This window comes from Vibrio sp. L3-7, from assembly GCF_963898195.1.
Lineage (GTDB): Bacteria > Pseudomonadota > Gammaproteobacteria > Enterobacterales > Vibrionaceae > Vibrio > Vibrio echinoideorum.
Window position 1 is genome coordinate 72,787 of record NZ_CAWQUW010000045.1, and the last position, 115,343, is coordinate 188,129.

The window sequence follows — 115,343 nt, forward strand, 5'->3', positions numbered from 1 at the left end:
ATCAATTTAGGCTTACTTTGTGAAGAGTAAGACACACCCTGGAGGGGTTCCCGAGTGGCCAAAGGGAGCAGACTGTAAATCTGCCGGCACTGCCTTCGATGGTTCGAATCCGTCTCCCTCCACCATATTCTTCTTACCTCTTTTTAAGAGTTAAGAGAACAACCTGATTGATGGGCTTATGGGAAAACATCAATTTAGGCTTACTTTGTGAAGAGTAAGACACACCCTGGAGGGGTTCCCGAGTGGCCAAAGGGAGCAGACTGTAAATCTGCCGGCACTGCCTTCGATGGTTCGAATCCGTCTCCCTCCACCATACTATCCTTAATTGGAAAATCGAAAAGCCAACTCATTGAGTTGGCTTTTTTCGTTTCTGAACTTTATATGTTAATCCCGATATCTCTAAGCTTTGAACTCCGACCCAAAACTGTTGTGATTGTTCTTCTGCAATTCAGCAAGGGTTCAATCCAATATCAGTCATTCCATACATCAGGATGACGTTCATAAACCAAGTCAGCTGGACAACCTAAGCAATTTGTAGAAACTGGTTCCTCACACTTTGAGTGATTTTCTGTTTCTGACAAAGCGTCATCTCATGTTCTAGTATGGGTTCAAAGGACATTGTGATCTCAGTTGAAAGTCTCTTTCGCTATTAAAATAGCCCTACATGTAGATTAATCGACTTCAATAACAAGAGATATCCAATAAGATTTCTCGCGATGGCAACCCTATTAGCTCAAGTCAATAAAGGTTATCTAGCACAATCAACAAGTTTTCTTCTGTAAGATTTAAATTAGACCCTAACTCGTTGCCCTTATGATTCAAAGTGACTAGATTTCCAAGTATTAGCGTTTCATACCGTCATAGTTTTAAACCACCCGAAACAAAAAAGCCCCTACTGATTTCTCAGTAGGGGCTTTCTATTAATCAGCGTAATTTCTGAAAACGACAACACCGTAGTGCTGTCGCTAAATATCAGAATTAACCTTGAATACCAACAATTAGCCAAGGCGCATTGTCAGTCGTTAGGTCACGTTCTAAGTGCCAGATATCAGTAATATCTTCTTCAACGCCATCTGCAGTGTCACGGTAGCGACCGCTAAACTGTAGGCTTAACTGCGCTTTGCTGCCGTCATGGTCTGCACGAACGATTTCAGCATCAACGTACATTACGTCTGTGTGCTGATCACCTTCTAGCTTGTCACGTTCAGATTTTAGGTCTTCAAATAGGCTTGGAGACACATACTCTTCAATCGTATTCAGCTCGTTGTGGTTCCATGCACCTTGCAGTGTACGGTAGTGCTCACGAGAGCCATTGATGAAAGCCGCTTGATCAAAGCCCGGTGGGTAGTTATGCGGAACATCGCTTTGTGAACCAAAACCGAAGCCACCAGCCGCACCTTGAGATTGAGGTTGTGCTTGCTCGAAGTTATGAACATTTGGCTTTTGCTCAGGTTGTTCAAACTTGTTTTGCCCCATGCCGCCGAATGCTGGCTGCTGGCCACGTCCATTCTGCTGATTCATGGAACCCTGCTTCGCCCCCAACATTCCGCGTAGGAATTTGAACGCAAGGAAAGCAATCAGACCCATGATCAGAATATCCATGAACTGGATACCTTCAAATGCACCACCAAAGAATGCTGCTAATAGACCACCCGCAAGTAAACCACCTAGCATACCGCCCATAAGCCCTTTACGGCTGGAGTTAGCTGCTGTGTTCTTACCCGTTTGATCTTGTCGGATCGAATTCGTGTTTTGTTGTTTTGGTGCTGGAGCCGTTTTAAAGCTTTTGCCAAATGACTTACCACCACCAAACTTTTTCGCTTCCGCGATTGGCGTCACCGCGACTGTTACCAACAGGATCGCGACTAGTGAGAAAAATCGTTTCATTATTATCCTTTATAGGTTTCTTTATCTTTCGACACCTTAATCATACTCGTTAACAAAGAACAATGAAATATTCACGGCGTTTACACATGTATCATAATATTGCGGCTATTAATTGGTTACTTAATTAGCGAAAGGATTGACGGCAATCGGGGGCAGCATTAAAATATTGAACGATGTTCATTTACTAGAAAAGACTCATGGCAAGAAGAAACGATCATACTCGCGAACAATTGGTGCAATTAACTTTAAAGACAGTGACCGACTTCTTAGCCGATCACTCCTACCACGAGTTAAGTCTACGAAAGATTGCCAATATGATTGGGTACGTGCCTAGTACTCTGGTTAATGTGTTCGGCAACTACAACTTGTTGCTTCTGCATGTTGTTGCCCAAACTCTAGACGAACTCGCGTTAGAGTCCGCATCTGTCGTAGAACAATCGAGCAATCCTAAACAAGCGTTGTTTAACCTTGCTTACTGTTACCACGACTACGCGCAAAAGCACCCGCACCGCTGGCAGCTTATCTTCGAACACAATATGAATGGCGAAAACCTTCCTGAGTGGCAATCAAACCGAATCGATAGAATGACCGGTATGCTAGAACAGTTACTTATTGCGATCGCTCCAGAGCACACAGAAAGCGAAGTGGTTAAAGCGAGCCGAGTGTTATGGTCAGGTGTGCACGGAATTACTCTACTCAGCGTTGATGACAAGTTTTTCGCGTCAGAGCCTATTGATGGTAAAGAGTTGATTAACAACTTAATCTCAAACTACTTAACCAACTGGTAATCATCCAAGGAAAGATAATGAACAATAGCAGCCAATCTTCGCTGTTAACGCAAAAAAGGTTCCTACCCTATTTTATTACCCAGTTTCTGGGAGCCTTTAATGACAACATATTCAAAAATGTTCTTTTGCTGTTTGTTGCTTTCGCGAGCATAGACACTCTTCCTATTTCCAGTAATTTGTTCATTAATTTGGCCGCTGGCCTTTTTATTTTGCCCTTCTTCCTATTTTCTGCTTTGGCCGGTGTACTGGCTGATAAATACGAAAAATCTTGGTTTATCCGTAAAGTTAAGCTTCTTGAAGTAGTGATAATGTCACTGGGTGCAGTCGGATTTATCTACGAAAGCTACGGAATATTACTTTTACTATTGTTTCTCATGGGAACGCAAAGCACTTTCTTTGGCCCAGTGAAATATGCCCTGCTTCCACAGCAGTTAGAGACAAAAGAACTGGTTTCCGGTAATGCCTTAGTTGAAACAGGTACATTCTTAGCTATTCTGATTGGCACTCTCGGCGCTGGTATCATCGCGTCAGAAGAGAGCGCGAAGCTTATTGCAGCGGTGTGCATTGTTTCATTTGCAGTTCTTGGGTACATATCAAGTTGCTTTATTCCTGAAGCACCAAGCAATGCGCCTGACTTAAAAGTGAAGTGGCAACCTGTAAAATTAACTCGTGCCACACTCGCGATTGCCAAAAAAGACCGCCCTACTTTCCAAGCATTGATGTCAATCAGTTGGTTCTGGTTCCTTGGTGCGGCTTACCTAACTCAATTCCCTAACTTCACAAAACTGCATCTGAACGGCACCGAAAGCTCGGTCGCGTTTTTGCTGGCGCTATTTTCGGTGGGCATTGCGATCGGCTCCCTGGCTTGTGACAAATTATCCAATCACCGAATTGAAATTGGTATCGTGCCAATGGGCAGCCTAGGTATTTCAGTATTTGGTCTATTGATGGCGATATCGATTCCTGAATCCTTGCCTCCGTTCGGATCATTCCACGAATTTCTAACGCATTCCGAACTATGGCCATTGTTTGCTTATCTGCTACTACTTGGGATTTCTGGTGGTATATTTATCGTTCCGCTTTATTCCTTAATGCAGTTACGAGCAAAACCAAATGAGCGAGCGCAAGTGATCGCAGGGCTCAACATTTACAACTCATTGTTCATGGTGGGAAGCGCCATTCTGGGCATCATCTGCCTTAGTGTACTTAAGCTTTCAATTCCGCAATTGTTTATGTTGTTGGCGCTTTTGAACACTTTAGTGATGTTTTGCTTGTTTTATCAGGTGCCTATCTATGCTTTCCGTTTTTTCACTTGGGTTGTAACTCATACTATGTATCGGGTTAAGCACAAGAACTTGCATCATTTGCCTGAAAAAGGCGGAGCGTTGATTGTCTGTAACCATGTGAGCTATATGGATGCATTGCTACTTACTGCCGTTTGCCCGCGCTTGATTCATTTTGTAATGGAAGAAGACTATGCCAAGCTCCCGCCATTACGACGTTTCTTGAAACGAGCTGGGGTTATTCCTATCTCATCGACTAATCGAAACTCAATGCGTAACGCTTTCAAAACAGTAGAACAGGCGCTGCATGAAGGCCACATCGTCTGTATTTTCCCTGAAGGAAAGCTTACCTCAGACGGTGAAGTCGCCGAATTCATGCGTGGCATGGAGTTAATTCTCAGACGTTCCCCTGTATCCGTTATTCCAATGGCGCTCAAAGGGTTGTGGGGAAGTTACTTCAGTCGTTTTAAAGGAAGAGCATGCAAAGGCTTACCAACTCGTTTCTGGACTAAGCTAGAGATAGAAGCTGGAGAGCCTATTTTACCGAAAGATGCGAATTGCGAGACACTGCGCCAGGCCGTTGCTGAACTTCGTGGGCCGTTACGCTAAATAGCGGTTAACTAAATGGTGTGAACTACATCGCAATAAGTTAAATAGCGAGTCGCTAAATAACATTAACGAAGCGGTACTCAGCACAACAATATCCAGCCACATTTATATCGATGAAAAAGTAGCCCTATAAACAAGCGTTAAGTTTTCCTTAACGTTTGTTCAATTCATTTAGACTTACTTACCATTGAGTTAGGCGTATAGTCTTACACTACGCTGCCATCACTAAAAGTGACAACCCGAATATAATGAACCTAAAAAAGTCTATTCCATTTTATCTTGGTGCTCTATTTTGCTTAACCCCTTGGGTAAGCTCACCGACTGCACTCGTTATCGGTTTTCTTCTTGCGAGTTTAGGTTTAGTACCTGAGCACTTGGAAGTCGGTAAACTAACAAAGAAGCTACTGGCCTATTCGATTGTTGGCTTGGGCTTTGGCATTCAGTTTGAAAAAGCACTGGCGGTAACCGGCGATGGAATTGGTTTGATTGTCACGACTATAATCGGCACGCTAGTCGTAGGTTGGTTCTTAGCAAAACGAATGGGGCTGGATCGCACCACGGGTTACCTTATCTCTTCTGGTACCGCAATTTGTGGTGGCAGCGCGATTGCAGCGGTAGCTCCAGCGATTAAAGCAGACGATGAACAGATTGGCTTGGCGTTAGCCACTGTATTCGTATTGAACTCAATCGCTCTATTCTTATTCCCGATGATTGGCCATGCGCTTGATCTAAGCCAGCAAACCTTTGGCACATGGGCTGCGATAGCGATTCATGATACCTCTTCAGTTGTTGGTGCCGCATCAGCGTACGGCGAAGAAGCACTAACGACCGCAACAACATTGAAGCTAGCACGCGCACTTTGGATCATCCCAATCGCGTTGGTCAGTGCAATGATTTTCAAGAACGATCAAAAGAAGATTACGATTCCCTACTTCATTTTCTTCTACTGCGCTGCTATTGCGATTAGTGACTTGCTGCCACAATTTGAGATGGTCTACCAAGGTATCTTTGATGTCTCTAAGCGTGCATTGGTGGTATGTCTATTCTTGATTGGTTGCGGTATTTCCGTTGAGAAACTGAAAGCAGCAGGGCCAAAGCCATTGATGTTCGGTATTACTATGTGGGTGATGATTTCTACCGGATCACTAGCGTGGTTAACGCTCGCCTAAACCGCTGAAAAGTACTTTAGATTCGTTAGTGCTCGTTTAGTTAGTAACAAACTAGCGAACAAAAAAACAAAAAGGCAAAGCTCCAGTGGGCTTTGCCTTTATCGTTTATAACGTACATATCTACAATTGAAACTGTCACTAATCAAACAGGGGCTTATCACTCTTGTTACTCTCTCTTTTCATCAAAACAAGTACCACAACCAGTACAAATGCAGTGAGTTCAGCTAACGATCGAGTCAGACCTGACGAAGTAACCGCTTGTCCTATCTGCAGCAAAACCGCAATAATGAGGGCAATTTTCATAATAAGACCTTATTCTATAATCCGTTATTTATAGGGCTTATTATGATGGATGGTTATAAAGATAATAAATTCTGTTTTGAACTATCTAATTGCTAAATTAACTAACCGTCTTCCAATCTAGCAAACGACACACAACTTCCAGAGCTTTACGGCTTTTTAGTTCCTACGTTGAAACAACCAAAATGCCAAGCCTGCTCTCGATACTTTGATCCCCTGCTGTTCTTGCTCAGGCATTTGATAATACTCGATAGGAAATTTGAATCGCTCTAGGCTCCCTTGTAACTGTTCTGCGAACCAACCTTTGGTAGGTAATTCATCACAATCGATAATCGCTACAGGTCTAAAACCAAACTCACGGTCTTCAACAGGGATGACAAAAGCCTGTTTAACCTCAGATAATTGAGTTAGCGCTCGCTCAATTTCTTCGCAGTGAATGTTCTCGCCACCAGAAATAAATTGGTTATCCGCTCGGCCAATAATCGACACTTGTTCGCCGTCCCATTCACCGAGATCTTTACTATCAAACCAACCCTGAACATCCACCAAGGGTGTTAATTCACCTTGATGGTAATAGCCAGAAGCCAGTGTATCGCCACCAATAAAGATTCGTTGGTCTTCAATTTTCAATTGTCGATGATTAAGCACAAACCCTGCGGTGCGAGTTGAATCAACAGGCTTAGCCGTCACAGTCGAAGCCGCTTCTGTCATACCGTACCCAAGCCAGGTTTCAATACCCATCTGTTTAGCTTGAAGACCAAGTTCTTCTGGAATATGGCTACCGCCCAAAAGTACATGAGTCAAAGTAAGTGCTTGCTTACTCTTCAATAACCTATGCAGTTGAGTCGCGACCAATGAAGCATGACTGCACCCCTCAATATCCGTTTCGAGTTGGCCTGATCCTATTTTGATACAACCACCAGCCGCCAACCAACGATGAACAATCGCCAAGCCCGACACATGGTACATAGGTAAACTAAGCAACCAAGTATCGTCTTGTTCAAAACAAAAAACGTCGAGTAACCCTTGCGCTGAACACAAGTGTTGTTCAAGTGTATGGGCAACCGCTTTGGGATTCCCGGTAGAACCAGAAGTGAATACGATAGTGGCTAAACAATTAGGCTCAAAACAAGAATCAGCTTTAGTTTGAGGCTCAATAAAGCCAGTAGCTGTGTTTATTTCTGACAGCTTTTGCAATGAAGGTAACGTCAATAACTTAACATTCAGAGGGAGGACTTCAGATAACTCTATTCCACAGCTGTCTAACAACCAAACAAAGTTATTATCGTTTTCACTATAGAGAGAATCGAGTTTCTGTTTTAGGCGAGAAACAGGCTGAGGCATCGTAAACGCACAAACCACACCCAAATTGAGTGCGGCAAGATAAACAGGAATCACTTCAGCCTGATTCTTACCAACAATCGTCAGTACATCACCTTCAGATAGGCCTTGACGAGACAACTGTTGTTGGTACTCACTCACTAACGCTGATACTTGCTGCCAAGTGTAAGCACGCTTAGGAGTCACTAACGCTGTTTGATGTGGGTTCTGCTGCGCCCACTGTACCCAGAGCGGGTGATGATTAGATTGTGGGCGCATCATAAGATAACCAAGTTATAAATTGAGAACGGTCTAAGCCAATCGAACGATCAGCCTAAGAAGACCAAATCAATTGCTGTTGTTCAAGCGTTGAAACTGGAAGCTGACAACCCGGCCAAGAGACTTCTAGCTGTTGCTGATACAAGCCAATCGTATCAAGCCCTGGAACTTCATTAGGCAAGTATTGCTGTGCCAATCGAGCAATCTGAGTTAAACCAAGGCTCGACTCTATGCTTGAGCTCAATACAGGTTTAATACCAAGTTGTTGAGCACGTTCAATGATTGCAATACAGCGCTCTACCGAGCCAATCAGAGTCGGTTTGATGACAATCGCTTTAGCACCTGTCAAATCACTCAGGTTAAATTCAGGGCTTCGTACCGCTTCTTGCAAAGTCTCATCCCACGCAATCGCCACACCGTGATCAATAGCAAATGCCAAGCTATCTTCTGGCTTCAGGCAAGGCTCTTCGATAAAGCTAATACGCTGACGCAGCGAAGGCGAAATGTACTTAATGAATTGTTTCGCTTTTTCTGGTTTCCACGCACGGTTAGCATCAAGTCTTAACGTTAAGTCAGGAATCGATTCAAGGAATAAGCTCACTAGCATGCCATCACGAATTGCTTCATAAAGCCCAACTTTTACCTTAGCAACCTTCTCGCCTTTCATCTCATTGAGCACAGGGATCAATTCATCTGGATCTCCTGTACACAACGGCGCCGCTTGGTAGTTGCCTTCTGCGTTGAGATCACCTCGTAATTCCATCATCGCCATCGAGAAACCAAATGCGACAGAAGGGTGCAGTTCATCAAACGGCGTTTGAGGATTATTGTGGCTCCAAAGCTCTAGTTCGTGTTGCAGTTGAATACCGGCTTGTTCGGTATCTTCTTGGCTAAAGCCGGGTAAGGGAGCAACTTCGCCAAACCCCGTTTTACCGTCGCACTCAAGTTGGATTATATAACCCATTCGTTCGCTCAACTTATTATCACGAAGTATCACGCCGCTATCCATAGGTAATTGATAACGGTAGAGTTTAGCTTGGCGCTGAGAATTCACTGAGTTCATTAGGTTTCCTAAAAAGCGGGAACATTAAAACAAAACGAGCCGCTATTAGCGACTCATTCTGAATAGGAGTAAGACTATGGGTTACGCGGGAATTTGTCGAAATCAGGTCGACGTTTCTCGTTAAACGCATTTCGGCCTTCTTGGCCTTCCTCTGTCATGTAAAACATCATTGTCGCGTTACCCGCTAGCTCTTGTAGACCGGCTTGGCCGTCACAGTCTGCGTTTAGTGCGGCTTTCAAGCAACGCAGTGCCATTGGGCTGTGTTGAAGAACTTCACGACACCAACGAACGGTCTCTTTTTCTAGATCAGCAACAGGCACGACTGTGTTTACTAGACCCATATCCAGTGCTTCTTGAGCATCGTAGAAACGACACAAGAACCAAATTTCACGCGCTTTCTTCTGGCCAACGATACGAGCCATGTAAGAAGCACCCCAGCCGCCATCAAATGAACCCACTTTTGGGCCAGTCTGACCGAACTGTGCGTTTTCAGCTGCGATAGTAAGGTCTGCCATCATGTGAAGTACATGACCACCACCGACTGCCCAACCAGATACTGCTGCGATAACCGGTTTTGGACAAGTACGAATTTGACGTTGGAAGTCTAGTACGTTCAAGTGATGAGTACCTGAATCATCTTGATAGCCACCGTAATCACCACGAATACTTTGATCACCACCAGAACAGAACGCCTTCTCACCAAGACCCGTTAAAATGATCACGCCTACTTTCTCGTCGTAACGAGCATCAGCCAGTGCATTGATCATCTCTTTCACGGTTTGTGGGCGGAACGCATTGTGTACTTGAGGACGCGCAATCGTGATTTTCGCAATACCATCGTCAGATTTGTGGTATTGAATATCTTCAAATTGACTGCTTTCATCGCGCCAGTTAACGGCTGCGTAAAGTTCTTCTTCGGTGATGCCTACTGTTTTAGCCATGGTGATTCCCATTGTTCTATTAGAGAACACAACTATCGAATAGTCGTGACGGTGTTGCTCTGCTTTTGATAGCGCTTTGTACGAGATAATCGCTCAATCAGTTTTGCGACGACTGGCGATACATTGAATTATCAGATTTGAAAACAGCTCTGGTTGCTCAAAATGAACATTGTGACCTGCGTAATCTACCTGACTATATTCAAAGCCACTATTCTCAGCTAGCTCCATGAATTTACGATCTTTTTCACCACACACATAATGCAATTGATGCTCATGAGATTTCAATGTGGCACGTAAATCCGGTTGCTTCGCTAATGAAGTCGATAACAACATATTTGCTACGGATACTCCAAGGTTACCACTACGCTTTATGACCAAAGTTTGTCTTTGCTCATGATTTAGTGAAGAAAAGACGCTTTGCTGATACCAATCGTCTAAAACATCCTCAATTGACTGCTGCGCAAAGCGAACAGCCCACTGCGTATCATGTACTAACCTCTGTGTTCTTTCTTCATCACACTCTAAGCCAAAGTTGCCACCTTCAATGATGACTTTCTCTAGGTTGAGCGTTTCAAAGCAAGGACTTGTTACTCCATACATGGCTAACCTTCCTCCCATCGAGTAGCCAATCATTACGATAGGATAATCCATAGGAAGGTCATTGAGAGCCAGCTGAGCAGTGATGCACTGAACGATTTTCTTGCAGCAATGATCAAAGCCTACTGGGTCGATAAAGCGACTTTGTCCGTGCCCGGGCAAATCTATGCAAAGACGAGGAAAATCTTCGAGAAATGGATGACATGCACTCCAATCATCCCCACTTCCGAGTAAACCATGTAAAAAAACAAGCAAAGGTTTGTCAGAAGATACTTTTGAAGCTGGGTAATAATTGGAGTAAAGCATGTAAAGTCCTTAGGCTAATGCCTCTGTGAGCATTGAACTGAATTGTTTCAGTAAAGTAGACGCTTGTTCGGGAGGCGTCTTAACTTCAACGATCAAGGTACCCTGACCTTGCTCGAAATGTTGGTCGACAATATTTTGATAGCAATTCAAAGTTTCAGGTACAGCGTAACCAAGCTGAAATTGCGCAGCAGCATGTTCAAAGCTGAAACCATGAGGCATTTGATAAAGTGACTGTTTTTGTTGCTCAGGAACCGGCAACAAATCAAAGATCGCCCCACCGTCGTTGTTAGTCACAACAATAACCATTGGCGTTAAATTATGAGTCAGCAGAGCCAGCGAGTTGAGGTCGTACAACAAAGAGGTATCACCGAGCAACATCAATAAAGGGTTTTGATTAGCTTTCACCACGCCCGCAGCCGTCGCCACCAAGCCATCAATGCCCGATGCACCACGATTACTGTAAACTTGATTCGCAGATATTGATGACAGCATATCCACCAGCCTTACCATCAAGCTGTTTCCCACAAACAACTCTCTGTCTTTAAGTCTAGTCGACAAATCAACGGCAACACTTAACTCCGTCAGTTGGTCGTTATTAGATATCTGTGCCAACACTAATTGTTGAACTGTACTCGCAACTTCCATCAAAGGTTCAGCCCAGCCTGCATGTTGGCCTAACAAGGTTGGTAGATGCTGACCCGATATCCATGAATCAATATTTCCAACAATATGAATTTGAGGCAGGTGATCTTGGTTTATGCGATGCGTGTCTGGTGAAACAACGATGTATTGTGATGAATTGAATCGTGCTGCTTTCGACTTTATCCATTGGTTAAGTCGCTTAGAAACAATGCGCTCACCAAATTGAAGAATGAAATCACATTGGTTAAGTTGCTCTTTGGCTATATCACTCTGCATCCACAGATCATAGTGTTTCCAATCGCTGCTTACGCCCGATTGAGGATCGCAGAAGATTGGCCAACCTAAAGCTGATGCAAACTGTTTTGCTTTTTTCGCGGCTTTATTATCGATAGAGCCAATAATCACCACACCTTTACGGGCAACGTAATCGCCCGGCGCGACTGGCTGTTTATTCAAATGGTTAGGCAAGTAGGTATTGGAATACGGGCTTGTCGAAGCTTTCCACCCTGCAATACTGGCCGTGTAATCAGCATACATTTCAGCACTGTTCGCTGAATAGAGAGGCTCAGGGAACGGACAATTAATATGAATCGCACCGCCAACACTTTGTTGTTTCGCGAGCGCGTTATCAACCGATGTCAGTAGCCAATTCAAGGGAATTTGTGTGGTTGGACTTGGTAAATTAAGTGCGCTTTCAACATGGGTCGAAAAGATTCCCTGTTGTTGAATCGCTTGGTTTGCACCACAGTTAACTAAATCAATGGGTCTATCAGAGGTCAACAAGATCAACTTCTCTCGTGTCAGCCCAGATTCAGCCGTCGCAGGCAGCAGATTCGCAACGGCTGTACCCGATGTAACGATCACGGCAACTGGCTTTTCACTGGCTTTAGCTAAACCTAAAGCTAAGAATCCAAGACCGCGCTCATCAAAGTGAGTATGTAGAGTTAGCTTGGAGTTAGCTTCTGCTTCGAGTGTTAACGGCGTTGAGCGAGAGCCTGGCGCGACACAAACATGTTCCACGCCACTGCGTGCCAGCTCTTCAAGTAATGTGTTACACCAAACTCTATTTAATACGGCTTGGTCGTGATTCATGATGCCACACCTAAAGGTGGGTGATCTGAAATCAAACTCAGGAGAGTCGACATCTTCTTATTCAACTCTTGCCACTCATGCTCAGCGACTGATCCCGGTACGATCCCTGCTCCGGCAAACAGTTGTACTTGATCGTTTACAACCAAGGCACTTCGAATCGCCACACAGAATTCAGCGCGTTGATGACTGATATAGCCAACCGATCCTGCATACCAACCTCTTGCAAATGGTTCATGTTCGAGAATGAAGTCCATCGCTTCTTTGCGGGGTAAGCCAGCGACTGCGGCAGTTGGCTGCAATGAACTCAGTAACTGAACACCATTAACACCCGAATTAAGTTGCGCGTGAATATTGCGTTTTAAATGTTGGACCTTACGTAAACGTACCAGGCGCGCGTCTTTTTCAACGTGCACCGTTTGGGAATGAGGAGTCAGACGCTCAATAATATCGTCAACCACATACTGATTCTCATTGAGGTTTTTGCTGTCTTGAGAAAGCCAATTGGCTAACTCCATATCCTCGGTTGCGTTTTCCCCGCGACCAATGGTTCCAGCAAGAGCTTCGGTATCAAGCTCAGTACCATGTCGGCTGTATAAACGCTCTGGCGTCGAACCAATAAAGCTGTGTTTAGAGTCCAACACCAACATAAAGTGAAAGCTGTGGTGATTCTGCAGATAACTGGCTTTAAGTAATTGAGCGGCACAAATTGGCGCATCGAGCTGTAATGTGGTTTTACGAGCCAAAACAACTTTCTTGTACTCTTCGTCGCTGATGCCTTTAAGCACTTTATCAACTAAGTTACCCCACTGCTCTCTTTCTGGAACATGGTTAATCTGTTCGATATGGGCAGACAGCGGAGCCAGTATTGCCGCTTCGACAGAAAGCTTATTCAAAGCATTAATTGAAGCAACACGATCAGGAGATAAATTAACCGCTAGCGACCATGTATTGTCAAAGCGAATCAATTCAACCTGTGGAAGGAAAAAGAACGATTCCATACAACGACGATTTTTTGCGGTATGTCCGTCAAACGAACGTCCACCCCAGATTCGTTGTTCTTTACCAAGAATTGCATACGCAGGAGCGGGATCGGAGAAAGTATGCAGTTGGCCGAGCGCAACGACCTCTTCACGAGTATCGCGTGACTGCCAATAGAACTTAGGAAAGAGCGGTTGAGCATGAAGCCATTCAATAAATGCAAACGATGGTTTTTGCGTTAGAACTTCAACACAACGAACTTCGCTTGTTTGGGCATTTTGTACTCGCTCAATCAAAGCGGAGATAGTTTGCTGGAAATGTGACAAATCGACCTCGTTCACATCTAAATTATTATTATATTAGTTTGATACTTTATGGGCAGCACCCACTTAGATCAAGAATGTATAAAATCTTTTGAACATTCCTGTGATTCTAAGCGATTCAGCCCTCTTATTCACCTTAACCAATGCCCAATAAAGCGATTAATTAAAATTTAGAGAATAGTGACAACAAAAAGACCAAACGTGACACTGAAATGCGACATTCATCAGATTTTTATTCTATCAAACTTCATTTTGCGGTACTTTAATAAAGTATTTAAATTAATTTCAGGAAATCGGCAATGCAAAATATCGGGATGTCGTCAAAACTCAACAGCGTATGCTACGAAATCAGGGGGCCTGTACTCAAACATGCTAAGCGCATGGAAGAAGAAGGGCATAAAATACTGAAGCTTAATATTGGTAACCCCGCCCCATTTGGTTTTGACGCCCCTGATGAAATCCTTGTTGATGTAATCCGCAACCTACCGACATCTCAAGGTTACTGCGATTCAAAAGGCATCTACTCAGCCCGTAAAGCGGTTGTTCAGCACTATCAGAAAAAAGGTCTACGTAACCTTGATGTCGAAGACGTTTACATTGGTAACGGCGCATCAGAGCTTATCGTTATGTCTATGCAGGCGCTACTGGATAATGGTGATGAAATCTTAGTTCCCGCTCCGGATTACCCACTGTGGACAGCGTCTGTTGCGCTTTCTGGTGGCACACCGGTTCATTACCTATGTGATGAAGATGCAGATTGGTATCCAGACCTAGCTGACATGCGTGCAAAAATTTCACCAAAGACACGCGGTATCGTTCTGATCAACCCGAACAACCCAACGGGCGCGGTATACAGCCGAGACTTCCTACTACAAGTGGTTGAGATTGCTCGTGAACACGGCTTGATTATCTTCGCGGATGAAATCTACGACAAAGTGCTTTACGACGGCGCTGTACACACATCAGTGGCAACACTGGCTGAAGACGTATTAATGGTCACGTTCAACGGCTTGTCTAAGGCTTACCGTGTATGTGGCTTCCGTGGTGGTTGGATGTTCTTAACGGGTCCTAAACATATCGCGAAAGGCTATGTTGAAGGGCTAGAAATGCTGGCCTCAATGCGTTTATGTGCCAACGTACCGATGCAGCACGCCATCCAAACCGCACTGGGTGGTTATCAAAGTATCAACGAACTCTTGCTACCCGGTGGTCGCTTACTTGAGCAACGTGACCGCGCATGGGAACTGATCAACAAGATTCCAGGTGTGTCTTGTGTGAAACCTAAGGGTGCTATGTATCTGTTCCCTAAGATTGACACCAACATGTACAACATCAAAGACGATCAGAAATTTGTACTCGATTTCCTTAAGCAAGAGAAGGTACTACTGGTTCAAGGTACTGGTTTTAACTGGCCAAAACCAGATCACTTCCGCATCGTGACTCTGCCGCACATCGAAGATCTAGAAATAGCAATTGGTCGCCTCGAGCGCTTCTTGCAGACTTACAGCCAAGACGAGCTCACTGGCGATTAATGAACCCAAAGAGAAATGACTACAATTTACTGTTTTAAAAGACTTTAACTTGTATTCATTCACTTCTATGCTTAAAAGGCTCCTGTTTAGGAGCCTTTTTTGTATCCGCTGTCTCGCACTATTTATGAGAAAACAGCTGCGAGTGGAGCACCGTTTAGAAAGGACGATCATGAAACAAAGCCATTTCTTTGCCCATCTAGCACGCATGAAGCTTATCCAGCGTTGGCCCCTCATGCGCTCAATCTCCAGCGAAAATATTTCTGAACATAGCCTACAGGTGGCTTTCGTCGCGCACGCCTTGGCGCTTATCAAAAACAAAAAGTTCGATGGTCAACTCAACCCTGAACACATTGCACTGCTTGGTATGTACCATGATACCAGTGAAGTGCTAACTGGTGATTTGCCGACGCCGGTTAAATACTACAATCCAGATATCGCCCAAGAGTATAAGAAGATAGAAGCGGCAGCAGAACAAAGGCTGCTTTCGATGCTGCCAGAAGAGTTTCAAGATGACTTCGCCCCATTCTTAATATCCGGGACGGCAAGCGAAGAAGAACAAAGCATTGTGAAACAAGCAGACACTATCTGTGCTTACCTAAAATGTCTGGAAGAACTCAGCGCGGGCAATCACGAATACGAGCAAGCTAAACGCAGGTTGGAAGAGACTCTCGAACAACGTAAAAGCCCAGAAATGGATTACTTTCTCACCACCTTTGCACCGAGTTTTGAATTATCACTAGACGAAATCAGCTAGCTAGGTATAACTTGAGTGTAATTAGCTAAATAAATCAGATTGATAGGTGCTATTTTGACTGTCCAACTCGAACCATCATTTGAACTCGCACAAGAATGGCAACATCGAAATGATGATGAACATAAAATAAGACGTGATGACCACCGCAGCCCGTATCAACGCGATCGTGCTCGCGTGCTTCACTCTGCTGCATTTCGTCGTCTGCAAGCCAAAACGCAGGTACACGGCACCACAGTAAATGACTTCCACCGTACTCGCCTTACTCACTCGTTAGAAGCGGCGCAACTGGGTACAGGTATTGTCGCGCAGCTGAAAAAAAAACAACCCGAGTTCCGAGACCTATTACCTTCAGACAGCTTGATTGATTCCCTGTGTTTGGCACACGATATTGGCCATCCGCCTTATGGACATGGTGGTGAAGTCGCACTCAACTACATGATGCGCGACCATGGAGGCTTTGAAGGCAATGCCCAAACATTCCGAATTGTCACGCAACTGGAACCTTACACCGAAAATCACGGAATGAACCTATCAAGGCGAACTCTGTTAGGGTTGATTAAGTACCCATCTCTACTCAGTGAGGTTCAAGCTAAGGCTCAATCTCAACCGGTTAAACACCAACGACAGCTCCGTGCTAGGGATTGGATGCCAGCAAAAGGCATTTACGACCACGATGAAGAGCTCTTTAACTGGGTACTGGAGCCGCTTTCAATTAACGATCAGCAACTTCTAAAGCAAAAAAGAAAATCACACACCGAACCACTTGAGCACAACAAAACTAAGTACAAATCACTCGACTGTTCCATCATGGAGTTGGCTGACGACATCGCGTATGGCGTGCACGATTTGGAAGATGCGATTGTGTTAGGTTCAGTGACCAAAGCACAATGGGTCGATTCTGCTTATCCTCAACTCAAAGAGATGGCTGATCCTTGGATTTGTGAACACTTGGATTCAATTACAGAGATGTTGTTTTCAGGTGAGCAATATCGCAGAAAGGATGCGATTGGTGGGATAGTCAACGCACTACTAACCAGTATCTCGATTGAGCCTGTTGATGAAAATTTTGAGAATGTGCTACTCGCTTACAATGCAGTGCTCGAACCGAGTATGGACGCCACACTAGATAAGCTGAAACATTTCGTTAGCGAGTTTGTTATCCAAGTCCCTCAAGTTCAGGTCATTGAATACAAGGGGCAGCAAATCATCATGGACATGTTTGAGGCATTCAGTGCTGACCCTGAACGCTTACTCCCATTGCAGATCAAAAAACAATGGCTACAACACCAAGACGATTCAAAAAAGATGCGCGTGATAGCGGATTACATATCTTCAATGACCGATGACCTTGCGCAGAAAATGCATCAGCAATTGTTCTCAGCTCATACAGAGTTTTAAGTGCTCAATCGCTTGAATATCTGGTAACGAATTAATCTAAATAGTTTTTTTCGAAGACACCTGGCGGCATTTGATTGATTTGAAACTGAATCATTTGGTCAAATGCCGTTAACAACGGACTAAAATCGCCATCACTCTCTAACAAGCTCAACAAATGATAACCCGCTTCGACGGTTGAAAGGCTGTTTTCACTGGGCGCTTTGCGAATTCGATAATTACCTTTGAGGTCTTTTGGCAAATGTACGGTTTTCAATGCGTGTAAGTTATTGGAAACCTGCCACATTTTGAACGCCTTTTTCCACGTACCGTCCAGTAAAATTACACGTAGCTTTTTGCTTGGACAGGTTGCTGACTCAACAGAAACAGAATTTTCACTCGGGTATAAAATCACGTGTTGGTAATGCTCATCAGCCAGCAACGCGTTAAGTTGTACATTGTTTGAAAAGTCTTCCCCTACAAGCGTCACGCTGTTATTTAGAGATAGTGAGAGGATACGCGCGGTTCCCATAGGGCGGTGCTCTTCAGATGGGTGCTGAAGAATGATAAGCTCAACGTTCGATTCTAGTGGTGTAACCCACTGACAAATACAAGCTTTCAACGCTTTACTGCATTGGGGGCAATAACGAGACATGGATTTAATGTGTACCCTGTTTTAATTTTCACTTCACTTTTATGCGTCTTATTCCAACTTGAGCCTGTGCAGGCTTGGGTAGTTTGGGATAAAAATGCAATTGCCGATGGGCAATGGTGGAGGATCCTAACAGGAAACTTTTCACATACCAACTACTCACACCTTCTGATGAATCTAGCAGGCTTGTGGATCATCAGCTATCTGTTTCAACCCTATAAAAAACTGCTTATTGGTGCATTGCTTTTCATTAGCCTAATCACTGGACTGGCGTTGTTGCTGACGGACATTCATATCTATGTGGGGTTATCTGGGACATTACATGGGTTGTTTGGTTTATTCGCTCTCAATGAAGCGCTGAACGGCAGGAGGTCAAGCTGGCTTCTAGTGTTGGGGTTAATAGCTAAAATAGCTTGGGAGCAGCTTGTTGGCCCTTCTAGCACCACTGGAGCACTTATTAATGCTCGCGTGGCCATTGAAGCCCACCTAGCAGGCGCTATCGCTGGAGGCTTCATGGCTTTGGCGCTATGGTTACCGAATAGAAAGTAGCCCTCTATAACCGTACCCCTTCAAACTGCCGTAACCCTTCAAACTAAAGTTGAATTCGCTCACGGTTCTTTTCAACCGTCGCTTCGCCAATACCTTTCACATTGACCAAATCATTAGGTGCTGTAAATGCACCGTGCTGATCTCGATAAGCGACGATATCTTTAGCTTTCTTATCACCTACACCAACCAATAGCGCTGACAGTTCCTCAGCCGTCGCTGTATTGATGTTTACCGTAATCTCAATGCCATCGTAAAGCTCAGCTTTGGTGGGACTATCTGCAAACACTCCACCGCTTAAAGTAATTAGAAGTGAAAGAAGTAATGTTGAATATATTGTGCGCATAAACCGTTCCTTTGTTCAAAAAAGGTAACTTATGCACTTACCGTGGCAAATAACATAATCGCCAGATAAAAATAAAGCGGGTCACCTAAGTGACCCGCTTCGTTATACATCTTATTTTCATCAGCTTGTTTGTTGGCTCACAAATCTGATTTATCGAATAAACCCAATTTGCAAAACAACAACCATCGCATGTTGATTCTCGGTAGTCAGTCACCTAACAGGCTTAACTACCGAGCTAAGCTAACTCAAGCTAACCTGAGCTTACTGACCTTGACCCACTACGTAATATTCAACGTCTGCATTTTTGCGCAGTACGTTTAGTACATTAGTAAGGTCTTGCTGATTACCAACTCGCTCCAACTGTGCACCAATTTGAGTGCTGTAAGCTGGGTTGATTTCAGCTGTTACTTTAGAAAGCTCAACAACAACGATGTTACCGTCTTGGTCTTTAGATTGACCGAACACAGCTTGACCTGCTTCTGGTTTCGCTAGAGCGAATACAGACGCCGCTAGTGGTGAGTTACGGTCAATCGTTTCAAGTTCAGTGAACTCAAGGTTGTTATCTGCAAGTACTGCTTCGTTACCTTGCTTAAGTTCGTTCACTAGAGAAACACCTAGCTCAACTGCTTGTTGCTCAGCTTGTACAGCAGACAATGCAGCGACAACTTGATCTTTCACTTCTTCTAGAGGAAGAACGGTTTCGTCACGAGTCTCTTCTACACGAACAACAATCACGTGTTCAGGTGCAACTTCGATAACTTCAGAGTTTAGGCCGTCTTCTTTCACTTCAGGGCTCAAGATAGCTTGCATAACAGCAGGCGTCATCAACACTTCTGGCGCATCTACTTGAGAGATGAAATCAGTCGTTGTGATTTTCGCATTAATAGCTTCTGCAGAATCATCTAAAGAGTCAGGGAATTCAAATGCCACTTTCTCTAGCTCAGTTTGCTGTTCATAGAACTGGTCTACTGCATGCTGATCTAAAAGCTCACTCTTAATCTCTGCCGCTACTTCAGTGTAAGGCTGAGCTTGAGATGCTTTTAGTTCGTCTAGCTTGATGATGTGGTAGCCAAATTCAGATTTAACTAGGCCCGTTGTATCACCAATATTCTCAAGAGCAAAAGCTGCATCTTCGAATGCTGGGTCCATAACATCGCGTTCAATCCAACCTAGATCACCGCCAACGTCAGCACTGCCGAAATCATCAGATTTCTCTTCTGCTAGTGTAGCGAAATCAGCACCGGCGTTGAGTTCGTCTAGGATTGACTGAGCTTTCGCTTCATCATCGCCTTGAACTAGGATATGGCTAACTTTACGTTGCTCTGAAGTTGAGTACTTATCTAGGTGCTCTTGGTAATATTTCTGAGCTTCTTCATCACTCACTTCAAGCTGCGACTTAAGCGCTTCAGCTGAAAGTTCGATGTAAGAAACCTTAGCTTGCTCTGGACGAGTGTAAGCTAATGGGTTTTCAGAGTAGTACTGCTCGATCTGTTCGTCAGTAAGTTCGATACCTTTCGCTAAATCAGCAACAGAAAGCGTCACTGTGCGAATATCACGAGTTTGAGCAATAAGCTTACTTTGTGTATCGATTTCACCTTGAAGAACAAACTCGCTGCCTTGAAGCGCAGTAACAAGCTGGTTACGCATTAGGTCACGACGCATGTACTCAGCAAAGCTTTCTGCACTGAAACCTGCGCGACGTAGTGCTGCTTGGTAAATATCTTGATCGAATTGACCAGCCGTTTGGAATTGAGGCATTTCTAGAATCATTGTACGGATTTGAGAATCACTGATTCGTAGGCCTAAAGACTCGGCTTGCTGCTCAAGTAGAACATCGTTGATCATGCGATCAAGGACTGATTTACGGAAAGACTCTACGTATGCAGGGTCTGCAAGCATTTGAGCGAAGTAATCGCCAAGTTGAGACTGCATACGATTACGTTCGTTTTGGTAAGCTTGTTCGAACTCACCACGAGCAATTTCTGTGTTGCCAACTTTAGCTGCTGCGTTGTTACCGCCACCGGTGATGTAGCTGCCTACACCTGCGAATACGAATGACAGGATAATCAACCCAAGGATAATTTTTACCGCGATGCTATTCACGCCTTCGCGTAATCGATCCATCATAATTTAAGTGCTCTCCGGATATGAAGCATTGGCTTCAAAATAAAATCTATTCACGCGATATTATCAGAAAAAGAAATGCGCATCAGTAGGATGCGCATAATTTAAATAAGTTCAATGTGCTTTGCACACATACTGTCTAAGAATGAAACATCATTTTTCAAACAGTAAACGCATTTTACTGCCTTCCCCTCTCTAAAAGCGAGGTTTCAGCAGTGAAAATTAGTTACATGCGTCTTTAAGTGCTTTACCTGCTTTGAAGCCAGGTACTTTAGCTTCTGCGATTTGGATCTCTTCACCAGTTTTTGGGTTACGACCTGTACGAGCAGCACGAGTACGAACACTGAAAGTACCAAAGCCAACAAGTGCAACTTGGTCACCTGATTGTAGCGTTGTGCCAACTGCTTCGATGAAAGCGTCTAGAGCGCGACCAGCTGAAGCTTTAGAGATGTCTGCGTTTTCTGCGATTGATTCTACTAGTTGTGTTTTATTCACTGTTTTTCCCCTATGTGTCATCTGTGACTACATCTCGATGACTGTACGTTCCATTTTGGTTTTTATTTAGCCGCAAGCCTTATTGCAAAAGGGATTGCCGCTTTAGTCGAATAACTTAGCGTCCAAAAAAAACGCTGACAAGCCTTTTCGAGCCTATCAGCGTAATTCTTTACTTATTTTTGCTACGCATCACTATTTTTTCACGTCAAACTCGACCCCTGACGGATCTCGTTCTAGCGCAACCTTAAGTACTTCATCAATCCATTGGACCGGAATTACCTTCAAGTCAGCGATAACGTTGTCTGGAATCTCTTCCAAATCACGCTCATTATCTTTTGGAATCAAGACTGTTTTGATGCCACCACGGTGAGCTGCAAGCAGTTTTTCTTTCAAGCCGCCGATAGGTAAAACTTCACCACGTAGGGTAATTTCACCAGTCATACCAACCTCAGCTTTCACAGGGTTACCCGTTAAGCTAGAGACAAGTGCAGTACACATTGCGATACCCGCACTCGGGCCATCTTTCGGTGTAGCACCTTCAGGTACGTGAACGTGGATATCGCGCTTCTCGTAGAAATCCACGTTAATACCCAGATTTTCTGCACGAGAACGAACCACGGTCATTGCCGCTTGAATCGATTCTTTCATCACATCGCCAAGTGAGCCGGTTTGCGTTAGCTTGCCTTTTCCTGGCATTGATTCAGTTTCGATGGTCAGTAGATCACCGCCAACTTGAGTCCACGCTAGACCAGTTACCTGACCTATACGATTGCTCTCATCCGCTTTACCGAAGTCATGACGTTGAACACCCAAGTACTCTTTCAGGTTATCTATGTTAACCGTTACAGACTTAAGGCTGCTATCTAGCAGAATGTTCTTAACTGCTTTACGACAGATCTTAGAGATTTCACGCTCTAAGTTACGCACACCTGCTTCACGCGTGTAATAACGAATAATGCCAACGATTGCTGAATCTTCGATATTAATCTCATGAGGCTTAAGACCATTACGTTGAACTTGTTTGTCCAGTAAGTGACTCTTAGCGATGTTCAGCTTTTCATCTTCTGTGTAACCCGACAGACGAATCACTTCCATACGGTCCAATAACGGGCCAGGAATGTCCATTGAGTTAGACGTTGCAACAAACATGACATCTGACAGATCGTAATCTACTTCTAAGTAGTGATCGTTAAACGCAACGTTTTGCTCTGGGTCTAGCACCTCTAGAAGCGCTGAAGATGGGTCGCCACGCATATCAGACGACATCTTATCGATTTCATCTAATAGGAACAGTGGGTTCTTAACGCCAACTTTAGACATCTTCTGAATAAGCTTACCCGGAAGAGAACCGATGTATGTACGACGGTGACCGCGGATTTCCGCTTCGTCACGTACGCCACCTAGCGCCATACGAGTGTACTTACGGCCCGTTGCAGCGGCAATCGAGCGACCTAGAGAGGTTTTACCCACACCAGGAGGACCAACAAGACAAAGGATTGGACCTTTTAGCTTGTTAATTCGGTTTTGTACTGCCAAGTATTCAAGGATTCGTTCTTTTACACGCTCTAAGCCGTAGTGGTCTTCATTCAAGACCTCTTCCGCTTTCGCTAAATTCTTCTTAACTTTTGAACGCTTTGCCCAAGGAACACCAACCATCCAATCGATATAGCTACGTACTACTGTTGCTTCAGCAGACATTGGCGACATCATTTTCAGTTTTTGCAGTTCTTGCTCGGTTTTTTCACGAGCTTCTTGAGGCATTTTTGAATCTTCGATCTTCTTTTTCAGAGTCTCGAATTCATCAGGCGCGTCATCCATCTCGCCAAGTTCTTTCTGAATCGCTTTCATTTGCTCATTCAGGTAGTACTCGCGCTGAGATTTCTCCATCTGCTTCTTAACGCGGCCACGAATGCGTTTTTCAACTTGCAGGATGTCAATTTCTGACTCCATTTGGCCCATTAAGAATTCCAGACGTTCAGTCACATCTGCAATTTCTAGAACGTGCTGCTTATCTACCAGTTTAAGAGGCATGTGCGCAGCAATCGTATCAGCAAGGCGAGCTGCCTCATCAATACCGTTCAGAGATGTTAGAACCTCTGGTGGAATCTTTTTGTTTAGCTTAATAAAGCCTTCGAATTGATTGATCGCACTGCGAACAACCACTTCTTGTTCTTTTTCGTCAAGTTCTGAGGTAACAACGTATTCGGCATCCGCTAAGAAGAATTCACTTTCTTTAAACTGGTGAATTTTTGCACGCTGCTGACCTTCAACAAGTACTTTAACAGTACCATCAGGGAGCTTTAGCAACTGAAGAATGGTAGCGACTGTACCTACGTTGAATAGGTCGTCAATTGAAGGCTCATCAGTGTCCGCTTCTTTCTGCGCTACAAGTAGTACTTGTTTGTTAGCTTCCATTGCCGATTCAAGGCAAGTAATCGATTTTTCACGACCAACAAACAATGGAATAACCATGTGTGGGTAAACCACTACATCACGTAGAGGTAGCACGGGGATTTCGATACGCTCGGAACGTTCCAAGTTCATATATTTCTCTCTTCCGCTTTAACTTATAAAGCAGTATATGGGGCTTAAACGACTGGATTCAATGGAAGAATAAAAAAAAGGAGGTAATTGCTTACCTCCTTTTTCAATTTGAGCGTGTAGTCTAAAAAAGACCTACTCTGCAACAGCTGCTTGGTTATCTGAGTTGCTGTAAATCAACAGTGGTTCTGACTCACCATTAATTACCGACTCATCAATGACAACCTTGCTTACATCAGTTGAAGATGGCAGTTCGTACATAGTTTCTAGTAGAACACCCTCCAAAATAGAACGTAGACCACGAGCACCCGTTTTACGCTCCATTGCTTTCTTCGCAATTGCACGTAGAGCATCTTCGCGGAATTCTAATTCAGTATCTTCGATTTCAAATAATGCTGCGTACTGCTTAGTAAGCGCATTCTTCGGTTCACAAAGAATTTGAACTAGAGCTTCTTCGTCAAGTTCTGTCAATGTCGTTGTCACGGGTAGACGACCAATGAATTCCGGAATTAGACCGTACTTCACGAGATCTTCAGGTTCAACTTGAGTGAACAGTTCACCCACAGTTTTCGTTTCATCTTTTGAACGCACTTCTGCGCCAAAACCAATACTCGAACCTTTTTCTACACGTTGTTCAATCACTTTATCTAGGCCAGAGAACGCTCCGCCACAAATAAATAGGATCTTAGACGTATCCACTTGCAAGAACTCTTGCTGTGGATGCTTACGACCACCTTGAGGTGGAACTGAAGCAACTGTACCTTCAACAAGTTTTAGTAGAGCTTGCTGTACACCTTCACCAGACACGTCACGCGTGATTGATGGGTTTTCAGCTTTACGAGAAATCTTATCGATTTCATCGATGTAAACAATGCCGCGTTCCGCTTTCGCTACGTCATAATCACATTTTTGAAGCAACTTCTGGATGATGTTTTCAACATCTTCGCCCACGTAACCCGCTTCGGTTAGTGTCGTTGCATCTGCCATTGTGAATGGAACGTCTAGGAAACGAGCCAGTGTTTCAGCCAATAGTGTTTTACCACTACCAGTAGGACCGATAAGAAGGATGTTACTCTTACCTAACTCTACGCCTTCAGCTGTCGTATCACCATTACGCAAACGCTTGTAGTGGTTATATACCGCAACTGCTAGCACTTTCTTCGCGTGTTCTTGACCGATTACATAGTCGTCAAGATGCTCACGAATCTCACGCGGCGTTGGCAGCGATTCCGATTCTTTCTTAGGAAGAACATCTTTAATTTCTTCACGAATAATGTCGTTACAAAGATCGACACATTCATCACAAATGTAAACAGAAGGACCTGCGATTAACTTGCGAACTTCGTGCTGGCTTTTGCCACAGAAAGAGCAGTAAAGCAGTTTACCGCTACCACCCTCTTTGCTTTTGTCTGTCATTCGCTAACCTCTTAGCCTTTACTCTCTATGTTTGAGTGTATAACAATTTGAATCACTTTGCGTTAAACAATTGCCCTGCAATTATTGACCGCGGTGATTAAGAACTGAATCCACCAAACCGTATTCTACTGCTTGATCAGCAGACATGAAATTATCACGATCTGTATCACGCTCAACAACTTCTAAAGGCTGACCTGTATGTTCTGCCAATAGATTGTTTAGCTTTTGCTTGATCGTTAGGATCTCTTGCGCATGAATTTGAATATCAGACGCTTGGCCTTGGAAACCGCCAAGTGGCTGGTGAATCATTACACGAGAGTTTGGAAGCACGTGACGCTTACCAGGAGTACCACCCGCTAGTAAGAATGCACCCATAGAGCAAGCTTGACCCATACATACTGTGCTCACGTTTGGCTTGATGAACTGCATTGTGTCGTAGATAGACATACCCGCTGTTACGCTGCCGCCAGGTGAGTTGATGTAAAGATAGATATCTTTGTCTGGGTTTTCTGATTCCAAGAAAAGCAGTTGAGCCACGACAAGATTTGCCATGTGGTCTTCCACTTGACCTGTTAAGAAAATGATACGTTCTTTTAATAGACGAGAATAAATATCGTAAGAACGTTCACCACGGGAAGTCTGTTCAACCACCATAGGAACTAGTGCGTCCATAATCGATGGCATTGTGTTTTTTTCTTGGTAGCTCATATTCTTATGTCCCTAAAATAAATGGCCCGAATGATTAAATCATACGGACCATTGTTAGCAGAATTGTTGACCGTACGTCAACCTTCTACGTCAGATATTACTATATTAAGCAGGTTGCTGATTCATTAGCTCGTTGAAGCTAACTTCTTTATCAGAAACTTGAGCTTTAGCGATGATTGCATCAATAGCTTGCTCTTCTAGAGCAACATTGCGCATGTTGTTCATCATTTGCTCGTTTTGCTCGTAGTAAGCAATAACTTCTGTTGGATCTTCGTATGCTGTAGCCATCTCTTCGATGATAGCTTTAACTTTCTCGTCATCAGCTTTTAGCTCTTCAGTCTTGATTACTTCACCAAGAAGAAGACCTACAACTACGCGACGTTTAGCTTGCTCTTCGAACAGCTCACGTGGAAGTTGGTCAGCAGCTTCAGTGTTGCCACCGAAACGTTGAGCAGCTTGTTGACGTAGAACGCTGATCTCTTGATCGATTAGAGCAGAAGGTACGTCGATGTTGTTTTCGTTAACTAGACCGTCGATAGCTTGCTCTTTGATGCGGTTCTTAACAGCTTGCTTAAGCTCACGCTCCATGTTCTTACGAACTTCAGCTTTAAGACCTTCAACGCCTTCAGCAGCACCGAACTTAGAAACGAATTCTTCGTTTAGTTCTGGAAGTTCACGAGCTTCAACTTTGTTCAGCTTGATAGAGAACTTAGCAGCTTTACCTTTTAGGTTTTCAGCGTGGTAATCTTCTGGGAAGTTTACTTCGATTTCGAATTCCATACCTGCTGTTTTACCAACGATACCGTCTTCAAAACCAGGGATCATACGACCAGCACCCATCTCTAGTGGGAAGTTCTCAGCTTTGCCGCCTTCGAACTCTTCACCGTCGATAGAACCAACGAAGTCGATAGTTGCACGAGAACCAGCGTCAGCAGCAGCTTCAACTTCAGTCCAAGTTGCTTGTTGCTTACGTAGAGTTTCGATCATCTCTTCAACGTCAGCTTCTTTAACTTCTACTGCTGGTTTCTCAACAGTGATGTTTTCTAGACCTTTCAGCTCAACTTCTGGGTAAACTTCAAAAGTTGCGTTGAATACTAGGTCAGCGCCTTCGTTGTTTTCAACTGGTGCGAAAGTAGGTGCGCCAGCTGGGTTGATTTTCTCTTTAACGATCGCTTCGATGAAGTGACGTTGCATTACTTCGCCCATCACGTCTTGACGTACTGCTTTGCCGTACATTTTAGCAACCATCTTCATAGGCACTTTGCCTTTACGGAAACCATCGAAACGACGGTTTTTCGCGATGTTGCGTAGTTCAGCTGTAACTGCATCTTCGATGTTAGCAGCAGGAACAGTAATATTAAGACGGCGCTCTAGGCCTTCTAGCGTTTCAACAGTAACTTGCATTATATAAACCTCAAAACTGGCTCAGTAATCTGAGCATATGAGCCGTAACTTAGCTTTAATTCAAAAGCGGACGTTGTTGGCTGCATTCTTGTGTAGTGCTCTATCCGAACACCTAATTTAAAATCGAGCATTGATGTTTGAATTGATCATTCAACTAAACACCAGACTAATCAGCGATATCTTCGTTCTTCACATACTAATTAAAAGCTTCGTTCTCACGCACTTATAAAAAACAGCAAAGCTTGTTTTCAGAAACAAGAAAGGTATCTCCGATTAGCCTCAGGACAGAAATTTTAGACGCGACATTCTAGCGATCTGTTTAATCTCTGTCGAGCCGTTCACCTCTGCTAGATGATGAATGCTCTAAATTCGTACAACTAAATGATAAAAAGACGATCAAATCATCACTTAGCACAACAGAAATGGGGACAATAGCGACTTTTTCAAGGGAATCGAGGCCTTTTTTTGCTAAAAAGCTTAAAAAGAGATCTTGCTCTTGTTTTACCCCTCAGAGTCGATAACTTTTTCAACAATCTCCGTTACAAAGCCTTAACCTACTCCCGTCTGTTTACTCTCCATTTTCATCAAAAACTACCGTTAATTGTTGTCAGAAACGAGAAAATACAGACGTGTTTGTTTTACCTAGAATTTAGCGGAGAGCCTCTATGTTTCGAGCTTTGAGAATCCCTTTACTACTGCTAGTCGTCTACTGCTTACTTATGATCGTGGGTGGGTATTGGGTATGGAGCACAAGCCATCAAAGTTTGTTAAATGATCACCAATCTAAGCTTGACCGATTTTCCGTTCATATTTCTAGCCAACTCGACAAGTTTGCACATATCCCAGAGCTACTCTCAAAAGACAAAGAGTTGGTCGACGCCCTACACTCACCAAGTAATTCCGCGCAAATCGAACTCACCAATCGTTATCTAGAGCACGTAAACACGGTCATTCAAGCATCCGACACTTATCTGCTCGACAGTATCGGCACCACCATCGCAGCCAGTAACTGGAGCCTGAAACACTCTTTTGTCGGGCGGAACTTTGCATTTCGTCCCTATTATCAACAAGCGATTCTCGGCAATGAAAACCAGTACTTTGCTTTAGGTTCTACTTCGGGGAAACGAGGCTATTATTATTCTTACCCTGTTTCCTATGCTGCTGAAATCATTGGTGTCATTGTCGTAAAAATGGATTTATCACTGATTGAGGCAAGCTGGAAAGGCAAGCAAAGTTTTTTTGTTGCCGACGATAAAGATCAGATTGTTTTCATGTCGAGTAACCCAGAATGGCTATTCAAAAGTCTTCAACCGCTCGATAAGGCACAACAAACTCGAATTCAAGAGAGCAGACAATACCTTGATACCAAAATAGAGAGCCTGCATTTTTCAGGAGATTTAGAAAGCTCCACCAGCAGTATTCAGTCACCACATCAACTCGTAAAAGAACGTTTTTTCACTTCATCACGCTTCCTCGATGACCCAAAGCTAACTGTCCGAGTATTTTCTCCGACACACTTAGTTTGGTGGGATCTCATCGCTTACCTTGTGGTGCTGAGTTTAGTGTTTGCCATTATCTATCTCACGATGCAACTCAACCACCACCGCCAACAAAGGCGTGCGCAAATCGACAGGCTGCAATCTGAAGCCAAACAAAAACTCGAATTTCAAGTGCTCGAAAGAACCTCCGAGCTCCATATAGAGATCAAACAGCGTATCGAGACAGAACGGGTGCTCAGACAGACACAAGATGAGCTTATACAGGCGGCTAAGTTAGCCGTATTGGGTCAAATGTCAGCCAGTATCAGTCATGAATTGAATAACCCACTCGCCGCGATTCGCAGTTATGCAGACAACGGCCGATTGTTTCTCGCAAAAGAGAAGCCCGACCGTGTTGATGATAACCTATCTCGGATTTCAGCACTGACCGATCGTATGGCGAAAATTAGCCACCAGCTTCGTTCCTTCGCAAAGAAATCCACAGCGGAAGAGCTCCACACTCTACAAATATTGCCTGTTCTTCACTCCTCAAAAGAACTCATGAAACCACAATTAAAGAGTGAGCGAGTTAAGGTGAATGAGCTCCCAGAAAAATTTGATGCTTGCGTGTTCGCCAATGCCATCCAACTCGAGCAAGTGATCATTAACCTTCTAACCAATGCGATTCAGGCTATGGAGCATCAGGACGAAAAGCAATTGGCTATCCTGTTAGAGAGAAAGAGATCTGACAATGAGCAAGCTAGTATTTTGCTTATTCACGTCGATGACAGCGGCCCCGGTTTTAAGTCGTCCTCGACTGGAGACTTTTTTGAGCCCTTCCATACCACTAAAAAAAATGGTCTTGGACTCGGGCTATCGATTTCTCAACAAATAATCGGTGGGATCAACGGAAAGCTAATCACAGGCACAAGCCCACAAGGCGGTGCTCGTTTTAGTATCGAACTCTCAATAGTGCCCGATGAAAAACGTCCATCAACAGACTGAGACCAACCCGTTAACTAACTAGCGGACCAACTCGAAAACAAGCAAGCACACACGTAAACAGCTACACAGCTACACAGCTACACAGCTACACAGCTACACAAAATGACTCAGCGATAATTAGAATAAAAGAGTAAAGGAACCACTATGTGTCACGTCTATTTCATTGATGATGAATCCGATTTAAGAATGGCCATTGAGCAAAGCTTTGAGCTTGCTCATGTTGACGCTGAATTCTTTCCCGATGCGGAATCGGCGCTGCTCGCTATCCAGGAAAATGGCCTTCCCCATGTGATCATCACCGACATCTGTTTGCCGGGTATTTCAGGGCATGACTTACTCAATACGGTCATGCATAAAGACAAAGAGATCCCGGTCATCATGATCACAGGGCATGGTGATATTTCAATGGCCGTGCAAGCTATCCATAACGGTGCTTACGATTTCATTGAGAAGCCCTTTGCGAATGACCGCTTAATCGAAACCACCAAACGTGCCATCGAAAAGCGCCAGTTGACGCTCGAAAACCAAGAGCTGAAGCGCTCGTTGAAGGCGAGTAAAGCACTAGGGCCGAGAATCATTGGCGACACACCATCTATGACAGAGCTACGTTCTATCATCACTCATGTTGCAGACACTAATGCCGATATTTTATTGTTTGGTGAGACAGGCACGGGCAAAGAATTAGTCGCACGATCCCTACATGAACAAAGCAGTCGCCGAGAGCAAAACTTTGTCGCGGTCAATTGCGGCGCCGTTCCTGAAAACCTGATTGAAAGTGAACTCTATGGCCATGAAAAAGGTGCATTCACTGGAGCAGAAAGTAAACGTGTTGGTAAGTTCGAGTTTGCGCAAGGCGGCACACTGTTTTTAGATGAAATAGAATCCATGCCGATGCAGGCGCAAATACGACTATTGCGCGTATTACAGGAGCGAGTCATTGAAAGAGTGGGTTCGAACGGATTAGTACCGCTGGATATTCGCGTGATTGCCGCAACTAAAGTCGATCTAAAAAAAGCTTCTGAGGAAGGCTCTTTTCGCCAAGACCTCTATTACAGACTCAATGTTGTTACTCTAGACTTGCCGCCGTTAAGAGGTCGCCAAGAAGACATCCCTGCGCTTTTTCACCACTTCTTATTGGTCGCAGCCGCTCGTTATGGCAAGACCGCTCCAGCGATTCCACAACAAGAGCTACACGAACTTTTAGCCCACAATTGGCCCGGAAACGTACGAGAATTACGTAATACAGCTGAGCGTTTTGTGCTTTTAGGCAAGCTGTCTCATTTATCAGACAACACCGCCGGACCAACTCAGCATTTGTCTCTAACGGAACTCGTCTCTGACTTTGAGAAAAACACGTTAAAGCAAGCGCTTATTGAGTGTAATGGCAGCATAAAAGAGACTATGGAAAGGCTTCAACTTCCGCGTAAAACTCTCTATGACAAGATGCAAAAACATCAACTTGCGAAAGAGTCATACCGACAGAGCGAAAACTAAATTAGATATGCGAGCAAGATCACCTATACTTAATTTGCTAACAGGATGTTATGCAATAAAGTTAATAAGGAAGTGGTTATGGGTGAGAAAACAAAAGTTCCATCAATTACTGATACGTTGGAGATAGATGGTGTTTATTATATCGATCAACATGTCGACCTAAACACTCCTGAATTAGAAGCAAAAAGAGCCCTCTATCAACAGAGCGACTCTCATTTGAACTTCGGCAGGAATATTGATGAGGAGGTATGATACCTCCTCACCTATTCGCGATTAATTAACTCTATTTAGTAATGATTTCCGGACCCATCAACGTGGTTGGTAACCATGTTGATACCCAAGGTACGTAAGTTACGATAATCAAGAATAAGAACATCACACCAACCCAAGGCAATGCCGCTTTCACCACGTTCATCATCGACATCTTGGCGACACCTGCTGTCACAAACAGATTGAGCCCCACAGGCGGCGTTATCATTCCTATCTCCATGTTCACCACCATCATGATACCCAAGTGAATTGGGTCGATGCCAAGTGCAATTGCAATTGGGAATACCAAAGGTGCCACGATGATCAGCAAGCCTGAAGGTTCCATGAACTGCCCACCAATTAACAGTAGAACGTTCACCACAATTAAGAAGGTGATCGGACCTAAGCCCGCAGAAAGCATAGACTCAGTGATCATCTGAGGAATGCGTTCCTCTGTCAGTACATGCTTAAGAATCAGAGCATTGGCAATGATAAACAGCAGCATGATCGTCAGCTTACCTGCATCATAGAGCGTGTCTTTGGTGTCTTTATGGAAGAAGGTTTGGAAGATTTTAACTAAAGCTGGCTTGGTGTTTTTCTTATCTGCGAATGGCCCCATATCTTTATAGATAAAGTTAGCAATGAAGAACGCGTAAACTGCTGCCACTGCCGCCGCTTCCGTCGGTGTAAAGATACCGCCGTAGATACCACCCAAAATAATGACAATCAGTAGCAGACCCCAACTTGCGTCTTTTGCTGCTGCGAACATCTCACCCCAGCCCACAAACGGCTGCGCAGGAATCTTCTTAATACGTGCTGCAATGTAGATAGCAATCATCAACATCACACCCGCCAACAGGCCAGGAATAACGCCGCCAAGGAACATACGACCTACAGATACATCCGTCGCCGCAGCGTAAACAACCATCACAATTGACGGTGGGATCAATATACCCAAAGTACCCGCATTACAGATAACCCCTGCCGCGAATTCTTTTGTGTAGCCGTTTTTGATCATGCCTGCGATAACAATACTACCGATTGCCACTACTGTTGCTGGAGACGATCCAGATAACGCTGCGAACATCATACATGCCACAACCGACGCCATCGCTAAACCGCCGCGGAACCAGCCGACCATTGCGATAGCAAAACGGATAATACGTTTCGCCACACCACCGGTTGACATGAAGCTAGAGGCCAAGATAAAGAAAGGGATCGCTAAGAGTGTGTAGTGGCCTGCAAATGCATTAAACAGCGTTTGTGCGACTGAAGCTAGTGACGCATCAGAGTGCATCAACAAGAATATGACGCTCGATAAACCAAGGGAAATCGCAATTGGCACACCGACCAACATGAAAGCAATTACCATTAAAAATAGAAATAACATTGCCATGATTAGTCTTCCTTACCGTTAGATTTTGTACCCGACTCGTTCGCCTTGTTTTGCTTAGTCGAATCCAATACCGCTGTCGCGTCTTCATCAGAACCCGCTAACACATCAGCTTTCAATGCATCCAGCTCTTCTTCGGCTTCATGGCCTGCAATCATGCGGTCAAGCTTGCCCGTCGCCACTTGATAAGCGATTTGGATGAATCGGAACGTCAGCATTGCCATACCAATCGGCAGCGCCATATAAGGAATAAAACGTGGCAGTTTCTCGTATCGCTCGCCTTCATTCAGCCAGTCGGCAAGAAACTGAAGCATCTCTGGCATTGGAATATCATCGGTTTCATACCAAGCTCGCTCGGTCGCGAACGGGTACCAGTAATTCCAAGAACCGATAAGAAGTAGGATAGAAAAGGCCAAGCAGCTTGTAACGGCGATTAACGCATACACTTTACGTAGCTTTTCTGGGGCAAGGTTAATAATGACATCAACGCCAATGTGGAAGTGTTTTTTAACGCCATAAGATGCGCCCACTAACACCATCCAAGCGAACATGAACACCGTCAGTTCTAATGCCCACAAGATATTGCCATTGAATGCGTATCGAAATACCACATTGGCAAAAGTAAGTAGCGTCATTGCGCCAAGGAAAAATGCGATTAATGACTCTTCAATCACATCCGTAACTCTTCCGACTTTGGAAAAAAGAGAGGTATCCAGTGCTGATTCGCTAGAATTTGGTTGTTCCATTTGAGGATTATCCATAATTGACTCCGCTTATAGTTATTTTAATAAGGAGTGGCGAAATGCACGCCACTCCCTTAGCGGTGTTATTGGTTTGAAGCTAACGCTGCATCGATAAGGTCTGAACCGATGTCTTTTTCAAACTTCTTCCATACTGGTTGAAGTGCAGCTACCCATGCTTCACGCTGTTCAGGCGTAAGTGTACGAACCTCACCACCGGCTTCGATGATGTTATTTTTGTTCGCTAGGTTAACTTTTGAAGATTCTGCATTACGTGTTTCAGATACTTCTTGAACGATAGTACCAAGCTGTGTGCGTACATCTTCAGGTAGGTCTTTCCAGAAGTCGTTTGACGTTACAACTAGGTAATCCAAGATGCCGTGATTGGTTTCAGTTACGCCGTCTTGTACTTCAAAGAACTTCTTACCGTAGATGTTTGACCATGTGTTCTCTTGGCCATCGATAACCTTAGTTTGCAGGCCGCCGTATACTTCTTTAAAAGACATCTTCTGTGGGTTAGCACCTAGTTGCTCAAACTGAGCCACCAATACGTCTGATGCTTGAACACGGAATTTCAAACCTTCCGCATCTTCAGGGTTGATAAGAGGTTTATTCGCCGACATCTGTTTCATGCCATTGTGCCAAAACGCTAGACCTTGTAAGCCACGACGCTTCATTGCATTCTTCAGTTTTTCGCCTGACTCCGAGTTTTGGAAACGGTCAACAGCTTCTACATCTTCAAATAGGAAAGGAAGGTCAAAAATGCGGTATTTCTTAGTGAACTTCTCAAATTTAGACAACGATGGCGCCGCCATTTGAACATCACCATTTAACAGGGCTTCCAGTACCTTATTATCATCGTAAAGTGTTGAGTTAGGGAAAACTTGCATACAAGCTTTGCCGTTCATTTCCGTGTTTACTCGCTCTTCTAGTAAAGAAGCAGCAATGCCTTTCGGGTGCTTATCAGTATTGGTTACGTGACTGAACTTAATCACAATTTCACCAGGGTCACAGTTTGCAGCAGCATTAAAGCTTGTGAGCGCCAGAGCAGATACAGACAGCAGGGTAAGAGGCTTAAACATTATTATTCTCCTTAGTAAACAAAGCAGCCCATCAATGGAAACTGCGTGCTTTCATTAAGGCAATTAGCGCGCCACATTGAAACAAAGCATTAACAAGCCTTTAACCGTAAGGCTTCATGAGATCTGCCTGTAGTAGTCGCCAACTCGCTGCAAAAATTAATGGGTGGGAAGTGACACATAGAATATTTGTAAATGGGTGGAAGTTGACCAACGTATTAGTAATGAATGAGGCCAAATGAGGTCTGACCAAAAGCGAGTTTGGCTATGATGCCTTGAAGTAATTTCAACCTATCCTGTAAAGTGCTGCACAACTTAGCCAGATTTACCACTTCACTACTTAACAAGAGTTGATACCAATGAGTCAGATCTACCATCACCCAGTACAAATTTACTATGAAGATACCGATCACTCAGGTGTGGTTTATCACCCTAACTTTCTAAAGTACTTTGAGCGTGCGCGCGAGCATGTATTGGGTAGCGACAAACTGGCAACCTTGTGGAACGAGCATGGACTGGGGTTTGCGGTGTATAAAGCCAACATGACTTTTCAAGATGGAGTTGAGTTCGCTGAGATCTGCGACATCCGAACCTCTTTTGAACTCGATGGAAAATACAAAACGCTATGGCGACAAGAAGTGTGGCGCAAAGATGCAACTAAGCCTGCGGTGATTGGTGATATCGAAATGGTTTGCCTAGATAAAGACAAGCAACTGCAGCCAGTACCTGCCGAAGTATTAAAAGCGATGCTTGGCGAAACGAGCTAACTTCACCTCACCAAACTAGCTTAAAAGAGATGAGACAACGAAAAAGTTCTCATCTCTATCTGCATGGGTAGCAAATTTCCACAAAGAGTCACGGCAAAACGGTACTGGTCATCTAATCGACCCAAGCAACATTGCCAATCTATAGAAATATCGTCTTCTTGAGCAGGATCCAAATCCAACCCAATCCCGCTATGTAGCCTGATTTCGCTATACAATCTAATTTCATCCTGCAAGTTTGGTTGAAAATCCGAAGAGTGAATTGGCAATGTTTGCTCCGTCAAATTAGAGAAATCAAACGAAAAGCTTCGCAACGATGTCGCTAGCCCCTTACCCGTCGCTTTGATGTACGACTCTTTCAATGCCCACAGATCGAAAAAACGCTCTCTCTGTTCTTCTTTGTTGAGTTCAAGTAAATCCGTAAGTTCTGCATCTGAAAAATAGTGCTTCATGATCGAGTCGATATTGGTCGAGCTTCTTACATGTTCGATATCTACACCTAGTTGAAGTGGTTGCCCTTGGATTTGGCAAATAGCGATCAACAAATGCTCTTGGCTATGGCTTATATTGAAATTCAATCCCGTTTTAATTTGTTGTTCTGTAATTAGGCTTGGCTTACCTTTCTCGCCATATTCAAACCGCCACTCTTCTGGCCTCAAATCAGAGTAGCAAGACAACACCTTTCTTAGATAGTTACGAACGTACAAAGCTTGCACCTGAGATGAGGGCATTCGATAGCGATCAACTTTGGCTATCTCATCCATCGTGAGTCTCTGTTTTAAGTACGACACGCTATCGATATCATCATGTAAATCACTCAGAGAGCAAAGCCACAAATCCACAATCGGTATTCCCATATCTCTAGTACTCATTTATTAAAACCACTCTCATCAAGCTATCAAAAAAACATCAAAACGAACAAATTTAACTCACCTATGATTTGCTATAAGCATAGAGAAATCGGGAAGGAAACATCCTTCATATGAGGGCTTGGAATTTGATTTTAAAATAATAACAAATTAAAACATAGATCACACTCAGCCTTGTGAAACAGTCGTCTATTAAACCTTACTTACAAAAACCTGACATAGATCTCATCAAGCCAAAAAATAGAGTATAAACACTAAAAAACAATTCATACCCATTAAATATCAATAAGTTAAATACAATAAAAATACAAAAATTAAAAACACACTCGATTCATCTGGTCTGAACAGATCATAGTGGCCGCTGGGAGCATTGTATCAACTACTCACCTCGGGTAGCCTGCTCAACCATTAAACAAATTCACACGTTTTTTTTGCGGATACCTGCTTTGCACAAAAGCAGTACTTTGGATAGGATTTTAATGGACATGACCCTCACATTCGAATGCCCTCTTCGCGCATGAAACACGTTCTCAACTCCCGCAAGTCAATGTACTTCGCACACCCTATTTCAGTTAGGTGGCCTACTTTTGGCAACCTTGCTCTTCAGCTGCGTTTGCCCAAGTCTGTTTCAGATTTATTTTCGATCCATTTAGAAACGCAGCCTCAAAACACGACATCGCCCTCAGTGATTTCAAGTGGAGACTCATAATGAGCCAACCCGAAAAAAATACACCGGAATCAGTCGACGACACTCGACTCAATAAACGCCTTAAAGATATGCCAGTTGCTATCGTTGGTATGGCAAGCATGTTTGCGAACTCCCGTTACTTAAATAAGTTCTGGGATTTGATCAGTGAAAAGATCGATGCAATTACCGAAGTACCAGATACGCACTGGCGTCCAGAAGATTACTACGATGCAGATCGTACTACGCCAGACAAGTCTTATTGTAAGCGCGGTGGTTTCATCCCTGAAGTGGACTTCAACCCTATGGAGTTCGGTCTTCCGCCAAATATCCTAGAACTGACTGATACATCACAGCTGCTTTCTCTGATCGTTGCAAAAGAAGTGCTTGAAGATGCCAAGCTGCCTGAAGGCTACGATCGCGATAAGATCGGTATTACGCTCGGTGTTGGTGGTGGTCAAAAGATCGCTCAAAGCCTAAATGCTCGTCTGCAATACCCTGTTTTGAAAAAAGTCTTCAAGAGCAGTGGCATCAACGACGAAGACAGCGAAATGCTGATCAAAAAATTCCAAGACCAATACATCCACTGGGAAGAGAACTCCTTCCCTGGTTCGTTGGGTAACGTAATTTCAGGTCGTATCGCTAACCGCTTTGACCTTGGTGGCATCAACTGTGTGGTAGATGCTGCGTGTGCAGGTTCTCTAGCCGCAATGCGCATGGCTCTTAGTGAGCTGGTTGAAGGCCGCAGTGAAATGATGATCACAGGTGGTGTGTGTACTGATAACTCGCCAACTATGTACATGAGCTTCTCGAAAACACCAGCATTCACCACAAATGAAACGATTCAACCTTTCGACATCGACTCAAAAGGAATGATGATTGGTGAAGGTATTGGCATGGTTGCTCTTAAGCGTCTTGAAGATGCTGAACGCGACGGCGACAGAATCTACTCAGTAATTAAAGGTGTGGGTTCTTCTTCGGACGGTAAGTTCAAGAGTATTTACGCGCCTCGCCCTGAAGGACAAGCAAAGGCACTAAAGCGTGCTTACGATGATGCAGGTTTCGCACCGCACACGCTTGGTCTTTTAGAAGCGCACGGCACAGGTACAGCTGCCGGTGATGTAGCTGAATTTGGTGGCCTAAACTCAGTATTCAGTGAGAACAATGAAGAGAAGCAACACATTGCGTTAGGCTCTGTGAAATCTCAAATTGGTCACACTAAATCAACCGCAGGTACAGCAGGTTTAATCAAAGCTGCATTGGCTTTACACCACAAAGTGCTGCCGCCAACGATCAACGTATCAGCTCCGAATCCTAAGTTGGATATCGAGAACTCACCGTTTTACCTAAACACACAAACGCGTCCTTGGATGAAACGTGTCGACGGTACACCGCGCCGTGCAGGTATCAGCTCATTTGGTTTTGGTGGCACTAACTTCCACGTAGTAATGGAAGAATACACACCAGAACACGCTCGCGGTGACAAATACCGTCAACGCCAAGTACCTCAAACGCTATTGTTCAGTGCTGAATCTCGCCAAGCACTGGTCAGTGATCTAAAGCAGATTTCTACTCAAGCTACAGATGCTGCGTTCAAACTGGAAACGCTTGCTGAACAACATGCTCTACGCGAAGTTGACGCTAAGCATGCTCGTATTGGTTTAGTCGTGACTGACCAAGCAGACCTTCAAGCGCAACTGACTCAAGCGGTTTCTATGCTTGAAAGCCAAACCAAAACACATTGGCAGATGCCAAACGGTACTAGCTACCGTGAATCGGCACTGATTGCTGAAAACGGTGCAGGTAAAGTGGCAGCGCTATTTGCAGGTCAAGGTTCGCAATACCTGAACATGGGCCGCGAGCTTGCTTGTCATTACCCTGAAATGCGCCAACAGCTTGCTCAAGCGGATCAAGTATTTGGTCAGCACAAGAAAACGGCTCTGTCGCAAATTCTGTTCCCAATTCCAACGTTCACACCAGAAGCAACCAAAGCTCAAGAAGCGGTGCTAACCAACACGGCCAATGCGCAAAGTGCGATTGGTACGGTGTCTATGGGTCAGTTCGACATCATGACTCAAGCTGGCTTCAAAGCTGACATGGTCGCAGGTCATAGCTTTGGTGAACTAAGTGCACTATGTGCATCGGGTGTTATCTCGCAAGACGATTACTACCAGCTAGCTTTCGCTCGTGGCGATGCAATGGCAGCAACACCTAAACAAGGCGACAGCGGTACTATGTTTGCGGTCATCTTAGACGCAGACAAGCTTCCAGCCGTTGAAAGCTGCATCAGCCAATTCGAAGGCGTGAGCATTGCCAACTACAACGCTCCGACTCAACTGGTTATTGCAGGTCCAACTGCGACGGTTCAACAAGCAGCACAAGCGCTAACAGAACAAGGCTTCAAAGCGATTGCTCTGCCAGTGTCTGGTGCTTTCCACACACCACTTGTTGCTCACGCTCAAAAACCATTTGCTTCTGCAATTGATAAAGCTTCATTCAGCGCTCCAACGCTGCCGCTTTACTCAAACGCAACGGGCAAACTGCACAGCAAAGACGCGAAAGCGATCAAGAAAGCATTCAAACAGCACATGCTGCAATCGGTTCGTTTCAGCGAGCAAATTGAAGCGATGTATGAAGCAGGCGCGCGTGTATTCGTTGAGTTCGGTCCGAAAAACATTCTTCAAAAGCTGGTTGAGAAAACATTGGCTGATAAGAACGAAGAGCTTTACGCAATCAGCATCAACCCAAGCCCTAAAGGCGACAGTGACCAACAGCTTCGTTTAGCTGCGGTTCAACTGTGCGTGGCAGGTGTTTCATTAGACAACATTGACCCTTACCAAGCTGACATTGCTGAACCTGCAAAGGCATCACCAATGAACATCAAGCTGAATGCAACCAACTACATCAGCCCTGCTACTCGTAAGAAAATGGATCAATCACTGGCTTCGGGCAACGTCACCGAAAAAACTGAGATTGTTGAAGTGAAAGTTGAAGTCGAGAAAATCGTGGAAAAAGAAGTGATCAAAACAGAAATCGTTGAAGTACATGTGCCTGCTCCTCAAGCTTCAAATGTACAACAATCAGTTGCAGCACCAAATGTACGAGTAGCAACAGCAACTCAGCAGCCTCAAGTGGCGCAACCTGCACCAGCGACTATTCAACCAACAGCTTCAGTAACGGTTGATGAGTCTTCACTGCAATCATTCTTCAATGCTCAACAACAAGCAGCAGAAGTACATCAGCAGTTCCTTGCGATTCCTCAGCAATACGGTGACACGTTCAACACCCTAATGTCTGAGCAAGCGAAAATGGCAACAGCAGGCGTAGCAATTCCTGAGAACCTACAGCGTTCTATGGAGATGTTCCACCAGCACCAAGCTGAAACGCTAAAAGCTCACGCTCATTACCTAGAAATGCAAGCGCACAGCAACAACTCAGCACTTAACATGCTGACGCAAGGTTCAGTCGAAACAGCACAACCAACCTTCGTTGCGTCTGTAAATGCTCAGCCAGCGATTCAAGCTACTCCAACAGCTATCGTTCAACAGCCTGTAGCTCAAGTACAAGCGACTCCTGTACAAGCTCAGTCTGTTCAAGCTGCGCCGGTTCAAAATACAACAACTCAGCAAGCTCCAGTACAGAAAGCAGCTCCTGCACCACAAGTAGCGGCTCAAGCGGCAGCGCCTGTTGCAGCTCAACCAGTGCCAGTTAAAGCGCAACCGGTTCCTGTGGCTGCACCAGTAGCAGTACAATCAGCAGATGCTGAAAAAGTGATGCTAGAAGTGGTCGCTGAGAAAACGGGTTACCCAACGGAAATGCTTGATCTAGAAATGGACATGGAAGCAGACCTTGGTATCGACTCAATCAAACGCGTAGAGATTCTTGGTACCGTTCAAGACGAAATGCCAAACCTACCTGAGCTGAACCCTGAAGATTTAGCTGAGTGTCGTACTCTTGGCGAAATCGTTACTTACATGAACAGCAAGATGCCTGCATCAGCGCCTGTTGCTGCACAGCCAAGCGCAACCGCTCCTGTTCAAGCAGCTAACGGTCTTGATGCAAAAGTCGTTCAACAAACCATGCTAGAAGTGGTTGCTGAGAAGACAGGTTACCCAACGGAAATGCTTGATCTAGAAATGGATATGGAAGCAGACCTTGGTATCGATTCAATCAAGCGTGTTGAGATTCTTGGTACGGTTCAAGATGAACTGCCTACTCTTCCAGAGCTAAACCCTGAAGACTTAGCTGAGTGTCGCACTCTTGGCGAAATCGTTGCCTACATGAACAGCAAGCTTCCAGCTTCAGCTCCTGTGTCTTCACAGGCACCAATGGTTGCTCCGGCAACAGCTAGCAATGGACTAGATGCGGCTGTCGTTCAGAAAACCATGTTAGAAGTAGTCGCAGAGAAGACGGGCTACCCGACTGAAATGCTAGATCTAGCAATGGACATGGAAGCTGACCTTGGTATCGATTCAATCAAGCGTGTTGAAATTCTAGGTACGGTTCAAGACGAGCTACCGACTCTTCCAGAGCTCAACCCTGAAGATCTCGCTGAGTGTCGTACTCTAGGCGAGATCGTTGACTACATGAACAGTAAGCTTCCCGTTTCTGCTCCAGTAGCAACTCAAGCATCTGCATCAGCGCAAGCAGTATCAAACGCTTTAAACGCAGAACAAGTTCAAAGCACAATGCTGAGCGTAGTGGCTGATAAAACAGGCTACCCAACAGAAATGCTAGACCTAGCAATGGACATGGAAGCAGACCTTGGCATCGACTCAATCAAACGTGTTGAGATCCTTGGTACGGTTCAAGACCAGCTACCAACACTGCCAGAGCTGAACCCTGAAGATTTGGCTGAGTGTCGTACTCTGGGTGAAATCGTTGCTTACATGAATACTAAAGGCATGAACAGCAAGCTAGGCGCTACTGCTACTACGAGTACAGAAGTCGCTGCAGCAACTGTAGAAAGCACGAGCAACGACCTAAACCCTGCTCACGTTCAATCAACAATGATGGAAGTGGTTGCCGACAAAACAGGCTACCCAGCAGAAATGCTCGACCTAGCGATGGACATGGAAGCAGACCTTGGCATCGACTCAATCAAACGTGTTGAGATCCTGGGTACGGTTCAAGACCAGCTACCAACACTGCCAGAGCTAAACCCTGAAGACTTAGCTGAGTGTCGTACGCTTGGTGAAATCGTTACTTACATGCAAAGCAAGCTATCCGCAGCAGCACCCGTAGCGACTCCTAAAGCTGAATCAGTAACGCCTATCGCAGAAACAGCGACAGCGGAACTTCCTCCACACAATGAGGTAGCGCTAAAAAAGCTACCAGCGGCAGATAAACTCGTCGATTGTTTCTCAAAAGACGCTTGTGTCGTGATCACAGATGATGGTCACAACGCCGGTGTTCTAGCAGAAAAGTTGACCGCTAACGGCATTCAAGTTGCTGTAGTGCGTAGTGCTCTTTCTGCCGCGTCACCTTTAAACAGTGAAATCGCAAGCTACACACTCAACAGCGTCGATGATGCTGGTGTGACTGCAGTTATTAACGACATCGAAGCAGACCTTAAAACGTCGAACAAAGTGATTGCTGGCTTCATTCATTTACAAGCTATCGTTGATGCGAAACAAAGCAACGAGCAAGCGGTTAACTTGAATGCAGACTCAAGAACTTCGCTAACCACAGCGTTCTTGTTCGCGAAGCACCTAAATGGCCAACTGACTGCTGTTTCTGGTCGCAGCGTGTTCTTCACGCTAAGCCGAATCGATGGTGGCTTTGGTTACTTAGATACTAAGCAATTAGCGAATGCAGAACTTAACCAAGCCGCGTTGTCTGGTCTCACTAAGACACTAAGCCATGAATGGTCAAACGTGTTCTGCCGTGCATTGGATGCTGACGCTTCTATTGATGCTCGTCACCTAGCTGAAGCTATCACAGGCGAACTGTTCGATATCGATACCAACACGGTTGAAATCGGCCTTAGCCATGCGGAAAACGGTGAATCTGGTCGTGCAACATTGATTGCGGCAACACCAGGAGCTGCACAAACGAAGAACACAGGCGCTCAACTCACCAAGAGCGACAAAGTTCTCGTAACGGGTGGCGCTAAAGGCGTGACGTTTGAATGTGCGCTGACGCTTGCTAAGCAATGTAAGTCTCACTTCATTCTTGCGGGTCGTAGTAAGCATATTACTTCAGCTGAGCTACCTCAGTGGGCACAAGGCAAGCAAGAGAAAGAGCTAAAACCAGCGGCTATCGCTCACCTACAAGCAACAGGTGACAAACCAACGCCGAAAAAAGTTGATGCCTTGCTAAAACCGGTATTGAGCAGCCTTGAAATCAACGCAGCACTTGCCGCTTTCAACGAGATTGGCGCGAGCGCTGAATACCTAAGCCTAGATGTATCGAACCATGAGTCAGTAGCGAAAACGCTGGCAAATTTCGATGGCATCACAGGTCTTATCCACGGTGCAGGCGTACTGGCTGACAAACACATTCAAGACAAAACGCTTGATGAACTGAACATGGTTTACGGCACGAAAGTGGGCGGACTAGAAGCGGTTCTTGGCGGTCTTGATAGCAGCAAGCTAAAACTGATTGCGATGTTCTCTTCGGCGGCGGGTTTCTACGGAAACACAGGCCAAAGTGATTACTCGATGTCTAACGAGATCCTAAACAAAGCAGCTCTGCAGTTGTCTGCGCGTAACCCTCAAGCGAAAGTGATGAGCTTCAACTGGGGACCGTGGGACGGTGGCATGGTCAACGCAGCACTGAAACGTATGTTCACAGAACGTGGTGTGTACGTAATTCCTCTTCAAGCAGGTGCAGAGCTGTTTAGCTCTCAACTACTGAACGAAACTGGCATTCAATTGCTGGTTGGTACGAGCATGCAAGGTTCTGACAACAAGGAAGCTGCTGTAAAAAAGCTTAATGCGGAGTCTGTGCATCTTGCAAAGAGTCCGCTGAATACAAGCATCACTGTGACACGTCATCTTGATCCAAAGGCATTGCCTTTCATTCAAGATCACTGCATTGCCGGTAACCCAGTGTTACCGACAGTGTGTGCCATCCAATGGATGCGTGAAGTGGCAGAGCAACTGTTAGGGGTGAACGTTAGCGTTCACAACTACAAACTGCTTAAGGGTGTGATTTTTGATACTGATGAAGTGCAAGAACTGAATCTGGTTCTTTCTTCTGATGCTAAATCAAAAGATCAGCTAAAAGCGGTGATCAGTTGCCAAGGGCGACCACAGTATCAAGCTCAGTTGCAAGTTGCCTCTGTGCAAGTGTCTGAAGATGTTCAACAAGCGTCAGTAAAACGCTTTGAGGCCAACACTTCAGCACCTGTAACAACGGCACAAGCTCTATACAGTGACGGTACTCTGTTTCATGGACCAAGATTGCAAGGTATTACCTCAGTCGAACGCTTTGACGACTTAGGCTTATTGGCTCAATGCCAGTTGCCTCAGATTGAAAACAGCGACTGCGGATCATTTATTCCTAAGCAAGGCTTTGGTGATAGCCAGCCATTTGCTGAAGATTATCTGTTGCAAGCAATGCTGGTATGGGCTCGATTGAAATACGGCGCGGCAAGCCTACCGTCTGCAATCGGTGAGTTTATTTGTTACGCACCGATGCACAATGGTGACCAAGGTTGGCTAGAGCTGAGCGTGATAAAAAGCACGGCTCGTTCGCTGCAAGCTGATATCTCGCTTTACCACCAAGATGGTCGTTTAAGCGCAGTAATGAAAGGTGCAAAAGTCACCATCAGCAAGAGCTTAAACGACGCATTTTTGCCGAAGTCTAGCTCAGCAGTATCGAAGAAAGAGGCGACTAAGAACCCAGAAAAGGAGCAATTGTCATAGTGACTGTTCCTTCTAATAAAGCGATGCCATTGCGCATCGCTCTTTTAGCTCAGCCAGCAAACGCGGCTGAGCTTTCTGCCGACTTATTCCCCTCGTTCCCAGACATGATAACTGTTGTGGTTGATGGCGATTTTAATCAAGCACTTAGCCGTGCGATTGAGACTGTAAATCAAGGCACTGCTGTTAAACTCTGTTTGGATTCTCACTCACCATCGTTGTTGATGTTAAGTGCGCTGAATGCTGCTCAGAATAAGATTCACCCACACGCGAATTTAGCGGGCTTTGCCGAAACTCTCGATCTAGATAATGGAGATAGCGTTCAGCTTGCTCTAGAGATGTCACGCCGCCCCGCTTCAGACTTAAACCATCAACAGCAATACTTTGCCCTATCTGCTTCGCAGCAGTTTGATGAATTGTTGAATATGGTTAATGCGATATCGAGCCGTTCATTGCCGAGCCATTATTGGTTCACTGAGTCGAACAAAGCACGTGTTGCTGCGTTAACTTCCAGTGACGATAGCCAAAAAGCCACCAGCCTGATATTGACTCAAGCGACCGGTTTACAAGAACCAAAACCATTGCTATCCAGCGAACGTTTGATGTTTGTGATTTCAGGCAACGAACAAGCCGAATTGGTTTCTCAATTAACCTCGTTAAGAGAAGATCTTAAATGCGTTAACGAATCGGCAGACCGTGAACTTGCTATCGCTACCTTAATGCATTCAAACCTAAGTCACTTCCAAAGCGTTCAGCACAATGCTGGCCGTGGTGCGAACATCGTGATTCAAGCCGCTTCAATTGAGGCTGCAATACAAGAGAGCACTGCGCTAGAAAATGCGTTGCCAAAAGTAATGGCGGACAATAGCCAATACAAAACCCCAGCGGGCAGTTGTTTCTCACCGATGCCTCAGAGCAAAGGTGGCGTTGCATTTGTTTACCCTGGTGTTGGCACAGTTTATCCCGGCATGTTGCGCGAATTTCACCACAATTTCCCACAGTTATTTGCTCGTTTAGAACGTGAAGGTAACTTGAAAGAGATGCTGCAGGCTGACAAAACCTACGCCGAAGACTCGCAAGAAATGTCGCTCAGTGAGCTGGCAATTGCCGGTGTGGGCAGTAGTTATCTGTTAACACAACTGCTGTGTGATGAATTCAAAGTGCAGCCAGATTTCGCTTTGGGTTACTCCAAGGGTGAAGCCTCCATGTGGGCCAGCTTAAATGTTTGGAAGAACCCGCATGCGCTGATTGAGATGACTCAAACTAGCCCTATTTTCACCACGGCTATTTCTGGCGAACTCACCGCAGTACGTCAAGATTGGCAGCTGAACAGCGACGAAAGCATCCAATGGAATAGCTTTGTGGTTCGCAGTGATGCACAAGCAATTGAGGCTCTGCTACCAGAGTTTCCACGTGCTTATCTCGCTATCATCCAAGGTGACACTTGCGTACTGGCAGGTTGTGAAAGCACATGTCGTGCACTACTCAAGAAACTGGGTAAACGTGGCATTGCCGCGAATCGTGTTACCGCAATGCACACCACACCAGCATTGAGCCAACATAGCCAAGTGCGTGAGTTTTACACGCAACCACTGTTCGACGAATTGCCAAAGCATATCCGCTTTATCAGCGCAGCAGGTCTACCGACGGGCGCACCAATCAATATCGACAGCGATAGCATCGCCCTTTCGATTGCCGACACTTTCTGTTCGACGCTGGATTTCACCGCGTTGATCCAGAGTGCACGTCAACAAGGTGCTCGTCTGTTTGTCGAAGTGGGTGCCGATCGTCAAACCAGCACATTGATCGACAAGATCAATCGTAGCGACAACGTAGCAGACCAATACTGCACAATCGCTTCCAATGCCAAAGGCGGTGACGATGTTGTCACGCTCATCAAATGCATTGGTCAGCTCATTACTCATCAAATCCCATTGTCTGTCGAGCCTCTTATCCAAGGGCTAGACCAACAGATCACCGCAGCTAAGCAATTAAGCGGTTTATCTCAAGGCAGCGCAGTGAATTATCAAGGAGAGCTAGTATGAGTTCTCAATCGAAGCCATCTCAATATCAAGCTCAGGCTCAGGCTCAGGCTCAAGCTAAGAACAAACAGCAAGTGAAGTGCAATAAGATCGCGATTGTCGGTATTGCTAACCAATACCCAGAAGCTGATACGCCAAAAGATTTTTGGCAAAACTTGCTGAATAAAAAAGATTCTCGAACCACATTAAGCGCTGAAAAGTTAGGTGCTAAACCTGAAAGCTATCAGGGCGTTCAAGGTGAGTCAGACCGCTTTTACTGTGACAAAGGCGGCTACATCGAAAACTTCAATTTCGATAGCAATGGCTACCGCTTAACAGCAGAATCATTTAACGGCGTAGATCAAAGCTTCCTATGGGCTTTGGACACAAGTCGTAAGGCGTTAGTCGACGCAGGCATTAATTTAAATGCCGATGTTTTAGAGCGCACAGGCGTGATCATGGGTGCCCTTTCGTTCCCAACCACACGTTCAAACGACCTGTTTCTGCCGATGTATCACTCGGTGGTCGAGAAAGCACTTAAAGATAAATTGGCTAATGACCAGTTTTCACTGCTACCAACCAATGAAACCGCGCAAGACCTCAACCCTATCAATGGTGCTGCAGCACATAATGCCTCTAAGTTAGTGGCTGATGCATTGGGTCTAGGCAACGTGCAACTTAGCCTAGATGCAGCATGTGCAAGTTCAGTGTATTCATTGAAGTTAGCGTGTGATTACTTGAACACGGGCAAAGCCGACATGATGTTGGCAGGCGCGGTATCAGGTGCTGACCCATTCTTTATCAACATGGGTTTTTCCATTTTCCACGCTTACCCTGACCACGGTGTGTCGGTTCCGTTTGATAGCAACAGTAAAGGTCTATTTGCTGGCGAAGGTGCCGGTGTTTTAGTCCTAAAACGCTTAGCTGATGCAGAGCGTGATGGCGACAACATTTACGCAGTCGTCAGCGGTATTGGCTTGTCGAACGATGGCCGTGGCCAGTTCGTATTAAGCCCAAATAGCAAAGGACAAGTACAAGCCTTTGAACGCGCTTACGAGGCATCAAACCTAACACCAGACAGCATTGAGGTGATTGAGTGTCACGCAACCGGCACACCATTGGGTGACAAGGTTGAGTTAACCTCAATGGAGCGTTTCTTTGCTGACAAATTGAATGGTTCTAACCCGCCATTGATTGGCTCTGCGAAGTCCAACCTCGGTCACTTGCTGACTGCGGCAGGTATGCCAGGGATCATGAAGATGATCTTCGCGATGAAAGAAGGTGTGCTTCCTCCAAGTATTAATTTGGACAAGCCACTATCGTCACCAGAGGGTGTATTTGGCTCACAAACTCTGCCAACGCAGGTTCAACCTTGGCCAAGTAAAGCAGGTAACCAAGAGCGCTGTGCGGGTGTTTCTGTATTTGGTTTCGGTGGTTGTAACGCTCACTTACTGCTTGAAACGTATTCAGACACCAGTCATGTAAACCAGACTCTAGAGTCAGCGTCTCCAAGCCTACAGCCGTCCAATTTAAGCATTACTGGCCTCGCGTCTCACTTCGGTTCTCTGCAAAGCATCAATGCGCTAAGCACTGCAATTGAAACCAACAACGATGCTTTCATTGCTTTGCCTAAGAAACGCTGGAAAGGCTTAGACCAACATCCAGAACTACTGAATCAGTTTGGTTTACACGGCATTCCAAACGGAGCGTACATCGATCAATTCGATCTCGATTTCCTACGCTTTAAAGTGCCGCCTAATGAAGATGACCGTTTGATCTCTCAGCAGTTGCTACTGATGAAAGTTGCAGACGAAGCCATCAAAGATGCCAAGCTCGTGGCAGGCCAAAAGGTTGCAGTACTGGTAGCGATGGAAACTGAGCTTGAGATGCACCAATTCCGTGGACGCGTAAACCTGCATAGCCAATTGGCTGACAGCTTTACCAACATGGGTATTGAGCTAACACAAGATGAATACCAATCGCTAGAAACCATCGCGATGGACAGTGTGATGGACGCAGCCAAGCTGAACCAATACACCAGTTTCATCGGCAATATCATGGCTTCGCGTATCTCTTCACTATGGGACTTTAACGGCCCTGCGTTTACGATTTCAGCCGCTGAACAGTCAGTTGCTCGTTGTATCGACGTCGCGCAAAACCTAATGTCGCAAGAATCAATAGATGCAGTCGTGATTGCAGCTGTTGATCTAAGTGGCAGTGCAGAACATGTGATTCTGAAGAACAGCGTGAGCCCAGTGTCACTTGTACCAAAATTCGGACAGCCGCAAGACGGCAATTGGAATGTGGGTGAAGGCGCAGGTGCCATTGTTCTTGTTGAAGAAAACCGAGTAGCTAGCAATCAAGATACGGCTTACGGCAGCATCAACGCATTAGCCTTTGGTTCAAGCGAGCATAACAACGCCGTTGCTGATGAGTTACTGACTCAAGTCGGTATGAACTCGAACGATGTTTCATTGCTTGAGCTTAACCATGCACCAGAGTCTTCATCACACGAGCTTGTACCTCTCAACTTAGGGGTTTCCAAGACGACTCAAGCGAGTCAGCGTGTAGGTCACTGCTCTGCAGCCTCTGGTATGGCAAGCCTGCTACACGGTCTGCTCAACCTGAACTTGGCTCCTCTGAATCCAAATATCAGCTCTAAGAGTGCGATTGTTGCCAACATCAGCGAAGGACAATGTTCACAGCTGCTACTAAGCCAATCGAGTGTTGAATCTCAATCACTTTCCGTTCGTTTAAGCAATGAACTGGCGAGCGATGCTAAACGTCAATTGGTTAAGCAAGTGACTCTTGGTGGTCGCGATATCTATCAACATATTGCCCAAACCCCAGTGACTAACTTAGCAACGATTCAACAGAAAGCTTCTGGTAAACAAGCAGCAAGAGTAGCGTCGATTCCAACGACAGCAAATATTAAAGCAGCCCTTGCGCAAAAAGAGTTAGAGAAGAAAGCATTAGCGCAGAACGCGGTAGAGCCAGTCATCGAAACTCCTACATCAGTATCCCCTACTCTGGCGCCAACGCGCCACAGTCAGCTAACAGGTAACCACAGCAATATGACTCATGTCCTATCCGCTAAAAATGGCGTATCGAATATCGACGCTAATACGGATGCAGCATCACAGCCGTCTGTAACACCACACAACCAAGCTTTTGCTCAAAACCAGCAAGCAGCGCAGCAAGTACACAAAGCATTCCTGCACACTCGTGCCCAAGGCATGCAGATGGCTGATGCACTATTAAAAGCGCAGCTAAACGCAGTGACGTCTGGTTTAGATAGCTCAGCCCTTATTCAACAAACGAATGGTCAACAAGCGACTGGCCAACAAACGCCAGCTCAGCCTGTTCAAGCTCAACCAGCTCAGGTTCAGTCAACACCAGTCAACGTACTTGCGACGCCAACACCAGTAAAACCTGTTCGTAAGCCATGTATCTGGGATTACGATGATCTGGTTGAATACGCGGAAGGCGACATCGCCAATGTATTTGGCCCTGACTACGCGATCATCGATAGCTACTCGCGCCGCGTTCGCTTGCCAACCACTGACTACCTATTGGTATCTCGTGTAACCAAGCTCAACGCGACAGTGAACGAGTACAAGCCAAGCACAATGACCACAGAGTACGACATCCCAGTTGATGCACCGTATCTTGTCGATGGTCAGATCCCTTGGGCTGTTGCGGTAGAATCTGGTCAATGTGACCTAATGCTGATCAGCTACTTAGGCATTGATTTCGAAAACAAAGGCGAGCGTGTTTACCGCCTGCTTGATTGTACGCTGACTTTCCTTGGTGACTTGCCTCGTGGTGGCGATACGCTGCGTTACGATATATCAATCAACAACTTTGCTCGCAATGGCGACACGCTGCTGTTCTTCTTCTCGTACGAATGTTTCGTTGGCGACAAGATGATCCTGAAAATGGATAACGGCTGTGCGGGCTTCTTCACTGATGAAGAGCTAGCAGATGGCAAAGGTGTGATTCACACTGAAGATGAAATCAAGGCTCGTAAGCTTGCAACTAAGCAACGCTTCGACCCTATGTTGCATTGCCCTAAAACGCAGTTTAACCACCAAGAATTACGTCATCTACTGACTGCCAACATTGCAGAGTGTTTTGGCCCGACTCACCAATCTAATCGCCACCAGCCTTCTCTATGCTTCAGCTCAGAGAAGTTCATGATGATCGAAAAGGTTAGCCGTGTTGAACCACAAGGTGGCACATGGGGACTTGGTCTGATTGAAGGTCATAAGCAGCTAGAGCCTGAGCACTGGTACTTCCCTTGTCACTTCAAAGATGACTCAGTAATGGCTGGCTCTTTGATGGCAGAAGGTTGTGGTCAACTACTGCAATTCTTCATGATGCACCTTGGCATGCACACGCTTGTTCAAAATGGTCGTTTCCAACCGCTTGAAAATGCCCCTCAACAAGTACGTTGTCGTGGTCAAGTTCTACCGCAATCGGCAGAACTGACTTACCGCATGGAAGTAACTGAGATTGGTCTAAGCCCTCGCCCATACGCGAAAGCTAACATCGATATTTTGCTAAACGGCAAAGTGATTGTTGATTTCCAAAACTTGGGTGTAATGATCAAAGAAGACAACGAATGTACTCGTTACTTGCCTTCTTTAGAGACAGCTAAGATCTTAGTTGCTGACACTGTAGCAGAGACAGCTGTCGCGACCCCTGTTATCGAAAACTTGGGTCACACACCAGCGGTTAACCAACAGGCTTCAGCTAATGCGCCATTAATGGCTCAAATTGAAGACCTAGCAACAGCGCCAAACAAAGGTGTGGTTCCACTTCAACACGTTGAAGCGCCTTTAACTCCTGATTACCCGAACCGCACGCCAGACACAGTTCCGTTCACGCCTTACCACATGTTCGAATTCGCAACGGGTGATATCGAGAAATGTTTCGGTCCTGACTTCTCTATCTACCGTGGCATGATCCCACCACGTACTCCGTGTGGCGACTTGCAGCTAACGACACGTGTGGTTGAGATTGAAGGTAAACGTGGTGAATTCAAGAAACCATCTTCATGTATCGCAGAATACGAAGTGCCAGAAAACGCATGGTACTTTGATGAAAACAGCCACCAGACCTTGATGCCTTACTCGGTATTAATGGAGATTTCACTGCAGCCAAACGGCTTTATCTCTGGATACATGGGCACAACACTGGGCTTCCCGGGTGAAGAGTTGTTTTTCCGTAACCTAGACGGCAGCGGCAAAATGCTACGCAATGTCGATTTACGTGGCAAAACCATCACCAACGATTCTCGTCTGCTTTCAACGGTAATGATGGGCACCAACATCGTACAGAGCTTCAGCTTCGAGCTAAGCACTGACGGTGTCCCTTTCTACCAAGGTACAGCGGTATTTGGTTACTTCAAAGGCGCAGCACTGAAAGACCAACTTGGTTTGGACAACGGTAAAGTGACTCACGCATGGCACGTTGATAACAATCGCACGCCAGACGTAAACATCAACTTGCTAGACAAAACAAGTCGTTACTTTAATGCACCTGTTTCTTCTACTGGTGAAGTGCAAGAGCACTACCAACTGGCTGGCGGTCGTTTGAACTTTATCGATACTGTGCAGATCACTAGCGATGGTGGTAAAGACGGTCTGGGTTACCTATACGCTGAGCGTACGATTGACCCAAGCGATTGGTTCTTCCAGTTCCACTTCCATCAAGACCCAGTAATGCCGGGTTCTCTAGGTGTCGAAGCGATCATCGAACTGATGCAAACCTATGCACTAAACAAAGATCTTGGTGCTGGCTTCCGCAATCCGAAATTTGGTCAAATCCAATCTGAAGTGAAATGGAAATACCGTGGTCAAATTAACCCTCTGAACAAACAGATGTCATTGGATGTACACATCACTGCAATCAAAGACGAAGACGGCAAACGCATCATCGTTGGCGACGCAAACCTGAGCAAAGATGGTCTGCGTATTTACGAAGTGAAAGACATCGCAATTTGTATCGAAGAAGCCTCTGTTATCAATAAAGCTTAAGCCGCCATTAGAGACAAAGAATTAGGAAAGAATTTAGTATGACAACTCAAACTACAATCAATAACGAAAAGCTATCTCCGTGGCCTTGGCAGATTGAAGGGAGCACTACTCATTTCGATAACGCAGCAATGTCGACAATCTTGAAAGATTTAAGCCTTGCTTGTTACGCAGTGAACCACCCAGAAAAAGGCTTAGGCGTAAGCCAACAAGCTGAGATTACATCGGGCGATTCAGCTAGCGCAGCAAACAGCCAGCCTGTTAGCGCTTTTGCTCCAGCTCTTGGTACACAAAGCCTAGGCGACGAAGATTTTCGTCGCTGCCACGGCGTAAAATACGCTTACTATGCAGGTGCAATGGCAAACGGCATTTCATCTGAAGAGTTAGTGATTGCGCTTGGTCAAGCTGGCATTCTTTGTTCATTTGGCGCGGCGGGCTTAATCCCGTCTCGCGTTGAGCAAGCGATCAACCGTATTCAAGCAGCACTACCAAACGGTCCTTACGCGTTTAACCTGATTCACAGCCCAAGTGAACCTGCACTAGAGCGCGGCAGTGTAGAGCTGTTTTTGAAGCACCAAGTAAAAACGGTTGAGGCTTCTGCATTCTTAGGTTTAACACCGCAAATCGTTCACTACCGTGCAGCAGGCCTTAGTCGCGATGCACAAGGTGAGATTCAGATTGGCAACAAGGTTATTGCCAAGGTAAGCCGTACTGAAGTAGCGAGCAAGTTCATGCAACCTGCTCCTGTGAAAATGCTGCAAGCTTTGGTTAATGAAGGTCGAATCACAGCAGAACAAATGGAACTGGCACAGTTGGTTCCTATGGCTGATGACATTACTGCAGAAGCCGATTCTGGGGGTCACACCGATAACCGTCCACTGGTTACCCTACTGCCAACGATTCTTGCCCTGAAAGAGCAAATCCAAGCACAGTACCAATTCAAAACTCCACTACGTGTCGGTTGTGGTGGTGGCGTAGGTACGCCTGACGCTGCTCTAGCGACGTTTAACATGGGCGCGGCTTACATTGTTACTGGTTCAATCAACCAAGCGTGTGTTGAGGCTGGCGCGAGCGAACACACACGTAAGCTGCTTTCGACAACTGAAATGGCTGACGTGACTATGGCCCCGGCGGCAGACATGTTCGAAATGGGCGTGAAACTGCAAGTGGTTAAACGCGGCACCTTGTTCCCAATGCGTGCAAACAAGCTATACGAGCTATACACGCGTTACGATTCAATTGAAGCGATTCCAGCAGAAGAACGCCTAAAGTTAGAGAAGCAAGTATTCCGTTCAACGCTGGATGACATTTGGGCGGGAACTGTGGCGCACTTTAACGAGCGCGACCCAAAACAAATCGAACGAGCTGAAGGCAACCCAAAGCGTAAAATGGCGTTGATCTTCCGTTGGTACTTAGGGCTTTCTAGCCGTTGGTCAAATACAGGTGAACAAGGTCGTGAGATGGATTACCAAGTATGGGCAGGCCCTGCACTTGGCGCATTCAACGCATGGGCAAAAGACAGCTATCTAGACGATTACCAACAGCGTAATGCCGTTGATCTAGCAAAACACCTAATGCATGGCGCAGCCTACTTGGCTCGCGTTAACTTGCTGACCTCACAAGGCATCAAGCTTGATCCAGAGCTAGCACGCTGGAAGCCAACTCAAAGAATGGCTTAAGTGGCTCATGACTTAGCTAAACTTAAATTAGCTAGGCTCAACGAATAAAAAAAGCGACCACTTAGGTCGCTTTTTCTTTAGGTGTTCTTATCTAAATTTGATAGACGATTAAGAGTTTTGCATACGCTTTTTCAGTCGCGCTAAATCAATGGCGCTTGAACGAACCGTTAATTTGATGTGTTCGTAGTCGTACTCTTCTTTAACCACACTCATGTTTGAGCGAATCTCACCGATGATGCCTTGTCCAGAATAAGGGATAGTGATCTCTTCTTCGATCATGCCTTCTTCAGCAACACCAACGATGTACTTGTGCAGTTTCGTGATATCTAACGGATCACGAGTCGACGTTAGCATCGCATCTGGGAATTCTTCGATCAGCTCTAATTGCTGTTCTTCAGTCAATCTATCGCACTTATTGAGCACTAATAGTTTTTCGCTACCTTCAACGCCCACTTGTGCTAATACGTCGTGTACGACATCAAGCTGAGCTCGGAACGAAACGTCAGAAGCATCAACCACATACAAAAGCAGTGAAGCATCATGCGCTTCTGCTAGCGTTGAGTGGAATGAAGCAACCAGATCGTGTGGCAGTTTCTTGATGAAACCAACCGTGTCTGAAACCAAGATACGTGGCTGAGTAATTGGCTGAAGTGCACGAACCGTAGTATCTAGCGTTGCGAACAGTTTATCTTCACCCACCACTTCGGTTGCGGTCATTGCACGCATCATCGAAGACTTACCGGCATTGGTGTAGCCAACTAAAGCAACAGTGAAAAGCTCCGCGCGCCTTGTGCGTCTGGTCTTCATTTCATCTTGTACGCTTACTAGCTCACGCTTAAGCGCAGCAATTTGGTCACGTACGTTACGACGGTCTAGCTCTAGTGAAGTTTCACCTGCGCCCTGACCCATTTGACGCTCTTTATCACCCTCAGCCGTTTCACGCAGTCGTGGAACTAAATAGTTTAGACGAGCGATATCAACTTGCAGACGAGCAGTACGAGTACGAGCGTGACGGCTGAAGATTTCGATGATGATGCCAGTACGGTCAAATACTTCCACACCCAAACTCGCCTCAACAGTACGCATTTGAGATGGACTTAAATCACAGTCAAATACCACAACATCAGCGGCACCGTATTGGAAGTTGCCCGTTGGAAGATCATCAAAATCTAGCTCATCGATTTCAGAACTAAAATCAAACGACTCATCAATAAAATCTTCATCTTCAGCTTCTTCAATAGAGCCTTGGTAACCAGTTAGATGTGCAATTTCGGCAAGCTTACCTGCACCCAACACATTCTGTCGTTGAGATGAATTATGGTGTTGCGATTGCGTACCAACGACTTTAAACCCTAGGGTTGACACTAAGCGAGCAAGTTCGGCAAGAGACTCTTTTGCTTCGTCACCTTTAAAATCCGGTGTCGTAATAGAAATAAGTAAAGCGTTATTCGCCGCTGGTTTTGCTGTTAGTTTCATGTATTCTTCTGTTTATGCACCAAAGTGCAACCTAGTTTTTGATCTAAAGTAGTGTGATCCTACGCGTTTCTACGTCAGCTTTATAGAGCTAAGGGATACTAAATCACGATATTATTGCAGTAGAAGCATATATATCGTTTATCCCTCTGTTTTTATAAGGAATAAAAAGCAAGTATAGACAACGAAAAAGGCAGCATCACGTTATTTATTACTAACTGGTGATACTGCCTTTAATTTAGACATGAACTTTGATTGTTAAACTAACTCAGCAACTAAAAGTTAGAAATCAATTCTCGCTTCAGTCTGAGCATCAAAGAACACGGCTTTCGATAGGTCAAAATGCAGGGGCGCCATTTGCCCAACCGACACTTCAAACTCTGGCGACAAACGACACGCCACTTCTTGGTCGTTAACTTTGACCATCGCGATAGTATCTGGTCCTGTCGGTTCCAATACCTCTAGTTGTAAGTCTAGTTTTGTTGAAGCAGAAACATCATCACTTGGCTGCTCAGTAATATGCTCAGGACGTAGCCCTATCACCAACTCTTTGCCATCTTGGTCACGCATACTCTGTGGCAATCGGATGTGGTGTTCTTGTTCGGCAGTACCCACCACTTTGATGATCGGGTTTTGCTCATCATCCAAGTCCACCATGGTTTTAATGAAGTTCATTGATGGTGAGCCCATAAAGCCCGCTACGAACATGTTGTTTGGCTTGGTGTAGATCTCTTGTGGTGTACCTAACTGCTGCAGTTCACCGTCTTTCATTACTGCGATGCGATCCGCCAGAGTCATTGCTTCGATCTGATCATGAGTTACATAAACAATCGTGGTGTTGAGCTTCTGATGCAGGCGTTTAATCTGATGACGCATCTCAACACGCAACTTGGCATCCAAGTTAGAAAGCGGCTCATCAAATAGATACAGCTTAGGACGACGAGCCAGAGCGCGGCCCATCGCGACACGTTGACGTTGGCCACCAGAAAGTTGTGACGGTTTACGATCCAGTAACTGTTCGATTTGCAGCATTTCTGCCACTCGATTAACTTCGGCATCAATCTCTTGTTGAGGCATCTTACGAATCTTCAGACCAAAGGCGATATTGCCACGCACCGTCATGTTTGGATAAAGCGCGTAAGACTGGAATACCATCGCAATGTCGCGATCTTTGGGCTCAACCTGCGCCACGTCTATGCCATCAATTACAATCTCACCCGAGCTAATATTTTCTAGCCCAGCGATGGTATTCATTAGGGTGGATTTTCCACACCCCGAAGGGCCGACAAGTATCAAAAATTCCCCCGAATCGATACTGATGTCGATGCCCTTTAACGTTTCGTTGTCCGCGTTGCGATAGGTTTTACGGATCTGTTTTAAATCTAATGTTGCCATGGGTAATTATCCTTTTACTGATCCTGCCGTTAGGCCACGAACAAAATATTTTCCTGCGAAGACATACACCAACAGCGTTGGCAGTGCGGCGATGATCGCGGCAGCCATGTCGACGTTATATTCCTTAACGCCAGTACTGGTGTTGACTAGGTTGTTTAATGCCACGGTAATCGGCTGAGTATCTGAGCCGGAATAGACCACTCCGAACAAGAAGTCATTCCAAATCGCGGTAAACTGCCAGATCACCGTCACCATGATGATTGGCGTTGAGATCGGTAATAAAATTTTGAAGAAGATGGTAAAGAAGCCAGCCCCATCCAACTTTGCCGCTTTGATCAATTCATCAGGAATCGAGATATAAAAGTTACGGAAAAACAGTGTCGTAAATGCCATACCGTAGATAACGTGCACAATCACCAAGCCGATAGTTGTGTTCGCTAACCCCATCTTGCCAAGCATGGTTGCCATTGGCAGCAACACCACTTGGAATGGGATGAAGCAGCCAAATAACAACAAACTAAAGAACAGGTTTGAACCTCTGAATTGCCATTTCGTCACAACATAACCATTGAATGCACCGAGCAATGTTGAAATCGCAACCGCAGGAATCACCATTTGGAATGAGTTCCAGAAGTAGCCTTTGATGCCTTCACATTTCACGCCCGTACAGGCGGTATCCCACGCTTTATACCAAGCATCGAACACCCACTCTTTCGGCAAGCTCATCAAGTTACCCGCCTTGATGTCTGGCAGAGTTTTGAATGAAGTGAGCGCCATTACGAACAGTGGCATTAAATACACCAAGCAGAAGAAAAGCAGTGCTGAATAAATAAAGATTCGAGCAAAGTTGACGTTATTCATCATGACTTTTTCTCCCTAAGTTCAGAGTAAAGGTAAGGCACGAGAATCGCTAAGATACCGGCAAGCATCATCATGGCGCTGGCAGCACCGAGGCCGATTTGCCCACGAGTAAATGAGTGCGCGTACATGAATAGAGCAGGAAGATCCGATGAATAACCGGGGCCACCCGCCGTCATTGCCGTCACAAGGTCAAAGCTCTTAATCGCGATGTGTGAAGTAATGATCACGGCACTGAAAACCACAGGACGCAAGCAAGGTAAAATGATTTTAAGATAGATAGTGGGTAAGCTTGCCCCATCAATTTGAGCGGCTTTAATGATTGAAGAATCGATACCGCGCAGCCCCGCTAAGAACATTGCCATCACGAACCCTGAAGACTGCCAAAGTGCCGCTATCACTAAGGTGTAGACCGACATTTCAGAATTGACGAGCCAATCGAACCTGAAGTCAGTAAAACCCCAGTCATGCATCAGTTTTTCAATACCAAGACCAGGATTAAGAATCCATTTCCACGCCGTACCCGTCACGATGAACGACAACGCCATTGGGTATAAATAGATGGTACGAATCGCGCCTTCTTGGCGGATGTTCTGGTCAAGTAATACTGCTAAGCCAACACCTAGCAAGATAGCAATCGCCATGAATAGAAAACCAAACACACCAAGATTAGTGATTGAGGTTATCCAACGATCGTTGTCCATCAGCTTTTCATATTGGGTTAAACCAACGAAGTTAAAGCTAGGCAGAAATCGAGAGTTGGTGAACGACAAGGCTGCCGTCCAAAATATATAGCCGTAGATGCACACCACGGTCACTAACGCAGTTGGCGCCAGTACAATTTTAGGTAACCAATGTTGTAACCTGTCAGCAAAACTTGGTTTTGGCGCAGGCTGGCTCCTTGTGGATTTTGGAGTCGACTCAGTCAAAACATGCTCCATAACTTATCCTTGTTGCACAATCGAGCCAATGGCTTACCTTTCGGCACCACATCAGCATCACGCATATCAGAATTAGAAGTGAAGAGCAGATAGACTCCCTACGAGCCTACCCACCCTGGGGGTTCGATAAAGCAACACATCCCGTCACTCACGTGCGTTGTGCGTTGCTTATCAAGTTAGATTAGATAGCGGCTTTCACTGCTTTAGCTAACTTAGCTGCCGCTTGTTTAGGATCAGCATCTTTATCATTGAAGAAGTTGGTCACTACGTCATAGATAGCGCCTTGAGCGTAGCTTGTTGTCGCTAGGCCGTGAGCCATACTCGGAACAAGATCGCCCGATTCAGCACTTGCTTTGAAGGTTGCCATTGAGTCCAGCGCACATTGGTCGAATTTAGACATGTCCATATCTAGACGTACAGGGATTGAACCTTTGTTAAGGTTGAAGACTTCTTGGAAATCTTTGGTAAGAATGGTTTTCGCTAGGTCTTGCTGCGCTTTTTGGTTCTCTTTGTCACTTAACTCAAAGAACGCAAAGCTATCGATATTGAAGGTAAATTGGCCGTCAGTACCCGGAGCTGGTGCACAGATGTAATCTTTACCCGGCACTTTGCCTGCTGCAGTAAACTCACCTTTCGCCCAGTCACCCATGATCTGCATCGCGGCTTCGCCATTGATAACCATTGACGTTGCGACGTTCCAATCACGACCTGGAGAGTTGCTGTCGATGTAATCACGCATCTTTTTGAACTTGGTGAACACTTCCACCATCTTGTCGCCAGATAATACGCCCATATCAAGATCAACGAACGCTTTGTTGTAATCTTCACTGCCTAGTACGTCGAGAGCCACGGCTTCGAATACCGTCGCGTCTTGCCAAGGTTGACCACCGTGAGCCAGTGGAATAAAGCCAGCTGCTTTAATCTTGTCTGCAGCAACAAAGAACTCATCTAATGTAGTCGGAACCGTAACGCCTGATTTTTCTAAAACAACAGGGTTAGCCCAAAGCCAGTTAACACGGTGAACGTTGACAGGAACCGCGACATATTCGCCATCCCACTTCATCACTTTAGTGACGACTTCTGGTAGTAGTTCATCCCACTGTTCTTGTTTCGCAGTTGCATCGAGAGACGTTAGAAAACCTAAACCACCCCACTCTTGAATATCATGACCTTTAATCTGCGCGGCAGATGGAGGATTGCCCGATACTGCTCGCGTTTTCAAAACAGTCATCGCACTTTCACCGCCGCCACCAGCAACAGCAAAATCTTTCCAAGTATGGCCTTGTTCTTCAATCATCTCTTTCAGTACCGCTGCAGATTTCGCTTCGCCACCGGCAGTCCACCAGTGAAGCACTTCCACTTCACCGGCTTGAGAAAATGTTGAGGCTGCAAGAAGAGATAGAGTAAGTAGGGTTTTATTGATTTTCATTATAATCTTCCATGTTTAGCGGACTCGACGTCCGGTTCAATAAAGAGTCTACTTACTTTGATTTTTAGGATTGAAACAAAAGGTAAGACTTATGTAACACAATTGTTACATTACACTTCTAAGCCTCTTGGTATATAGACTTTGGCTTCTAAGCCACCTGGAGAGGAGTTGCGAATAATGAGATCTCCGCCGTGTCCATGCAAAATATTGCGACAGATCCCGAGCCCTAAACCGTGTCCTTGGTCATCCGTAGCCAACCTAAAGTAGGGTTCGAAAACCAACTCTAACTTGTCTTCAGGGATACCTTTCCCATGGTCTTGAATCGTCACAATGACCCACACAGAATCACTGCTGATATCCACCTCAGCTGATTGTCCATATTTCACAGCATTATCGATAAGATTAGTAAGCACGCGTTTGATCGCTAGCGGTTTGGCAACCAAAGGCTCAATCACTGCAGGTTCAAACTCGACCTGAGTTTGGTATTGATTGTGTAGTTCAATCACAGAGAGCATCATCTCGTTCAGATCGATAATGGCATTGTTTTCATGAAGGTCGGTGTCTCTGACCGCTTGTAATGCGCCTTTCACCATAATCTCAAGCTCATCCAGATCTTTGTTAAACTTGTCTTTCTTTACTTCGCTTTCCAACAACTCAGCACGCAGCCTGAGTCGGGTGATTGGTGTCTTCAAGTCATGAGAGATAGCCGAGAACAAATGCTCTCGGTCAGCAACATAACGACGAATCCGCTGCTGCATGCGATTGAAGGCTCGGGTTGCGGTGACCAGTTCAGTCGCCCCCTCTTCTTTCAATTGGGGTTGCTGAATATCCATACTCATTTCATTGGCTGCTCTTGCTAATTTTTTAAGAGGCCTCACTTGGCGACGAATCATCAAGTAAGTTAAAACCAGCAGAATAAGCGTTGAAGAAACTAAGAAGATCACCTGCTCTCTGCCAAGAATCGTATCGTCGAGTTTCACATATGGCGCTGGCAACAGTGCGGCAATATACACCCATTCGTGACTGGCTAATTCAATCTGAACAACCAAGATAGGTGGATTAAGAGGTTCTAACGTTAACGTATGATGCGCCCACGATCGTGGGAGATCGCTTAAGTAGATGTCGTTTTTAAGTAAGCGAAGGTGTTCAGGTCGAGAGAAATCAACCCGCACTGACGCCACTTTATTGAGTTTGCTACTCAAAACACTTTCTATGGCTTCAATCGAGGCGGTTTTTAAGCGGGTATCGGGGATCGGTTCGACAATCAAAGCCTCTTTATTGAAAGAAACAAAGAAACGCGTACCGCCCATATTGCGGATTTGATCCAACACGATATGACGATATTTAACGGGCAGAGACTGGAAGAAAGTCACCGTTGAGGCAAACATGTTCGCCATGCTCGAAGAGGCAGAACGAATCCCCTCCAGTTCTTTGTGCTTGGATTCGCTATACCAAATAGACGTTGCGATACCCTGAGCGATCACCACCGCTAACAGCGTCAGCAACAAGGTTCTTGCGACCAAAGAGTTTGGCTTTAACCTGCTCAACCAGTTCATACGAGACACTTCATACAGAATACTTCATTGGAAATACTTAATTAGCATTACTTCATTAACAATAGGTCATGCTTAGTGTTCATACTGAACAGGCACAGCAAGAATGTAGCCATTGCCACGCATGGTTTTGATGTAATGAGGGTATTTACCACTGTCGCCCAGTCGGCTTCTCAGGCGACTAAGCTGCACGTCAATGCCACGTTCAAAAGGCAGCGCTTCTCGGCCTCTGGTTGCGAAAGAGATAGTATCTCGGTCGAGAACTTCGTTAGGACGAGTTAAGAACAGCATTAACAAAGAAAAGTCACTGCCCGACAAGTCCATCTCTTCTGCGTTTTCATTATGGGAGATCCGATGCGCGAGAGTATCAAGCGTCCAATCACCAAAAATAATCTGCTTTGGTAGTGCATCACTCGGCTTGTCATCCACCACTTGAACACGTCGTAATAACGCTTTGATTCGAGCCATTAACTGACGAGGGCTAAACGGCTTGGCGATGTAGTCATCGGCACCAATTTCTAAGCCGATGATCTGGTCGGTTTCATCCGAGACTGCAGTCAGCATGATGATAGGCACATTCGATTGCTTGCGTACTCGTTGGCACAAGGTAAAACCATCATCACCGGGTAGCATCACATCAAGCAGAATCAGATCGGGATAACCTTGGTTTTGCAGGTGGGTCTCTAGTTCAACACCGTCTCCCACAGAAGATACATCGAAACCAGATTTTGTTAGGTACTCTTCCAGCAGCTCGCGGATTTCTTGATCATCATCCACCACGAGAATTCGAGTATTTGTTGGCATCGCCCAAACCTATTAAATTTACAACTTATTCACATAGTGTATAGGCTGGCCGATTATTTGATTATTGACATGTTTGTAAAGTTAGAAGAACGAACAGATAAAGATCACATCTTAGTGACCTCTACCTGTACTTAGCGACTCAAAGAATCATCGAAGGTTAAGAGGAACAGCTGATTTCCATCGCTTTACCCCACTCAGGAGGCAACGCAGCAAGGTGTTCGTAGTCAGGGTGTTCTGCGTATGGGTCTTCCAGTACCTCCATTAATGCTTCAATATCACTGCTATCACCACGCTCGGCTTTATCTATCGCAAGCTGAGCTAGGTAGTTTCTAAGGATGTATTTAGGGTTTACCTGTCTCATCTTTTCGCAGCGCTCTGTCACTGAACGGTCTTCCAATTCGCAGCGTTGTAAATAGTTATCTACCCACAATTTTGCTGCATCTCGATCAATAATCAGGTCAATCACTTCCTGCGGCAACAAGGTATCTAGGTTCGACAGCGTTCTAAAGAACCTTGGATAATCGACTTTGTTTTGCGACATCAGCTCGAACATAGATTCAAACAAGCGAGTGTCACCTTCCTGTTTGGAAAGTAGCCCCAACTTATGACGCATCAGTTGACTGAAATAACCATTCATTTGAGGTTCGTATTGTTCGAGTGCAGCCTCAAGTTCGGCTTTATCCACCAGCGGCGAAAGTGAGTGCGCCAGTGCCGACAGATTCCAAAGCCCTATTCTTGGTTGCTGATTAAAGGCATAACGACCTTGGTAATCCGAGTGATTACAGATCAATCTTGGGTCGTATTCATCAAGGAACGCGAATGGGCCATAATCGAAGGTTTGCCCGATAATCGACATGTTATCTGTGTTCATCACCCCGTGAGCAAACCCATTGGCTTGCCACAATGCGACCATTTCAGCAGTACGATCAACAATCTCATTAAACATGGCAGCGTAAGGCTTTTCTGCATCGAGGCATTCTGGGAAGTGCCATTCGATGACTTTGTCGGCCAATAATTTATGTTCTGCCAACTGATTGGTATAAAACAGGTGTTCAAAGTGACCGAAACGAATATGCGATTCAGCAGCGCGCACCAATAATGCACCCCACTCTTGCTTCTCACGGTAAACCGGCGTGTCACTGGTCATCATAGCCAGCGCACGTGTGGTTGGGATATTAAGCCCCGCCATTGCTTCGCTACATAGATACTCACGAACCGTCGAGCGAATAACTGCGCGGCCATCGCCCATACGTGAATATGGCGTTTTACCCGCACCTTTCAGGTGTAAATCGAACGTTTCGCCATTTTTAGCGACAATTTGCGCTAATAACAGCCCTCTTCCATCACCTAAATCAGGGTTATAAGAGCCAAACTGATGGCCTGCGTATTTCATTGCTACCGGTGAGAATTGCTCAGGTTCAACATTGCCAGATAACGTCTCAAGCAATTCCTCAGAAGCATCTTCAAATGACGGAAAGCCGAGCTCACTCGCAAGGTTATGGTTCCATGCAAGCCATTGAACATTGCTGAGCGGTGTAGGTTGAATTGGGGTATAGAACAATCGAGGTAATGCAGTAAATCGATTGTTAAATGAAATAGAATCCCAGACAGACATGAGAGGCACACTGTAGATAAAAGATAACTTAAGATTATCACAGTTTGGTAACAACTTCAGAGCAGGTTACATGTCTAGCCAGTTAAGAGAAGGCGACTTGGTGCTTTGCTAAAAGAAGAAGTTTACTCAGAGAAAATCGCTACTAACTAGAAAGTGGCTATTTAAGAGGAAGTGGATGCTAAGAAAAATAGTTACTAGGAAAAAGCTAAGTGGCTAGCCTGATGAGAAAAGCCACATTTACGAGAGGAAGAGTTCTAACTTTGAAGACTTTTTGAAAAGTGTATTCATAATAAAAACTAAAAATATAGAGCCATAAAATGACTACATTAGAGCAAGAATACCCACAAGAGAAAGGGTAGAGAAAATCCAAGTACGACTGATTACGCCAAAATTACTGTGTTGAATCATTTCTTGATGCTGCATATGTCTCTCCTGAGAACGTGATGGTGTAACACCAATATATCGACTTTACACCGATATCAGCAAGCACATTAATATTAACCTTTTATTACAGCATCAAGAATATTCTATAACTATTCAAGCCATCAATCACTTCATCAATTATGCTCGGCTTGTCGTCGAAAGCAGTGCCCCAGCACCAATAAATACACCACCTGTTACACGATTAAATATCTTAGCTCGACCTTTAGCGAACAACCAATTTGATGATTTAGCACCTAGATAGGCGTAAACCAATAGCCAAGACAACTCCATCACAGCGAAGGTCAAAGCAAACACCGAAAACTGAGGAAGAAGTGCTATTGAAGGGTCAATAAACTGTGGGAACAACGCTGTAAAAAACAGGATTGCTTTCGGGTTGCTCGCGCCAACAATAAAGCCACTGAGGTAATGCTGCGCAGCACTTTCTTTAACAGATTTAGAACCGGCTTGTTGATTTGATAACTTGTCATAATCTTGCTGGTTAGATCGCAATGACTTCCAACCGAGGTAGATAAGATAGGCAGCACCTGTCCATTTAATGACGTTAAAGACGACTTCCGACGAAGCGATAATTACGCCTAAACCGGTAAACGATAAAGTAAGAATTCCGGTAATTGCGGTCAGGCTACCCAAGGCAGTAAATATCGATAACTTGAAACCAGACTGCACTCCCTTAGTCATGCACAACAAAGAACTCGGCCCGGGTGAAGCCGTCAGTATCAGCACCGCTAGTAAATAATAAATCCATGTATCAAAGCTCATCGCGAATTCTCCTTAACTCACTAAAACGTACAACTTTTGAACATCAATATGTAATAGCTATTCACATTAATCAACTAAATATTAAACAATATTCACTTAATCATAATGACAAAGCATTAATCACAGATATAAAAAACGCCATGCATTACTGCATGGCGTTTAAATTAATACGGCTAAAGTTTCTTTTGTTCGTCGAGATAATTTTATCGACTACAGAAACCAAAATCACTCAAAGAAACTTAGTCTTTGTAGATAGAGAACTCATCCGAACAAGCCACTAACTGCTCGCGAGTGATCATGAATACGCCATGACCGCCATTCGAAAACTCAATCCAAGTAAATGGAATTTCTGGATATTGGTCCATCATGTGAACCATTGAGTTACCTACTTCACAGATCAAGATACCATCATCAGTTAGGTAATCTGGTGCGTTAGAAAGAATACGGCGAACCAGTTTAAGGCCATCAGTACCCGCTGCTAGGCCAAGTTCCGGCTCATGAGTAAACTCTTCTGGCAGGCTGTTCATATCTTCTTCGTCCACGTAAGGTGGGTTCGATACGATCAGGTTGTATTTCTCTTTTGGCAAATCACGGAAAAGATCTGAACGGATTGGGAACACTTGTTGCTCCATGCCGTGATCTTGAACGTTTTGCTCGGCAACTTGCAGTGCATCAGTCGAGATATCGATCGCATCTACTTCTGCATCAGGGAAAGCGTGAGCACAAGCGATAGCAATACAACCACTACCCGTACACATATCCATGATTCGAACTGGCTCTTCAGTTAACCATGGTTGGAACTGAGCTTCGATCAATTCACCAATTGGAGAACGAGGTACAAGAACGCGCTCATCAACAAAGAACTCTAGACCACAGAACCACGCTTTATTCGTCAGGTAAGCTGTTGGTGTACGATCATTGATACGCTTGATCACACGCTCAACGATACGTAAACGCTCGCTGCTCGTTAGACGAGAGTTCATAACATGCGAAGGAACATCAATCGGTAGATAAAGAGTAGGTAAAATAAGTTGTACCGCCTCATCCCACGCGTTATCCGTGCCGTGACCATAAAATAGGCCAGCTGCGTTAAAGCGACTAACAGTCCAACGAATCACATCTTGAAGCGTGTGTAGTTCTGATACCGCTTCTTCTACAAAAATCTTATCCAAAATTGTCTCCGAAAAGCGCTACAATACTGCTAATTACGTTTCTAATTAGAATTCATAACCTGATGAGCAAAAAAGACACCGACTTTGATGACGATTTCGCCCTGTTCAACGATGCAGTAAAGGGCGTTAAAAAGTGGCAACAGGATACCATAGTCCAGCCGCCAAAAAGAAATACCAAACAAAAAGAAATTACTCGAACGGCAAGACAAGCCAGTGATAGCGAGTTTTATTTCTCTGATGAGTTCATTCCGCACCTTAGTGAAGATGGTCCAACACGTTATGCGCGTGACGATGTCTCTAAATATGAAGTAAAGCGACTGCGTCGTGGTGTTTATGTGCCGGACGTATACCTTGATATGCATGGTATGACACAACAGGAAGCAAAGCGTGAACTAGGAGCCATGATTGCTCACTGCATTAAAGAAAGTGTCGCGTGTGCTTGTGTTCAACATGGTATCGGTAAGCACATTCTCAAACAGAAAGTGCCTTTGTGGTTAGCACAGCACCCGGATGTAATGGCTTTTCACCAAGCACCATTAGAGTTTGGCGGCAACGGCGCGCTGCTGGTTTTACTTTCCATTCCCGATAAATAACCTCTAGTTTGCTCTTAATTCAACAGAAGTTAACTAGCCAGTTATTGATTCGTACAGACAGCGTTTCAGAAATGACAAAGGGCATCTCAATCACATTGAGGTGCCCTTTTTATTTGTCTTCAACTTTGTCTTTTTTTTTGTAAAAAAAGAGCCCAACGAGCTTTGTCTAGTCTATGGATTAATATTCCAAAGTAACTCGCCCTTTTGTGTCTCAAGGTCGAATTCGATACAAGCTAATCCAGAAGTCGGAAACATTGGTGGTGCCATGCCTGTCGCGAACTCAGCGGTTAAGTAGCCAACTAGAGGTAAATGAGAAACAAACAAAATGGTCTCTAGTTTTTCTACTTCAGCCATCGCTAAAGTCAAATCAAACACATCGTCAGACATACCATAAGGGGTAATATCATCACAGGTTTCTACTTTCTTTCCAGAAAACGCCTGAGAAATTTCTAACCACGTTTCTTGTGCCCTTAAATATGGACTCACAAGCACTTTATCGAACTGGCTGAACCCTTGCTCATTTGCAGCTTGAGCTACTGCAAGAGACGCCATTTTACCGCGCTTCGTTAACGCTCGTTCTGCATCCGAGTTAGCAAAATGTTCTGCTTCACCGTGGCGCATTATGAATATTTTCATGTTCAGTCCTGTCTACGTAACATTTCGAAAGTCGATATATCCCATATCAGCGATACGCTACTTAGCGTTTGGCTCTCAATCCAGAGAATCCGCAGTCTATATAAATAATTATATCAAGTCACTTGCTAAAGAGTTCGACTTTCTTAACAATCTTATTAAAAGAAAATAAATCACTGATAAAAATCGATAAAAGTGATTTAGAAGTCGCCAAAAAGCTCGTCATATCCCAAAATATGATCGCGAGGTTTGCACCTTAAATCATCGCGTACATAATTTAAAAACCACCTTCTCTGGAGATGCTTCTGTGCATTTAAGCCCCAATGATGAACATCAATACCGTTACCTAACGTTAAACAACGGATTGCGAGTACTGTTAGTTCACGATCAGAACGCTCAAAAAGCTGCAGCCGCACTCGCCGTTAATGTCGGGCACTTTGATGACCCTGCAGATCGAGAGGGATTAGCTCACTACTTAGAGCATATGCTATTTTTGGGAACAGAAAAGTATCCAAAGGTCGGAGAATTCCAAAGTTTTATCAGCCAACATGGCGGTAGCAACAATGCTTGGACTGGAACAGAACATACCTGCTTCTTTTTTGATGTTGAGTTAAATGCATTTGAAATCGCACTCGATCGCTTCAGCCAATTTTTCACGGCTCCTCTGTTCAATGAAGAAGCCTTAGACAAAGAACGTCAAGCGGTTGATTCAGAATACAAGATGAAACTCAATGACGACTCAAGACGCTTGTACCAAGTGACTAAAGAGCTGGTTAATCACGATCACCCATTCTCCAAGTTTTCTGTCGGCAATATCGATACGTTAGGCGACCGAAACGGTGAGACGATTAGACAAGAGATTTTGTCTTTCCACCAGCAACAGTACTCTGCAGATTTAATGACGCTGACATTGTCTGGCAACCAATCATTAGATGAGATGCAAAACTGGGTGGAAGAACGTTTTAGCTCAATCACCAACCACCACTTACAAGGTAAGAAGGTCAAGGTGCCAATCGTCGGAGAGTTAAGCACAGGCGTACAAGTCCACGTTGAGCCGATAAAAGAAGTACGAAAACTGATCTTAACTTTCCCCATGCCAAGCATGGATGAGCACTACGGCATTAAACCATTGTCATTCTTTGCACACCTTTTAGGCTATGAGGGTGAAGGCAGTTTGATGATGCAGCTAAAAGAGAAAGGTTGGATTACCTCTCTGTCGGCTGGTGGCGGAGCAAGCGGCAGTAACTATCGTGACTTCACTGTTAGCTGCTCATTGACCATTGAAGGTTTGACCAAAACGAACAGCATCATCCAAGCGGTATTCCAATACATCAAACTCATCGAGCAACAAGGCATTGAGGAATGGCGTTACCTAGAGAAGCGTGCCGTTTTAGAATCGGCATTCCGCTTTCAAGAGCCCTCAAGGCCGCTCGATGTCGTCAGTCATCTCGTTATCAACATGCAGCACTACCAAGAACAAGACGTGGTGTATGGCGATTATAAAATGTCGCATTTCGATGACGAATTACAACGTTCTTTACTTCCCTACTTAACTGTCGACAACATGCGAGCGACCATCGTTGCTCAGGGTTTCGAGTATGATAGAGAAGCGAAATGGTATTTTACGCCTTACTCAGTCACGCCTTTTAGCACAGAGCAAACTCAGAGCTTTATGTGCATCAATCCCGGCTGGCAGTTTGAACTCCCAAGTAAAAACCCATTTATTTGCTATGACCTAGACCCTGCTGAGCTCGAAGGCAACGCTGAACATCCACAACTATTGGAAGAGCTGGACGGCTTTAAACTGTGGCACCTGCAAGACCATCAGTTTCGAGTGCCTAAAGGTGTGGTGTATATTGCCATCGACAGCCCGCACTCAGTAGCCAGTCCGAGAAACATCGTTAAAACACGCTTGTGTGTTGAGATGTTCTTAGACTCGCTTGAAAAAGACACCTATCAGGCTGAAATTGCAGGTATGGGTTACAACATGTATACCCATCAAGGCGGCGTGACTCTGACTCTTTCTGGGTTCAGAGAGAAACAGCCACAATTACTCAATATGATCCTTGAGCATTTTCAAGCACGCAACTTTAGTCCAACACGCTTCGAAACGATAAAAAATCAATTACTCAGAAACTGGAATAACGCATCGCAAGATCGCCCTATTTCGCAGCTGTTTAATGCAATGACTGGAATACTTCAGCCAAACAACCCGCCCTATTCCGTTTTAATAGAAGCACTAGAAACAATAGAGGTCGATGAGCTTTCTTCCTTTGTTCAAGCTATCTTGGCAGAACTGCACGTAGAAATGTTTGTGTATGGTGATTGGCGACAAGCTGATGCTCATAAGATGGCTGAGACACTTAAAGATGCACTGCGTGTTCAAGATCAAGCCTACGAAGAGTCATTACGTCCGTTAATCATGCTTGGTGAAAACGGTAGTTTCCAGCGTGAAGTTGTGTGTAATCAAGATGATTCGGCGATTGTGGTTTACTACCAATGTCCCGATATATCACCTAAAAACATTGCACTGTATTCATTGGCAAACCACCTGATGTCAGCCACTTTCTTCCATGAGATTCGCACTAAGCAGCAACTGGGTTATATGGTTGGCACTGGTAATATGCCACTCAACCGACACCCTGGTATTGTACTTTACGTGCAGTCACCTAATGCAGCTCCAGCAGACTTGTTAGCTTCGATAGATGAGTTCCTTAATGCCTTTTATATGGTGTTGTTGGAGCTTAACGACTATCAATGGCACAGCAGTAAACGCGGCCTCTGGAATCAGATTTCCACACCAGATACTACCTTGCGAGGTCGAGCTCAGCGCTTGTGGGTTGCGATTGGCAATAAGGATGTTGAATTCAACCAAAGAGACCGTGTGCTCGAAGATCTTAAAGGCTTAACGCGATCTGACATGATGCGCTTTGTCGTGAGTCAGCTAAAACCTCGCACGGCAAACCGCCTTATTATGCACGCCCAAGGTAACGCTCACCATGAAGAAGAAAAGTTGTCAGCAGGCGTTGATATTGGGTCTATAGATGAGTTTCAGTTACGTCCGAAAGACTGCGAACTGGGTTAACACCTATTTTGCACGGTTGAGATAATAATCATAAGGTTGATGTGAAAACATCAACCTTTTTTATTGGATACAACATTAAAAGCAGATCTCCTATTACGCTGCTTCGTCGCTTTAGGAGATGAGTGTAGGTTCGATTTACAACCAACATCGCAAGCCTATCCAACTCACATATCTCAGTCAGCACACAACACTCTCTTCCATCACTCCGAGGCAGAGTGAACGACTGAGTCGGGAACTTCTCCCACTTACATCAACATTCTCACTGAGCAGCACCAATCTCCCCTGTCATTCCCGAGAAAGAGGAACGACTGAGTCGGGAATCTTTCTTAAGTGAATTCGCTGACCATAAAAATTTCAGACACAAAAAGCCCGCATCAATCGCTTGATACGGGCTTGATAATCAATGTGCTAAAACGTTACTTGTAGAGTGAGTTACTTATAAAAAGACTCATCCAAACCAGCACGTGTCAGTAGGCCATCACATGGTGCGAAACGATCACCGTACTTCTTAGCAAAATCGTTCATCATCTCAACCAATGACTTAATGCCCACTTGGTCCATATAACGGAAAGGACCACCTAAGAATGGCGGGAAACCGATACCGAAAATAGCACCGATATCACCGTCTCTTGGACTGCGGATAATACCGTCATCTAGACAGCGAACCGCTTCGTTAAGCATCGGCAGTACACAGCGCATAGCGATATCGTTGTCACTTAGCTTAGGCTCAGGTTGCAGCTTAAGCAGCTTGTAAACCGACTTGTCCACTTCCTTCTTCTTACCCTTGTAGGTATAGAATCCTTTACCACTCTTACGACCTTTACGGTTGTCATTCAAAAGAATATCGAACACATCAGGGCCTTGGAAGCGGTCGCCTAGTTCATTAACCAGAATCGGAATAATCTTCGCTCCGATATCAACGCCTACCTCATCTAGCAAGGTAATTGGACCAACCGGGAAACCGAAATCCAATAACGTGCTATCGAGCTTTTCAATCGGCTCATTTGCCAATAGTAAGTGCGCGGCTTCATTCATGTACGGAGCAAGAATACGGTTCACATAGAAACCAGCCGTGTCTTTAACAACAATCGGCGTTTTTCCTTGCTTCTTCGCTAATGCAACAACTGTCGAAATCGTCTCTTCTGACGTTGTTTCATGAGGAATAACTTCAACCAATGGCATTTTATCTGCCGGACTGAAGTAGTGAAGACCGACAACGTTTTCTGGTCGCTGTGCCTTCTCTGCAATCTTGTGGATTGGCAATGAAGAAGTGTTGGTCGCAAAAATAGTCTCAGGTTTCGCATTCGCCTCAATGTCGGCAATCATCGATTGCTTAAGACCGAGGTCTTCAAATACTGCTTCAATCACGACATCGGTGTGATTAAAGCTCGTAAAGTCGATACCACCAGAAAGCTGAAGCATCTTACTTTCCAGATCAGCTTTACTCAAAATGCGACGTTTACGCTGCTTGTCGAACAACTTAAAGTTGTAGTTAAGTGCGTTCAGAACACCTTCATTGGATACGTCTTTAATACGAACCGGTACTTTAGCTTTAGCAACGCTAACATGGCTAATACCAGCACCCATTAGACCGCCACCCAATACACCAACACGCTTAACGGCTTTAGGTTCTGCGTCTGCACCGTGTTCTTTTTTCATTTCAGTGGTTGCGAAGAAAATAGAGCGGAGGGCTTTAGATTCTGCGGTCATCACCAGTTCAGAGAAACGCTTCGCTTCATACTGAAGGCCTTTATCAAAACCATTCTCTAGGCCATAGCGAATTACATCTAGAATTGCATTTGCTGCTGGGTAATTGCCGCGTGTTTTCTGATTAGTTTTCTTAGAAGCTTGTTCGAAAATTACTTTACGACCAAGGCCATTACGTGAAATCAGCTTTTCTTTAGTTGAAGCCTGATTTTGAGACGCCAGACGTTTGCCTTTTTTGCTACCAGCATTCTTTTCAACAAAGCTTTTAGCCACTTTGAGCAAGATAGTTTCTGGCACACAAGCATCGACTACGCCGAGCGATTTCGCTTTCTTAGCACGCAGTTGTTTACCCGTAAGAATCAAGTCAAGAGAAGGCAGCAAACCAATAAGGCGAGGAAGACGTTGTGTGCCGCCCGAGCCGGGCAACAAACCTAATTGGACTTCTGGCAAACCAAGGCGAGTCTTGTCTGAATCGGTACATACGCGATAATCACAGGCAAGAGCTAGCTCTAAACCACCACCTAAACAAGGGCCATGGATCGCAGCTACGACTGGATAAGGCAAATCAGACAATGTTTGGAACATCTCCTGCCCTTGGCGCGCCAAAGATTGTGCTTCGTCAGCGGTTTTACACGCATCAAGCATTCGCACATCAGCACCAGCGATAAAGTTATCTGGTTTCAGTGAGTGAACGATCAAGCCTTTTACGCGGCTTTGCTTTTCCTTCAACTGCTCGAAAATTGCTTTCATTTCTTCAGCAAAAGCGGCTTGCAGCGTGTTCATTTTCTCGTTTGGCACATCAATCGCAAGCCATGCAATATCTTGGTCATCGATAGTTAAAGAAAACGCGGTCGCCGGTTTTACGGCTTCGCCGCTTATAACTGTCTTGTCACTTTTGGATGCAGCCACTGGAGTTGAATCCGTTTTTTTGACTGCTTTCTTTTCTTTTTTCACATCAAGAGTCGTAGACATTATTCCACCTCCAAGATCATTGCTGCACCTAAGCCACCAGCCGCGCAAGCTGTATTCAGTGCTAAGCCGCCGCCGCGACGTTTCAGTTCACGCAGTGTTTGGGTCATCATGCGTGCGCCAGTCGCTGCAAACGGATGTCCGTAGGCAATTGAACTGCCAAGTACGTTGAACTTTTCCATATCGATCTCACCAAGCGCTTTTTCACGGCCAAGATTTTTCTGAGCAAATTCATCGCTTGCAAACATTTTAACATTAGCCAGAACTTGGGCTGCAAATGCTTCGTGCATCTCGATAAGCGTTAGATCTGATAATTCTAGACCGGTATTCTTCAATACTTGAGAGGTCGCGTAAGTCGGCCCCATCAACATATCCGTTTCAACACCAATCGCTGAGAATGCATAGCCACGAATATAGCCAAGCACTTCTAAGCCTAGCTCTTTAGCTTTACCTTCGCGCATCAACATCACCGCAGCGCCGCCATCGGTAAGAGGCGTGGCATTGGCTGCCGTTACACTACCGTACTTTCTATCAAATGCTGGACGTAATTTAGCGTAGCCTTCAACCGTTGAGTCGTGGCGAACATTGTTGTCTTCCGCTAGATACTTTTTATAAGGTGCCGGGAATGCCGTCATCACTTCATCTTTGATTTTCCCCTCTTTCCAAGCTTTAGAAGCCAGAGAGTGAGATCGATGAGCGAGCGCATCTTGTTCTAGACGAGTGATACCATGAGTTTTTGCCATCTGCTCTGCGGTTTGACCCATTGAAAGGCCTGTAGAATATTCAGCAACAGCAGGTGGCACAGGCATAAGATCTTTAACGGACAACGTTTTTAATATCTTGAGCTTTTGGCCCAACGTTTTCGTTTTACTCAATGCCAATAAATTTGCAGCCAATTTTTTGGAAACACCGATAGGCAATACAGAAGAAGAATCCGCCCCACCAGCAATACCAACATCAATCGTGCCAGCCATAATACTCTCGGCCACGTTAACCGCGGCTTGAAAGCTAGTTGCACAAGCTCGTGTCACGCTGTACGCATCGGTATTAATATCCATACCAGTACCAAGCACAATTTCACGTGCAATGTTTGGCGCTTCTGGCATCTGTACTACTTGACCGAACACGACTTGTTCAATAAGCGCAGGGTCGATATCTGTTCGCGCAAGCATTTCACTCACGACCATTTTGCCTAGGTCAACCGCAGGCACTTGACTAAATTCAGTGCTCTGACGAGCGAATGGGGTTCGTAATCCAGCGACAACGGCAACACGTTCTCCAGAACGAGTTTTGACTTCCTGTTTGCCCATGGTTTCTCCTTAATGTTAAGAGGTCTGACCTGAAGCATTGTAAAGAAGTTGTTAATAAAATCAAACGAGCGTTTAAATAAACGTGATACGAGTATCTCACTGTTTGAAAATTTAACTGCACCTTCAGGCGAACCTTTTGGGGGGAAAGGTTGTCCTAAGAGACTAAACTATTATGAGTAGGCGCTGTTATTGCAGTGTGTGAGGATTGTTTTCTTGAGGCAAAAAAAAACCACACAAAGCTGTGTGGTCGGAATGTATATAAAGCAATTAACTTAACGCCAATTGAAATAATCAGTTTCCTGATTAGGAGAAAGTAAAGTCAGCCTTCAAAAGGAAGTGTCGTCTTGCTCAACATGCTAGCCACGAATGACTAACTAGACGACAAGGTGTACTATAGCTTGTTCGAAGCCTTAGATTTTGAAGTAGATCAATTTTCATTGTGATTTTACGATTTCCTGCAAATCGGTAGCTCTAAAAACGAAACACAATATAAAAACAAAGCACAACGTATAGAAGACAGCTATACACAGAGCAATTATGGAGGCTCGTGTGTCGATAATAAAAATGTTTGGAAAGAAAACTGCCAAGCGTCCGGTCAACTCTGATATGGACAAACAAAGAAAATACGAAGCACTCGTGCGTGCTTATCATCGTGACCTCTTTCGCTACGCTTATTGGTTATGCAAAGACAAAACCATTGCCGAAGACTTAGTGCAAGAAACTTGCCTTCGTGCATGGAAGTCATTAGATAGCCTTCAAGATGAAAAAGCCGCTAAGTCTTGGCTTATTACTATCTTGAGGCGCGAGAACGCACGTCGCTTTGAACGCAAACAGTTTGATCTGGTTGATATCGACGATCATGGTAATGATGCTAGTGTCAGTGATGACCCGCACCATCAACATTTGTGGTTGCAAGCTCAGATCATGAAACTTGAAGTCGATTACCGTGAACCACTCTTTCTACAAGTCATTGGTGGATTTAGTGGTGAAGAGATTGCGGATATCCTCAATCTCAACAAAAACACAGTAATGACACGTTTATTCAGAGCTCGAAATCAGTTGAAAGAGATGCTGGATACAGAAGAGGCAGAGAGGGGGCAACATAATGGATGATTTAGAATTTCGTCGTCGTGTTTTGTCGGAACCTAAACAACGAACACCAGATATTATCGATGCTGTAGCAAGCAGTGAAGCCAATAGTCACTTCTTAGACGATGTACTATCGCTTGATAAGCAGATCCATTCAGCAATGAATGTTGATGTACCAGACGATCTTGCTGATCGCATTCTGTTCAATCAAACATCGAGCGAAGAAAGTAAAGTTATAAGACCTACTTTTGCTCGACGAGCAATGGCGATGGCCGCTTCAGTTGCGTTCGTTGCAGGCTTATTGGTTGGACAGGTTAATTGGGGAAACGCACTGGTTGCTCCAGCTCAAGCAAGTTTGGTCGATACCGCGATGAAACATGTTGTTGATGAGAAAAGTTTTGTTAGTTCAATCGACGAACAAGTTACATCACAACAGATCAACGCAAAAATGAATCCATTTGCTTACCAGTTTGATGAAGCATTCCCTTATCATGTGTATTACCTAAACCATTGCGGTTTTGGTAAGTCCAACGCAATGCACATGGTTTTCCAAGGTGAAAAAGGCAAAGTAACGCTATTTTTAACTGGGATTCCGACAGACAAACCTGTCGACTTTGACGAAGAAGGCATGTCTGGTTCGGTAACACCAATCGATAACAGCAGCCTGATCCTTGTAGGTGAAGATGGCGAGGACGTTTCTAAGATCGCCGAAAAGCTAACCAAAATGATCAAACCGATGAGCTAACAAGCCTCTAAAGCCCCGTAATTAAAGGCCCAGCAATTATACTCTTGATATTGTTGGGCTTTACTTATCAATTTCCCATAAAATCATTCATCACACCAATACCTCTAGAGTTAAAACTCTAAAAAACAGCATTTCACACCATTTTCGTGCCAGATAGGCGTCATTTCCATAATTTTACCCTCAAAATTTCCAATGGTCGGATTTGTATATCGTATACTTGCGAATAGGATCAGCCACCATTGAGCAATTGCTCAAATTAATCGCCCTGTAGAGGCGGATATATAAAGGAATAAATGAATGACTACCAACAACACGCGTCTGTTTAAAAAGTCTCTTTTAGCAGTAACCATTACACTGGCGTCTTCGCAAGCGATGGCAGCAGGTTTCCAACTTAACGCACAATCAGCAACCGGCATCGGCCGTGCTTTCGCTGGTGATGCAGTAATCGCAGATAACGCGTCAGTAATGGCACGTAACCCTGCAGCAATGGCACTATTTGATAAAACTGAGCTATCTCTTGGTTTTGAAAGCATCACTTCTATGATTGAAGTAAACGACGTTAATTACGTTGGTGGTGCAGTTCCAGTAGGTGATACAGATGATGTAGGTGATACGTCAATCGCTCCAAACATCCACCTTATCGTTCCAGTAAATGATAAATTTGCGTGGGGTGTGAATGCTTACTCAAACTTCGGTACTAAAACAGAATTCGATGACAGCTACCCTGCGGCTGAATACGGCGGCTTAACTGATGTTAAAAGTATTAACTTCGGTCTAGCGGGTTCATACCGACTAAATAACCAATGGAGCTTCGGTGCTGGCTTAGATCTTATCTATGGTCAAGGTACAATGAAACGTACCTCTGGTGTAGGCATGCAAGCAGGTAACGTACCTCTAGGAACTCCTTTATTAAATGTAGACGAAGCCGATGGCTGGGCGGTAGGCTTTAACGTTGGTACCGTTTATGAGTTAGATGAAAACAACCGTTTTGGTTTATCTTACCGTTACAGCCCGGAAATCACAGCTAAAGACGATAAGGGCCAAGAGATTACTCTTCCTCTACCGGACATTGCTGAATTCTCTGGTTACCACAAAATCGAAGACACTAAATTTGCAGTCCACTACTCAGTACAATGGATCGGCTGGGGTGACTTCGATCAAATCGAATTCGATAAACTATCTCAAGGCGCTATCCAAGGTACTTACAATAAAGAGTATCAATGGCAAGACGGGTGGCACTATGCGATTGGTGGTACTTACTACCTAAATGACACTTGGACACTACGTACCGGTTACATGTACGACACAAGCGCACAAGATGAACTAACTTCAATCTCTGTACCTGATTCTGATCGTCAATGGTTCTCAGCTGGTTTCACTTACCACATCGATACAGCATCTAATGTAGACTTTGGCTTTACCTACCTACTAGGTGATGATGTAGATGTTAAGGAAACCTCTTCAGGAACTCCGCTTACAGCAACTACACATGCTGATGCAATCCTACTAGGTCTACAATACAGCCGTAGCTTCTAATATAAGCTTCAGTTATAAAAATTTAAGGGTCGCATTGCGGCCCTTTTCTTTGCCCAAAATTAATCAAAACTAAACATTTAGGCTTACAGGTGTACTCCACAGAGGTCATATGACGCTACAGGTGTACGCTCAAATTCCGCAACATGCCCGAAACATTCAGTTCATCTATCTAGAAAATAGACATATTTAATAATTAAATCGCTAAAACACTGTTTTATTCGAATTTCATTTTTAAAGTAATGACTCTAAAAGTAGAATCACGCCACTAAATACTTATGATTCAGCGAACATAATAATGAAAATGAATAAGACTCTTCTATCTGCTGCAGTGGCAGTTGGACTACTTTCGACTTCTACCGTGACTCACGCGGCAGGTTTTCAACTAGCAGAATACTCAGCAACAGGCCTAGGTCGTGCGTACGCTGGTGAAGCAGCAATGGCAGACGGTGCTGATGCTCAATGGCGTAACCCTGCAATGCTGACTTACCTAGAAGGTACTCAAGTTTCTATTGGTGGTATCTACGTCAACCCTAACATTGATGTAAAAGGCGAAGTAAACCACGCTCACCCTGCAATAGGTACAAGCCAAGCGTCTTCAAATGATTTCGCAGATGACGCTATTATCCCTAACCTTTACATTTCTCACCGTTACAACGAAAAATTCGCTATTGGTTTTGCGTTTGGTACGAACTACGGCATGGAAACCAATTTAGGTGACGACTTCAACGCATCTCATTTCGGTAACGAAGCAAGCGTAATCACTAAAGAAGCTAACCTAAACTTTGCTTACCAAATTGTTGAGCAAGTTAGCATTGGTGGTGGCATTCGTTACGTTATGGGTGAAGGTAGCTTTGGCGCGACAGCACCAGCAAAAAACGCAGTCGCACTAGACTCAAATAAAATGCCAATCTCCGTTCCTGCTGGTACTACATTGAAATATATGGAAGGCGATGATACAGCTTGGGGTTGGCAAGTAGGTACAGCGTGGCAGATCAACGAAGACCACCGCATCGGTTTTGCCTACAAGTCTGAGGTTGAACTGAAATTAGAAGGTCACGCAGAAGGCATTGGCTTTGGCATGACACCAAGTCAACGTGACAACGGCTATATGATGTTAGCACTTCCTGCAACAGCAGAACTTGCAAGTTTCCATCAACTAACAAAAGCATTGGCAGTTCACGCTAGTTTCAACTGGACTGATTGGAGCTCTTTCGAGAAGCTTCAAGCAGAGCTGAACACATATGGCAGCCATACAGTTAAAGTTGAAAACTGGGAAGATAACTACCGCCTTGCTTTAGGTGCAACTTACCAAGTTGACCCAAAACTAGCACTACGTACTGGTGTGGCTTACGATACTTCTGCAGTTAGCGATAAAAACCGTACTATCACTATTCCAGAAACTGACCGCACATGGTTAAGTGTTGGTGCTGGTTACCAATGGTCTGAACAGCTTTCATTGGATGCTGGCTTTACTTACATCATTGCTAAAGATGCTCCGATCACAGAATCTCGTGGTTACGCATCTGACGATGCAGCCGAAGCTGTTGGCGGTCAATTTATCGGCACAACGACTGGTAATGTTTGGCTAGTAGGTATCCAAGCTAACTACCGTTTCTAATCAGTTTACTGAATCAAAGTAATAAACATTAAAAAGGCTCGATGTTCTTATCAACATCGAGCCTTTCTTTTATCTACTGTTCCACGTATCTTTTTTAATACTCTTCTTCTAGATAGCCATCAATGAAATCTTCTTCTTCAAGGTCAACTTCTTCAGGTTCTATTTCGGCTTTAAAGTCACGACGTTGAATGTAGACCTCACGAGTCAGAGCATACGGATCCGGAGAGTCATCCAACAAGGCTTCTTGTGATACTAACTGAGCACGTGTCTCCATACCTTCAAATGCCCACTTACCTAAGCTAGCCCAGAAGTTCAACAGGGACAAAGGAACATACAAGCTGTCTACTTGCTCTGTCACCTCACGAGTCGTAATAGGTCCATAACCCGGAACCATGAAGTAAGGTCCATTCCCTACTCCATAATGGCCAATCGCATCAGAAAACGATTTATCATCATACTTGGTGATCCCGGCTTCACTCGCAATATCAATCAAGCCCAAAAGACCAAATGTTGAGTTAATCCAAAAGCGGTTGAAATGATCGAGCGCTTTATTCCCATTGCCCATAAACAGGTTATTCACCATGCTTGCTGGTTCATCTAAGTTGGCTAGAAAATTGGAGATACCAGAGCGAACAGGTACAGGGGTGTAGTCAACATAAGCGAGGGAAACAGGTCGAACTAAATAAGGGTCTAAATACTCGTAGTTGATATCCCATATCGCTCGGTTGAACCCTTCGAAAGGATCATTGGGGTGGGACTCTTCGACGTATTCAGAGGTTTCGAGGTTCTCATCGCTATTACTATCTTCTGGTGCGCTAGAGCAACCCACCGTTAAGCTTGCGATAAATAATAAACTCGAGAGTCTTAAAACACTGATAGACATATCACCTTTTCCATAAGGAATTCATATAATAAAAAAGGCCAGCAATCGCTGGCCTCAATTGTTTGCGTAAGTCTATACCGTTTATCGCAAAATCGGAATAGCTAACACCTATGCAAAGTGATGATTAATATTGCTTATTGATGTTAATGGTCACTGGAGCACCCAGTTCAACCACTTCACTTTCACCGTACCAGTCACCATCGCGAGTTGAAACGTTACCATCTGTATCAAGCCTAGCTCTAACCATCAGAGTTTCAAGGCTAGACAACTTCGATCCTTCCATCATGCTGTTACCGTCATCGAGTACAACCGTTCGTGGGAAAGAACCTAATGGGTAACGAGCGGCAGCGATAGGCATTGGCGAACCATCAGCGCTGTGTACTGAAACAACCAACACAGACTTAGGATCAGCGTTCACATCAGCGGCCAATTCAAGCGTTACTGCAACACTCTTGCCTTGGTCAACACCCATGGTGTCGCCCATTTTCTTCTGAGCACTTTCAATACTGCGTGACAACATTTCGTAACGACTGTCTTGTGGACCAATCATCTGTTGCATGATGCTCCAGTACTTAACAGCACCAGGGTAATCTTGACGCTCAAACGAATCGAACGCTAGCAGCGAGAATACTCGAAGGTCTACATAGTCATTTTGAATCAAGCGGCTCAAAATCAGACGCGCTTGGTTTTGGTCTGCTTCATCAGGTGAAAGCATTAATGCTTGAGCAAAGCCTAACTGAACATCTTCATTCTTGGGCTCAAGCTTGTAAGCTCTTTCCATAGAATCTTTCGCTGTTTCAGCATCACGGTTTGCTAACGCAATACGACCAAGCAACAACCAACCTGTTGAATCTTTTGGCTGATAATGAAGGCGAGTACGAAGCGCCAGAGTCAAATCTTCAAGTTCATCATCCGTTAACGCACCGCCTTCTGATGACATTAACTTTTTAGACAACTCAGGAAGGTTTGAACTCACTTCTTGCCAATGTTGAACCTTCTCTAATGCACCGAATTGAAAGTACATACCATAAGTCACAACAAGAACCAGAATCACAGAAGGAACGACAACACCCAGCGTAGAGATTTGTGTCTTCTTGATTTTTTCTTGTGTTGGAACATCATCAAGTAGCGACTGTTTTAGGTCAGCGATCAGTTCTTGCTGGTTATCAACAAGGCCTTCTTCCGCTTCTACTTCTAATTCAACTAAGCGATCTTTATAGAAGGCTTTATTCAACTCATCGCGAAGCACTTCATCGTTGTTTTCCTTCTTGTTCAAAAAAGGCAGAACAATCAATAAAACTGCCGCTAATGAAAGGACAACTGTAGAAATCCAAAATAGAGTCATTACTTCTTATCTCCGTCGTTCTCTTCGTCAAGCAACGCTTTTAAGCGAGCTTCTTTGTCTGCATCCCAGTCTTTATCTGACTCTACTGCTTTCGACTTTGACTTTCTGCTTCGTAAAATGATCAAACCGAATCCAAACACAACTACCGAAAATGGGCCAACCCAAAGGATCGATGTCGCTAAGGTCAGTGGCGGGTTGTACGTTACAAAGTTACCGTAACGAGCAATCATGTAATCAATAATTTCTTGCTCAGACTTGCCATCTTTTGTCATCTCATACACTTTTTGACGCAAGTCGACCGCAAGCTCTGCGTTCGAATCACCAATCGTGTTGTTCTGACATTTTGGGCAACGAAGCGTATTGCTCAAGTCTTTAAATTGTTGCTCTTGGTCAACCGTATCAAATTCATGAAATTCGATAGGAGCTGCCAAAACAGTCGCAGAAATGGCGAACGTGGCGAACAGCGTTATCAATGCCTTTTTAATCATTTCGCCTCCTCCAACAACTCTTGATACATCGGCTCAAGCTTCGATGCCCAGTTAGTTGGGTTCACGTCGCCCACATGGCGGTAACGAACTACGCCGTTAGCATCAATTAGGAAAGTCTCAGGAGCGCCATATACGCCAAGGTCGAGACCTAACATACCGTTGCCATCGAATAAACTGATCAGGTAAGGGTTACCCAGCTCATTTAACCAACCTACCGCTTTATTACGGTCATCTTTGTAGTTAAGACCAATGATCTTAACGCCTTGATCAGCAAGCTTGTTCAGATAAGAGTGCTCTGCATAACAAGTAGGACACCAAGTAGCCCACACGTTAAGGAGCAATGGCTCACCTTTGAAAATCGCTTGATCATGAAACTTACCGGGTTGCTCTAAGTCTTCTAAACCAAACTCAGGAACCTGTTTACCGATCAATACTGATTCAAGCTTAGTCGGGTCATCACCCGACTGATTGCGCATCAACTGAGTTGCAAAGATTCCAGCAAGAACCAGGAACGCGATCAATGGAATGAATAAAATCTTTTTGTTCATTCGAGTTAAGCCTCCTGCTCTTGAGCCGATTTTTTCGTTGGCTTACGGAAACGGTAACGACGGTCACTGATGGCAATAACACCACCGATCGACATGATCAAAGAACCAGCCCAGATCCAACGTACAAATGGTTTGTAGTAAATACGTACAGCCCAAGATTTGTTGTCGTCTAAGCGCTCGCCCATTGCGATGTATAAGTCACGTGTTACGCCGCGGTCAATCGCAGCTTCAGTCATCATGGACTTGGCAGTCGTATAGAAACGTTTTTCAGCATGAAGCGTGTTGATGTATTTGCCTTCTTTTGTAATTTCAAAGTCAGCAATATAACCATCGTAGTTAGGGCCGTCTTTGTCACGAACGCCTGTGAACAAGAAGCTGTACTCTTCAAGCTGGTAGCTCTCTCCAGGTGCCAAACGAACATCACGTTCAATGCTGTAGTTTTGCACCATCGCGATACCAATTACGGTGACGGCTAAACCTATGTGACCACAGATCATCGCCCAATGGCTACGAGGCAGTTTAGTTAGGCCTTTCATGAAGGTATGACGGTGAGTTGCACGCTCATGCAGCTCAAAGCCGTGCATGAAGAAGATCCAGAACGCCATTACCCAACCGGTATAAGCCGTACCGCTGAAGCGGTCAGCCAGCAGGGTCACCATTAGCGCGCTTAAACCTAACGAGAAAATACCCGAAACCAACATTGGCTTAATAAGCTTAGACAGGTTGTCACGCTTCCAACGGATAAGTGGACCGATACCCAATAGGAACGAGAACGGAATCATTAACCAGAAGAACAACATGTCAAAGAATGGTGCACCGATAGAAACCGAACCCAGACCTAACTGTTTGTGAACTAATGGTAATAACGTACCGACTAACACAACCACTAACGCCGCAATCAACAATACGTTGTTGCCAAGTAGTGCGTTTTCACGAGAAACCAAATCAAAATTACCGCGAACACGAACCGATGCGCCTTTAACAGCAAACAACAGCAGTGAGCCACCAATAACGAAGACTAGGAAACCTAGAATAAACATACCGCGAGCTGGATCTGATGCGAACGCGTGAACCGAAACCAAGATGCCCGAACGAACTAGGAACGTACCTAGTAAGCTTAATGAGAACGCAGAAATCGCAAGTAAAACGGTCCAAGCTTTAAACGTGCCGCGCTTTTCTGTTACCGCAAGCGAGTGCATTAACGCAGTACCAGCCAACCAAGGCATGAATGAAGCGTTTTCTACTGGATCCCAGAACCACCAGCCACCCCAGCCAAGTTCGTAGTAAGCCCACCATGAACCTAGTGCGATACCTACTGTTAGGAATAACCAAGCCGCGATTGTCCAAGGACGAGACCAACGAGCCCATGCCGTATCTAAACGACCACTCATTAGAGAAGCAATAGCAAAAGAGAACGCTACCGAGAAACCTACATAACCCATGTAAAGCATTGGCGGGTGAATAATCAAACCCGGATCTTGCAATAGTGGGTTCAAGTCACGGCCATCGACAGGGAAGAAAGGCAGTGTACGTAAGAATGGGTTAGACGTTACGATAATGAACAGCAAGAAGCCGACAGTAATCAAACCCATAATCGCAAGTACGCGAGCAACCGACTCTTGAGGCATACCACGGCTAAACGTCGCAACAGCAACCGTCCAACCCGCTTGGATTAGAACCCAAAGTAGTAAAGAGCCTTCGTGCGCACCCCAAACCGCTGTTATACGGTAGTACCAAGGAAGTTGGCTGTTTGAGTTACTTGCAACGTATTGAATCGTAAAATCATTGGTGTAGAACGCGTAACACAAGATGAAAAACGAAATCGCTAGGAATCCGAACATACCCCATGACAACGGTCGAGCACTGTTCATCAATAACGTGTTATTTCGAGCGGCCCCATACAGTGGGAGCACACTCAATAGCAGTCCCAGCCCTAAGGACAGGATCATGGCAAAGTGGCCGATCTCGGCTATCATTGAGCACTTCCTTCTTTTTGTTCTGTCGAGTACTGCATTGGCTCATGGGTCTTCTTCATTGCTTCAGCAACTTCAGAAGGCATGTACTCTTCATCGTGTTTCGCTAATACTTCGAACGCTTCAATTGTTGTCGCATCTTTTAGAACGCCTTGAGCAACAATACCTTGTCCTTCACGGAAAAGATCAGGAAGAATGCCATCGTATAAAATCGTTACTTTAGGACCAACATCTTTCAAATCAAAGCTTACACGTAGTGATTCGTTGTCACGGCTTACAGAACCGACTACAACCATGCCACCAATACGCAAGCGCTGGCCAACTTCAGGTTTTTTACCGTCTTTACCATTAACAAGCTCAGTTGGTGTGTAGAACAGATCCATGTTCTGGTTAAGTGCGTAAACCATCAATCCAACAGTTGCACTGATACCAAAAAAGATCGCTAAGATAATACCTAGCCTCTTTTTACGTCTTGGGTTCATAGAGTGTTCTCCATATTTTTTGCTGCATCGATACGAGCTTGACGATCAATCTTAGCTTGTACTTCACTGAGTAATTGCTTACCACGACGAACGCTTACGACTAATAAGACGATCATCGCGAAGAATGTGATTCCAAATGCACTCCATACATATGAGGCGTAGCCCCCCATAGCAAAGAAATCACTTAAAGATTCAAAATACATAATTACCTACCCTACTACGCTTTTTCGGCCGCAAGCTTGCGAACCCATGGACGGTGACTTTCTTTACTGATGATTTCATTTCTAAAACGAACCATAGTCACAGCACCAAAGAAAAAGGCGAAGCCGAAGATGTTGAGAAGAAGCGGCCATAGCATGTCACTAGATATAGAAGGCTGATCAAACTTAGTGATCGTCGCGCCTTGGTGAAGTGTGTTCCACCACTCTACTGAAAAGTGAATAATAGGTAGGTTGATTACGCCTACGATAGCCAGAATTCCAGCCGCTTTTGCTGCTGTTTTTTGGTCATCAAACGCGTGGTGTAAGGCAATCACACCCAAGTATAGGAATAGAAGAATAAGCTCTGAGGTCAATCGTGCATCCCAAACCCACCAAGCACCCCACATTGGCTTCCCCCAAACAGCACCCGTTAACAGTGCGATGAAGGTAAATACAGCACCGATCGGCGCCATAGCCAATGCCGCCATGTCAGATAGCCTTACCTGCCATACTAAGCCGATAAAGGCAGCAATCGCCATAGACATGTACACGCCCATAGACCAAATTGCAGAAGGGACATGGATGTAGATGATTCGAAAGCTATCACCTTGTTGGTAATCTGAAGGCGCAAATGCTAACCCCCAAACCGTACCGGCGGATAAACACAATAGCGCTAGGATCGAGAACCATGGCAGAAATTTACCAGCAAGCTGATAGGATGTTTCTGCTTTGGCGTAGGGATGGAGCCATTTCCACATGTTGTAATCTCACTCTTACTTCATATTGCTTACAGCTATTAAAGCTATAATTATAATAATTTATTTTGTCTTGCTTTCAGTTTTGCTGACTCTATGAGTCCGGTCGAGGCTTTTGGTTCACATTAGCTATACGATAACCGTATCGTTATCAGTTCACACTAACTCTAAGTGCGGCACTGATCGCAAAAGGCGTTAGAGTCATCGCACCCATCAACATCGCACCAAGAACCGCTAATTGACCGTTATACGCAACACCTAGTGCTGCCGCATCAATCGCTGATGTAGCAAAAATAAGAATTGGGATATACAACGGCAAAATAAGTAAGCTTAAAAGCACACCGCCTTTCTGAAGCCCTACCGTTAGAGCAACACCAATCGCACCGATAAAGCTCAATGCTGGCGTACCAACCAACAACGTTAAGACAACCGATAACCAAGTATCGAAATCCAAAGAAAGCAGCACAGCCAATAACGGACTGATCAAAATTAATGGTAACCCGGTCAATAACCAGTGTGCTATGACCTTGGACAAGACTACCAACTGCAACGGGATGGGCATCAGCATCATCTGCTCGAGAGCTCCATCTTGAAAATCATCTCGGAAGAGGCGCTCTAGAGAGAGCAACGCAGAAAGTAAAGCGGCCACCCAAACAATACCCGCGGCAATGCGTGCAAGTAGATTTGGCTCAGGGCCAATACTTAAAGGAAAAAGGGTAATTACAATGATAAAAAACCACAAAGGGTTAAAAATATCCGCTTGGCGTCTAAACGCAATCAGCAGTTCACGTCGAATGATCGTGGTCATTGAAGAGATCATATTAATCACCCAACTTAATTTTTCTTAGTTTAGGGCTATCAGCAAACATGTCTTGGTGTGTGGTTAACAACACAATACCGCCGTTATCTGCATGCTGAGAAAAAAGAGACTCCAAAACTTTGACACCCTGCTTATCTATAGCTGTTAGCGGCTCGTCTAAAATCCACAACATTTGCTTACTCAACCACAGTCGTGCTAATGCCACTCGGCGCTGTTGACCCGCTGAAAGTTGACCGGCGGGCACATCTTCTCTTCCAGCAAGACCTACTTGAGCCAAAGCTTGATAAAGCTCTTCTTTAGTTGTGCCGTCACTATGAATCGACTGGTAAAAACTCAGATTCTCATAAGCACTGAGCTCGCGTTTAACGCCAGTTTGATGCCCAAGAAAAAGGAGATTTTGATGATAAACATCTCGACTCGATTCAATAGAATCGCCATCCCAAGAAATAGTGCCTTCATCACGGTCGCCTAACCCTGTAATAATCCTAAGGAGTGTCGTTTTCCCGGTACCGTTTCGACCTTCAACTTGAACCAATTCACCCGGTTTCAATTGAAAAGATAACGATTCAAACAGAACCCTGTCGTCACGAATAGCAGTTAAATTTGAGACTTCTAGCATAGGTAAATTTAGTCGAGTAATGAAAGGGCTATAGTAGCACACCAATATGGTGACAAAACAGGACTAGGCGTTTTCGATAGAACAAACTCCGTAAGAAACTGTTACCACCGCATCACAATTTACACATTTTTATCCCAATAGAAGATATCCTCATAGATACAGTCACTTATAAACATCGTTCTATAAATAAAATGACAGGTATAAAAAAAGAAGCCGAGGCTTCTTTTTAAGAGTTGTGCACAATAAACATAAAGTGCCTAATACGCTTTCAGCGCTCAATTTAACGACGTCGAGGAGGGTCTCTGCGATCACGAGAGGCTGTTGGCTGTTCATCAAACGATGAAGGATTACTTGTTAGCGAAGGAATTTTTTCCTTACCAGCAAGCTTATTCTGCAAAGACATCATTAGCTCGGCTTCAGCTTTAGGCAATTCACATTCTTCGATCAATTCGTTAATCCCAGCGCCAAGTTGAACCATTTTCGTTGCTCGTGTGTACAAGCGTCCGTCGGTATCAACATGCTCTAGCTCAACAATACGTTCATTCAAGTGTTTTATCAGATCTTGCTGTTCAGTCACTTTTTGGCCAAGGCCAATTACTACAGAGCGAACCTCAAGTAATTGCTTACTCGATTTTTGAAGCTCTTTGTCCAAATTTCGAACTTGCAGGCGTGACTGATCGAGCTGCTTTTGAATCGCACTTTTTACTTTGCTAATCAAAACAACAATGAATAACGTAAAAACCCCGACTCCAACGAGTAGAGCAACAGGGCTTATAGGGAGCGCTTCAAACATTACAGATGAGCCATCTCATCCCATTCGTCTTCGCTTAGTAGTTTGTTTAAATCTACTAAAATAAGCAGCTTGCCTTCACGGTTACTTACACCTTGGATGAACTTAGCACTTTCATCAGTACCCACACTTGGAGTTGTGTCGATCTCAGAAGAACGTAGGTAAACCACCTCAGCAACGCTATCCACTAGAATACCGATAACTTGACGCTCAGATTCAATAACGATGATACGAGTGTTATCCGTGATTTCACCTTGCATCAAACCAAAGCGAGAACGAGTGTCGATAACGGTAACAACGTTACCACGTAGGTTGATAATACCTAGAACGTAGTCTGGAGCACCCGGTACTGGAGCAATCTCGCTATAACGCAGAACTTCACGAACCTGCATTACGTTAATGCCGTAAGTTTCTTCTTCCAGTTGGAATGTCACCCATTGAAGTACTTCATCATTCGTTTGATCTTTTCTTACTTCAATTTCACTCATATGAGACATAGATAATCCTCTTGCCGTCGTTACCGACCACTATTATTAACTTGATGCTTATTACTAGCTTAATGCTTTTACATCTAGCCCTGCATTTAGCATGGCGATTAATGCTTCAACATGGATCAAAGCACACATTTTTTCTTTTACCATACCGGCGAGCCATGGGCGTTTCCCTGCCATTTCTCGCCAACGTACTTTATCTGTATTAAGTAGCTCGGTGCCTTTTAACTCGGTGCCCGCAAGGCCCCACAAGCTTTCTCCAAGCATGACTATATATTGATAGTTTTCTTTGTATTCGTCACCCGATAGTTTCTCAGACATCACCCACTTTGCGGTATCGACCACATCTAATTGGCTATCACGGTTGGTTTGCAAACCCAAATACCAAGCAGGCTTACCAATAATGTGACTTAACTCTTCAAGTCGATGGATACCACCTAGCTCATCAAGTGGCACCGCAAAAGTCACACCGTTCACATCAAAATACAAGACTTGAAAATCTTTTGTTCGAGCCGTACTTTCCCACGAGGTGAACTGGTCAGCGCCTCCGGCTTGAGTTTCCGGCTCGATAGCACTCTCGATGTCAGGATCTTGAGCGTCCATTTCAGGATCTTCAACCTCTGTATCAGGATGTTCGGCTTTCGCTTCTATTTGTTCAGTTTCTACCAATTCATCCTGAGCTTGCGGCAATTCTACTTGAGGCTTTGCAGTAATGGATAAATCCGGTTCTGGAAGATTCCAATCTTGAATTTCAGGTTCCGCAGATACTTGAACTGTTTCGACAGCGGCATCGAACATTTGCATGTCTGCTTGCTGCGCAATTTTCTGCGTATTTTGATCCATCAATTCATCGAGGTTCAGATCATCAACAACATTGGTCGCCTCTAAACGGCTCAGTAGCTTCTGAACATCCTCAAGGTTTGGAACCTCAAACTCAGCCGCGCGTATTTCTGCGTAGCTTGAGTAATTTGTAGTAATTTGTGGCTCTGGCTCTGGCTCTGGCTCTGGCTCTGGCTCTGGCTCTGGCTCTGGCTCTGGCTCTTCAGATTGTGGTTCGTCGCTAGGCTCGTCAACAAAAAACTCATCAGATTCAAAGTTTTCATCGCCTAATAGCGCAGTAAAGTAGTCATCCAGTGCTTGTTCACTTGATAGACTTGGTCGCTCCACTGTTAATTCTTTATTCGCGCTCATTTATCGCCAACCTCTCGAGATAAATAAGCAGCTGTTTATAAGCAAATACACCACGGCTACCCGATGCAAAATGAGATGCTGGTAAGCGTTTTAAGCTCGCATCTCTAAATTTGGTATCAATAGGAACAGCAGATGTCCAAACTTGGTTCGGATAGTCATCTTTAAGCTGAGTTAATGTTTGCAGCGATGCTTTGGTTCGCTTGTCGTACATCGTAGGGACAATCGTCACTTTAAACGGTGTTTTGCGTGACTTTTGCATGATAGCCAAAGTGCGGATCATGCGCTCTAAGCCTTTCATAGCCAAGAACTCAGTCTGTACTGGAATCAAAATACGATCGCTGCCAGCCAATGCGTTGACCATCATCACACCAAGAATTGGAGGACAATCGATAAGCACATAATCGTAGTCATTTTTTAAAGCAGCCAAAGCTCGCTTTAAGATCAAACCCATGCCGCTGCGATTACCCATGACACGGTCTAATGTCGCCAATGACATGTGTGCAGGAATAATATCGATACCTTCGACTTCCGTTTGCAAAATCAAAGGTCTTACCGTCTGAGCAGTAAACTCTCGCAGTTGAAAAAGATCAAACAGACTTGACTCCACGTTATCTGAGTCGTAACCCAGATACGTGGTTAGTGATGCATGTGGGTCAGTATCAACCAACAACACTCGGTGCCCTTTCAAAGCAAGTAGCCCTGCCAAGGTCACGGTCGTGGTTGTTTTACCAACACCACCTTTTTGGTTTGCAACACTCCAAACAATCATTTCGATTTACCTAAGCTAACCCAACTTCAACCAAAATTCTTTCCGCAATGCGGTCTAGAGGTAGGTCTTCAGTAGAAATGCCAGCTTTTGCTACAGCTTGAGGCATACCATATACAACACAACTATCTTCGTCTTGTGCCCAGATCGTCGAGCCCGCGGTCTTCAACATACGCGAACCTTCTCGACCATCAGCACCCATTCCGGTCAGAATCATAGACAAGACTTTGTCACCGTAGATTTTCGCAGCAGAACCGAAGGTTACATCCACACAAGGCTTGTAATTCATTCGATCGCCGCCATCAATAATTCTTAGGCGTGCGGACCCTGCGCGGCCATCAATCATCATCTGCTTACCACCTGGTGCAAGATAAGCCACTCCAGGTTTCAACACATCTCCGTCTTGAGCTTCACGAACTTCAATCTTACACAATGTATTCAATCGGCTAGCAAAAGCGGCGGTAAACGTAGCTGGCATATGCTGAACTAACACAATTGGATGCGGGTAGTGTGCAGGGATGCGTGTCAAAATTTTCTGTAGTGCAACTGGGCCGCCTGTAGACGTACCAATTGCTGTCAACTGATACTTTTTACCCGACGCTCTGAACTTCGCAGTTGAAGCCACAGCTGGCTTCACAGCCGAAGCTGCCGCTGAAATCGGTTGACGTAATGGTGTTGATGTCGACGTAGAAGTTGTTGCCGTAGCTCGTGGTGCAACCGGTGTACGGCGCATAAACGCACGCTTTGCGGCAATCTGAATCACACGCTGCTGAAGCAATGCGACTGCATCATCTCGGTTACGCGCAATGTCTTCAAACTTCTTTGGTAGGAAGTCTAGAGCACCTGCGTCTAACGCATCCAACGTTGCTCTCGCGCCATCATGCGTTAACGATGAAAACATCAAAATAGGCGTCGGAGACGCGGCCATAATTTCACGAACGGCTGTAATACCGTCCATAACAGGCATCTCGATGTCCATCGTAATTACGTCCGGTCTTAGCTGTTTCGCTTTCTCAACCGCTTCTTTACCGTTTACTGCTACATCGATGACTTCTAGGCGAGCCTCTGAATTGATGATCTCGCTAACGCGACGACGAAAAAAGCTCGAATCATCAACGACTAATACTTTAATCGCCATATTTATCCTTAAATTAAATTCTTGACGCAGCTGCGTACTGCTTCAACAAGTCCGGCACATCTAGAATCAATGCAATGTGTCCGTCACTTGTAATTGTCGCGCCTGCCATTCCTGGCGTGCCTTGTAGTAGTTTATCAAGTGGCTTGATGACTACTTCTTCTTGACCAATAAGCGTATCGACAACAAAACCAACACGTTGACTACCAAGTTGTACGATAACAACATGTCCGTGCCCTTTGCGTAGCTCAACAATGCCCGCTTTAGGTGCCAGCCAGTTTTGCAAGTAGAACAACGGAATAGACTTATCGCGAACGATGATAGTCAGCTGACCATCAACCACATTTGTGCGACTTAAATCTAAGTGGAAGATCTCGTTTACAGATGCCAATGGCAATGCGAATGGGTGACCTGCAACACCGACCATCAAGGTTGGTAGAATCGCTAGAGTCAATGGAACCTTGATCGTAATCTTGGTGCCTTGTCCCATCTCTGAATCGATATCAATCGAGCCATTCAGTGTGTTGATCGCTGTTTTCACAACGTCCATGCCTACACCACGACCTGAGATATCCGAGATCTGCTCTTTGCTTGAGAAGCCAGGAGCAAAAATTAGGTTGAAGCACTCTTTATTTGATAAACGAGATGCGGCATCTTCGTCCATCAGACCACGTTTAACCGCAATAGCACGAAGCTTATCAGGGTCCATACCACCACCGTCATCAACGATAGCCAGTTCAATGTGGTCACCTTCTTGAGAGGCGGAAAGAATCACTTTACCCGTTTGTGATTTACCCACAGCAACACGGTCTTCCGGCATTTCAATACCATGGTCGACAGAGTTTCTCACCAAGTGAATCAGGGGATCAGCAAGTGCTTCAACTAAGTTCTTATCAAGGTCCGTCTCTTCACCGCGCATCTCAAGAACAATGTCTTTCTTCAAGCTACGAGCAAGGTCGCGGACAACTCGAGGGAAACGACCAAATACTTTCTTGATCGGTTGCATACGAGTCTTCATTACCGCGCCTTGTAGGTCTGCGGTAACAACATCTAAGTTAGAGACGGCTTTCGCCATTTCTTCATCGTTACTGTTTAAGCCTAGGCTCACAAGTCGGTTACGAACCAACACCAATTCACCCACCATGTTCATGATGGTATCAAGTGTTGATGTATCGACACGAACCGTTGCGTCGGCTTGTTGTTTCTTCGCTGGCGTTTTAACTTCAGCTTTCGCGGGTGCTGCTTTTACAGCGACGGGCGCAGATGGCTGAGGCTTCGGCTTTGGAGCTGCTTGTGGAGCAGGAGCAATAGGCTCAGGCTTCGCTGCGGCAGGTTTAGTAGCCGCATCCAGCTCTTCAATAGTTGGCCCATTACCTGAACCATGTAACTGGTCAAGTAACTTCTCAAACTCTTCATCGCTCATCAGATCATCACCTTCAGACTTCGCCGAAACTGGTGCGGCAGAAGGTGCTGGCGGAGCTAAACTTACCGCTGTCGGGCTTTTACCCGCACCATGCAGTTCATCTAATAATTTTTCAAATTCGTCGTCAGTAATATCACCGCTGTCAGAAACTGACTGAGGTGCTGGCGGCGGTGTTGGGGTAGAAGCCGTTGTCGGTGAGCCACCTTTGCCATGAAGTTCATCAAGTAGGCGCTCAAACTCATCTTCAGAGATATCATCAACTGAAGATGCATTAAGGCTTGAGCTTTCAACGATTGGTTCAGCAGGCGTCTCAAAAACTGGCTCAGCGATTACTGGGGCTGAGGACTCTACTGGGGCAACTTCATCGGCAGACTGTGGTTTACAGAGACGGTGAAGCTCATCCAATAAAACTTGATCAGCTGGCACTAAAGGCTCCTGATCTTGCACGGCTTGAAACTGTACATTTACTGTATCTAGAGCGCGTAGCATCGTATCCATCAAACCTGACGTTACGCTGCGTTGGCCGTTTCTTAGAATGTCGAACACATTCTCAGCACCATGACAAGTATCCACCAGCTCAGTTAATGCTAGGAAACCAGCACCACCTTTTACTGTATGGAAACCACGGAAAATAGCATTTAATAGGTCTTTGTCGTCAGGATTATTCTCAAGCTCTACCAGTTGTTCTGATAAGAGTTCAAGGATTTCTCCTGCTTCGACTAAAAAGTCCTGAAGAATATCTTCGTCTAAATCGTAGCTCATACGTTACCTTTAAAATCCAAGACTGGATAACAAATCGTCGACTTCATCTTGAGATGCAACAGCGTCTTCGCGTTCTTCTGGGTTCAAAATTGGACCTTCAGGAGCAATAGACGCTTTCTTCTCTGATTTTGGCGTTGGCTCTACCTGATTCGCACCGAATACAGTAAGAATCTCGACCAAACGTCCTTCAACCTCATTTACCAAGGTAATAACTTTGCTAATTATCTGCCCAGTTAAATCTTGGAAATCCTGAGCCATCAAGATTTCAGTCAGTTGTCCACGTAGTTCGGTACTATCGCCTTCTACTTGGACAAGCAATCCATCAATGCGGTGACATAAAGCTTTAAATTGTGCCAGCTCAATGCGGCCATGCATCAGTTCATTCCATTGAGGCCTTACTTGAAGTAAACACTCGTGTAGGTTGTCTGCTATTGGCATACAGCGATCGACAGCGTCCATCGTTTTATTTGCCGCAACTTCCGTTTTATCAATGACATATTGAAGGCGATCCCTTGCGTCAGGGATTTCATCATTTGCGATAACGCTGATGCGCTCATCGAAATTAAATTGTGTCAAAGAGTCATGGAGATCACGAGTCAAACTACCTATTTCTTGAAGCATTGGATTGTCTTGAAGACTAAAGTTGTCTTCATAAATGCTTCTAACAAGAGAATCAGCACCTTGCTGCTCGTCGTTCTCAAGCAGCTCTACTAATTGTTTTGCTTGTTCTAATGAAATCATCCTGAGTTCGGCCTTACTCCGCATACTGTGTACGCTTAGGCTATCGAGATAAACAGATAACTTTTCTGTCAGTGTTTACCTAGAGGTGCCTAAAACTTATTGATGCTTATAAGCGATCAAAAATCTTATCAAGTTTCTCTTTCAGCGTTGCAGCAGTGAAAGGCTTCACAATGTAACCATTTACACCCGCTTGAGCTGCTTCAATGATCTGCTCACGCTTCGCTTCTGCTGTGATCATAAGCACTGGAAGGTGCTTAAGTTCTGCATCCGCGCGAATGTGTTTTAGCAGGTCAATACCTTGCATGCCAGGCATGTTCCAGTCAGTTACCACGAAATCAAATTCGCCTTTTTTCAGCATAGGTAATGCGGTCAAGCCATCATCTGCTTCTTGAGTGTTGTTGAAACCTAGATCACGAAGTAGGTTTTTAACAATTCGGCGCATCGTTGAAAAGTCATCAACAATGAGAATTTTCATGTTTTTGTTCAAATTAGCCTCCACTGAGTAAATCAGTGTTGTTAGTCGTTCTGTGTCCAAGCACTTAACTTAGTGCGTAAACGCTGCATAGATTGGCTCAGTATTTGGCTAACGCGAGATTCGCTGACACCTAACACTTCCCCAATCTCTTTTAAATTGAGTTCTTCGTCGTAATAAAGCGAAAGCACTAGGCCTTCCCTTTCTGGAAGCTGTTTTATTGAATCGATCAAAGCTTGGCGGAATGACTCATCAGCAACGCCTTGAAAAGGCGTGTTATCTTGAGAATCTTCATTCGGAGATATTACATCATCTGAGACGCCTAAATCTTCGATCCCAACCAGTCTTGAGCAATTAATATCAGTTAAAGCACTATGATATTGGTCTAAACTGAGTCCCATATGCTTTGCCACTTCGGCATCACTTGGGTCGCGGTTGAGAGTCCCCTCCAATTTCGCGATTGCACTGCTGATTTCTCGGTTATTTTTATGAACCGATCTTGGTACCCAATCCCCACGACGAATGTCATCCAACATCGCCCCGCGAATTCGGATGCCTGCATACGTCTCAAAGCTTGCGCCTTTGGTACCATCATAGTTTTGTTGCGCTTCAATCAAGCCGATCATGCCGGCTTGAATTAAGTCATCAACCAATACATTAGGCGGTAATCGCCCCAACAAGTGATGAGCGATACGTTTAACCAACACAGAGTACTTCTCAAAAAAAGCCTGTTGGCTATTGTGATTAGCATGCTGGTCGTAAGTAAGCGCTTTATTCACCAAATGGTTCCTCTACAAATTCAGTACGGTTCAGCAGCCTTTCAACGAAAAACTCCAAGTGCCCACTTGGTGTTCTTGGTATTGGCCAGGTCAATGCTTTATTTGCTAATGAGCTGATTGCCAATGCAGCAGGAGAGCGAGGATACGCATCTACTACGATTTTCTGTCTCTTGACTGATTGACGTACTTTATCATCTAAAGGAATACATGCTACGAGTTCCAGGCTCACATTCAAGAAGCGCTCTGTGACCAAAGTCAACTTTGCAAATAATTCTCGGCCTTCGCGGTAGCTTCTGACCATATTTGCAACAACTTTGAATCGCTGAACTTGATGTTCTCTACTCAACAGCTTGATTAAGGCATAAGCATCTGTAATCGAGGTTGGTTCATCACAAACGACCACAACTACATCCTGCGCAGCTCTTGAGAAGCTGATTACCATATCAGATATACCAGCAGCCGTGTCCACAAGTAAGATATCCATCTCATCTTCTAGCGAACCAAACGCACGAATCAAGCCTGCATGTTGAGCGTGTGACAGTTCAGTCATGCTTTGTGTGCCAGATGTCGCTGGAATTATTCTAATTCCATGCGGTCCTTCAACAATCGCATCCTTCAGTTCACACTCGCCAGCCAACACATGTCCAAGGTTTCGTTTAGAGCGAATACCCAGCATAATGTCTACATTGGCGAGCCCTAGATCGGCGTCCAGCACCATGACTTTTTTGCCTTGGCGAGCCATACAAATAGCCATACCTAACGTCACATTAGATTTACCTACTCCCCCCTTACCACCCGTTACAGCAATAACTTTTGTTAATGAAGGCTTGGTTAAGCGACGGAGGCCGCTAGCTTGATCATGTATCATATTTTCATTCATATTTATCCGCCGCCTAGAGCCCTTCAGAATCGCTATTCCAGTAATGAGGTTCATTCTCTGTAGATTTTTCTAATAACTCGTTAGCCTTAGCAATCATGTACTTTGGCTGAGCTATGACGATATCTTCAGGAACTCGTTGACCATTTGCTATGTAAGCAACTGGTAATGCATTTTGTATTACTACACTGATGAACTCTCCTAAACTTAGAGATTCATCCAGCTTAGTTAGGATGCATCCCGACAACGGGATTCTTCGAAAGTGTTCTATCGTCTCTTGTAGTACTTTACGTTGCGCGGTTGCGGGCAACACAAGGTAACTATTAATGACTGAACCACTCTCTTGCATCAATGTGTCTAACTGCTCAGATAAGCGAACATCTCGCTGTCCCATACCGGCAGTATCAACCAGAATTAGGCGACGATTACGTAATTGATATATTACATCGGCCAATTCACTAGAATCTTTAGCAACTCTTACCGGACAACCCATAATTCGACCATAAATTGATAACTGCTCATGTGCACCTATGCGATATGTGTCAGTTGTCACTAGTGCAACATTGTCTGCGCCATATTCCATGGCAGCACGTGCAGCTAGTTTAGCAACGGTCGTTGTTTTACCTACGCCGGTCGGACCCAGTAAGGCCACAATACCGCCGCGTTTTAAAATATCTTTTTGTGTTACAGAGATTTGGTCAGCAACCAATGCTAGCAAAGCTTTCCAAGCACGCGCTGGTTTGGTGTCTTCAGGAATGTAGCAAGCCATCTGGTCCGCAAGCTCAGCTGAAACACCCATGCGCTCAAGACGCTTTATCAGCATCGCTCTCAAAGGTTCGCGACGTTCAACTTCTTGCCACATTAATCCTGATACTTGATGTTCTAACAAGCGACGAATTGAAGTCATCTCTTCACGCATCGTTTCCATTTCGGTGTCAGAACCTTTGGATTGAACGGGGTCACGACCACGATCGTAACGAGTAGGATCCAAACGAGGCGCTGGGCGCTCTACTCTGCGGTCTTCAGCAATCAACTTAGATAGGCCAGTTTCACGAGCAAACGCAGAATCTATATTGCTATTACGAGACGGTGACTGTTGGTTGCTTTGAGACCCTTTATGACTAGGCAAGCTTTGATGACCGTGAGACTGATGACTGCTGCCAGTTTGGCGATTAAGTAACGCTGACAACGAATCTTCATTTTCTGCACGATGTTGCGAATCTTCGTCTGCGCCATGGCTATATTGCTTAAGCATGTTCGCGAAACGCTTGGTCATTGAGCGTCCGCCTTCAGTATTCGACTGTAGGCTGACTTTGTCATCATCTAATTGGCGACGTCCTGCAGGAACCGCAGGCGCTGCCATTTGCGTGTATTGACTTTGCGCAGGCTGCTGAGGTTTGTTTAATCTTGGGCTTGCTGTCGATGGGCTAGATTCACCATCAATAGCGGCAACAATTTCCACGCCACCTGCGACCTTTTTGTTAGACATGATCACAGCTTCTGAGCCAAGTTCTTCTTTAACTTGAAGCAGCGCAGTTCGCATATCTTTTGCAAAAAATCGTTTAATTTTCAATTCGATCGTCCGTTCTAATTAGGCGGCTTAATTACCAACAGCTTGTACTATGCGTATCTGCTTTTCGTCCGGTATCTCTTGGTAAGATAAAACTCTCAAGCTTGGGATCGTGTTTTTCACGAACTTAGCCAACGTCGAGCGTAATACACCAGAGGTCAGTAACACAGCTGGCTCCCCTTTCAGCTCTTGCTCTTGTGTGGCATGGCTGAGAGAACTCTGTAAACGTTCGGCTAAACCAGGTTCGATACCAGCAGATTCACCGCCGGATGCCTGCATGGTTTGATGCAAGATTTGTTCCAGCTCAGGAATTAGGGTTATCACAGGCAACTCTGGCTCTATACCATTGATTTCTTGAACAATTAGTCGTTTCAATGAGATACGAACAGCCGCTGTCAATATGTCAGGTTCTTGACTCTTACTTGAGTACTCCGACAAAGTTTGGACTATCGTTCGAATGTCACGAATTGGAATCGCTTCATTCAATAGGTTCTGCAGTACTTTCACCACCACACCAAGTGGCAGCTGATCCGGAACAAAACCTTCAACCAGTTTAGGGGTTGAACGACTAAGCATTTCAAGGAGGTTCTGAACTTCTTCGTGACCAATTAGCTGCGATGCATTGTTGGTTAGTTGTTGACTGAGGTGTGTTGCCAATACTGTTGATGAATCTACAACCGTATAACCTAAGGCTTGCGCATGTTCACGCTGCTCTTCGCGAATCCACACCGCTTCAAGGCCAAAAGCAGGGTCAATCGTCGGCTCGCCATCGATCATCCCATAGACTTGACCCGGGTTAATGGCTAATTCCATATCAGGCTTAATCTCAGCCTCACCAACAGCGACCCCCATCAGGGTAATTCGGTAACTATTTGGTGTCAGTTCTAGGTTGTCGCGGATGTGTACCGCTGGGATCAAAAAGCCAAAATCTTGAGAGAGCTTCTTACGCACCCCTTTTACACGTTCAAGCAGTTCACCGCCTTGATCTCTATCTACAAGAGGAATCAAACGATAACCAACTTCTAAACCAATAATATCGACGGGTTGAACATCGTCCCAAGAGAGCTCTTTCTGGGAACCCTTTTCACCGTTAGCCTCAACGCTAGCAGGAAGATTTGGTTTTTCAGCCTTCTTCTTGTTCTTTTTATCGATGTAATACGCACCCGCGCCCGCAACCAAGGCAAGACTCAAGAATGAGAAATGTGGCATACCAGGAACAATACCCATGATGCCAAGGATAGCGGCAGTGATCATTAGGGCTTTCGGGTTATCGAACATTTGGAAGACAAGTTGCTCACCCATGTCTTCATCAGTATTTTGACGCGTAACCATCATCGCTGCTGCGATAGACAATAATAGAGACGGAATTTGTGCAACCAGACCATCACCGATAGTCAATAGTGTGTAGATTTCGATTGCTTCACCAAAACCAAGGTCAAACTGAACCATACCAATACTTAAGCCACCAATAATGTTGATGAACAAGATCAAGATACCGGCGATCGCATCACCTTTAACAAACTTAGAGGCACCATCCATCGAGCCGTAGAAATCGGCTTCCTTGGTTACATCAAAACGGCGGGTACGAGCCTGATCTTGGTCGATCAAACCCGCATTCAAATCGGCATCGATTGCCATTTGTTTACCCGGTAAAGCGTCCAATGTAAAACGCGCACTTACTTCCGAGATACGACCCGCACCTTTGGTTACAACCATGAAGTTGATGATCATCAGAATCAAGAACACCACTAAACCAACTGCATAGTTACCACCAATAACGACGTTACCAAACGCTTCAATAACGTTACCAGCAGCGTCACCACCTTCATGGCCGTGGAGCAATACCACACGCGTAGAAGCAACGTTCAAGGCTAAACGAAGTAGAGTCGCAATCAAAAGTACGGTAGGAAATGCGGCGAAGTCCAAAGGCCTACGGGTATATACAGAAACCAGTAGTACAACCATAGACAGGGCAATATTGAAGGTGAAAAACATATCCAACAAAAATGCTGGAATGGGTAACACCACCATAGCAAGCGTTGAAAGTACCATAACGGGTGCACCGATCGCAGGCATGGCACGGTTAGGGATTTTAGGCAGCTTGTCCGCAAAAGGCAGGGAGAATTTCATAAATCTGGGCAGTTTCGCTATGTTGTAGCTATCTCACCAAGCGAATTGAGGCTCAGGTCTAAGCTATGTTGCAATGGTTTAAAATGATCAGGTTTAAAATAGTCAACTTTATAACGATCAGCTTTATAATGTTCGGGGTTGATATAGCAAACACTGTACCAACATCTCACGTCAATTTATTGCCATCACCTCAATAAAAAGAGGCTTTGTCATCTCGGTATTATCAGCCTTCATTCAGCTGAGCTCAAGCAATTGATCTAATGACGTAAGTCAGGTGGGATCGGCATATTAGAATCTTGCAATTTTGGCCTATCACCACCTTTTTTTCGGTACTGTTTAAGCTGGAACACATATGCAAGAACTTGCGCCACTGCCGTAAATAGACCGTCAGGAATTTGTTGTTCCAACTCAGTGGTGTGATAAAGCGCTCTAGCCAATGGCGGTGCCGGAATAATATAGATGTCATTTTCACGTGCGATTTCACGGATCTTCATCGCCATATGGTCAACCCCTTTAGCGACCACAATCGGTGCCTTGTCTTGATTCTGCTTATAACGCAAAGCCACTGAAAAGTGCTCGGGGTTAGTAACAATCACATCCGCTTGAGGAACATCCGCCATCATACGTCGTTGAGCGGCTTCCCGTTGTAGCATGCGAATTCGACCTTTAACTTCGGGCTTACCTTCGGTGTCTTTGAATTCATCTTTGACTTCTTGTTTGGTCATCTTCAGTTGATCCGCGTGTTGCCAGATCTGGAATGGGATATCAATGGCTACCACGATGAGTAAGGTACAACTGATCAAGAGAATGAAGTTAAGTAATATATCTAAAGCGTGGAATATATTCTGCGGGTACACATCCAAGCTCAGCTGCATCAAATCGTGCTGAGAAGCTTGAATGAGATAAATGGCCATGCCCGATACCAATGCTACCTTCAAAATAGATTTCAGTAGTTCGACCCAACTTTGTAGGCCAAACATACGCTTGATACCACTCAATGGATTTAGCTTAGACGCTTTAGGCATCGCTGCTTGCATCGAAAAGTTAACCCCACCAACGCCAGCAGCGCCGATAACTGCAGCAACGAACAAAGTAATAAGGATCAAGAATAAAGGAAACAGTAGGTTCACCAATGCGCCACCCGCTATTTCTAGGAGTTTATTGGTATCAAATATTTCGTCACGACTCAGGGAAAACAAGCGTTGCATGGCCTCGAACAAAGCCTTCGCCATTGATTCGCCAAACCACATTAAGGAAATTGCACCGACAATGAGTACCGACGCCGACGCTAACTCTTTTGATCTTGCAACCTGCCCTTTTTCTTTGGCCTGTTGCAAGCGTTTGGGCGTGGCGTCTTCTGTGCGTTCTTGACCGTCTGACTCTGCCATTTCAGTCTCCTAGCAATCTAATCGGATTAGACGACATATCTGTTGTTCGCCTTGCACCCAGAATAGTTCATAGTGGCTAAATAAGCCGCCAAGGATGTACCAACAAAGCAACAGGCCCACGAGTAGCGCAAATGCAAAACCCAAAGAAAATATATTAAGCTGAGGTGCGGCGCGCGTCATTACACCAAACGAAAGGTTAATCGTTAGCAGCGCAATAATGCCCGATAAGGACATCGCTAATGCCGTTTTGAACATGATGCCAAGCCACAGTGCCAGTTCTCTAAAGTCTACAGCCGTCAAAGAACCGCTACCAATCGGCAAGGTCTTAAAGCTAAACACCACCAACTGCAACATTTTCAAGTGACCATCAGTCGCCAAGAAAAACATGGTAGCCAACAGCATGAACAGTTGGCCAAGTACTGGCGTGTTCTGCCCATTGGCTGGGTCAACCATAGAAGCGAAGCCCAAGCTCGATTGCATACCGAGAATCTGACCGAGCATAACAAAGGTTTGAATCAAGAACTGGGTGACAAACCCCATGGCAACGCCAATCACGATTTGTTCAAATACCGTCAAGAATCCTTGGAAAGACAGCAGTTCTATCTCTTTAGGAACGGCAGGAATCGCAGGCATCACAGCAAAGGTAATCGCCAAACCTAAATACAGACGGATACGCGGGGACACAAAGCGTGCCCCTGTTACCGTCATCACCATCAGCATGGCTGAGATGCGAGTGTATGGCCAAAAATAATTGGCTAACCACTCTAGTACAAGGCTCGTTGGGTATTCCATATCGGTTTAATACAAAACTTGCGGCAAGCGTTCGATGAGTTCAAAAAAGAACTCCATCATCATCTGAGTCATCCAGTGAGCAAACATCATCAACGCCAATAACGTCACGATCAAACGCGGCAAGAAGCTCAGAGTTTGTTCGTTGATAGACGTCGCCGCTTGGAAGACAGCAACGACTAAACCAATCAGCAGACTAGGAATAATAATGGCGCAAACCATTACAAGTACCATCCAAAGTGCGTCTCGAAACAAATCTACGAATATTTCAGGATTCATTATTCCCCCAGCTACAAGGCAAAACTGCCGGCGAGAGTGGAGAGTATCAAGTTCCAACCATCAACAAGGACAAACAGCATCAACTTAAACGGCAGCGATACGATCATCGGTGACAACATCATCATACCCATAGCCATCAATACCGAGGCCACCACCAAATCGATAATCAAAAACGGCAAGAACAGCATAAAGCCTATCTGGAAAGCCGTTTTCAGCTCTGACGTGATAAATGCAGGGATAAGAACCGCCATTGAAACGTCTTCAGGGTTAGTCACTTCCGCTCCTGAGATCTCAACAAAGGTCTCAAGATCTTTGATTCGGGTCTGTTTAAGCATGAAAGACTTAATCGGGCCTTGAGCAACATCAAAGGCCTGTCGTGCTGATATCTGCTCATTGAGATAAGGCTGAACCGCTTGCTCATTGACCTGATTGATCACCGGCGACATGATGAAGAAAGTCAAAAATATCGCGATACCAATAATCACTTGGTTCGAAGGCGTTTGTTGTAGACCCATTGCCTGACGCAAGATAGACATCACCACAACAATACGGGTAAACGACGTCATCAAAATCACCATTGCAGGCAAGAAGCCAAGCATGGTCATTAAGGCCAATATTTGCAGGTTGATGGAGTAGTCTTCACCACCGTTAGCATTAGTCGTCATGGTAAAGGCAGGAATACCACCACCATTACCCGTTAAGCTGCCTGTGGTCATGGTTTGCGACGTGGCTTGATCTTTTTCCATCGAGCTGATGGTTACCGACTCAGAGCCAGCCGTATTCGCAGGGATAACTGTGCCGTCTTCGGCCTGCGCAAATACCGACCCACTGAATACGATAGAGCAGAGAAGAATGAGCTGAACTAACAGCACTTTTACCGTTCGGAATGATCCGATTTGGTAAAAGTAAGATGAATTCGAAAATCCGTTACTTATTTGCATCTTTTTTTATTAGCTGGGAAAGCTGACTTGAAAACGTACTTTTTTCCAGCATCTCCTGAGTAAGAGGTTTATCGAGCTTAGAGATCAGCTGAATGGATTGCGTAGTAATGCCGACTAAGAACTGTTCATCACCCGCTTGAACAATCGCAATGCGTTCTTTAGTTCCAACAGGAATTTGTCTAACAATAGCCAAACCTTGTTGATTCGACATCGCAGGCACTTGCATCCGCTTGAGTAACCAAGCAATAAATAAGATGAAGGCGATAACGAAAATCAGCGACCCAAAAGTGGTCGCTAAATCAAGAGAAGGAGGCGCGGCAAAAGCAATAGAAGGCGCAGATAACAGCCCTACTCCCAATGTTCCACGAGACAAGCTTGTGATTTCACGAAACAAGCCCGTCACTCCGCTAAACAAACCAGCTATCCCGCGAGACAAGCCCACCAATATTTTTGGCGAAAAACGCATTAACGTAACTTCTTAATTCGTTCTGTTTGGCTAATCACGTCAGTCAAACGAATACCAAATTTGTCGTTCACCACAACCACTTCACCGTGCGCAATCAGAGTACCGTTAACCATCACATCCAGTGATTCACCAGCAATTCTATCTAGCTCGACAACCGAACCTTGGTTCAGTTGCAGTAAATTACGGATACTAATCTGAGAGCGGCCAACTTCCATGGAAATGGTCACTGGGATATCCATGATGGTATCCAGTTTACGACGCTCATCTTCAGAAATCGGAGACGATGAATCGGTTAGCTCATCAAGTGGTGCAGCGAGCACGTCGTCGACATCAATTGACGGTGCTAAAGGGTCTTCACCAAGTGCAGCAGCCCATTCGTCTGCTAACTTTTGATCTTCACTAGGTTCCATTACCAATTCCTATACTTTTATCTATTTTGCTATTCGTTATCGTCGCTATTTTCTAGCTCAGACATTAAGTCTTTGCCTAGAAATGCGAGATCAGTTTTAACCACATGCGGTCTTTGAATCTTTTCAGAAATCTGTACGGCGAGCTTCTCGCCTGAACGTCCCATTTTTACGCGATATGTAGGCAATTCCTCTACAAACATGGTCGCGTGCTCAGGCATGTTCATTGGAATAACATCACCTGGGCGCAACTCCATAAGATCACGCAGGGAAATATCTTGTTCAAGCAAGTTCACGCGAAAGTTGACTGGCACATCCATGATTTCATCACGAAGTGCTGAGCTCCAACGAACATCAGTTTCCATTTTGTCAGACTGAACACCGGCATCCAACAATTCACGAATCGGTTCTACCATGGAATAAGGCATAACGACGTGGAAGTCACCACCACCGCCATCCACTTCAATGTGAAATGAACTCACAACAATCACTTCTGTTGGGCTCACAATGTTCGCCATGCTTGGGTTCACTTCAGAATCCAAGTATTCAAACTCAACTCCCATTACTGGTGACCAAGCTTCTTTGTAATCTTCAAACACAATTTTCAGCAATAACTGAATAATTCGTCTTTCAGTCGGCGTGAATTCGCGACCTTCAATCTTGGCGTGAAAACGGCCATCGCCACCAAAAAAATTCTCTACAAGAATAAAAACAAGACGTGCTTCCATGGTGATCAGCGCCGTACCTTTTAACGGACGGAAACGAACCATGTTTAAACTAGTGGGTACATACAATGTGTTCTGGTACTCACCAAACTTCATCATTTGTACGCCGTTGATCGACACTTCAGCCGTTTTACGCAACATATTAAACAAACTGATACGCATATGACGCGCAAAACGTTCGTTAATAAGTTCAAGGGTCGGCATTCGACCACGGACGATTCGATCTTGAGATGAGAAATCGAAATTGATCGCATTGTCATTTTCGGTTTCTAAGACATCTTCAACGTCTTCAACATCGTCTACGCCATGTAAGAGCGCATCAATTTCGTCTTGGCTTAATAAATCGGTCACAAATTACCTATTGAATTACGAAGTCAGTGAATAACACTTTTTCAATCACAGGCTGGCCAACTGCTTGAGCCAGGCTTGCTTTAATATCTTCAGTCGCCTTATTGCGTAGTTCCACTCGCCCTGTTGGTGAGCGCAATTGATCAACCGTTGCAGACGCGAATGTTGCCAATAGCGTGCTTTCTACTAATGGAGAGTGGTAACGAGCAAGATCTTCATTCTTGCTGCCGCGTACCATTAATTGTGCTTTTATCTGAACTAGACGGTCTTTTTTATCACCCGTCACATTGAACAAAAAAGGCTGAGGAATATTAACATACATGACAGGTTCTACAGCGACCATCGCGCTAGCGGGTTGAGATTGAGACTCAGAAGCTCCGTCATCTGAACCTAGAAAAAAGAACAGTGCGGCACCCACTCCAAGCAGTAAAACGACTACGGCAATAATGATAATAAGAAGCTTACTTTTCTTTTTAGTTGGATCTTGTTCTGCAGACATACTGTTCTCTAACTTCCTGTTATTTCCACTAACGAGCTGTTATGGCCTGATATTAGGCATAATAACTAATTCCATCACGCTTTGATGCGACATTCAATTCAAGATTGCTGCCGCTATCAAGGTTTTCATCACCTTGACCATCATTTGCGCGGTTAGAGCCTGATTGTTGCTCACCATTGTTGTATCTATCTTGCCCTTGACCCGTATTCTGTTGTTGAACGGACGAATCAGCAAGCTGCATCCCTTGTTGAGCAAGCATCTCTCTCAAACGAGGTAAGGTTTGCTCAATCACATCTCTCGCCTGTTGGTTGCTCACCGTGAAGTGAACATTCGCCACGTCATTATTCATGGTCATTCGAATTTTCATTTGACCCAACTCTGGCGGATCAAGGCGGATGTCCAAGTTCTTAAGGTTCTTAGACATCATCATTTGTATTTTTTCTGCCACCTGTTCGTTTGCCAACTCTTTAGTTAGCTGAAGAGGTGCCTGTTGGGCCGCTTGAATTTCAGCTCGTGTTGGAGCCGAACCTACGGTCGCTGTTCCCTGAACACCCGCTGCAGAAGCAATTTGCTGAGCAAACGTCGAGTCTTTGGAATCATCTTTAGCACCAGCCTTACCCAGGCCAGAGAGTGCCGCCGCGCCAGCGCCAGCTTTGAGCAACATATCCGTTGAACCCGCCTTAGTCGCGGCTACAGGTGCATTCACTGTCAGGCTTTGCGCCGTTAAACTCGGGTCCAAGGCTGCATGTTGTGCAGAAGCGGCATTGCCCTGCTGAGCAGCCAACTGTTGAGCTGCAGCCTGTTGAGAAGCATGTGCATTATTAGCGTGCAACATTGCCGCTTTATCTGTAACTGCATTGGTTGCAGCTTGAGATGAAGCCTGAGCAGATGCTTGTTGGGCTGCGGTAGCAAGTGCCGCTGTCGATGCTACCGCACCTAGAGCTTTGGCTTCACTTGAGTCAGAGTTATCCCAATCGATAGCTGCTGATTCAGCATTCGAATTTTGGCTCAATAACGCCGATGCTTGTTGTTGAACATTAGTCAGCTGTTGATTCAACACTTCTAAGTTACGTGTGGATTTAGCTAAGGCAGCTTGCTCGTCAACCGTCAACTTAGCGCCACTTTGTTGCTTTTGAAGCAAACCATCGACAACAGACTGTTCTGATTCGATTTCTGAATTCAATTGATTTAGCACTTTGGTATGGGCATCAACTTGTTTTGCAAGCTCGATGTCAGCGGATGAAAGCGCTTCACTTTGATCGCTAGCAGCTGCCGCATTTTTTTGGCTAAGCTCTCGGCTCATGCTTGCTTCGATCTGCTCAGGGGTAACACCTTTGTCCATGAGTTGTCGAATTTCATCATCAGTCAACTGAGAAACACCTTTACCACCGGTAAGCACGGCGATCTCAGAATCGACTTCAAGTCCACTTTTTGTGTTGGTTAAATTGGCTTGTTCTGTCGTCAGACCCATTGCTCCTGCAACTGAGTCGCCAGCGATATTGCCTTGGGCTTCACCTGCATTCACTTGTGGACTAGTTTGTTGGGTGGCTTGTTGAGGCAAGCCTTTGCCGTTCGCAGGCTGATTCAGTGTTTTGTTTGCCTCATCCAACTGACCAAGCAGTTTATTGCCTTCATTCATCGCGACGCTGGCTTGCGATGCCTGAGCCTTGGACTCTGTAATCTGAGTGGTTGAGTCGTTATCAGTCGAAACTTGTTGAGATTGCTCCCCTTTAGGCAGTGCCTTCTCTACCAAGGTATTGTCACTGGTCGAAGTCGACGAGGCTTTCTCTTTCGACTTTGAAGCTAATTCAGACGTTTGTTCAGCACCTATTTTTTCGGTGGTCGCCTTTTCAGCATCAGCTTTTGTAGAAGCTTGCTTAGTTTGACCTTCACTCGTTGCGCCTGCGCTCTCAGATTCACTAGCATCGCCTTTACTCAGTTCCGGAGAAGCTTCTCCCTCAGCAGAGCTCGACTTAACTGATTCGCTTTCATCACTCGACGCCGAGATTTTTTTATCATCAGATTTTGAGCCGTTTTCAGCGTCTTTAACTGTTGCTTTGCTGTCACTTTCTTCAAAGCCTAGCGCTTCTTTAAACGACTCAAAAAAACCTTTTGAATCGCCGGTATCTTCTACCTTTGAAGAGGCAGAGCCAGTGTCCAACAAGGATGACGTTTTGTTGGTCGCTGAATTTGAGGAAAGACTAACATTCATATATACAAGCTCTATCTACTAGCTTTGCTGTCATAAATCGGACAACAAAAAGAAAGTCGGATGCTTTTCATGCCTTTACTGGGCATAATGCGCAATTTTATATAAAACGGAGCAAGAAACATGCCTATTAGTTCTGTTCTCACAATCGGAACGGCAACACCTGCGTCATTTAGGGCTTAGGATCACATCTTCTTTCGGCCATACATCAGCGTCGAGAACTCATCCATTTGCTTCTGTTCTCTTTGGTCTTGCAGTTTTGCCTTCTCTTTCTGTTTTTTCTCCATCAACCACTCATAAGATTTACGCTTTTTACGTAGCTCCATCCAGTAGTTTTGGCAGTTGTCGACTTGGTTTTTAAAATGGTGCTCCGCTTCTCTCTGTTTAGATAATGTTTCGTCTAGTTGAGTTAGGAAACGGTTCAAGTGACCATACTGGCTCGCCGTTAGTCCAGCCTTTCCGCGGTCGATAAGCTGCTGACAGTAATCAAGTCGATACTTTTCAATTTGAGCGACCTGCTCATAGTAACCTTGAAGTTCCGAATTCGCTTTGTTGAGCGCGAGTACGGCTTGGTTCTCTTGATCCTTAGATTGATCGAGCAAAAACTCTAATGCGTTATCCATGACTAACCTTATTCACTCGTTAGCCACCCAATACATGTTTCAACATGTTGACACACATGTCATAGGGAACTGTTTCTTTCATTTTTTGCTGTAAGTACTCATCCAACCTCGGTTTCAAGGTGAAAGCACTGTCAATTGCAGGATCAGTCCCCGGTTTGTAGGCGCCTATCGAAACCAAATCTTGGTTTTTACGACAAATAGACAGTACTTGGCGCACCGCTTTCGACATCAATACATGTTCTTCGGTGGTGATTTGCGGCATAACACGACTGACGGATTTCTCAACATCAATCGCAGGATAATGACCCGCATCAGCCATCTCTCGCGACAACACAATGTGGCCATCAAGAATCGCTCGCGATGCATCAGCAATCGGGTCTTGTAAGTCATCACCTTCAGTTAAAACGGTAAAGAAAGCCGTGATGGAACCTTGTTCATCGTTGCCGTTACCCGCACGTTCGACGAGCGCGGGAAGCTTGGCGAATACTGATGGCGGATAACCTTTGGTCGCTGGCGGCTCACCGACAGACAGAGCAATTTCACGCTGAGCCTGAGCAAAACGGGTCAATGAATCCATTAATAAAAGAACATCTAAACCTTGGTCGCGGAAGTACTCAGCGACAGCCAGCGCAGTTTGGCAACCTTTCAATCGCATCAGCGGCGATGAATCCGCAGGAGCAGCGACCACCACAGATCGTTTACGTCCATCTTCGCCAAGAATCTCTTCAATAAATTCTTTCACTTCTCGTCCACGTTCGCCAATGAGCCCCACGACTACCACTTGCGCGGTTGTGCCTCGAGTCATCATGCCAAGCGTGACCGACTTACCCACACCGGAACCAGCAAACAGACCGATACGTTGTCCTTTACCAACGGTAAGCAAACCGTTGATGGCTTTCAAACCAACATCAAGCGGCTCAGAAATGGGTTTACGAGCCAGAGGATTAATTGGCTCTGCATTAAATGAAGCGCGTTGTTCGGTATAGATTGGACCTAGCCCATCAAGTGGGTTACCCACACCGTCAATAACACGACCAAGCAACTCCATCCCAACAGGAATGCCGCTCTCTGAGGTCACCGGTGTAACACGGGCACCTGGTAAGATTCCCGTAATTTGCTCACTCGGCATCAAAAATAGGTTGTCACCTGAGAAACCAACCACTTCAGCTTCCATCTGACCAGACATGGTTTCGACTAAACACAAGCTGCCGATCGGCGCCTTACAGCCGGTCGCTTCAAGCGTTAGGCCAACAACACGTACCAATTTTCCGGATGCAATCGGTCGCGATTTCAGACCTTCGACTTTGTATTGACTCAGACGATTCGCTAGCTCAAGCATTACTCATGCCCTTGATGGCGGTTTACACCACAGAAGCTTTGAATCACGTTCTTCACACGCTCTTCCATGCGGTAGTTAACACTCGACTCACCCGCTTCGATTTGTACATCACCACGGTTGAGTGCAGGCTCCGCCACTAGAGTCCAGTTGCGGCAATCCAATTCCGTTTCACCATATGCAGAGCGAATAATGGCAACATCTTCAGGATTAAGCTTCAATGTGATCGCGTGACCAGAGATTGGCAGTGATTCTACCGATTCTTTCACGGTATCTAATATGATTTGTGGGTTGGTGTGTACTTCAACGTGAACCACTTCTTTGACCATGGTAAGCACCATGTCCACCAGTTGCTTCTCAACCTGAGCATTCATTAGCTCCAACGGTTGTGCAAATTGGTTCGCTAGCCCCATAAAGATAGCAACTTGTTGTTGAATGTATTCCTGACCAGCCGTTACACCTTCAAGCTTACCGGCATCATTACCTTCACTATGGCCTGCAGCAAAGCCTTCTTCTTTGCCTTTTTCGTAACCTTGCTTAAAACCAGCTTCTTGTCCTTGATGAAGCCCTTCTTGGTAAGCACCTTGCTTGATCAATTCAATTTGTTCTTCAGTCAGAACAAGCTCTTCATCTTCGATGGCTTCTTCAACAGTCGGCATCCAACCAGGGTCATAATTGAAGGCGGTTTCTTTGGCTTGTTTGTTCACGTCAGAGGTGTAGTCAGGCAGCCCCCACTTCTGAGGTTGGGCTACCGAATTATCTTCTTCGGGACGAAGGAAGCCGCGTTTTCTATCACCTGACATATCAGTACCTATCTATGAATGAGTCAAACTGCGTTGTAAATTCAAGCAGTTAAACTTAATTAATCTGTAGTTCGAGATTGGATAAAGAAAAGCCCCAACATTGTGGGGCTTTTGAGATTTCTGTATTAAAGGAACTCGTCGGCGCCACCAGACAGCATAATCTCGCCGCTGTCAGCCATTTTCCTCGCGATACCCAGAATCTCTTTCTGAGCCGCTTCCACCTCGGAGACTTTCACAGGCGGCATCGCCTCAATATCGTCTCTCATCATATCGGCAGCACGTTTAGACATGTTCTTGAAGATCTTCTCACGCAGACCTTCATCAGCACCTTTAAGCGCTTTCTGTAGAATGTCTTGCGGTACATCACGCAGCAATCTCTGAACACCTTGGTCATCAACTTCGATAAGGTTTTCAAAGACAAACATAAGATCTTGAATCTGTGTTGCCATGTCTTCGTCTTGGTCTCGAATTTGATCTATCAAGACGCCTTCGACGTTGTTATCCATGTAGTTCATGATCTCAGCCGCGGCTTTCAGGCCACCAATTTTGGCCGCTTGAGCACCAGCTTGACCCGCAAACTGTTTCTCCATGATTTCGTTCAGTTCAGCAAGCGCCGAAGGTTGAACTTCTTCAAGGTTAGCAATACGCATCATCAGATCCAGACGAACACGTTCTGGGAATTGAGACAGAATCTCGGCCGATTGATCAGCATCGAGATACGACAATACAATGGTTTGTATCTGAGGGTGCTCGTTTATGATGATACTTGCCACCTGACGAGGATCCATCCACTTAAGCGAATCCAAGCCTTTAGAACCGGTCCCTAGAAGGATCTGGTCAACAAGGTTATTCGCCTTGTCTTCACCCAGAGCAGCAACTAGTGCGTTACGCATAAAGTCTTCGCTGCCCATGCCAATGTTAGTGTACTTCTGAATATCATCTAAAAAAGCACGGTGAACCGCACCTACTTTTTCTTGGGATAAGTCGGTTGCACGTGCCATCGCACTACCGACACGTTGAACCTGCTTTGGCTCTAGGTGACGAATAATACCAGCCGCATCTTCTTCGTTTAAGCTTAGCAATAAAATTGCAGCGCGCTCATCTCCTGAGATAGAACCGATATCGACGCTAGAGACATCAAGCACTTCACCGCCTTCAGTTTGTTGTGGAACTATTTCGTTAGCCATCTACCATCCAATTCTTAACTACTTGAGCTGCGAGCTCTGGTTCATTCGCTACAAGTGCACGTACTGCTTTCAGCACGTCCTCGTCTTTATGAAGGTTTGGTAAGTCAATGCTTGAACCAAATTCAAACAGCTCACCACCTTCAATATCGCCACCAATTAGGCTCGTTTCACCGTCGGCACCAATCGGCATGCCATCAGGGCCGTACATTTGATCATCGTTGTCGGCTGCAGGGTTAAGCAGTTTCTTCATTGCAGGGCGTACAAGTACCAATACCACCACAATAATAACCAACGCACTCGCAAACCAACGAATCCAATCATTAAAGTTTGGATGCTCCCAAATAGGCACATCAGCTACGATATCAGTCACCTGAGGCGCAAACTGCATGCTCAATACGTTTAACAAATCACCACGATTTTCGTCAAAACCCACAGTGCCAATCAAAACCTGACGAATGGCATTGATTTCGCTAACTGGGATTGGCGTGTGAACCACTTCGCCCGTGTCTGGGTTCAATGATTGACGGTCTTTAATCGCTACCGATACCGTCTGACGGTTAACTGTGCCGCTCTGTTTACGTTCGTGGCTAATGGTTGTATCTAGCTCAAAGTTTCGAGTCGCTTCTTTGTGAACCGAACCTTGTCCCGTCATTGCGCCATCTTTCATCTGGGCAACATCTTGAGGGATAGAAGCATCTGCAGGAGGCTGATTACTCAAAGCACCAGGAATGCCAGCCACAGTATTGCCGTTGTTGTAATCTTCTAAAGTGTATTCACTTCGGGTCGCAGGCGTATTCGGGTCGAAACGTTTTCTGGTTTGCTCTACCGCACTAAAGTCGAGCTGAATATCAACTTGAGCGGTGTAGTTACCAAATCCAAGGATAGGAATTAAGATAGAATCAATTTTCTCACGTAGCGCTTGTTCTTGGTTGCGCTCTAATTCATGTTCTTTGCGGCGCGCTGTTGACATCGGGTCTTGAGAGCCTGAGTTCAAAAGTCGACCATGCTGATCGGTCACCGTGATACGTGAGGTTTTCATTCCCGGAACCGCACTCGCCACCATATCCACAACAGAATCCACTTCTTGCTGCTTTAGGTTAGCTCCGGTTTTGACTGTTAGAAATACAGAAGCTGAGGCTTCTTGATTGTGACGTACGAATACACTTTGCTTTGGCAATGCTAATAAAACCTGAGCTTTACGCACCTGTTTCATCTGCTCGATGGCTTTCGCAAGCTGTCTCTCACGACTTAATTTAAGGCGTTCCTGCTCTAAACGTTGTGACACACCAAAGCCCATGTCTTGCATGAGTATGTCATCGCCAGCATTTCGCTCTTGATTCAACCCCGCTCGTACCATATTAAGCTTCAGAGAGTTGTACTCACTCGCAGGTACCGAGATAGTGTTGCCTTCAAGAGAATACTCAATTTTTTGCAGATCTAAGTAATCAAGAACGGGGATCAACTCTTCTGTTTCGTAAGCACCTAATGGACGCATTTCTGGTTCTTTTACCCAGAAAAAAAGCATCACAATTAGCGCTACGCAA

At 45.0% G+C, this 115,343-nt stretch carries 90 protein-coding genes, 2 tRNA genes and 1 pseudogene (1 of these 93 running past the window's edge); 23 read left to right on the forward strand and 70 right to left on the reverse strand.

Going from position 1 to position 115,343, the window contains the following annotated elements; all coding sequences use genetic code 11:
- Positions 1–40 precede the first annotated feature (40 nt).
- Both AACW75_RS20475 and AACW75_RS20480 read left to right on the forward strand, forming a co-directional pair.
- Positions 41–125: transfer RNA gene (locus AACW75_RS20475), tRNA-Tyr, on the forward strand.
- A gap of 103 nt (positions 126–228) precedes the next feature.
- Positions 229–313: transfer RNA gene (locus AACW75_RS20480), tRNA-Tyr, on the forward strand.
- A gap of 665 nt (positions 314–978) precedes the next feature.
- On the opposite strand, the gene AACW75_RS20485 is transcribed toward AACW75_RS20480, so the two are convergent.
- Positions 979–1,887, reverse strand: a complete 909-nt coding sequence (locus AACW75_RS20485; protein ID WP_017073565.1) for a Tim44 domain-containing protein — start codon at positions 1,885–1,887, stop codon at positions 979–981.
- Between the two features lie 197 nt (positions 1,888–2,084).
- On the opposite strand from AACW75_RS20485, the gene AACW75_RS20490 reads away from it, so the two are divergent.
- The 3 genes from AACW75_RS20490 to AACW75_RS20500 all read left to right on the forward strand — a co-directional run bounded on the left by AACW75_RS20490 (position 2,085) and on the right by AACW75_RS20500 (position 5,736).
- Complete coding sequence (locus AACW75_RS20490) at positions 2,085–2,675, forward strand: TetR/AcrR family transcriptional regulator (protein WP_017073566.1); 591 nt, start codon at positions 2,085–2,087, stop codon at positions 2,673–2,675.
- Between the two features lie 17 nt (positions 2,676–2,692).
- Positions 2,693–4,567, forward strand: a complete 1,875-nt coding sequence (locus AACW75_RS20495; RefSeq protein ID WP_145570394.1) for an MFS transporter — start codon at positions 2,693–2,695, stop codon at positions 4,565–4,567.
- 248 nt (positions 4,568–4,815) lie between these two features.
- Positions 4,816–5,736: a YeiH family protein gene (locus AACW75_RS20500; protein WP_102553055.1), complete on the forward strand. Its 921-nt coding sequence runs from the start codon at positions 4,816–4,818 to the stop codon at positions 5,734–5,736.
- Positions 5,737–5,874: 138 nt separating this feature from the next.
- Here AACW75_RS20500 and AACW75_RS20505 read toward each other — a convergent pair whose 3' ends face one another.
- The 7 genes from AACW75_RS20505 to AACW75_RS20535 form a co-directional block, all read right to left on the reverse strand.
- On the reverse strand, positions 5,875–6,039 hold the full coding sequence (locus AACW75_RS20505) for a hypothetical protein (RefSeq protein ID WP_017073568.1): 165 nt from the start codon (positions 6,037–6,039) through the stop codon (positions 5,875–5,877).
- Between the two features lie 156 nt (positions 6,040–6,195).
- Complete coding sequence (gene menE / locus AACW75_RS20510) at positions 6,196–7,638, reverse strand: o-succinylbenzoate--CoA ligase (protein ID WP_145570391.1); 1,443 nt, start codon at positions 7,636–7,638, stop codon at positions 6,196–6,198.
- Positions 7,639–7,690: 52 nt separating this feature from the next.
- Complete coding sequence (gene menC / locus AACW75_RS20515; protein ID WP_017073570.1) at positions 7,691–8,698, reverse strand: o-succinylbenzoate synthase; 1,008 nt, start codon at positions 8,696–8,698, stop codon at positions 7,691–7,693.
- Positions 8,699–8,772: 74 nt separating this feature from the next.
- Positions 8,773–9,639 carry a 1,4-dihydroxy-2-naphthoyl-CoA synthase gene (gene menB, locus AACW75_RS20520; RefSeq protein ID WP_010439547.1) on the reverse strand — a complete coding sequence of 289 codons (867 nt, stop codon included), beginning with the start codon at positions 9,637–9,639 and terminating at the stop codon, positions 8,773–8,775.
- Between the two features lie 93 nt (positions 9,640–9,732).
- Positions 9,733–10,542, reverse strand: coding sequence for a 2-succinyl-6-hydroxy-2,4-cyclohexadiene-1-carboxylate synthase (menH, locus tag AACW75_RS20525; protein ID WP_145570389.1), 810 nt, complete (start codon positions 10,540–10,542; stop codon positions 9,733–9,735).
- A gap of 9 nt (positions 10,543–10,551) precedes the next feature.
- Positions 10,552–12,276 carry a 2-succinyl-5-enolpyruvyl-6-hydroxy-3-cyclohexene-1-carboxylic-acid synthase gene (gene menD, locus AACW75_RS20530; RefSeq protein WP_145570387.1) on the reverse strand — a complete coding sequence of 575 codons (1,725 nt, stop codon included), beginning with the start codon at positions 12,274–12,276 and terminating at the stop codon, positions 10,552–10,554.
- Complete coding sequence (locus AACW75_RS20535; RefSeq protein WP_029224854.1) at positions 12,273–13,580, reverse strand: isochorismate synthase; 1,308 nt, start codon at positions 13,578–13,580, stop codon at positions 12,273–12,275. The genes menD and AACW75_RS20535 overlap by 4 nt, the downstream gene beginning before the upstream one ends.
- A 296-nt stretch (positions 13,581–13,876) precedes the next feature.
- On the opposite strand from AACW75_RS20535, the gene AACW75_RS20540 reads away from it, so the two are divergent.
- The 3 genes from AACW75_RS20540 (at position 13,877) to AACW75_RS20550 (ending at position 17,261) form a co-directional block, all read left to right on the forward strand.
- On the forward strand, positions 13,877–15,109 hold the full coding sequence (locus AACW75_RS20540) for a pyridoxal phosphate-dependent aminotransferase (RefSeq protein ID WP_145570385.1): 1,233 nt from the start codon (positions 13,877–13,879) through the stop codon (positions 15,107–15,109).
- Positions 15,110–15,278: 169 nt separating this feature from the next.
- Complete coding sequence (gene yfbR / locus AACW75_RS20545) at positions 15,279–15,863, forward strand: 5'-deoxynucleotidase (protein ID WP_017073576.1); 585 nt, start codon at positions 15,279–15,281, stop codon at positions 15,861–15,863.
- Positions 15,864–15,917: 54 nt separating this feature from the next.
- Positions 15,918–17,261, forward strand: a complete 1,344-nt coding sequence (locus AACW75_RS20550) for an anti-phage deoxyguanosine triphosphatase (RefSeq protein WP_145570383.1) — start codon at positions 15,918–15,920, stop codon at positions 17,259–17,261.
- Between the two features lie 31 nt (positions 17,262–17,292).
- Here AACW75_RS20550 and AACW75_RS20555 read toward each other — a convergent pair whose 3' ends face one another.
- Positions 17,293–17,892: a tRNA-uridine aminocarboxypropyltransferase gene (locus AACW75_RS20555; RefSeq protein WP_017073578.1), complete on the reverse strand. Its 600-nt coding sequence runs from the start codon at positions 17,890–17,892 to the stop codon at positions 17,293–17,295.
- Between the two features lie 9 nt (positions 17,893–17,901).
- Between AACW75_RS20555 and rrtA the strand changes: the two genes are divergently transcribed.
- Positions 17,902–18,438 (forward strand): rhombosortase, encoded by a 537-nt coding sequence (gene rrtA / locus AACW75_RS20560; protein WP_145570381.1) that lies wholly within the window; start codon positions 17,902–17,904, stop codon positions 18,436–18,438.
- Between the two features lie 43 nt (positions 18,439–18,481).
- Here rrtA and AACW75_RS20565 read toward each other — a convergent pair whose 3' ends face one another.
- From AACW75_RS20565 to AACW75_RS20600, 8 genes and pseudogenes are all read right to left on the reverse strand, one after another.
- Positions 18,482–18,781: a ComEA family DNA-binding protein gene (locus AACW75_RS20565; protein WP_017073580.1), complete on the reverse strand. Its 300-nt coding sequence runs from the start codon at positions 18,779–18,781 to the stop codon at positions 18,482–18,484.
- Between the two features lie 261 nt (positions 18,782–19,042).
- Entirely contained in the window at positions 19,043–20,908 is a 1,866-nt protein-coding gene (gene ppiD, locus AACW75_RS20570) for a peptidylprolyl isomerase (RefSeq protein ID WP_135457993.1), read from the reverse strand.
- Between the two features lie 219 nt (positions 20,909–21,127).
- Positions 21,128–21,421: an HU family DNA-binding protein gene (locus AACW75_RS20575; protein WP_012604504.1), complete on the reverse strand. Its 294-nt coding sequence runs from the start codon at positions 21,419–21,421 to the stop codon at positions 21,128–21,130.
- A gap of 171 nt (positions 21,422–21,592) precedes the next feature.
- On the reverse strand, positions 21,593–23,944 hold the full coding sequence (gene lon, locus AACW75_RS20580) for an endopeptidase La (protein ID WP_017073582.1): 2,352 nt from the start codon (positions 23,942–23,944) through the stop codon (positions 21,593–21,595).
- 132 nt (positions 23,945–24,076) lie between these two features.
- The gene (gene clpX, locus AACW75_RS20585; RefSeq protein WP_017073583.1) at positions 24,077–25,357 is read right to left on the reverse strand and encodes an ATP-dependent protease ATP-binding subunit ClpX; all 1,281 of its coding nucleotides are present in this window, start codon (positions 25,355–25,357) and stop codon (positions 24,077–24,079) included.
- An 81-nt stretch (positions 25,358–25,438) separates the two neighbouring features.
- Positions 25,439–26,065 carry an ATP-dependent Clp endopeptidase proteolytic subunit ClpP gene (clpP, locus tag AACW75_RS20590; RefSeq protein ID WP_017073584.1) on the reverse strand — a complete coding sequence of 209 codons (627 nt, stop codon included), beginning with the start codon at positions 26,063–26,065 and terminating at the stop codon, positions 25,439–25,441.
- A 105-nt stretch (positions 26,066–26,170) separates the two neighbouring features.
- The gene (gene tig / locus AACW75_RS20595) at positions 26,171–27,469 is read right to left on the reverse strand and encodes a trigger factor (RefSeq protein ID WP_017073585.1); all 1,299 of its coding nucleotides are present in this window, start codon (positions 27,467–27,469) and stop codon (positions 26,171–26,173) included.
- Positions 27,470–27,788: 319 nt separating this feature from the next.
- Positions 27,789–27,977: pseudogene (locus AACW75_RS20600) on the reverse strand (hypothetical protein); the annotation flags it as partial.
- A 157-nt stretch (positions 27,978–28,134) separates the two neighbouring features.
- On the opposite strand from AACW75_RS20600, the gene AACW75_RS20605 reads away from it, so the two are divergent.
- From AACW75_RS20605 to AACW75_RS20615, 3 genes are all read left to right on the forward strand, one after another.
- Positions 28,135–29,952: a sensor histidine kinase gene (locus tag AACW75_RS20605; protein WP_145570377.1), complete on the forward strand. Its 1,818-nt coding sequence runs from the start codon at positions 28,135–28,137 to the stop codon at positions 29,950–29,952.
- Between the two features lie 144 nt (positions 29,953–30,096).
- Entirely contained in the window at positions 30,097–31,446 is a 1,350-nt protein-coding gene (locus AACW75_RS20610) for a sigma-54-dependent transcriptional regulator (protein WP_145570375.1), read from the forward strand.
- A 78-nt stretch (positions 31,447–31,524) separates the two neighbouring features.
- Complete coding sequence (locus AACW75_RS20615) at positions 31,525–31,698, forward strand: hypothetical protein (protein WP_181360444.1); 174 nt, start codon at positions 31,525–31,527, stop codon at positions 31,696–31,698.
- A gap of 31 nt (positions 31,699–31,729) precedes the next feature.
- Here the strand turns inward: AACW75_RS20615 and AACW75_RS20620 are convergent, their stop codons facing one another.
- The 3 genes from AACW75_RS20620 to AACW75_RS20630 form a co-directional block, all read right to left on the reverse strand.
- Positions 31,730–33,091 carry a TRAP transporter large permease gene (locus AACW75_RS20620; protein WP_017073589.1) on the reverse strand — a complete coding sequence of 454 codons (1,362 nt, stop codon included), beginning with the start codon at positions 33,089–33,091 and terminating at the stop codon, positions 31,730–31,732.
- A 2-nt stretch (positions 33,092–33,093) separates the two neighbouring features.
- Positions 33,094–33,849, reverse strand: coding sequence for a TRAP transporter small permease (locus AACW75_RS20625; RefSeq protein WP_017073590.1), 756 nt, complete (start codon positions 33,847–33,849; stop codon positions 33,094–33,096).
- Positions 33,850–33,914: 65 nt separating this feature from the next.
- Positions 33,915–34,910 carry a TRAP transporter substrate-binding protein gene (locus AACW75_RS20630; protein ID WP_004736072.1) on the reverse strand — a complete coding sequence of 332 codons (996 nt, stop codon included), beginning with the start codon at positions 34,908–34,910 and terminating at the stop codon, positions 33,915–33,917.
- Positions 34,911–35,266: 356 nt separating this feature from the next.
- Between AACW75_RS20630 and AACW75_RS20635 the strand changes: the two genes are divergently transcribed.
- Positions 35,267–35,674 carry a thioesterase family protein gene (locus AACW75_RS20635; protein ID WP_009847292.1) on the forward strand — a complete coding sequence of 136 codons (408 nt, stop codon included), beginning with the start codon at positions 35,267–35,269 and terminating at the stop codon, positions 35,672–35,674.
- A gap of 20 nt (positions 35,675–35,694) precedes the next feature.
- Here the strand turns inward: AACW75_RS20635 and AACW75_RS20640 are convergent, their stop codons facing one another.
- Positions 35,695–36,528 (reverse strand): 4'-phosphopantetheinyl transferase family protein, encoded by an 834-nt coding sequence (locus AACW75_RS20640; protein WP_145570427.1) that lies wholly within the window; start codon positions 36,526–36,528, stop codon positions 35,695–35,697.
- Between the two features lie 720 nt (positions 36,529–37,248).
- Here AACW75_RS20640 and AACW75_RS20645 point away from each other — a divergent pair.
- The 4 genes from AACW75_RS20645 to pfaD are packed head-to-tail and all read left to right on the forward strand — an operon-like array spanning position 37,249 to position 54,831.
- Entirely contained in the window at positions 37,249–45,096 is a 7,848-nt protein-coding gene (locus AACW75_RS20645; RefSeq protein WP_145570373.1) for a type I polyketide synthase, read from the forward strand.
- Entirely contained in the window at positions 45,096–47,138 is a 2,043-nt protein-coding gene (locus tag AACW75_RS20650; protein ID WP_145570372.1) for a PfaB family protein, read from the forward strand. The genes AACW75_RS20645 and AACW75_RS20650 overlap by 1 nt, the downstream gene beginning before the upstream one ends.
- Complete coding sequence (locus AACW75_RS20655) at positions 47,135–53,155, forward strand: hotdog fold thioesterase (RefSeq protein ID WP_237297505.1); 6,021 nt, start codon at positions 47,135–47,137, stop codon at positions 53,153–53,155. Before AACW75_RS20650 ends, AACW75_RS20655 begins: the two co-directional genes overlap by 4 nt.
- Positions 53,156–53,193: 38 nt before the next feature.
- The gene (gene pfaD, locus AACW75_RS20660; RefSeq protein WP_145570368.1) at positions 53,194–54,831 is read left to right on the forward strand and encodes an eicosapentaenoate synthase subunit PfaD; all 1,638 of its coding nucleotides are present in this window, start codon (positions 53,194–53,196) and stop codon (positions 54,829–54,831) included.
- A gap of 108 nt (positions 54,832–54,939) precedes the next feature.
- Here the strand turns inward: pfaD and hflX are convergent, their stop codons facing one another.
- From hflX to prmB, 10 genes are all read right to left on the reverse strand, one after another.
- Positions 54,940–56,307: a GTPase HflX gene (gene hflX / locus AACW75_RS20665; RefSeq protein WP_017073597.1), complete on the reverse strand. Its 1,368-nt coding sequence runs from the start codon at positions 56,305–56,307 to the stop codon at positions 54,940–54,942.
- A gap of 279 nt (positions 56,308–56,586) precedes the next feature.
- Entirely contained in the window at positions 56,587–57,699 is a 1,113-nt protein-coding gene (locus AACW75_RS20670; protein WP_135457974.1) for an ABC transporter ATP-binding protein, read from the reverse strand.
- A gap of 6 nt (positions 57,700–57,705) precedes the next feature.
- Positions 57,706–58,563, reverse strand: coding sequence for a carbohydrate ABC transporter permease (locus tag AACW75_RS20675; RefSeq protein WP_065113368.1), 858 nt, complete (start codon positions 58,561–58,563; stop codon positions 57,706–57,708).
- Complete coding sequence (locus tag AACW75_RS20680) at positions 58,560–59,498, reverse strand: carbohydrate ABC transporter permease (protein ID WP_135457972.1); 939 nt, start codon at positions 59,496–59,498, stop codon at positions 58,560–58,562. Before AACW75_RS20680 ends, AACW75_RS20675 begins: the two co-directional genes overlap by 4 nt.
- Positions 59,499–59,679: 181 nt before the next feature.
- The gene (locus tag AACW75_RS20685) at positions 59,680–60,927 is read right to left on the reverse strand and encodes an ABC transporter substrate-binding protein (RefSeq protein WP_145570366.1); all 1,248 of its coding nucleotides are present in this window, start codon (positions 60,925–60,927) and stop codon (positions 59,680–59,682) included.
- A gap of 110 nt (positions 60,928–61,037) precedes the next feature.
- Positions 61,038–62,483, reverse strand: coding sequence for an ATP-binding protein (locus AACW75_RS20690; RefSeq protein WP_145570364.1), 1,446 nt, complete (start codon positions 62,481–62,483; stop codon positions 61,038–61,040).
- 72 nt (positions 62,484–62,555) lie between these two features.
- Positions 62,556–63,284, reverse strand: coding sequence for a response regulator (locus tag AACW75_RS20695; RefSeq protein ID WP_102576057.1), 729 nt, complete (start codon positions 63,282–63,284; stop codon positions 62,556–62,558).
- 157 nt (positions 63,285–63,441) lie between these two features.
- Entirely contained in the window at positions 63,442–64,899 is a 1,458-nt protein-coding gene (locus AACW75_RS20700; RefSeq protein ID WP_145570362.1) for a protein adenylyltransferase SelO, read from the reverse strand.
- A gap of 561 nt (positions 64,900–65,460) precedes the next feature.
- On the reverse strand, positions 65,461–66,102 hold the full coding sequence (locus AACW75_RS20705; protein ID WP_135457964.1) for a LysE family translocator: 642 nt from the start codon (positions 66,100–66,102) through the stop codon (positions 65,461–65,463).
- 239 nt (positions 66,103–66,341) lie between these two features.
- The gene (gene prmB, locus AACW75_RS20710; RefSeq protein WP_145570360.1) at positions 66,342–67,274 is read right to left on the reverse strand and encodes a 50S ribosomal protein L3 N(5)-glutamine methyltransferase; all 933 of its coding nucleotides are present in this window, start codon (positions 67,272–67,274) and stop codon (positions 66,342–66,344) included.
- Positions 67,275–67,336: 62 nt separating this feature from the next.
- Between prmB and smrB the strand changes: the two genes are divergently transcribed.
- Positions 67,337–67,867: an endonuclease SmrB gene (smrB, locus tag AACW75_RS20715; RefSeq protein ID WP_029224856.1), complete on the forward strand. Its 531-nt coding sequence runs from the start codon at positions 67,337–67,339 to the stop codon at positions 67,865–67,867.
- Positions 67,868–68,038: 171 nt separating this feature from the next.
- On the opposite strand, the gene sixA is transcribed toward smrB, so the two are convergent.
- Positions 68,039–68,503, reverse strand: coding sequence for a phosphohistidine phosphatase SixA (gene sixA, locus AACW75_RS20720; protein WP_017073606.1), 465 nt, complete (start codon positions 68,501–68,503; stop codon positions 68,039–68,041).
- 304 nt (positions 68,504–68,807) lie between these two features.
- Between sixA and AACW75_RS20725 the strand changes: the two genes are divergently transcribed.
- On the forward strand, positions 68,808–71,585 hold the full coding sequence (locus AACW75_RS20725) for an insulinase family protein (protein WP_145570355.1): 2,778 nt from the start codon (positions 68,808–68,810) through the stop codon (positions 71,583–71,585).
- A 432-nt stretch (positions 71,586–72,017) separates the two neighbouring features.
- Here AACW75_RS20725 and fadJ read toward each other — a convergent pair whose 3' ends face one another.
- The gene (gene fadJ, locus AACW75_RS20730) at positions 72,018–74,264 is read right to left on the reverse strand and encodes a fatty acid oxidation complex subunit alpha FadJ (RefSeq protein ID WP_186437187.1); all 2,247 of its coding nucleotides are present in this window, start codon (positions 74,262–74,264) and stop codon (positions 72,018–72,020) included.
- Entirely contained in the window at positions 74,264–75,571 is a 1,308-nt protein-coding gene (gene fadI, locus AACW75_RS20735; RefSeq protein ID WP_145570353.1) for an acetyl-CoA C-acyltransferase FadI, read from the reverse strand. Before fadI ends, fadJ begins: the two co-directional genes overlap by 1 nt.
- A gap of 564 nt (positions 75,572–76,135) precedes the next feature.
- Here fadI and AACW75_RS20740 point away from each other — a divergent pair.
- The 4 genes from AACW75_RS20740 (at position 76,136) to AACW75_RS20755 (ending at position 80,559) form a co-directional block, all read left to right on the forward strand.
- Positions 76,136–76,684 carry a sigma-70 family RNA polymerase sigma factor gene (locus tag AACW75_RS20740; protein ID WP_029224857.1) on the forward strand — a complete coding sequence of 183 codons (549 nt, stop codon included), beginning with the start codon at positions 76,136–76,138 and terminating at the stop codon, positions 76,682–76,684.
- Positions 76,677–77,405, forward strand: coding sequence for a DUF3379 domain-containing protein (locus AACW75_RS20745; protein WP_145570343.1), 729 nt, complete (start codon positions 76,677–76,679; stop codon positions 77,403–77,405). Before AACW75_RS20740 ends, AACW75_RS20745 begins: the two co-directional genes overlap by 8 nt.
- A 297-nt stretch (positions 77,406–77,702) precedes the next feature.
- Entirely contained in the window at positions 77,703–78,941 is a 1,239-nt protein-coding gene (locus tag AACW75_RS20750) for an outer membrane protein transport protein (RefSeq protein ID WP_145570341.1), read from the forward strand.
- 295 nt (positions 78,942–79,236) lie between these two features.
- On the forward strand, positions 79,237–80,559 hold the full coding sequence (locus AACW75_RS20755; protein ID WP_145570339.1) for an outer membrane protein transport protein: 1,323 nt from the start codon (positions 79,237–79,239) through the stop codon (positions 80,557–80,559).
- Between the two features lie 94 nt (positions 80,560–80,653).
- Here AACW75_RS20755 and AACW75_RS20760 read toward each other — a convergent pair whose 3' ends face one another.
- The 36 genes from AACW75_RS20760 to fliF form a co-directional block, all read right to left on the reverse strand.
- Positions 80,654–81,442, reverse strand: a complete 789-nt coding sequence (locus AACW75_RS20760; protein ID WP_145570337.1) for an MlaA family lipoprotein — start codon at positions 81,440–81,442, stop codon at positions 80,654–80,656.
- A 124-nt stretch (positions 81,443–81,566) separates the two neighbouring features.
- Positions 81,567–82,787 (reverse strand): c-type cytochrome biogenesis protein CcmI, encoded by a 1,221-nt coding sequence (ccmI, locus tag AACW75_RS20765; protein ID WP_145570335.1) that lies wholly within the window; start codon positions 82,785–82,787, stop codon positions 81,567–81,569.
- The gene (locus tag AACW75_RS20770; protein ID WP_145570333.1) at positions 82,787–83,275 is read right to left on the reverse strand and encodes a cytochrome c-type biogenesis protein; all 489 of its coding nucleotides are present in this window, start codon (positions 83,273–83,275) and stop codon (positions 82,787–82,789) included. The genes ccmI and AACW75_RS20770 overlap by 1 nt, the downstream gene beginning before the upstream one ends.
- A complete protein-coding gene (locus tag AACW75_RS20775; protein WP_135457949.1) occupies positions 83,272–83,823 on the reverse strand; it encodes a DsbE family thiol:disulfide interchange protein in 552 nt (183 codons plus the stop codon). The genes AACW75_RS20770 and AACW75_RS20775 overlap by 4 nt, the downstream gene beginning before the upstream one ends.
- Before the next feature lie 5 nt (positions 83,824–83,828).
- The gene (locus AACW75_RS20780; RefSeq protein WP_135457947.1) at positions 83,829–85,799 is read right to left on the reverse strand and encodes a heme lyase CcmF/NrfE family subunit; all 1,971 of its coding nucleotides are present in this window, start codon (positions 85,797–85,799) and stop codon (positions 83,829–83,831) included.
- On the reverse strand, positions 85,796–86,278 hold the full coding sequence (gene ccmE / locus AACW75_RS20785; RefSeq protein WP_017073619.1) for a cytochrome c maturation protein CcmE: 483 nt from the start codon (positions 86,276–86,278) through the stop codon (positions 85,796–85,798). Before ccmE ends, AACW75_RS20780 begins: the two co-directional genes overlap by 4 nt.
- Complete coding sequence (ccmD, locus tag AACW75_RS20790) at positions 86,275–86,481, reverse strand: heme exporter protein CcmD (protein ID WP_017073620.1); 207 nt, start codon at positions 86,479–86,481, stop codon at positions 86,275–86,277. Before ccmD ends, ccmE begins: the two co-directional genes overlap by 4 nt.
- Positions 86,482–86,495: 14 nt before the next feature.
- Complete coding sequence (locus AACW75_RS20795; RefSeq protein ID WP_017073621.1) at positions 86,496–87,236, reverse strand: heme ABC transporter permease; 741 nt, start codon at positions 87,234–87,236, stop codon at positions 86,496–86,498.
- 148 nt (positions 87,237–87,384) lie between these two features.
- Complete coding sequence (gene ccmB / locus AACW75_RS20800) at positions 87,385–88,053, reverse strand: heme exporter protein CcmB (protein ID WP_004736228.1); 669 nt, start codon at positions 88,051–88,053, stop codon at positions 87,385–87,387.
- 1 nt (position 88,054) lies between these two features.
- Positions 88,055–88,672, reverse strand: coding sequence for a cytochrome c biogenesis heme-transporting ATPase CcmA (gene ccmA, locus AACW75_RS20805; RefSeq protein ID WP_102553583.1), 618 nt, complete (start codon positions 88,670–88,672; stop codon positions 88,055–88,057).
- Between the two features lie 280 nt (positions 88,673–88,952).
- The gene (locus AACW75_RS20810) at positions 88,953–89,465 is read right to left on the reverse strand and encodes a DUF2802 domain-containing protein (protein ID WP_135457945.1); all 513 of its coding nucleotides are present in this window, start codon (positions 89,463–89,465) and stop codon (positions 88,953–88,955) included.
- Positions 89,465–89,959 carry a chemotaxis protein CheW gene (locus tag AACW75_RS20815; protein ID WP_017073624.1) on the reverse strand — a complete coding sequence of 165 codons (495 nt, stop codon included), beginning with the start codon at positions 89,957–89,959 and terminating at the stop codon, positions 89,465–89,467. Before AACW75_RS20815 ends, AACW75_RS20810 begins: the two co-directional genes overlap by 1 nt.
- A gap of 54 nt (positions 89,960–90,013) precedes the next feature.
- Positions 90,014–91,144: a chemotaxis protein CheW gene (locus AACW75_RS20820; protein WP_237297506.1), complete on the reverse strand. Its 1,131-nt coding sequence runs from the start codon at positions 91,142–91,144 to the stop codon at positions 90,014–90,016.
- Positions 91,131–91,913: a ParA family protein gene (locus tag AACW75_RS20825; RefSeq protein WP_017073186.1), complete on the reverse strand. Its 783-nt coding sequence runs from the start codon at positions 91,911–91,913 to the stop codon at positions 91,131–91,133. Before AACW75_RS20825 ends, AACW75_RS20820 begins: the two co-directional genes overlap by 14 nt.
- A gap of 10 nt (positions 91,914–91,923) precedes the next feature.
- The gene (locus tag AACW75_RS20830; RefSeq protein ID WP_017073187.1) at positions 91,924–93,048 is read right to left on the reverse strand and encodes a protein-glutamate methylesterase/protein-glutamine glutaminase; all 1,125 of its coding nucleotides are present in this window, start codon (positions 93,046–93,048) and stop codon (positions 91,924–91,926) included.
- A gap of 13 nt (positions 93,049–93,061) precedes the next feature.
- The gene (locus AACW75_RS20835) at positions 93,062–95,230 is read right to left on the reverse strand and encodes a chemotaxis protein CheA (RefSeq protein WP_145570330.1); all 2,169 of its coding nucleotides are present in this window, start codon (positions 95,228–95,230) and stop codon (positions 93,062–93,064) included.
- A 9-nt stretch (positions 95,231–95,239) separates the two neighbouring features.
- Positions 95,240–95,971 carry a protein phosphatase CheZ gene (locus AACW75_RS20840; RefSeq protein ID WP_017073189.1) on the reverse strand — a complete coding sequence of 244 codons (732 nt, stop codon included), beginning with the start codon at positions 95,969–95,971 and terminating at the stop codon, positions 95,240–95,242.
- A 106-nt stretch (positions 95,972–96,077) separates the two neighbouring features.
- Positions 96,078–96,446 (reverse strand): chemotaxis response regulator CheY, encoded by a 369-nt coding sequence (cheY, locus tag AACW75_RS20845; RefSeq protein ID WP_016767062.1) that lies wholly within the window; start codon positions 96,444–96,446, stop codon positions 96,078–96,080.
- Between the two features lie 41 nt (positions 96,447–96,487).
- Positions 96,488–97,222, reverse strand: coding sequence for an RNA polymerase sigma factor FliA (locus tag AACW75_RS20850; protein WP_017073190.1), 735 nt, complete (start codon positions 97,220–97,222; stop codon positions 96,488–96,490).
- A complete protein-coding gene (locus tag AACW75_RS20855; RefSeq protein ID WP_017073191.1) occupies positions 97,215–98,102 on the reverse strand; it encodes a MinD/ParA family protein in 888 nt (295 codons plus the stop codon). The genes AACW75_RS20850 and AACW75_RS20855 overlap by 8 nt, the downstream gene beginning before the upstream one ends.
- Before the next feature lie 13 nt (positions 98,103–98,115).
- Positions 98,116–99,672 (reverse strand): flagellar biosynthesis protein FlhF, encoded by a 1,557-nt coding sequence (gene flhF, locus AACW75_RS20860; protein ID WP_135457938.1) that lies wholly within the window; start codon positions 99,670–99,672, stop codon positions 98,116–98,118.
- A 27-nt stretch (positions 99,673–99,699) separates the two neighbouring features.
- A complete protein-coding gene (flhA, locus tag AACW75_RS20865; RefSeq protein WP_145570328.1) occupies positions 99,700–101,799 on the reverse strand; it encodes a flagellar biosynthesis protein FlhA in 2,100 nt (699 codons plus the stop codon).
- 257 nt (positions 101,800–102,056) lie between these two features.
- Positions 102,057–103,187 (reverse strand): flagellar biosynthesis protein FlhB, encoded by a 1,131-nt coding sequence (gene flhB / locus AACW75_RS20870; RefSeq protein WP_017073194.1) that lies wholly within the window; start codon positions 103,185–103,187, stop codon positions 102,057–102,059.
- A gap of 9 nt (positions 103,188–103,196) precedes the next feature.
- Positions 103,197–103,979, reverse strand: coding sequence for a flagellar biosynthetic protein FliR (gene fliR, locus AACW75_RS20875; protein WP_017073195.1), 783 nt, complete (start codon positions 103,977–103,979; stop codon positions 103,197–103,199).
- Positions 103,980–103,985: 6 nt separating this feature from the next.
- Positions 103,986–104,255 carry a flagellar biosynthesis protein FliQ gene (fliQ, locus tag AACW75_RS20880; RefSeq protein ID WP_017073196.1) on the reverse strand — a complete coding sequence of 90 codons (270 nt, stop codon included), beginning with the start codon at positions 104,253–104,255 and terminating at the stop codon, positions 103,986–103,988.
- 11 nt (positions 104,256–104,266) lie between these two features.
- Positions 104,267–105,196 (reverse strand): flagellar type III secretion system pore protein FliP, encoded by a 930-nt coding sequence (gene fliP / locus AACW75_RS20885; RefSeq protein ID WP_017073197.1) that lies wholly within the window; start codon positions 105,194–105,196, stop codon positions 104,267–104,269.
- The gene (fliO, locus tag AACW75_RS20890; protein ID WP_017073198.1) at positions 105,183–105,662 is read right to left on the reverse strand and encodes a flagellar biosynthetic protein FliO; all 480 of its coding nucleotides are present in this window, start codon (positions 105,660–105,662) and stop codon (positions 105,183–105,185) included. The genes fliP and fliO overlap by 14 nt, the downstream gene beginning before the upstream one ends.
- Positions 105,662–106,072, reverse strand: coding sequence for a flagellar motor switch protein FliN (gene fliN, locus AACW75_RS20895; protein WP_004736208.1), 411 nt, complete (start codon positions 106,070–106,072; stop codon positions 105,662–105,664). The genes fliO and fliN overlap by 1 nt, the downstream gene beginning before the upstream one ends.
- A 29-nt stretch (positions 106,073–106,101) precedes the next feature.
- Complete coding sequence (gene fliM, locus AACW75_RS20900) at positions 106,102–107,145, reverse strand: flagellar motor switch protein FliM (protein WP_010439360.1); 1,044 nt, start codon at positions 107,143–107,145, stop codon at positions 106,102–106,104.
- Positions 107,146–107,152: 7 nt separating this feature from the next.
- Positions 107,153–107,641: a flagellar basal body-associated protein FliL gene (fliL, locus tag AACW75_RS20905; RefSeq protein WP_145570326.1), complete on the reverse strand. Its 489-nt coding sequence runs from the start codon at positions 107,639–107,641 to the stop codon at positions 107,153–107,155.
- Positions 107,642–107,693: 52 nt separating this feature from the next.
- The gene (locus tag AACW75_RS20910) at positions 107,694–109,853 is read right to left on the reverse strand and encodes a flagellar hook-length control protein FliK (protein WP_145570324.1); all 2,160 of its coding nucleotides are present in this window, start codon (positions 109,851–109,853) and stop codon (positions 107,694–107,696) included.
- Between the two features lie 182 nt (positions 109,854–110,035).
- Positions 110,036–110,473: a flagellar export protein FliJ gene (gene fliJ / locus AACW75_RS20915; protein ID WP_017073201.1), complete on the reverse strand. Its 438-nt coding sequence runs from the start codon at positions 110,471–110,473 to the stop codon at positions 110,036–110,038.
- A gap of 19 nt (positions 110,474–110,492) precedes the next feature.
- Positions 110,493–111,812, reverse strand: a complete 1,320-nt coding sequence (fliI, locus tag AACW75_RS20920) for a flagellar protein export ATPase FliI (protein WP_017073202.1) — start codon at positions 111,810–111,812, stop codon at positions 110,493–110,495.
- Positions 111,812–112,612, reverse strand: a complete 801-nt coding sequence (gene fliH, locus AACW75_RS20925; RefSeq protein WP_102553596.1) for a flagellar assembly protein FliH — start codon at positions 112,610–112,612, stop codon at positions 111,812–111,814. The genes fliI and fliH overlap by 1 nt, the downstream gene beginning before the upstream one ends.
- 125 nt (positions 112,613–112,737) lie before the next feature.
- On the reverse strand, positions 112,738–113,799 hold the full coding sequence (fliG, locus tag AACW75_RS20930) for a flagellar motor switch protein FliG (protein ID WP_145570322.1): 1,062 nt from the start codon (positions 113,797–113,799) through the stop codon (positions 112,738–112,740).
- A protein-coding gene (gene fliF, locus AACW75_RS20935) for a flagellar basal-body MS-ring/collar protein FliF (RefSeq protein WP_017073205.1) crosses the window boundary here: on the reverse strand, positions 113,792–115,343 show its 3' portion. The gene runs 191 nt beyond the window's last position; only the last 1,552 of its 1,743 coding nucleotides appear in the window; the start codon falls outside the window, past its right edge; it ends in the stop codon at positions 113,792–113,794. Before fliF ends, fliG begins: the two co-directional genes overlap by 8 nt.

Excerpts from the sequence above, each read along its gene's own strand:
- AACW75_RS20485 (WP_017073565.1), bottom strand. The coding sequence starts at position 1,887 with ATGAAACGATTTTTCTCACTAGTCGCGATCCTGTTGGTAACAGTCGCG.
- AACW75_RS20490 (WP_017073566.1), top strand. The coding sequence starts at position 2,085 with ATGGCAAGAAGAAACGATCATACTCGCGAACAATTGGTGCAATTAACT.
- AACW75_RS20495 (WP_145570394.1), top strand. The coding sequence starts at position 2,693 with ATGAACAATAGCAGCCAATCTTCGCTGTTAACGCAAAAAAGGTTCCTA.
- AACW75_RS20500 (WP_102553055.1), top strand. The coding sequence starts at position 4,816 with ATGAACCTAAAAAAGTCTATTCCATTTTATCTTGGTGCTCTATTTTGC.
- AACW75_RS20505 (WP_017073568.1), bottom strand. The coding sequence starts at position 6,039 with ATGAAAATTGCCCTCATTATTGCGGTTTTGCTGCAGATAGGACAAGCG.
- menE (WP_145570391.1), bottom strand. The coding sequence starts at position 7,638 with ATGATGCGCCCACAATCTAATCATCACCCGCTCTGGGTACAGTGGGCG.
- menC (WP_017073570.1), bottom strand. The coding sequence starts at position 8,698 with ATGAACTCAGTGAATTCTCAGCGCCAAGCTAAACTCTACCGTTATCAA.
- menB (WP_010439547.1), bottom strand. The coding sequence starts at position 9,639 with ATGGCTAAAACAGTAGGCATCACCGAAGAAGAACTTTACGCAGCCGTT.
- menH (WP_145570389.1), bottom strand. The coding sequence starts at position 10,542 with ATGCTTTACTCCAATTATTACCCAGCTTCAAAAGTATCTTCTGACAAA.
- menD (WP_145570387.1), bottom strand. The coding sequence starts at position 12,276 with ATGAATCACGACCAAGCCGTATTAAATAGAGTTTGGTGTAACACATTA.
- AACW75_RS20540 (WP_145570385.1), top strand. The coding sequence starts at position 13,877 with ATGCAAAATATCGGGATGTCGTCAAAACTCAACAGCGTATGCTACGAA.
- yfbR (WP_017073576.1), top strand. The coding sequence starts at position 15,279 with ATGAAACAAAGCCATTTCTTTGCCCATCTAGCACGCATGAAGCTTATC.
- AACW75_RS20555 (WP_017073578.1), bottom strand. The coding sequence starts at position 17,892 with ATGTCTCGTTATTGCCCCCAATGCAGTAAAGCGTTGAAAGCTTGTATT.
- AACW75_RS20565 (WP_017073580.1), bottom strand. The coding sequence starts at position 18,781 with ATGCGCACAATATATTCAACATTACTTCTTTCACTTCTAATTACTTTA.
- ppiD (WP_135457993.1), bottom strand. The coding sequence starts at position 20,908 with ATGATGGATCGATTACGCGAAGGCGTGAATAGCATCGCGGTAAAAATT.
- AACW75_RS20575 (WP_012604504.1), bottom strand. The coding sequence starts at position 21,421 with ATGACACATAGGGGAAAAACAGTGAATAAAACACAACTAGTAGAATCA.
- lon (WP_017073582.1), bottom strand. The coding sequence starts at position 23,944 with ATGAACTTGGAACGTTCCGAGCGTATCGAAATCCCCGTGCTACCTCTA.
- clpX (WP_017073583.1), bottom strand. The coding sequence starts at position 25,357 with ATGACAGACAAAAGCAAAGAGGGTGGTAGCGGTAAACTGCTTTACTGC.
- clpP (WP_017073584.1), bottom strand. The coding sequence starts at position 26,065 with ATGAGCTACCAAGAAAAAAACACAATGCCATCGATTATGGACGCACTA.
- tig (WP_017073585.1), bottom strand. The coding sequence starts at position 27,469 with ATGCAAGTTACTGTTGAAACGCTAGAAGGCCTAGAGCGCCGTCTTAAT.
- AACW75_RS20605 (WP_145570377.1), top strand. The coding sequence starts at position 28,135 with ATGTTTCGAGCTTTGAGAATCCCTTTACTACTGCTAGTCGTCTACTGC.
- AACW75_RS20610 (WP_145570375.1), top strand. The coding sequence starts at position 30,097 with ATGTGTCACGTCTATTTCATTGATGATGAATCCGATTTAAGAATGGCC.
- AACW75_RS20615 (WP_181360444.1), top strand. The coding sequence starts at position 31,525 with ATGGGTGAGAAAACAAAAGTTCCATCAATTACTGATACGTTGGAGATA.
- AACW75_RS20620 (WP_017073589.1), bottom strand. The coding sequence starts at position 33,091 with ATGGCAATGTTATTTCTATTTTTAATGGTAATTGCTTTCATGTTGGTC.
- AACW75_RS20625 (WP_017073590.1), bottom strand. The coding sequence starts at position 33,849 with ATGGATAATCCTCAAATGGAACAACCAAATTCTAGCGAATCAGCACTG.
- AACW75_RS20630 (WP_004736072.1), bottom strand. The coding sequence starts at position 34,910 with ATGTTTAAGCCTCTTACCCTGCTGTCTGTATCTGCTCTGGCGCTCACA.
- AACW75_RS20635 (WP_009847292.1), top strand. The coding sequence starts at position 35,267 with ATGAGTCAGATCTACCATCACCCAGTACAAATTTACTATGAAGATACC.
- AACW75_RS20640 (WP_145570427.1), bottom strand. The coding sequence starts at position 36,528 with ATGGGAATACCGATTGTGGATTTGTGGCTTTGCTCTCTGAGTGATTTA.
- AACW75_RS20645 (WP_145570373.1), top strand. The coding sequence starts at position 37,249 with ATGAGCCAACCCGAAAAAAATACACCGGAATCAGTCGACGACACTCGA.
- AACW75_RS20655 (WP_237297505.1), top strand. The coding sequence starts at position 47,135 with ATGAGTTCTCAATCGAAGCCATCTCAATATCAAGCTCAGGCTCAGGCT.
- pfaD (WP_145570368.1), top strand. The coding sequence starts at position 53,194 with ATGACAACTCAAACTACAATCAATAACGAAAAGCTATCTCCGTGGCCT.
- hflX (WP_017073597.1), bottom strand. The coding sequence starts at position 56,307 with ATGAAACTAACAGCAAAACCAGCGGCGAATAACGCTTTACTTATTTCT.
- AACW75_RS20670 (WP_135457974.1), bottom strand. The coding sequence starts at position 57,699 with ATGGCAACATTAGATTTAAAACAGATCCGTAAAACCTATCGCAACGCG.
- AACW75_RS20675 (WP_065113368.1), bottom strand. The coding sequence starts at position 58,563 with ATGATGAATAACGTCAACTTTGCTCGAATCTTTATTTATTCAGCACTG.
- AACW75_RS20680 (WP_135457972.1), bottom strand. The coding sequence starts at position 59,498 with ATGGAGCATGTTTTGACTGAGTCGACTCCAAAATCCACAAGGAGCCAG.
- AACW75_RS20685 (WP_145570366.1), bottom strand. The coding sequence starts at position 60,927 with ATGAAAATCAATAAAACCCTACTTACTCTATCTCTTCTTGCAGCCTCA.
- AACW75_RS20690 (WP_145570364.1), bottom strand. The coding sequence starts at position 62,483 with ATGAACTGGTTGAGCAGGTTAAAGCCAAACTCTTTGGTCGCAAGAACC.
- AACW75_RS20695 (WP_102576057.1), bottom strand. The coding sequence starts at position 63,284 with ATGCCAACAAATACTCGAATTCTCGTGGTGGATGATGATCAAGAAATC.
- AACW75_RS20700 (WP_145570362.1), bottom strand. The coding sequence starts at position 64,899 with ATGTCTGTCTGGGATTCTATTTCATTTAACAATCGATTTACTGCATTA.
- AACW75_RS20705 (WP_135457964.1), bottom strand. The coding sequence starts at position 66,102 with ATGAGCTTTGATACATGGATTTATTATTTACTAGCGGTGCTGATACTG.
- smrB (WP_029224856.1), top strand. The coding sequence starts at position 67,337 with ATGAGCAAAAAAGACACCGACTTTGATGACGATTTCGCCCTGTTCAAC.
- sixA (WP_017073606.1), bottom strand. The coding sequence starts at position 68,503 with ATGAAAATATTCATAATGCGCCACGGTGAAGCAGAACATTTTGCTAAC.
- fadJ (WP_186437187.1), bottom strand. The coding sequence starts at position 74,264 with ATGTCTACGACTCTTGATGTGAAAAAAGAAAAGAAAGCAGTCAAAAAA.
- fadI (WP_145570353.1), bottom strand. The coding sequence starts at position 75,571 with ATGGGCAAACAGGAAGTCAAAACTCGTTCTGGAGAACGTGTTGCCGTT.
- AACW75_RS20740 (WP_029224857.1), top strand. The coding sequence starts at position 76,136 with ATGTTTGGAAAGAAAACTGCCAAGCGTCCGGTCAACTCTGATATGGAC.
- AACW75_RS20745 (WP_145570343.1), top strand. The coding sequence starts at position 76,677 with ATGGATGATTTAGAATTTCGTCGTCGTGTTTTGTCGGAACCTAAACAA.
- AACW75_RS20750 (WP_145570341.1), top strand. The coding sequence starts at position 77,703 with ATGACTACCAACAACACGCGTCTGTTTAAAAAGTCTCTTTTAGCAGTA.
- AACW75_RS20755 (WP_145570339.1), top strand. The coding sequence starts at position 79,237 with ATGAAAATGAATAAGACTCTTCTATCTGCTGCAGTGGCAGTTGGACTA.
- AACW75_RS20760 (WP_145570337.1), bottom strand. The coding sequence starts at position 81,442 with ATGTCTATCAGTGTTTTAAGACTCTCGAGTTTATTATTTATCGCAAGC.
- ccmI (WP_145570335.1), bottom strand. The coding sequence starts at position 82,787 with ATGACTCTATTTTGGATTTCTACAGTTGTCCTTTCATTAGCGGCAGTT.
- AACW75_RS20770 (WP_145570333.1), bottom strand. The coding sequence starts at position 83,275 with ATGATTAAAAAGGCATTGATAACGCTGTTCGCCACGTTCGCCATTTCT.
- AACW75_RS20775 (WP_135457949.1), bottom strand. The coding sequence starts at position 83,823 with ATGAACAAAAAGATTTTATTCATTCCATTGATCGCGTTCCTGGTTCTT.
- AACW75_RS20780 (WP_135457947.1), bottom strand. The coding sequence starts at position 85,799 with ATGATAGCCGAGATCGGCCACTTTGCCATGATCCTGTCCTTAGGGCTG.
- ccmE (WP_017073619.1), bottom strand. The coding sequence starts at position 86,278 with ATGAACCCAAGACGTAAAAAGAGGCTAGGTATTATCTTAGCGATCTTT.
- ccmD (WP_017073620.1), bottom strand. The coding sequence starts at position 86,481 with ATGTATTTTGAATCTTTAAGTGATTTCTTTGCTATGGGGGGCTACGCC.
- AACW75_RS20795 (WP_017073621.1), bottom strand. The coding sequence starts at position 87,236 with ATGTGGAAATGGCTCCATCCCTACGCCAAAGCAGAAACATCCTATCAG.
- ccmB (WP_004736228.1), bottom strand. The coding sequence starts at position 88,053 with ATGATCTCTTCAATGACCACGATCATTCGACGTGAACTGCTGATTGCG.
- ccmA (WP_102553583.1), bottom strand. The coding sequence starts at position 88,672 with ATGCTAGAAGTCTCAAATTTAACTGCTATTCGTGACGACAGGGTTCTG.
- AACW75_RS20810 (WP_135457945.1), bottom strand. The coding sequence starts at position 89,465 with ATGTTTGAAGCGCTCCCTATAAGCCCTGTTGCTCTACTCGTTGGAGTC.
- AACW75_RS20815 (WP_017073624.1), bottom strand. The coding sequence starts at position 89,959 with ATGTCTCATATGAGTGAAATTGAAGTAAGAAAAGATCAAACGAATGAT.
- AACW75_RS20820 (WP_237297506.1), bottom strand. The coding sequence starts at position 91,144 with ATGAGCGCGAATAAAGAATTAACAGTGGAGCGACCAAGTCTATCAAGT.
- AACW75_RS20825 (WP_017073186.1), bottom strand. The coding sequence starts at position 91,913 with ATGATTGTTTGGAGTGTTGCAAACCAAAAAGGTGGTGTTGGTAAAACA.
- AACW75_RS20830 (WP_017073187.1), bottom strand. The coding sequence starts at position 93,048 with ATGGCGATTAAAGTATTAGTCGTTGATGATTCGAGCTTTTTTCGTCGT.
- AACW75_RS20835 (WP_145570330.1), bottom strand. The coding sequence starts at position 95,230 with ATGAGCTACGATTTAGACGAAGATATTCTTCAGGACTTTTTAGTCGAA.
- AACW75_RS20840 (WP_017073189.1), bottom strand. The coding sequence starts at position 95,971 with ATGATTTCATTAGAACAAGCAAAACAATTAGTAGAGCTGCTTGAGAAC.
- cheY (WP_016767062.1), bottom strand. The coding sequence starts at position 96,446 with ATGAAAATTCTCATTGTTGATGACTTTTCAACGATGCGCCGAATTGTT.
- AACW75_RS20855 (WP_017073191.1), bottom strand. The coding sequence starts at position 98,102 with ATGAATGAAAATATGATACATGATCAAGCTAGCGGCCTCCGTCGCTTA.
- flhA (WP_145570328.1), bottom strand. The coding sequence starts at position 101,799 with ATGAAATTCTCCCTGCCTTTTGCGGACAAGCTGCCTAAAATCCCTAAC.
- flhB (WP_017073194.1), bottom strand. The coding sequence starts at position 103,187 with ATGGCAGAGTCAGACGGTCAAGAACGCACAGAAGACGCCACGCCCAAA.
- fliR (WP_017073195.1), bottom strand. The coding sequence starts at position 103,979 with ATGGAATACCCAACGAGCCTTGTACTAGAGTGGTTAGCCAATTATTTT.
- fliQ (WP_017073196.1), bottom strand. The coding sequence starts at position 104,255 with ATGAATCCTGAAATATTCGTAGATTTGTTTCGAGACGCACTTTGGATG.
- fliP (WP_017073197.1), bottom strand. The coding sequence starts at position 105,196 with ATGCAAATAAGTAACGGATTTTCGAATTCATCTTACTTTTACCAAATC.
- fliO (WP_017073198.1), bottom strand. The coding sequence starts at position 105,662 with ATGCGTTTTTCGCCAAAAATATTGGTGGGCTTGTCTCGCGGGATAGCT.
- fliN (WP_004736208.1), bottom strand. The coding sequence starts at position 106,072 with ATGGAACCTAGTGAAGATCAAAAGTTAGCAGACGAATGGGCTGCTGCA.
- fliL (WP_145570326.1), bottom strand. The coding sequence starts at position 107,641 with ATGTCTGCAGAACAAGATCCAACTAAAAAGAAAAGTAAGCTTCTTATT.
- AACW75_RS20910 (WP_145570324.1), bottom strand. The coding sequence starts at position 109,853 with ATGAATGTTAGTCTTTCCTCAAATTCAGCGACCAACAAAACGTCATCC.
- fliJ (WP_017073201.1), bottom strand. The coding sequence starts at position 110,473 with ATGGATAACGCATTAGAGTTTTTGCTCGATCAATCTAAGGATCAAGAG.
- fliI (WP_017073202.1), bottom strand. The coding sequence starts at position 111,812 with ATGCTTGAGCTAGCGAATCGTCTGAGTCAATACAAAGTCGAAGGTCTG.
- fliH (WP_102553596.1), bottom strand. The coding sequence starts at position 112,612 with ATGTCAGGTGATAGAAAACGCGGCTTCCTTCGTCCCGAAGAAGATAAT.
- fliG (WP_145570322.1), bottom strand. The coding sequence starts at position 113,799 with ATGGCTAACGAAATAGTTCCACAACAAACTGAAGGCGGTGAAGTGCTT.